Genomic DNA, 114,004 nt, shown 5'->3' with positions numbered 1-114,004 from the left:
TCGCGTTGGAGCGGACGAGCGTATCGACGATTTCGAGCGCCTGTTCCCCCGTATCGGGCTGCGACACGATCAGTTCGTCGATATCGACCCCGAGCTTCTTGGCGTAAACCGGATCGAGCGCATGCTCGGCATCGACGAAAGCCGCGGTGCCGCCCATTTTCTGGGCCTCTGCAATGACATGGAGCGCAAGCGTCGTCTTGCCCGAGCTTTCCGGTCCGTAAACTTCGACCACGCGGCCGCGCGGCAAGCCACCGATGCCCAGCGCGATGTCGAGCCCGAGCGAGCCCGTCGAGATCGCCTCGATTTCCATCGCCTCGCGCGAGCCCAGCTTCATCGCCGAGCCTTTGCCGAACGCGCGATCGATCTGCGCGAGTGCCGCTTCGAGAGCCTTTTGCCTGTCCATATTCCCCGTCTTCTTATCGGAATCGATGAGCTTCAATTGTGCCGACATGGCCGCTTCCTCTCGTAGATCGAACACCCGTTCGGTTCAACGCAGGAGCAGTTCGTACAGCATTTGTTCCACGAGAACAAGAGTGGAACGAAAAGGAGGATTCTGCCCCATTTCCTTCCTGTCATTCCCGCGGAAGCGGAAATCCACGCGATGCTTCAATCCGCCTCGTGCTTCACGAAAACCGTTTGGATTCCCGCTTCCGCGGGAATGACATCGAGAGTGGTGTCTGGAATTATGCGGCCAGACGGTCGAGCGCGGCGCGGACGCCGTCCATGGTGAAAGGCTTGGCCAGCACAGGCGCTTCGGCATGCGCACCCGGCATCGCCTCGGTCTGCCCCCCGCTCGCCAGCAGATAAGGCTTGCCGTTCTCGGCGAGCTTGTCGGCCAGCGGCCAGCACAGTTCGCCCCCGCGCAGGTTCACATCGAGGATGACCGCATCGAAGCTGCCCTGGTTGACGAGCGGCAAAGCGGTCGCGACCGAATCCGCGGTGCCCGCGCGCTGATGCCCCAGCGCTTCGATAAAATCTTCCAGCATCATCGCGATGAGTGGCTCGTCCTCGACGATCAGGATACGCATGGGCGTGGTCATGCCGGCCTCAATAGCAGCGGCAACGTTCGGGCAAAGCGAATTATTTGACCGCGAATGCGTTTTGCCTTGAGTGCGCGCTATTTGGTCCCGATCGCCGCGCGCGTCGCCTCGGCAAGCTGATGCACCGAGAAGGGCTTGGGCAGGAACGCGACGCGATCGAGGTCGATCGATTTGCGCAGTTGCTCCTCGGCATAGCCCGACATGAACAGGATCTTGAGATCGGGCCACGTCTTGCGCGCCTGACGCACCATGGTCGGCCCGTCCATCGTCGGCATGACGACGTCGGAGATCAGCAGGTCGATCTCCACGCCGTTGCCGAGCATCTCGAGCGCCTCCTCGCCATTGGTGGCGGTGAGCACGGTATAGCCGTGGCGCGTCAGCGCGCGTTCGGCGACCGCGCGAACCATATCCTCGTCCTCGACGAGCAGGATCGTGCCGCTGCCCCACAGCTCACCCTGCTTGACCTTTGGCGCGGTGCCCGTCTCCACCTTTTCCTCGGCATGGTGGACGGGCAGGTAAATGATGAAGCTCGTCCCTTCCCCCAAGCGCGAATCGGCGAAGATGAAGCCGCCCGATTGCTTGACGATACCGTAGACGGTCGACAGGCCGAGCCCGGTGCCCTTGCCGACTTCCTTGGTGGTGAAGAAGGGTTCGAAGATCTTGGGGAGCAGGTCTTGCGCAATGCCCGTGCCCGTGTCGCTGATCTTGAGCGCGGTATAGTCGACGATCGGCAGGATCTCGCTGCCCATCTGGCGGACCTCGCGCGCGGGCACCGCATAGGTCTGGATCGTCACGCTGCCGCCCTTGGGCATCGCGTCGCGCGCATTGACGACGAGGTTGACGATCACCTGTTCGAGCTGGCCCGGGTCGGCGCGCACCGCGCCGAGATTGCGGCCATGGCTCACATTGAGAATCACGGTCTCGCCCAAAAGCCGCTTGAGCAGGTTGGAAACCTCGGAGATGACATCGGGCAGCTGGAGCACTTGCGGGCGCAGCGTCTGCTGGCGCGAAAAGGCCAGCAGCTGGCGGGTCAGGCTGGCGGCGCGGTTGGAGTTGTTCCTGATCTGCTGGATATCGTCATAGTCGCTGTCGCCGGGCGCATGACGCATCAGCATCAGGTCGCAGTGCCCGATGATCGCTGTGAGGATGTTGTTGAAGTCGTGTGCTACGCCGCCCGCGAGCTGGCCCACCGCCTGCATCTTGGTCGCTTGTTCCGCCTGGCGCTTGAGCTTCGATTCCTCGCTGGTGTCCTTGAGCGAGAGCAGCACCGCGGCCTCGCCCAGCCCGCGCGCGCCCGCGATGGTCAGCGCCACGGGCTCCTCGGGATTGTTCCTCAGGCGTACCGCGATATCCCCCGACAGCGCCTGTTGCCCCGCTCCGAAACGACGGACGGTATCGGCCACCGCGGCCTTGTCCTCGCGCACCACGAGGTCGCCTGGATAGACGGGCATGGTACCGTCCTCGATCGCAGCCGCACGCGCAAAGGCATCGTTGAGGAAAAGGAAGCGACCGTCGCGATCGGTGAGCGCGAGCCCGAGCGGGAGCATCGAGAGCAAGGTCTGGAGATGACTTCCCGTGCCGCCGGGGCCGCCGATCCGGCCCGACACCGCATATTCGTCGTCGATGAGGAAGAGCAAGGTGGGGCTGTCGATCGCCCCCGCCTCGAGCGGCATCTGAAGCAGGCGCAGCGCGGTGCCCTTGGCCCCCTCTTCGGCGAAGCGGATCACGCCCTCACGATCCGAGACCAGCAAGGTCACGAAGTCGCGGCCTTCGATCGGCGCATCGGCGCGGCCCGCGGCGCGCGCGACAAAGGCGCGGTTGGTGGCGCGGATTCGCCCCTCGCCCCCGACCAGCGCTACCATGATCCCCGCCTCGCCGAGCCGGTCGCCCCCCTCGCCCTCGATCAGCCGCCGTGCCTCGGTGCGCAGGTCGACGGTACGATGGCGACGAAAGCGCCACAGCAGATGGTCCTCGGCCTGCCCCGAGCGCAGGACACGCACGGAAAAGCGCGCGCCATTGTATTCGATCAGGTCGACATCGGCCTGCCCGTCGCGCCAGGCGTCGCGCCCTGCGGCGGTCAGCTGTGCCACACCCGACGGGCTGAGCGGAAGGCCGGGCGGCGTGGCGAAACCCTGGAACCATGCCCCGAACAGGTCATTGGCGCATGCCAGCCGGCCCGCGCGATCGGTGATCGCGATCGCGGTACCGTCATTGTCCGCGGCCTCGCGCGTCAGCGACCAATCGATCGTGCCTTCGGCGGGCTGATAGGGCGGATAAAGCCGCCGGAAAACGAGCATCAGCGTCGCGGCGAGCACGATCGTCGCCGCAAACCCGGCAGCCATGGCGAGATTGTGGCTGGCCCACAGGATCAGCAACGCAGAGAGCAACGCCGCAGCGCCGACGATCAGCAGAAGCCAGCGATCCCCCGCGCGCGGCGCCAGCGGCGTAGGGCGCGGCGCGGCGTCTTCGATGAGGGCTTGGAGCGGCGTTGCGTTCATGGGCAACTGCCCTCTTCGCCGCCGCTCCGATTGCCGTCAAGCGCTACCAGATGCGGACACGCTTGTCCTGCGAGAGATAGAGCTTCGCCGCGGCGTCGGGCTTGTACGCGCCGTACCAGGGATCGAGGTTGCGGACGACCCAGGTGCGCTGCGCCGAGGGCGAGTGCGGATCGGTCAGCAGCCGCTGGCGCAGGTTTGCCTCGCGATAGTTGCGGCGCCAGACCTGCGCCCAGCCCAGATAGAAGCGCTGGTCGCCGGTGAAGCCGTCGATCACGGGCGCGGGCTTGCCGCCGAGCGAGGTCTTGTAGGCCTCGTACGCCACGGTGAGGCCGGCAAGGTCAGCGATGTTCTCGCCCAGGGTGAGCTGGCCCTTCACATGTTCGCCGGGCAGCGGCGCATAGGCATCATACTGCGCCACCAGCTCCGCGGTGAGCGCGTTGAACTTCGTGACGTCCTCCTCGGTCCACCAGTCGGTGAGCGTGCCGGTGGCATCGTACTTGCTGCCCTGATCGTCGAAATGATGGCTGATCTCGTGCCCGATCACCGCGCCGATGCCGCCATAGTTCACCGCCGGGTCGGCGTGCGGATCGAAGAAGGGCGGCTGAAGGATCGCGGCGGGGAAGACGATCTCGTTCATCGAGAAATTGGCATAGGCATTCACCTCCATCGGCGTCATGCCCCATTCCCAGCGATAGATCGGCTTGCCGAGCTTGCCGATGCTGTACGCGTGCTGGAAATTGGCCGAACGGACCGCGTTGCCGAACAGGTCGTCGCGCTTGATCTCGAGCCCCGCGAAATCGCGCCACTTGTCGGGATAGCCGATCTTGGGGGTGAAGGCGGCGAGCTTGGCGCGCGCCTTGACCTTGGTCTCGGGCGCCATCCAGACGAGACCCTGGATGCGCTTGTCCATCGCCGCGATGACGTTCTTGACCAGCGCGTCGGCCGCGGCCTTGGTCTCGGGCGGGAAATAGCGCTGGACGTAGAGCTTGCTGACCTCGTCGCCGAGATTGTCGGTGACGAAGCTCACGCCGCGCTTCCAGCGCGGCTCGATCTGCGGCGTGCCCGAAAGCGTCGTGCCGTAGAAGGCGAAGGCCTCGTCGCTGAACGCCTTGGGCAGGTAGTTCGCATAGCCGTCGAGCGAGCGGACGATCATCGCATCCTTGAGCACCGCGAGATCGGCGCTGCCGACGAGCCCGGCGATGCCCTTCACCGCGCTCGGCTGCGCGACGACAAGCGAGTCGATATTGATGCCCGTCGCCTTGAAATAGGCGGGGAAGTCGAAGCCCGGCGCATCCTTGGCGAGCGCCGCGACCGTCATCTTGTTATAGGTCTTGGTCGCGTCGCGGCTGTCGATCTTGGTCCAGTGGACCTTGGCGATCTCGGTTTCGAAGGCGAGCAGCGCCCTGGCGCGCCCCGCGGCATCGGGCTCGCCCGCCAGCGTCAGCACCTTTTCGATATGCGCCAGATAGGCCGCGCGCGTGTCGGCGAGCTTCTTGTCGGTGCTCAGATAATAGTCGCGGTCGGGCATGCCGAGGCCCGACTGGAACATGGTGAGCGCGTAATTTTCGGGGCTCTTGTCGTCCTGCCCGATAAAGCCGCCGATAGGGCCGCTGACGCCGTTGCGATCGGCCTGGCCGACGAGCGTGGCATAGCCAGCCTTGGTCTTCACCGCCTTGATCTGGTCCAGCCAGGGCTTGATCGGGGCAAGACCCTTGGCTTCGACCGCGGCTTCGTCGAGGAAGCTCGTATAGGCGTTGCCGATCTTGCTGTTCGGGTCGGCCTTGACCGCATCGAGGATCTCGCGCGTGCGCTCGCGCGACAGGTCGTCGAGGCGCGTGAACATGCCATAGTTCGATCGGTCGGCGGGGATCGGCGTCGCCTTGCCCCATGCGCCATTGGCATATTCGTAGAAATCATCGCCGGGCTTGGCGGCGCGATCCATGCCCTTCTCGTCGAAGCCGAAGCTGCCCAGCTCGGGCTTTGCCGCGGTAACAGCGGTCGTCGACGCATTGTCGGCGGTTTCGGCGAGCGCGACCGTGGCGCCCGCGAGCGTGGTCGATGCCAGCAGCAGGAAAAGCGCGGACTTCATGGATGATTCCCCTTGTTGCAACTGAAACCAGAATGTCTAGCCGCGAGGGCGCCAGAAGCAAATTGCCGCCCGTCGAAAGCTGTCACCCGTTGGTCGACAGCTCGATCGGCTTGTGGCCGCGCCGCCGCCACTTGGCGCCGATCCACAGTCGCCAGAAGAAGACCGCGAGAACATAGCCGATCGCGGCCGCGATCACCGAGATCAGGAAAAGGCCGCACAACAGTGCGGGTGCGGCATCCGAGAGGAACCAGGCGATCCATTCGCTGATCCCCGCCCCCTCGGCCCAGAGATGCTTCAGCGTGCTGACATCGGCGTGCAGTCCGAACATGCGATTGCCGACGATGATCGAGCTGCCGAGAAGCAACGGCGTCGTCGCGGGGTTGCTGAGGAAGGTCATCGCAACGCCGATGGGGATATTGGCGCGAACGGGCAGCGCGAGCAGTGCGACACCGATGATCTGGACGCCGGGAATCAGCAGGAAGATCCCGACGATCAGGCCGAGTGCGACCCCGCGCGGCACCGAGCGCCGCGTGAAGCGCCAAAGCTCTGAATGCGCGATGCGATGCGCGAAGGGGCGCAGCCAGCGGCTCTGGAGGATCTCGTCGCGATGCGGCATGTTGCGCCCGATCCAGTCGGACAGCGCGGTCTTGCTCCTAGCCATTCTGCCTCAGCAACCGTCCCTGTTCGCGCTTCCAGTCGCGCTGCTTCTCGCTCTCGCGCTTGTCGTGCATTTTCTTGCCCTTGGCGAGCGCAAGCTCGACCTTGGCGCGGCCGCGGCCGTTGAAGAAGATCGAGAGCGGGATGAGCGTCATCCCCTCGCGCTGGACGCCGACGCGCAGCTTGTTGATCTCGCGTTCGTGGAGCAGCAATTTGCGCGGGCGCTTGGGCTCGTGGTTGAAGCGGTTGCCGTGGCTGAACTCTGGGATGTTGGCGTTGACCAGCCATACCTCGTTGTCCTTCACCTCGGCATAGCTTTCCGCGATCGAGCCCTCGCCGAAGCGCAGCGACTTCACCTCGGTGCCGGTCAAGGCGATCCCCGCCTCGAAGAACTCGTGGAGAAAATATTCGTGGCGCGCGCGCCGGTTCTCGGCGACGACCTTCACTTTCTCGAAACTGGCGGGACGCGGGCGGGCCATCAGATCAGTCCAAGTTGCTCCATGGCCTTGTCCACCGCCGCGCGACTCGCCGCGGAGGGCGGCGTCATGGGCAGGCGGACATCAGCCGCGAAATCCCTATGTAGGCGGTTGATCGCGTATTTCACTGGCCCCGGTGAAGCATCGCTGAACAAAGCGGCATGGAGGGGGAAAAGCCGGTCCTGGAGTTCCATCGCGATATCCCAGTCGCGCGCGGTGCACGCTGCCTGAAATTCGGCGCAGAGCCGGGGCGCGACATTGGCGGTGACCGAGATGCATCCCGCCCCGCCCATCGCCATGAAACCGAAGGCCATGTCGTCATTACCCGACAGCTGCACGAAATCGCTGCCGCAGGCGAGCCGCTGTGCAGTCACGCGCGCGACATTGCCGCAGGCGTCCTTGACCCCGATGATGCTGGGAATTTCCGCGAGCCGCCCCATCGTCTCGACGTCGATGTCGGTGATGGTGCGCGAGGGTACGTTGTAGAGGATGATCGGAAGGTCGCAGCGCTCGGCGAGATACGCGAAATGCGCGTAAAGACCCTCGCGATTGGGGCGGTTGTAATAGGGCGCGACAACGAGCGCGGCGGTCGCACCCGCCGCCTGCGCCGATTTCATGTGCTCAAGCGCGGTCATTGTGTCGTTCGAGCCGCAGCCCGCGATCACCGGCACCCTGCCATCGGCATGTTCGATGCACACCGCAACGACGCGGTTATGCTCCGCGATCGTCATGGTCGCGGATTCGCCCGTCGTGCCGCAGGGAACGAGTCCTTTGGAACCTTCGGAAATCTGCCAGTCGATGAAGTGCCTGAACGTCGCTTCGTCAAACGTACCGTCGCGAAACGGCGTCGCCAGAGCCGGTATCGACCCGGAAAACATGCCTTTGCTCCTTCATTTCGATGGCATTCCGCGTCATAGATACGGCTATGTCACGAATGTTCCCATATTCAGCGCCTGATAAGGACCGCACCGCCAGAATGTCCAGCATGGTTGTACGATTGATCGCAGCGGGGCTGCTCTTTTCTTCCACCGCCGCAATCGCGCAGAATCTGACGGCCGAGCAGCGCAGCTGGTATCGCGCGCAGATCAACGGCAGCGCAGTCGCGTTGCAGCCGCCGTCGCGCAGCGATCCGGTCGGCGAAGCGGTGGTGCAATGGAACCGGCTGCGCCAGAGCGACAGCTATCCCTTTTCCTCCTATGCCAGCTTCCTGATGGCCAATCCGGGCTGGCCGGGCGAAAGCGCGATGCGCAAGACCGCCGAGGGCCGGATCGACCCGATGCGCGATTCTCCGCAGCAGGTCGTCGCCTATTTCGCGCGCCAGCCCGCGCTGACGACGACGGGCGATGCACGCAATGCCGTGGCGCTCGCGGCATTGGGGCGCCAGGAGGACGCCCGCGCGGCGGCGCGCCGGGCGTGGCTGGGCGGCGCGCTGCCGCCCGAGGACGAGGCGCGCATCCTCGGCATGTTCTCGTCGGCGCTGACCCAGGCCGATCATGATCAGCGCATGGAAAAGCTGCTCTGGGATGGCGCAACAAGCAGCGCGGTCCGCCAGCTGAGCTTTGTTTCCGCGGGCAAGCGCCAATTCTTCGATGCGCGGATCGCGATGCAGACGCGCGCGCCCGACGCGGCGGTCAAGGCGAGCGCGATCGATTCGCAGTATCGCAACGATCCCGGCTATATCGTCGATCGCGCGGTCTGGCTGCGCAACACCAGCCAGGTGGCCTCGGCGCGCGCGCTGCTTTCGAGTCCGCGCACCCTCACCAGGCCGCCGCTTGACGCCGAGGAGTGGTACGAGACGCTGCTGACCAACGCACGCGGCGCGGCCAATGACCGACAGTATCAGCTTGCATACGCCATCGCATCGCGCGTCGACGACGCCTATCCGCCGGGCACCGATGTCCGCGACCGCCCGATCGGCGAGCGCGACGACTATACCAGCCTCGTGTGGCTCGCGGGCACGACCGCGCTGCAGCGGGTGGGCCGCCCTGCCGACGCGATCGGCATGTTCCGTCGCTATGCGACCGCCGCGCGATCGCCGCAGACGCAATCCAAGGGCTATTACTGGGCGGGCCGCGCGGCGCTTGCGGCAGGCCGCAGCGCCGAGGCGAATGGCTATTTCGGTCAGGCTTCGGGCTTTCCCGACCAGTTCTACGGCCAGCTCGCGCTCGAGCGGCTCGGGCGGCCGATCCCCGCGCCGATCCCGGCGGCGACGATCGCCCCTTCGGCGGCGGAGCGCGACGCCTTTTTCAACCGCAGCATCGTGAAGGCCGCGAGGCTGCTCGGCGAGATCGACGACTGGCGCGACCAGACGCTGTTCCTGCGGACGATATCCACCGACGCCAAGAGCGACCTCGACCACCGTTTCGCAACCGAGCTGGCAGCACAGATCCGCCGGCCCGACCTCGCGGTGATGATCGGGCGCAGTGCGGGCCTCAACGGGCACAATGACTATGTGCGCGCCGGATTTCCGATGGTGAGCGTGCCGTCGGGGCACGAGACGCAGTTCACGATGATCCACGCGATCACGCGGCAGGAAAGCCAGTTCGACCGCGAGGCGGTGAGCCATGCCGGCGCCCGCGGACTGATGCAGCTGATGCCCGGCACCGCGCGCGAGACCGCGGGCAAGCTCGGCATGAGCTATGACGTCGGCGCTCTGACCACGGACCCGAGCTACAATATCCGGCTGGGATCGACCTATTTCGGGCGGATGCTGAGCTATTATGGCGGCAGCTACCCGCTCGCGGTGGCCGCCTATAATGCCGGGCCCGGCAATGTGAACAAATGGCTCGCCGCCAATGGCGACCCGCGCACGGGCAGCGTCGATATCCTCGACTGGATCGAGGCGATCCCGCTGTTCGAGACGCGCAACTATGTGCAGCGCGTGCTCGAAAACGCGGTGGTCTATGACGCGATGCACCCCGACAGGGCGCGCTCGCGCGGGGCACGGACGCCGCTCTCCTGGTATCTCGGCAAGCGGACGCCGGGGTGAGCCGCGCTCGAACGTCACCCTGAACCTGATTCAGGGTCCATGAACACGGGCAGCGGAGATTATTCTCGAGGGGCAGTGTTCATGGATGCTGAAACAAGTTCAGCATGACGGTATGAGGCTTTCATGAACGACCGTCCCAACTACATCACCCCGCAGGGCTTTGCGCGACTGCGCGCCGAATATGACGCGCTGTTCGCGGTCGAGCGTCCGAAGCTGGTCGAGACGATCAGCTGGGCGGCGGGCAATGGCGATCGCTCGGAGAATGGTGACTATATTTACGGCCGCAAGCGCCTGCGCGAGATCGACCGCACGCTCAACCGGCTGTCGAAGAAGATGAAGGCGGCCAAGGTCGTCGATCCTGCGCGGCAGGAAGATCGCGCGCGGATCTTCTTCGGTGCGACGGTGACGATCGTTGACGAGGACGATCGCGAACGCACGCTGACGCTGGTCGGCGATGACGAGGCCGATGCGGGCAAGGGTCTGGTCGGCTGGAACGCGCCGATCGCGCGCGCGCTGCGCGGTGCTGGTGTGGGTGATGTCCGGCGGGTCGAGCTCCCCGCGGGGCCGCGCGAGTACGAGATACTGACGATCAGTTACCCTGCATCCTGAGGGTCATCCCCGCCCTTACCTGTCATCCCCGCGAAAGCGGGAATGACAAGGAAAGAGGCTGAAATTACGCGACAGCCGAATGGATCGTGGCCACCGCGGTCATGACCGCGCCGATGCGCGCGGCGGTCTGGATCGTCTCGCTGTTGACGCCGTGCTGCTGCAGCACCTTTTCGTGGCTGTCGATGCACATCCCGCAGCCATTCTGCGCCGACACGGCGAGGCTGAAGAGCTCGAAGTCGTCCTTTTCGATGCCGGGATTCCCGATCACGTTCATGCGCAGCTTTGCGGGCAGCGTCGCATATTCCTTGTTCGAGGCGAGGTGGACGAAGCGATAATAGACATTGTTCATCGCCATGATCGCGGCGGCAGCCCGCGCGGCATTGGCGGCCTCGGGCGAAAGCTTGCCCTCGACCTCGGCTTCTGCGGCGTCGACGAGCGGCTTGTAGCCCGTGCCGTGCGCGGTGGCGAGCAACAGGCCGTATTTGCGCTGGTCGCCGAGCGCCGCGTCATTGAGCAGCGAACCGACATTGAGGCGGATATCCTTGGCGAAATCGGGAAGCGTTTCCGCGAATTCCTTGAGCGACATGAGTAATTCTCCAGATTTTCCATCTGTCATTCCCGCGAAAGCAGGAATCCAGGGACACAGTTCCGTCCGGAAAAGTCCGAGTTCATGGATTCCCGCTTTCGCGGGAATGACAGTGGGGTGGTGGATAAAACAAGGGCGCGGAATCGTGTGAACCCCGCGCCCCTTTCGATCAGGTCGGAGCCGTGATCAGGCGGCCGGCTTCAGGACCTCTTCGCCCGCCTGCCAGTTGCAGGGGCAAAGCTCGTCGGTCTGCAGCGCGTCGAGCACGCGGATCGCCTCGGCGGGGTTGCGGCCCTGGTTGAGGCCGTTCACCGTCACGTGCTGGATGACGTTGTGCGGGTCGACGATGAAGGTGGCGCGATAGGCAACGCCTTCTTCTTTCGCCACGATGCCGAGCGCTTCAGCCAGTTCCTTCTTGTTGTCCGCGATCCAGGGGAAATCGCAGTTGGCCAGGCGCTCGTCCGACTTGCGCCACGCGAAGTGGACGAAATCGGTGTCGGTCGACGCGCCGATCAGCACGGCGTCGCGGTCAGCGAGGTCCTTGACCAGCTCGCCATAGCCGATGATCTCGGTCGGGCAGATGAAGGTGAAGTCCTTGGGCCAGTAGAACACGACCTTCCACTTGCCGTCGGTCTTGCCGAGGTCGAGCGTTTCGCCCGCGGGCAGCGCCGAGGTGCCCTGCTGGACGGGAACGGTCAGGGCCGGGAACTTGTCACCAACGGTAAGCGCCATGTGGATATCTCCTTGTTCAAAAACTGGCTGCATCGCAACATGGAGCGTGATCGGGGCCACTTGGGTCCAAATCACTCTCCAGAAAACTTTTTTTCTTGTGTTATGCCGGGCAGAACCGCCCGACGCCGCAGCAGATAACGCGAACGCAGCATATCATCCAATAGATTATTCGCTGCCTTTTGATCGATTGATTCGATCAGTGAGCGCGATAGCCGATCTGCTTCGCCGCGACCTTGAGCACCTCGGGATCGAGCAGCGGCGGCTCCATGCTCACATTGGCCGCGAGCTTGTCCGCGACATGGTTGAGGATCGCGATGCGCGCGGCCTTCTTGTTGTTGGCGTCGAACACCGTCCATGGCGCCCAGCGCGTGTCGGTGCGCTCGAACATCTCGTGCATCGCGTCGAGATAATCGGCGCGGCGCGCACGGTTACGGAAATCCTCCAGCCCTGTTTTCCAGCGCTTCCACGGATGGTCGAGTCGCGCGCGGATGCGCCTGTCCTGCTCTTCCTGCGTGATGTGAAGGAAGCATTTGACGATCGTCGTGCCGCAGTCCTTCTGCTGTGCCTCGAACTCGTTGATCTCGTCATAGCCGCGCCGCCATTCGGCCTCGGTCGCGAAGCCCTCGACGCGCTCGACGAGCACGCGGCCGTACCAGCTGCGATCGAAGATGCTGATATCCGAAGCGCCAGGCAGCCTCTGCCAGAAGCGCCAGAGGAAGTGGCGTTCCTTTTCCTCGGCGGTCGGCGCGCAGATCGGCCAGACCTCGAAATAGCGCGGATCGAGTTCGGCTGTCAGGCGGCTGATCGCGCCCCCCTTCCCCGCCGCGTCCCATCCTTCAAAGACGAGGATGGCGCGCGCGGCGCGACAGATATAGGCGGCCTGGATCTGCGAGAGCCTTTCCTCCGCTGCTTTCAGCGCCTCGTCATAGTCGCCGTCGAACTTTTCGCCTTTTTCATAATCCGAAAGGTCGATGGGCATCGTCAGGCTCCTTCGTCACCCTGAACTTGTTTCAGGGTCCATGAACACGATCGCGTCAAGATGGCTGGATACGGTGTTCCTGGATGCTGAAACAAGTTCAGCATGACGAATGTGCGTTTTCGGGACAGTTCCTCAGCTCTTCTGCTGCGGCTCGACGAGGCGGATGTGGAGCTCGCGGAGCTGCTTGAGGCTGACCTCGCTCGGCGCGCCCATCATCAGGTCCTCGGCCTTCTGGTTCATCGGGAAGACGATGACCTCGCGGATATTGGGCTCGTCGGCCAGCAGCATGACGATGCGGTCAATGCCCGGCGCCGAGCCGCCGTGCGGCGGTGCGCCAAACTTGAACGCGTTGATCATGCCCGCGAAATTGGTGTCGACCTCGTCTTTCGAATAGCCCGCGATCTCGAACGCCTTGTACATGATCTCGGGCTTGTGGTTCCGGATCGCGCCCGATGACAGCTCCACGCCGTTGCAGACGATGTCGTACTGATAGGCGAGGATATCGAGCGGATCCTTGCCCTCGAGCGCCGCGAGCTCGCCCTGCGGCATCGAGAAGGGGTTGTGGCTGAAATCGATCTTCTTCTGCTCGTCGTTGAACTCGAACATCGGGAAATCGACGATCCAGCAGAAATCAAAGCGGTTGGCGTCGATGAGCTCGAGCTGTTCGCCGACGCGCGTGCGCGCGAGGCCCGCGAGCCTGGCGGCGTCGGCTTCCTTGCCCGCTGCGAAGAACACCCCGTCATCGGAGCCGAGGCCGAGCGCTTCGATCAGCTTGGCGGTGGCCTCGGGACCATGGTTCTTGGCGATCGGGCCGCCGGCCTCACCGCCCTTGATGTTGATATAGCCAAGGCCCGAGAAACCTTCAGAGCGCGACCAGTCGTTCATGTCGTCGAAGAATTTGCGGCTCTTCTCACCGGCCTTGGGCGCGGGGATCGCACGGATCACGCCGCCGCCGGCAACGATGTTGGCGAAGATGCCGAAGCCCGATCCGACGAAATGCTCGGTCACGTCCTGGATGACAATCGGGTTCCTGAGGTCGGGCTTGTCGTTGCCGTATTTCAGCATCGACTCGCGGTACGGAATCCGCGGGAACGGATAGGGCGTGACGCTGCGGCCGCCCGCAAATTCCTCGAATACGCCGTGGAGCACGGGTTCGATCGCCGCGAACACGTCGTCCTGCGTGACGAAGCTCATCTCGAAGTCGAGCTGGTAGAACTCGCCGGGGCTACGGTCGGCACGGGCGTCCTCGTCGCGGAAGCAGGGCGCGATCTGGAAATAGCGGTCGAAGCCCGCGACCATCAGCAGCTGCTTGAACATCTGCGGCGCCTGCGGCAGCGCGTAGAACTTGCCGGGATGGACGCGGCTCGGGACGAGATAGTCGCGCGCGCCCTCGGGCGACGACGCGGTCAGGATCGGCGTCTGGAACTCGGTGAAGCCCTGCCCGATCATGCGCTGGCGGATCGACGCGATGACCTTGGAACGCAGCACGATATTGTTGTGGATGCGCTCGCGCCGCAGGTCGAGGAAGCGGTATTTGAGGCGGATATCCTCGGGATATTCCTGCTCGCCGAAGACGGGGAGCGGCAGTTCCTGCGCCTGCGACTGGACCGTCACCTCACGCGCGCGCAGCTCGATCTCGCCCGTCGGCAGATTGGGGTTCACCGTCTCGGACGAACGCGCGACGACCTCGCCCGTGACCGTGATCACGGATTCGGCGCGCGCGCCGTCGATCGTCTTGAACGCTTCCGAATCGATATCGGTGACGATCTGTGTGATCCCGTAATGATCGCGCAGGTCGACGAAGAGCAGTCCGCCATGATCGCGCTTGCGGTGAATCCAGCCCGAGATACGGACGGTTTCCCCGACATGGGAAGCGCGCAATTCGGCGCAATTGTGCGTGCGATAGGCGTGCATGAAGCTCTTCTTTTCTGCTGTGGCCCCCTATTGGGCGATCGAACGCCGCGTAACACAGGGGCAAAGCCACTTTGTCAAGCCGCGAGTCGGCGCTAAGGGGCTTCGATGCACATCCATCCACTGATTACCGATTCTGAAACACTTGCCCAGCTTTGCGAACGCCTCGCCAGGTCGCCCTTTGTCGCGGTCGACACCGAGTTCATGCGCGAGAACAGCTATTGGCCAGACCTCTGCCTGATCCAGATCGCCGACGAGAGCGAGGCCGCAGCGATCGATCCCAAGGCCGACGGCATCGACCTGGGGCCGCTCCTGGAGCTGCTCGTCAACAACGAGGATGTCCTCAAGGTCTTCCACGCGGGCGGGCAGGATATCGAGATCGTCCATAACCTGACAGGCAAGACCCCCCACCCGATGTTCGACACGCAGGTCGCGGCGATGGCGCTCGGCCAGGGCGATCAGGTCGGCTATTCCAACCTCGTCGACAACTGGCTGGGCATCGCGCTCGACAAGGGCGCACGTTTCACCGACTGGAGCCGCCGCCCGCTCGACAAGCGCCAGATCGAATATGCGATCGGCGACGTGACGCACCTGGCGAAGATATTCCCCAGGATGCTCGAGAAGTTGCGCAAGACCGGGCGCGGCGAGTGGCTCGATCAGGAAATGGAGCGGATCGCCGATCCCTCCAACTATGTGAACGAGCCCGATGAGATGTGGCAGCGCGTGAAGATTCCGAGTCGCAAGTCCGAGGTGCTCGGACGGCTGAAGGCGCTGGCGGCGTGGCGCGAGCGCGAGGCGCAGAACAAGAACCTGCCGCGCGGCCGCATCGTCAAGGACGAGACGCTGGCGGATATCGCCGCGCATCCGCCCCGGGCGCAGGGCGACCTTGCGCGCGTTCGCGGACTATCGGGCAGCTGGGCGGGCAACGATATCGGCGGGCGCCTGATGGCCGCGCTCGAGGCCGCTGGCCCCCTGCCCGCGTCCGAGATGCCCGCGCGCGATGACCGCAAGCCCGGCCTTGGCCGTGAAGGCGCGCTGGTCGCCGATCTGTTGAAGCTGCTGCTCAAGATCCGCGCGCGCGACGCCAATGTCGCGCCGCGTCTTCTTGCGCGGACCGAGGACCTCGAACTGCTTGCCGCGGGCAAGCGTAGCGGCCTCTCGATCCTCGAAGGCTGGCGCTACGACCAGTTCGGCGCCGACGCGCTGGCGCTGGTTGAAGGGCGGCTTGCCTTTGCGGTGCGCCACGGCAAACTTGTGATGACCCGCGCCGAAGACGTCGAGGAGAACTGACCATGCGCCTGCCACTGATGATCCTGCCCGCCCTGCTCGCCGGTTGCGCGACGACCGCGTCCGGCGGCGACGATACCGGCGGCAGCGGCAACGCAGCCCCGGCGGCGTGCAAGGGCGACGCGCTGCAGCAGTTCGTCGGCCAGACCGCTTCCCCCGAACTCGGCGCGGCCGCGCTCAAGGCGAGCGGCGCAGCGACGCTGCGCTGGGGCCCGCCGCGCTCGGCGATGACGATGGATTTTCGTCCCGATCGCCTGACGATCGGCTATGACGACAATATGAAGGTGACGACGATCAGCTGCGGCTGATCAGTCCTTGAGCACCATCCGGTGCGGCAGGCCCATCGCATTGGCGAGCTGGCGGTGGCGGCGTTCGACCGCTTCTCCATACAGGCTGACCTCGCTGCGCTCGATCGCAAGCACCAGCGCATCGTCCTCGACCGCGATTTCGCTGGCGAGCAGCGGCGCCGCGACGCCGCCGCTGAAGCGCTGGCCGAGCCGCATCGCGAGCCCCCAGAGCACCGCCTCATACAGTTCGTCGAGCGAGGCGAGCGGCAGCAGATAGGCCAGCGGCGCAGCACCGACGCCGAAGCTGGTGGCAAGCGCCTGCCCGATCATCGCGCGCCCGGTGGCGTCGATCCCCACCCAGTTGCCGTGCAGCGCCGTTTCGAGCCCGCGCTCGGCACGGAATTCGGGATTCGCGCGCCATGCGACATCGGCGAGCAGGCACGCGGCATGGCGCAGCCGCGCGGCTTCGGGCGTCTCATCGGCAAAGAGCGGCGCGATCCACGCTTCGAGCAGGTCGCCATGCTCGGGGAAGCGCCCCTCGCGCACGCCCTCGGCGCGCGCGGCGACGATCAGCGGATCGGCACGGCGCTGCTCGGCATCGAGCATCTGGAACAACAGTCCTTCGCGCAGCCCCGAGGCCGAGACGATGAGCTCGCTGCTGTCGAGTTCGCGCACCAGTGCCGAGAGCAGCAGCCCGGCATTGCCCAGCGTCGGGATACGCGATGCGCTGAGCGTGGGTAGCGCCTGCAGCTTCTTGCGGTCGACCTTGGCAAGCGAGCGGACGAGATGCTGCGCGCGGTCGGGATCCATGCGGTAATGGTGGATGATCGGCAGCGGATAGTCCGAAAGGTGCATGTCGAGTCGCGCCAGCGCGCGCCACGACCCCCCCACCATGTAAAACGGCAGACCCTGCGCTTCCTTGAGCCAGCCCTGCCTCTTGAGCATCTTGACGAGCGTCGTCTTGAGCGCGGTCTTGCCCTGCTGGCGGATCGCCGCGATGCGCAGCACGCCGAGCGGTAACGACACAGAGCCGTGCGTCTCGCCGTCCTTCACGCGGATCAGCTCGAGGCTGCCGCCGCCAAGGTCGCCGACAATGCCGTCGGCGTCGGGAATCGCCGACAACACGCCGAGCCCCGCGGCTTCGGCTTCCTGCCGGCCCGAGAGCAACTCGGTCTCGATGCCGAGTTCGTCGATCCGCGCGAGCAGGTCGGACGCGTTCTTCGCCTCGCGCACCGCTGCCGTCGCGACGGTACGCATGCTCGATACGCCCATTTCGAGCGCCAGCTGGCGAAAGCGGCGCAGCGCGCGGACCGTGGTTTCGACGGCCTCGGCGTCGATCATGCCGTCGCGCGACAGGTTGCGCCCCAGACCCGCCATCACCTTTTCGTTGAACAGGATCGCGGGCAGCCGTTCGGGCCCGTCAAAGACGACGAGACGGATCGAGTTGGAGCCGATATCGATGATCGCGCGTCGTCCGCTCTGCTCGGCGCGGGACAGGACGCGGGTACGCGCGATTGGCGAGACGGAGGCCATGCGCCCTTCCCTAGACTTCACAGCGGGTCTTTGCCAGCCTCAGCGCCGCCGCCTGAGGCTCAATTTTGGTACGGCGTCGCTATTGCTGAGCGAAGCGCCGCGCCCTGAAAGCGACGGGTTGGTCATGAAATAGCGATGCAGGTTGAAGGGGCGATCACCCGGCTCGATACGGTGATAATCGCCCTCCGGGTCGAGCTCCCAGCTCTGCTCATTGTCGAGCAGGTTGGCGAGCATGACCTGATCGAGCACCTGATCGTGGACGGTCTTGTTCTCGATCTTGAGCATGTATTCGACGCGGCGATCGAAATTGCGCGGCATCCAGTCGGCGGAAGAGATGAACACCTGCGCGCCGTCATTGGGCAGTTCCTTGCCGTTGCCGAACGCCCAGATGCGACTGTGCTCGAGGAAGCGGCCGACCACCGACTTGACGCGGATATTGTCGGACATGCCCGGAACGCCCGGGCGCAGGCAGCAGATGCCGCGGATGATGAGGTCGATCTCGACCCCCGCATTGCTCGCCTCGTAAAGTTTCTCGATGATCTCGGGATCGACGAGCGAGTTCATCTTCGCCCAGATCGCGCCCGGCTTGCCTTCACGCGCATTCGCTATCTCGCCGTCGATCAGCTCGCACAGGCGCGGGCGCAGGTTCTTGGGGCTCATCGTCACCGCCTCGAGGCTCGGATCGACATAGCCGGTGATGTAGTTGAATATCTGCGCCGCATCGCGCCCGATGCGCGGATCGGCGGTGAAGAAGCTCAGATCGGTGTAGATGCGCGCGGTGATCGGGTGATAATTGCCCGTACCGAAGTGGCAATAGGTACGGAAGGTGCCGCTTTCGCGGCGCACGACCATCGAAATCTTGGCGTGCGTCTTCCAGTCGATGAAACCGTACACCACCTGCACGCCTGCACGTTCGAGCGCCGAGGCCCAGAGCAGGTTCTGCTCCTCGTCGAAGCGGGCCTTCAATTCGACCACCGCGGTGACCGATTTGCCCGCCTCGGCCGCATCGATCAGCGCCCGGATCACCGCCGACTGCTTGCCCGCGCGGTAGAGCGTCTGTTTGATCGCGACGACGTCGGGATCGGCGGCCGCCTGGTTGAGAAAGGCCAGCACGACATCGAACGTCTCATAGGGGTGGTGGACGACGATGTCCTTGGCGCGGATCGCCGCAAAGCAATCTCCGCCATGCTCACGGATCCGCTCGGGGAAGCGCGGGGAATAGGGCGTGAACTTGAGGTCGGGGCGATCCTCATCCACCAGCTGTTCGAGCTCGCCGATGCCGAGAAAACCCGCGGTTTCGGTGATCAGCGCATCCTCGCCGCCAAGCTCGTCCTTGACCAGCTTCTCGACGTCGCTGGTCATGCCGCTTTCGAGTTTGAGGCGGATCACCCTGCCCCGCCTGCGCCGCTTGATCGCGCTGCGGAAATAGCGGACGAGGTCTTCGGCCTCTTCCTCGATCTCGATATCGCTGTCGCGAATGATGCGGAAAGCACCCGAACCGACGACTTCGTACCCCGGAAAGAGCAGCCCCGAGAAACGCCGCAGCATCGTTTCCATCGAGACGTAACACGCGCGATCCTTGCCCGGAATCCGCACGAAGCGCGGCAGCGTCGACGGAATCATCAGCAATTCGCGGATCGGTTCGCCGTCCGACTGGCGCTTGAGGTCGAAGACGACGCTCAGTCCCTTGTTGGGGATGAAGGGAAAGGGATGCGCGGGATCGAGCGCCTGTGGTGTCAGGATCGGGAAGATCTGGCCGCGAAAATGTGTCTCGGCCCATTCGGCGGCGCTGCCTTCGATCTCGTCGACGCCGAGTACGTTGATGCCCGCGGTGCGGAGTTCCTGGCGGATGTCGAGCCAGATGCGCTGCTGGTCGCCCATCAGGCGATCGGCCTGCTCGGCGATTGCGGCGAGTTGCTGCGAGACGGTAAGCCCGTCGGCCGAGCGCTGTTCGACGTCCTGGAGCTGCTGGCCCTTGAGGCCCGCGACGCGGACCATGAAAAACTCGTCGAGATTGTTGCCCGAGATCGAGAGGAAGCGCAGCCGCTCGAGCAACGGATGCGCGCGGTTGGTCGCTTCCTCGAGCACGCGGCGGTTGAAGGCGAGCCAGCTCAGCTCGCGGTTGAAGTAGCGCGTTCCCGCGATGGTCGCGCTTTCGATGTCATCGTCATTGCCGAAAGGAATGGGTGCTGGCTTGCTGCTCATCCCGACCTTCTAGAGCAAAACTGGTGACTCGTCGATTACACCCATCTCGGCAAGCACGCGTTTCGCCAGCGGAATCGCGATTTTCGTCCCGCGTTTCTCGAGCGCGAGATGGTCGACGAGATCGACAAAGCGCATCACCGCGATATGGCTCCGCTCGATCCGCGCGGTCGCATAGGCGCGGAAGTCGGGGCGCGTGAGGATGCCGCGCTGCGCGAGCAGACGTTCGATCAGCGCGTCGATCAGCGCATCGTCGGGCTGCTCGATGCGGATCTGCGGGGTTGCGGCGAGCCGCGAGCGCAGATCGGCGAGGCGCGGCCGCCATTCGGGCGGGGCACGATCCGAAATGATCAGCAGCGGCCGCCGCGTCTCCTGCGCCATGTTCCACGCGTGGAAGATGCGGTCTTCGGCCTGTTCCTCGGCATTGTCGATCAGTGTGCCGTGCGACTTCAGCGCAAAGATGCGGCCGAGCAGGCTGCGCCCCGATTTGCGCGGCCCGGTGAGCAAGGTCGCCCAGACGGGCCAGGTGCCGACATGCTCCAGATGGCGCACCGCCGCCGCATTGCACGGGCTGACGATGAAGTCCGCGTCGGTTTCGTCGGCCGGCCAGTCGAGTGGCAGCGCGATCTGGCTCATGCGCCGCTCAGCGTTCCGTCACGTTGCCGCTGGCGGGTTGGGCAGGCTGCGGCGCCGGTTGCGCGCCACCGCGACGGATGCGGAGCACGCCGGCGCCTTCCTGTACCTGCCATCCCCGCGCGGCGAGCGAGGCGCGCAGCGTCGCGATGTCGCCGGCATAGGTCACGCGCATGACCGAGACGCCGCCTATCGCCAAGCTGGTCGTGGTTGCGCCACTGATTCCCGGTACCGAGCGGATCGCCGATTCGCCGCGCGAAACCGCGCCCGCATCGGGTGTCTCGAACTGGATCATGACCGTTGTCGTTACGGCAGCTCCACTGGTCAGCGCGCCGTCGGTCTCGAGCGGCGTTTCGATCGCCTCCTCGATCGCGTCGGGATCGACGGGTTCCTCGATGATCAGCGTCGGATCGGGGCGCAGGCGCCCGTCACCTAGCGCCGCTGCATAGGCAGCGTCGATCCGGCGCACGCCTTCGTCGAGCATCTGGCCGAGCGCGCCCGGATTGCGGACGCGCAGCGCGAACTGCGTCAGGATCTTGCTGTCGGGGCCGAAGCCCGCAGTGAAATGGCCCGTGACGGGGCCACCCGGATATTGCCGTTCGAGCCGCACCTTGGGCACCAGCACATCGGCCGCGCCGAACTGGTCGAGGATCGCGCGCCACCACACGCGATTGCGTCGTTCGGCTTGCGCCGCGTTGAGCAGCAGCGGATCCGAACCCGTGCCGCTCGGGCGGACATAGTCGATCGGGCTCGATCCCGTGCGGAAGCGCGCCCAGGCCTGCTGCCATTCGGTGCGATGCTCGAAGCTTTCGGGCCGTCCGCCCGACCACTGGACGGGAAGGACAAGATACGGCGCCGAACGCGTCGTCACACCGCCGACACCCAGAATCTGGCCGGCGCGCGCGCGGTCGAAGAGGACACCCAGGCGCGCGACATAGCGGTTGGGGCCGATCTGCTCGTCCTCGACGACGATGCCGCCGACGATCGAATCGAGCGTGCTGTCGGGCAGGCCCGGCGCGCCCGTGCCGGGGTGATGCTTTTCCCAGAGCGCCTTCCACGCCTTGCGCTGCGCGAGCCGCCATCCGCCATAGCGTGCGGCGTCCGCGGTCTTGCCATAGACGTCGACCTTGACCCCCGTGACCTCGAGGCTTCCCGAGGTATCGATCGGGATGACGCCGCGGTCGCTGCCCTCGATCTGCGCGAGGACGGCGACGCTGGCGCCGCCGAGGAGGAGGAGCGCGGACACGATCGGAAGCGGACGGAAAAGACGTTGGGCGAGGGTCACGGCGTTCTTTTGGCGAGTTGGGCGTGGAAATCCAAGCCCGATATGAGTAGGCGCGTCATATGAGCTCAAAAGACAGTCAAACCGAATCCTACAGCTACGCCAAGGCGGGCGTCTCGATCGCCGCGGGTAACGCACTCGTCAAGGCGATCGCGCCGCTCGCCAAGGCCACGCGCCGCCCCGGCGCCGAAGCCGAACTCGGCGGTTTTGGCGGTTTTTTCGACCTGAAGGCGGCTGGCTACATAGATCCGCTGCTGGTGGCGGCCAATGACGGCGTCGGGACCAAGCTGAAGCTCGCGATCGACCACAACCACCATGACGGCGTGGGAATCGACCTCGTCGCGATGTGCGCCAACGATCTGATCGTGCAGGGCGCCGAGCCGCTGTTCTTCCTCGACTACTACGCGACCGGGAAGCTCGAATCGGGTGTCGCCGAGCGCGTCATCGCCTCGATCGCCGAAGGCTGCCGTCAGGCGGGCTGCGCGCTGATCGGCGGCGAGACCGCTGAAATGCCGGGCATGTATGCCGATGGCGACTATGATCTCGCGGGCTTCTGCGTCGGCGCAGTCGAGCGCGAGCAGGCGCTCACCGGAAACCGCGTCGCCGCGGGTCAGGTGATTCTCGGCCTCGCCTCCTCGGGTGTGCATTCGAACGGCTTCTCGCTCGTCCGCCGCCTCGCCGCGGACAAGGGCTGGAAGCTCGATCGCCCTGCGCTGTTCGATCAGGATGTGAAGCTGATCGACGCGCTGATGGCGCCCACCCGCATCTATGTGAAGTCGCTGCTCCCCGAGATTCGCTCGGGGAAGGTCAAGGCGCTCGCGCACATCACCGGCGGCGGCCTGCTCGAGAATATTCCGCGCGTGCTTCCGCAAGGCCTCCACGCGCATGTCGACGCAACGCTCTGGCCCCAGCCGCGGCTGATGGCGTTCCTGCAGGCGCAGGGCAATATCGAGCCCGAGGAAATGGCGCGCACCTTCAACTGCGGCATCGGCATGGCGCTGGTGGTAGACGAAGACGATGTCGCGGGCGTCACCCAGGCACTCGAAGCCGCCGGCGAGACGGTGTTCCGCATCGGCCGTATCGAGGCGGGCGAAAAGGGCTGTACGGTGACGGGCGCCGCCGAAACCTGGAGTGCGCGCAACGCCTGGTCGGCAACGCACCATGGCTGAAAAGAGGCGTGTCGGCGTCCTGATCTCGGGGCGCGGCTCGAACATGGCCGCGCTGCTCTATGCGTCGAAACGCCCCGACTGCCCCTATGAGATCGCGCTCGTCGCCGCGAACGATCCCGATGCCGCCGGACTCAAGCTCGCCGCGGCCGAGGGCATCGCGACCTTCGCGCAGAGCCATAGAGGCATGAAGCGCGCCGAATTCGATGCGATCATCGACGCCGAGCTGCGCAAGGCGCGCGTCGAATATGTCGCGCTTGCGGGCTATATGCGCCTGCTTTCGCCCGAATTCGTCGGCAAATGGGCGAGCCGGATGGTCAACATCCACCCTTCCCTGCTTCCCAAATATAAAGGCCTCGACACGCATGAGCGCGCGATCGAGGCAGGGGACAGCGTCGCGGGTTGCTCGGTCCATATCGTCACCGCCGAGCTCGACGACGGGCCGGTGCTCGGCCAGACCGAGGTCGCGATCCTGCCCGGCGACACCCCCGACACGCTCGCCGCGCGCGTGCTGATCGCCGAACACCAGCTCTATCCGCGCATGCTCGCCGAACTGGTGAGCCGCGAGACCAGTCGCGACTGGCTGCTCGATCAGGTGCGCGAACGCGCACTGGCGCTGCCCAGGACGGCCGAGAAGAGCTCGCACGGTGCACCCGGTTTCCTGATCGAGGGCGGCAAGTTCTTCGCCTATTTCAGCCATGATCATCATGGCGACGGCATCACCTCGGTGCTGGTCAAGACCGGCGGCCCCGAGGAACAGATGATGCTGATCGAGGCCGATCCCGATATCTATTACAGGCCACCCTATCTCGGCCCCTCGGGCTGGATCGGCATCCGCCTCGACGGCGGCGATGTCGATTGGGAGCGCGTCGAGGAAAAGCTGGCCGCAAGCTGGCGGATGGTCGCGCCGAAGAAGCTGGCGCTGCTGTTCTGAAGCCGGCCCAGCGCGGCTTGCCATGGCTGTCGGCGGCGGAGTAGGCTCAGGCGGCAGCAAGGTCTGGCCGAACTTTCAATAACGATTCAGAGCGTGCGCAGCCATTTCCAAAGCCGCTATGTTCGAAAGCATGCGCCAATCAGGATCGAATGCCTTGCAAAGGAGGTGTCATGCACATCCGATCGAAGAAAATTCTCCTGCAGACGACGATCACGCCGAGCGACAACGACTGGTCGATCGCACGTTTCGGCCTCCTCGGGGAGCTTCTTCGCGCGCAGCGTGACGAAGATGGCAATGCGCTTTACGAAGTCACCATGCGCGACCGCGATCCGCCAGGGCAGCCGGATTCGGTCCTGTCGACAATCGACGCGAGTGACTTCGACCAGCTCTGGCTGTTTGCCGTTGATGTCGGCGACGGCCTGACCGAAGCGGATTGCGCCGCAATCTCGCGGTTTTACGAGAGCGGTCGGGGCCTGCTGGTCACGCGCGATCACATGGATCTGGGTTCATCGGTGTGCACATTGGGCGGAGTTGGCCAGGCGCATTACTTTCATTCGCGCAACCAGGATCCCGACAGGCGGAAACACCAGATCGACGATCCCCACACGACCTATATCAGCTGGCCGAATTTCCACTCCGGATCCAATGGCGACTTTCAGGAAATTGAAGTCGTTGGCCCCGCACACCCCGTGCTTGCCGACGAAGGGTCGCCAACCGGCGCCATCAGGCGGTTGCCGGCGCATCCCCATGAGGGCGGAGTCGGTGCACCCGCAGGAGAGAACGCCCGCGTGATCGTCAGGGGAAGGAGCAAGATCACCGACCTTGATTTCAACATCGCGGTGGCATTCGAGCCGGGAGAGCGCCGGGGTCCCGGGATTGCGCAAAGCACCTTCCATCACTTCGCCGACTATAACTGGGATCCGCTTTCCGGCTGCCCGAGTTTCGTCAGCGAACCGCCGGGCGACGGCATGAAGCGCGTCCCCGAGGCACTGGCAGACACACATCGCTACGCGCTCAACGTCGCCGCTTGGCTCTCCGGCGCATTGCCAGCGGGCAGCCGAAACGAAGAAATGCGAAGCGAACGCGCTTGAGCCGTCAATCGGCCGCCTAAAGTGCCCGCGCCATCACCCTGTCGTAGAAGTCCCGGCTGCCCACGGTGAACCAGCGTTCGCCGACCATCTCGAAGCCCATCTTGGTGTAGAAGGCGATCGCGCGCGGGTTTTCGGCATAGACGCCGAGCAGCAGCCGCTTGTGGCACATCGCTCGGGCCTCTTCGATCGCGGTTTCCATCAACCGTCGGGCAAGGCCACCACCGTGGTAGTTGGAGAAGATGTAGATGCGCTTGAGCTCGATATCGCCGGGCAGGATCTCGATCGGCAGATCGGGCGCGGTCAGCAGCTGGTAGCCTATCGGGGAGCCCGTCTCCGCGATTTCCGCGAGCCAGCAGCGGCTCTCGGGATCGGCCAGATATTTCTCATAGGCTGCGGCACCATGCGGCCCGCGGCAATGCGCGATGATATCGGGGCCTTCGATCGAATTGGCGAAGGTTTCAAGAAAGGTGGCGCCGCCGATCAGCGACAGCGCCTCCGCGTCATCCGCGGTGCACCGCCGGATCACCAGACCTTGCGGCGGTGATGCAGGGCGCGTCGCGGACAAGCTTGCCGAACGGGTCTTATCAGCGCTCACGCGCCGTCTTGCCCGAGCATGAAAGCGACGATCGCGTCGGCGTGGATCTGCATCGTGTCATAGACCGGCAGTGCCGAGTTGGCTGCGTTGACCAGCATGCCGATCTCGGTGCAGCCGAGGATGACGCTGTCTGCGCCCGACGCCCGGGCGCCCTCGATGATCGCGAGATATGCGTTGCGCGAATCGTCGCGGACAATGCCCTTGACGAGTTCGTCGTAGATGATGGCGTCGATGCGCGTGCAATCGGCGGATGCCGGGATCATCGGATCGATCCCCGCTGCAACGAGACGGTCGGTGACGAAAGCCTCGGTCATCGTGAAGCGCGTGCCGAGCAGGAGCGGCCGGGCACGCCCGTCCCTGAGAAGCGCCTTGGCCAGTGCGTCAACGATATGGACCAGCGGCACGGACACCGCATTGCTCACCATGTCGACGCATTTGTGCATGGTGTTGCTGGCGATGGCGATCGCGTCGACACCGTAGCGATCGAGCCCTTGCGCGGCATCCGCAAGCGCTTGGCCTATCTCGTCCCATCGCCCCTCGGCCTGCATGGTGGCGAAGGGCGCGAAATCCAGCGAAACGACGACGATATCGGCGGAATGGGCGCCGCCGAGCGCCTTCGAAACGGCCCGGTTGATCGCGTCATAATAGAGCCGGGTACTTTCCCAGCTCAGCCCGCCGATCAGCCCGAGCCGTTTCATCGCATGTCAGCCGACGATTTCTTCGGGCTTGAAGAAATAGGCGATCTCGATCGCCGCATTCTCGTCGCTGTCCGAACCGTGGACCGTGTTGGCCTCGATCGATTCGGCGAGTTCCTTGCGGATCGTGCCCGCATCGGCGTTCTCGGGATTGGTGGCGCCCATGATGTCGCGGTTGCGCTGGACGGCGTTCTCGCCCTCGAGAACCTGCACGACGACGGGGCCCGAGATCATGAAGCTGACGAGGTCGTTGAAGAAGGGGCGCTCCTTGTGGACCGCATAGAAGCCTTCGGCCTGCTCTTTGGTCATCTGGATGCGCTTCGACGCGACGACGCGCAGGCCGGCCTCTTCAAGCATCCTCGTGACCGCGCCCGTCAGGTTGCGGCGGGTGGCGTCGGGCTTGATGATCGAGAAAGTGCGATTGGCGGCCATTGCCGTTCACTCCATTGAACTGGTTTGCGGGAATTTTGGCGCGCCTTAGCCGTGCTTTTGCTGCATCGCAAGGTGCGCGAGGGAATGAGTCAGGCGACCTGGCTCCATCGGCCGTTCTCATCCTGCTTCCAGAAGCGCCGTTCGAGCCCTTCCCTGCTGCCAAGCGCGCGCCAGGCAGCGCGCGCCCCGTCAACGGTCTCGCCGTCGAACAGGTAGAAGACGCGATCGAAGGCCAGTGCCTCATCGCGCCAGACCCCGTCGGCCAGCGCGATATTGCGCGCGCCATTGGCGGCATCGAGCGTGCGAGACAACAGAACGGGCTGCTCGGCATCGACATCGCGCCCGGCTATGGCGTGCGGGAGGAAGGCGTCGCCGCGATACGCCCACAGCGCCGCGTCGAGCCGTTCGAGCGCCGCATCGTCCTCGGCGACGACCAGCAGGCGCGCGGCCGATTCGAGCAGCCGTTCCGCGATACGCGGCAGCACCTGCTCCACCGGGCGCGCCTCGAGCTGGTAGAAATCGACCTGCATGACCTCAATCTCGGCGTCACCCCAGCGAAAGAGCATCGGGTCGGATCGTCCCCGGATGATCCTTGAACATGCGGGGCATGTTCAACCCGATGCTGGTCTGTCAACCAGTGCGCGCCTTATCCTGCCGGAGATGCCAGCTTTCGCTGGCATGACGCGAGAAAACGGTGGGATCAGCGTTCGAAGTTATCCGCGACGAAGCGGTCGAGCACGCGGACGCCGAAGCCCGTCGCGCCCTTGTCCCAGACCGACCCGGCCTTGTCGGCCCAGACCATGCCCGCAATGTCGAGATGCGCCCATTTGACGCCGTCGTCGACGAAGCGCTGGAGGAATTGCGCCGCGGTGATCGAACCGGCGCCGCGCGGCCCGACATTCTTCATGTCGGCGATCGGCGAGTCGATCAGCTTGTTGTAGGCATCCGACAGCGGGAAGCGCCACAGCGGGTCGCCCGATTCCTTGCCCGCGGCGAGCAGCTGGTCGGCAAGGCCGTCATCGTTCGAGAACATGCCGCCATGCTCGTTGCCGAGCGAGATGATCATCGCGCCCGTCAACGTCGCGAGGTCGACCATCACCTTGGGCGCGTATTTGCGCTGCACCCAGGTCATTGCGTCGCACAGCACCAGACGCCCTTCGGCATCGGTGTTGAGCACTTCAATGGTCTGCCCCGACATCGAAGTGACGACATCGCCGGGACGCTGCGCCTTGCCGTCGGGCATGTTCTCGACGAGGCCGCAGATGCCGACGACGTGCGCCTTGGCCTTGCGCAGCGCCAGCGCCTTCATCGTGCCCGCGACCGCGCCAGCGCCGCCCATGTCCCATTTCATGTCTTCCATGCCCGCGGCGGGCTTGATCGAGATGCCGCCGGTATCGAAGGTCACGCCCTTGCCGACAAAAGCGACGGGGGTCTTCTCGGCGCCATTGGTGCCGTCCCAGCGCATCGCGAGCAGCCGCGGCGGGCGCGCCGAACCGAGCGCGACGCCGAGCAGCGAGCCCATGCCGAGCTTTTCCATCGCATCCCAGTCGAGCACCTCGATCTCGACGCCGAGTTCCTTCAGGGGCTGGCAGCGTTCAACGAAGCTTTCGGGATAGATGATATTGGCGGGTTCGGTGACGAGCGTGCGCGTGAACATCACGCCCTCGGCAAGCGCCGACCAGCGTTCCCACGCCTTGGCGGCATCGGCGCCGGCGCCGACGATCACGATTTCCTCGAGCGTCGGCTTCTGCTTTTCGGGCAGGCGCGTGCGATAGACGTCATGACGCCAGCCGCGCAGAACTGCGCCGAACGCAAGGCGCGCGGCGTTCTCTGCGCCGACACCGTTCGGGGTAAGGTCGACGACGAGGCGCTTCTCGCCGGAGACCAGCAGCCGCGCCGCGAGCGCACCGCCCGCGCGTTCCCATGCCGCGCCCTCGCCCTTGTCGCCGATGCCGAAGAGCACCACGCGGCGCGTCGCGCTGCCCTGTGCGACCACCAGCTCGGCGGTCGCCGCGGTGTCACCATCGAAGCGCGCCGCGGTGGCCGCGCCCTTGGTCAGCGCGACGCCGCCCGCATCGAGCCCGGGAAAGGCTGCCGGGAAATCGGCGCCCTTGCGCACCGGCAGGGCGAGCGCGAACTCGCCCTGGGGCTGAACATCGGCAAAGAGGATACGCATGGGGAACCTGACCTTTCAATTCGGCAAGCATATTGGATCGAGCGCTTACTAGGCCAGTGTGGCGCCGGTGGCAAAACCGGAATTTCCAGCCGTTGCAGCCGCGCGATTACGGTGCGATATGCGGGCATTGTTCAGGGCAACGCCGTTTGTGGGGCATAGTTTGACGCGTTTACACCTCTTCCTCTCGGCCGCGCTCCCTTTCGCCCTGATGTCGGCCGAAGCGATGGCACAGGAGCTGGCGCAACCGACAACGCCGCCGCCCCCTCCGCCGTCAGCCGAACAAACGCCGGCAAACGACGAGGAAATCACGTTCAGCGCGGCCAATCTCGAATATGACAGTGAGGCGGATGTCGTGACCGCCTCAGGCGATGTCCGCATGTTCCGCGAGGGCAACAGGCTGCGCGCCGACAAGGTGATCTGGAACCGCAAGACCGGAGATGTCCGCGCCGAAGGCAATGTGGCCGTGACCAATCCGGGCGGCGACACGGCCTATGGCGACTCGGTGCAACTGACCGACACGCTGCGCGACGGCGTGGTGCAGGACCTGCTCGTCGTGATGGAGGAAGGCGGGCGCATGGCTGCCGCCAAGGGCACGCGCAGCGGTGACGTCTATACGCTAGATCGTGCGGCCTATTCGCCGTGCCGCGTGGTCGATGACAATGGCTGCCCCAAAACGCCGAGCTGGAAGATTACCGCTGAGCGCGTCGTCTATGACTCCGCGAAGAAGCGCGTCCGCTACAAGGGTGCGCGGCTGGAGTTGTTCGGGCTGCCGCTGATCCCGCTACCCGGGCTGGCACATCCCACCGCGAACGAAGCCGCCTCGGGATTGCTTGTACCTGACGTGCGCTACGACAGCGAGAACGGCTTCGAGGTTGCGGTGCCCTATTATTTTCGCCTCGCGCCCGATCGCGATCTGACGCTGACCCCGCACATCTACAGCGACGTATTGCCGATGATGCAGGCGCAGTTCCGTGCGCTCACCGATCTCGGCGCGTTTCAGGCCACGGGTTACGCCACCTACAGCACGCGGCAACTGATCGGTGAGCCGACGAGCGGGAACAGGGATTTCCGAGGCTATTTCGATGCCAGCGGCAAGCTGCAGTTCGATCCTTACTGGAGCCTGACGGGGTCGTTGCGACTCACCAGCGACGACACCTTCCTGCGCCGCTACGACATTTCGCGCGACGACCGGCTGCGTTCGGTAGTCAATATCGAGCGGATCGACAGCAACAGCTATTTCTCGTTCGCGGGCTGGGCGGTACAGACGCTGCGCCCCGGCGACGTGCAGGGCCAGCAACCGATCGCGCTCCCCGTGATCGACTATCGCCAGCGCGTCCGCGAACCGGTGCTCGGCGGCACGATCGAGGTGCAGGGCAATACGCTGTTCCTCGCGCGGACCTCGGGGCAGGATACGCAGCGCGCCTTTGCCGGCGTCCGCTGGGATCTGCGCAAGCTGACGCCGCTGGGGCAGGAAGTGACCTTCACCGCCTATGCGCGCAGCGATGCCTATCACACGGACGAGACGCTGCGCACGCTGATGCCCGCCTATCGCGGCGAACCGGGATGGAGCTTCCGTTCGATCGCATCCTTCGCGGTCGACGTCCGCTGGCCCTTTGTCGGTGAAGCCTTTGGCGGCACGCAACGGCTGACGCCGCGCGTCCAGGTCGTGGCCTCGCCGGTGACGGGCAATCTCGACGTGCCCAATGAGGATGCCCGCGCGGTCGATCTCGAGGACAGCAACCTCTTCGCACTCAACCGCTTTCCGGGCTATGACCGCTATGAGGATGGAACGCGCGTCACCTACGGCCTCGAATGGGCGCTCGAGCGTCCGGGGCTCAGCATCAACAGCCTTGTCGGGCAAAGCTATCGCTTCTCCGCCAAGCCGGGGCTGTTTCCCGACGGCACCGGGCTGACCAACAAGACCTCGGACATCGTCGGCCGCACGGTCATCAAGTTCGAACGTTTCGTGAGCTTCACCCACCGTTTCCGCCTCGACAAGGATAGCCTTGCGGTCCGCCGCAACGAGATCGACGCAACGGTGGGCAGCGACAAGACCTATGCGATGGTCGGCTATCTGCGGCTCAACCGCGATGTCGATGCCACATTGGAGGATCTGCGCGACCGCGAGGAGATTCGCGTCGGTGGGCGCGTCGCGTTTGCGCGCTACTGGTCCGTTTTCGGATCGACGACGATCGACCTGACCAACAAGCAGGAAGATCCGCTGTCGCTGGCCGATGGCTATGAGCCGGTTCGGCACCGGCTCGGCGTGGCCTATGCGGACGAGTGCCTCGAGCTTGGCCTGACGTGGCGCCGCGACTATGAGACCACCGGGGACGTCCGGCGCGGAAACACATTCCTGTTCCGGGTAGCTTTCAAGCAATTGGGCCTGTAAGCCTTCGTTCAGTCGCGTTGTAGCATGTACGGCGCAAGATCAGATATTGGAGTGAGCCACAGAATGATGGCACGAATTTCCGGCAGAAAGATGCGTGCCGGTCTGTTTCTGGCGGGGGCATTGATCGCCGGCACCGCCGTTGCACAGCAGGCCGCGGGGGATGCGGCCGACGCACCCGCAACCCAACTCAAGCTTCCCCAGAACTTGCAGGTGTTCGGCAAGAGCGAGCCCAACGTTTACAAGCCGACCGCCATCGTGAATGGCGAGATCATCACCGCGACCGACGTCGACCAGCGGCTGGCGCTGGTGCTGTTCGCCAACCAGGGCCGGGTCGGCGCGGAGGAGCGCGAGCGCCTGCGCATGCAGGTGCTGCGCAACCTGATCGACGAAACGCTCCAGATCCAGGAGGCGAAGGCCGCTGAGGTCGAGGTCAAGCCGGCCGAGGTCGACCAGCGCTATGCGCTGATCGCGCAGAACTACAAGCGCACGCCACAGCAGATGAACGACTATCTGCGCGAACAGGGTTCTTCCTCGCGCTCGATCAAGCGCCAGATCGAAGGCGAACTCGCCTGGCAACGCGTCCTCGGGCGCAAGGTCACGCCCTTCATCAACGTCGGCCAGGAAGAAGTGCAGTCGATCATCGACCGCCTCAACGCCTCCAAGGGCGCCGCCGAATATCGCGTCGGCGAGATTTTCCTGTCGGGCACGCCCGAGACGATGCAGGAAACGATGCAGAACGGACAGCGCATCCTGCAGCAGTTGCAGCAGGGTGGATCTTTCCAGGCTTATGCGCGGCAGTTTTCCGAGGCATCGACCGCCGCGGTTGGCGGCGATCTCGGCTGGATCCGGTCGGGCCAGTTGCCCGAAACGCTCGCCGAGGCGGTGCAGACGATGCGCGTCGGCCAGGTCTCGGGACCGATCCAGGTTCCGGGTGGCGTCTCGATCCTGCTGCTGATCGACCAGCGCCAGGTGCTCACCGCTGATCCGCGCGACGCGGTGCTCAGCCTCAAGCAGCTCTCGATCAGCTTTCCCAAGGGGATGACGCAGGCGCAGGCGGGACCGCTTGTCGCCAAATTCGCCGAAGAGGCGAAGAAGATCACGGGTTGCGGCGCTGCCAAGCCGATCGCCGATTCGCTCGGCGCGGAGGTCGTCGACAACGATCAGGTGCGCGTGCGCGACCTGCCCCCGCAGCTTCAGCAGATCCTGCTCAACCTCCAGGTCGGGCAGACCACCCAGCCCTTCGGCTCGCTCGAGGACGGCGTGCGCGTGCTCGTCATGTGCGGTCGCGACGATCCCGAGGCGGCCGGCGGCCCGTCGTTCGACCGGATCATGGCGCAGCTCGAGGATGAGCGGATCAACCGGCGCGCGCAACGGTATCTGCGCGATCTGCGACGCGACGCGGTGGTCGACTATCAATAACAGGGAGGGGCGCCCGTGAACCCGATTGCCGTATCGCTCGGGGATCCGGCGGGTATTGGTCCCGAGATCACTGCCAAGGCCTGGGAACGGCGCGCTGACTGCGGTCTTGCGCCGTTCTTTGCGGTGGGTGACGGGCGCTCGATCACGGCGGTGTGGGACGGCCCGATCATGCGCATTTCCGACCCGGCCGAGGCCTCTGGCGCCTTCGCCGATGGACTGCCGCTGATCCAGCTCGAGGACGGCGGCGCCATCATCCCGGGAAAGCCCGATGCAGAGGGCGCGCGTTGCTCGCTCGATTCGCTCGAAATGGCGGCGGGAATTGCGCGTTCGGGCGCAGCGGGTGCGCTGGTGACAGGGCCCGTGTCGAAAGCGCAGCTCTATGATGTGGGGTTCCGCCACCCGGGCCAGACCGAGTTCGTTGCCGAGCGCTGCGGCATAGCACGCGAGAACGCGATCATGCTGCTCGCGGGGCCGACGCTGAAAGTGGTGCCGCTGACCACGCACATGCCGCTGAAAGACGTGTCCGACGTGCTTTCGGTTGAGATGATCGTGGCCAAGAGCCTCGTCACCGCCAAGGGGATCACGCGCAATTTCGGGATCGAGTCGCCGAGGCTCGCCTTTGCCGGCTTTAATCCGCATGCGGGCGAGAACGGCGCGATGGGCAGCGAGGAGATCGATTTCCTGATCCCGGCGATCGAGATTCTGCGCGATCGTGGGATCGACGCAATCGGTCCGCTGGCGGCCGACACCATGTTCCATCCCCGCGCGCGTGCGACCTACGATGTCGCAATGTGCCTCTATCACGATCAGGCGCTGATCCCGCTCAAGACGCTGCATTTCGACGAAGGCGTCAATATGACGCTGGGCCTGCCCTTTGTCCGCACCTCGCCCGACCATGGCACCGCCTTCGGCATCGCCGGCACCAACGCCGCCGATCCCGGCGCGATGATCGCCGCCATCCGCATGGCCGCCAGCGCCGCAGCGCACCGCGCCGCCAACACGCTGTGAGCGCGCTCCCGCCGCTGCGCGACGTGATCGCGCGCCACGGCCTTGCCGCGAGCAAGGCGCTTGGCCAGAACTTTCTGCTCGACGAGCAACTGCTCGACCGGATCGCGCGCATTCCCGGCGATCTCGACGGCGAGACCGCCTATGAAGTCGGTCCGGGTCCGGGTGGGCTGACGCGTGCGCTGCTCCGCGCGGGCGCAAGGGTTGTCGCGGTCGAACGCGACCGGCGCTGCATCCCCGCGCTCGCGGAACTTGACGAGTGGAAACCGGGTAAATTGAGAGTGATAGAAGACGATGCTCTCAAGATTGATGAAGTGCGCGAAGCAACCGGCGCTCATGTCGTGGCCAATCTGCCCTATAATGTCGGCACCGCGCTGCTCGTCCGTTGGCTGACGAGCGCGGAGTGGCGGCCCTGGTGGAAGTCGCTGACGCTGATGTTCCAGAAGGAAGTCGCCGAGCGTGTTGTGGCACGTCCGGATACCTCAGCCTATGGCCGGCTCGCGGTGCTCGCCCAGTGGCGCTCAAGCGCGCGGCTCGCGATGAACGTGCATCGATCCGCCTTCACGCCACCGCCCAAGGTGATGTCGGCGGTCGTGCATATCGAACCCGGCGAGGCCCCGGCGGACGTATCGGTCGGCACGATCGAGCGGCTCACCGGCGCCGCATTCGGCCAACGCCGCAAGATGTTGCGTCAGAGTCTCAAGGGCGTGCCGGGCGCGGCCGAGGCGATGGAAAGCATCGGTATCGACCCCACGCGACGCGCGGAGACACTGACCGTCGAGGACTATATCGCGCTGGCACGTGCCATCGACGCCTGAACAGGCGTCATATTCGCCAGTCCTGCGGGATTATTCCGACTTGGGTGCCGGCTGCGGCGCAACCGTCTTGGCGGTCAGCACCTGGGGCGCCGGGCCGCGCGCGATCGTGGCGGCAAGCGTGACCTGCTCGTTGCAGCGCGCGACGCAGAGCTTCTCGATCCGCGCGAGATTCTCCTTGGCCTTTTCGACCGCGCCCTTGGCGACGAGCGCCTCACCCTGCCCCGCGAGCGCGTTGACATCATTGGGCTCGATCTTGAGCGCCTCGCGATAGAAGCGGATCGCCTTGCCGTTGAGTTCCTGTTTCTGCGCGACCTTGGCGAGCGCGACATAGGCCGCCCGGTTGCGCGGATCGAGTACGAGCGCGCTCTCGATCGTGTCATTTGCGCCTTGATAATCACCCGTGGCGGCGAGCGCCTCGCCCTTCTGGACCAGTTCCACCGAGCGCGGATCGATTTCCGCATCGGGCTTCTGCCCGTTCACGCCGCTCGAGAAACAGGCCAGGGCCAGGGCAAGTGCACAAGCAACCGGGGTATAACGCATGATCGTCTCCAAGAGCGGGGATCGGTTTTCAACTGTCACGGCCGCCTGACCCTCGCAACGAAAAAGCCGTCGGTCTGATCCCTGGCCGGGGTGAGCAGTGTGCCGTCTCCCCATATCCGTCCAACATGGGGCAAAGCCCTTTCGGGCGTCAAGGATGAATGCCGACTGAGCATTGCCGCCACCTGATCCCTGCCTTCGCTGTCGAGCACCGAACAGACAGCGTAGACCAGCACCCCGCCCGGACGCAGAAGGGGCACCGCAAGGTCGATGATCCGCGCCTGAAGCGCATTGAGCGCGGTCAATCGTTGCGGCGTCAATCGCCAGCGCGCTTCGGGGTTCCGTCGCCATGTCCCCGTACCCGAGCATGGCGCATCGACCAGCACGATGTCGGCCTGGCCGGCGAGGTCGGCCAGATTTTCGGCTTCACGCCCGCCGTCGAGCAGGCGCAGTTCTATATTGGACGCTCCGGCGCGCGCAGCACGCGGCGGCAGACGATCGAGCCGTGACTTGACTGTGTCACACGCGACCAGCCGTCCCTGCCCCGCCATGTCCGCCGCGAGCGCGAGCGTCTTGCCGCCTGCGCCAGCGCAGAGGTCGACCGCCGTCATCCCCGGACGGGCGCCGCAGACCTCGGCTATCAACTGGCTGCCCTCATCCTGGATCTCGATGCTGCCGCCCTGCCAGAGCGGGTGCGCCTCGACCGCAAAGCCCTCGGGCAACCGGATCCCGTCACGCGCATGGGCGGTCGCCACGGCTTCGGGAAGCGCGGCGAGCACCGCATCACGCGAAGTCCTGAGCCGGTTGACGCGCAGGTCGAGCGGCGCGCGTTCGAGCAGCGCGTCGGCCTCGCCATCGCCCAGCGCTGCGATCTGGCCTGCCAACCATTCGGGTACGGCGCTTGCGGGCGCAGCCGGCTCGTCGTCGGCGATCGCTGACGGTCCGTGCGCGGTGCCGTCGAACAGCGCGGCGAGCGCGGCGTCATTGCGCGCGAGCCCGACCAGCGCCGCACGGCCCGAAGACGGTCTGTCGCCGGTGCGCCGGATCGCGTCATAGACAAGATCGCGGACCGCGCGCCGGTCCTTGGACCCGGCATAGCGCCGCGTCTTGAAATAGCGCGCGATCAGCGTGTCGGCGGCGGCACCGCCATCGCGCGCTGCGACGATGATCTCGTCGAGCAGCTCGATGGCGGCCTGGACGCGGGCCTGGGGCGTCATCCGCCAGCCCTAACGCGTCGGATAGTTGGGCGCCTCGCGCGTGATGGTGACGTCATGGACATGGCTTTCGCGCAGGCCTGCATTGGTGATGCGGACGAAACGAGCACGCTCCTTGAGCTCCCCAATCGTGCGTGCGCCGGTATAGCCCATCGCTGCCTTCACACCACCGACGAGCTGGTGGATCACGTCCTTTGCGGGACCCTTGTAGGGCACTTGGCCCTCGATGCCTTCAGGGACGAGCTTGAGCTGGTCCTTGATGTCCTGCTGGAAATAGCGGTCGGCCGAGCCGCGCGCCATCGCGCCCACCGAACCCATGCCACGGTACGATTTGTAGGCGCGGCCCTGATAGAGGAAGGTCTCGCCCGGCGCCTCCTCGGTACCCGCGAGCAGCGAGCCGACCATGACGCTGCCCGCACCAGCCGCAAGCGCCTTGGCGATGTCACCCGACGTCCGCAGGCCGCCATCGGCAATCACCGGAACGCCCGACCTGGCTGCTTCCTCAGCCGATTCCATCACCGCGGTCAGCTGCGGCACGCCCACGCCCGCGACGACGCGCGTCGTGCAGATCGAGCCCGGGCCGATGCCGACCTTGATGCCGTCGGCGCCCGCGCCGATCAGCGCGCGCGTTGCCTCGGCGGTCGCGACGTTGCCCGCGACGATCTGGACCGAATTGGAGAGCTTCTTGATCCGCTCGACCGCGGCCGAGACCATCTTCGAATGGCCGTGCGCGGTGTCGACGACGATCAGGTCGCACTCGGCGTCGATCAGTGCCTCGGTGCGCTCGAACCCCTTGTCGCCCACCGTGGTGGCGGCGGCGACGCGCAGGCGGCCCGAGCTGTCCTTGGTCGCGTCGGGATAGTTGACCGCCTTCTCGATGTCCTTGACCGTGATGAGCCCGACACAGTGATAAGCCTCGTCGACCACAAGCAGCTTTTCGATCCGACGCTGATGCAGAAGGCGGCGTGCTTCTTCCTGGCTGACGCCGGCCTTTACCGTGGCCAAATTCTCGTGTGTCATCAGTTCGGAAATGGGTTGGCCAGGATTTTCGGCAAAGCGGACATCGCGGTTGGTAAGGATGCCGACAAGCTTGCCGCCGGGCTCGACGACGGGGATGCCCGAGATCTTGTGGTGCGCCATCAGCGCCTGCGCCTCGGCGAGCGGCCTGTCGGGCGCGATCGTGATCGGATTGACCACCATGCCCGATTCGAAGCGCTTGACCGCGCGGACCGCGTCGGCCTGTTCCTCGATGCTCAGATTGCGGTGGAGCACGCCGATGCCGCCCAGCTGCGCCATGACGATCGCCATGTCGGCCTCGGTCACGGTGTCCATCGCGGACGACAGGATCGGGATGTTGAGCCCGATTTCGCGCGTCACGCGGGTACGCGTGTCGGCCTGGCTGGGCATGACCTCGGATTCGCCGGGGCGAAGCAGAACGTCGTCGAATGTGAGACCGAGGGCGATGTCCATGCGGTCTAGACTCCTTTGGCGGGGGTTTGGGCGGCTCTGTAAACAAGCTGCGCGGGGGAGGAAAGTGGGTTCACCGGCGGTATTCCTTCGGATCGGCGAGGATGCGCGCGAGGGCGACATGGAAGGTCGCGTCGTCGGCGGCGCCGCCAAGCTCGGTGGCGGCGGTCAGTTCGTCGGCGGGGCCGTGATAGGGTCCGGCAAGAAAGGTATCGAGGCGCGACTTGTCGCTGAACGCGCTGACCAGCATAACCGCCGGGATTCCCTTTTCACTGAAGGCGGCGCCGTCCTGGCGGCCGAGATAGGCATCGGCATCGCCGTCCGGATCGATCGCACGTCCGGTACGCGCCGCAGCGCGCGCGATCGGCGCGTCGAGCCTGCCGCCGCGGCCGATGACCGCGATCGGCGTGCCCCTGGGCGCGAGCGCGACGGTGTCGACATTGAGCACCGCCTGGATGGAATCGAGCGGAACAACGGGTCGCTCTACAAAGGCCTTCGCGCCAAGCAGCCCCTTTTCCTCCGCAGTGGTCGCGACGAAATAGATGTCGCGCACCGGCGCTGGGCCGTGCCGCAGCTTGCGCGCGACCTCGATCATCATCGCGATGCCGCTCGCATTGTCGACCGCCCCGTTGCAGATGCGGTCGGGTTCACCCTCGGGGCGGCAGATGCCGAGATGGTCCCAGTGGCCTGTGATCAGAACCGCGCCGTTGCCCGGCGCGCTCCCTGTAATCTTGCCGATCACGTTGAAGCTTTCATAACGCCGTACCGTCATGTCGACCGAGAGCGTCGCCTGCAGACCGAGCATCTGCCCCGTATAGCCCGGCTGCCCCGCCTCATCGACGAGCGCGGCAATCTCGAGTCCGGCGGCATGAACCAGTGCGGCCGCAGCCTCGAGCGTCATGACGCCGTCGATACCCGGCGTTGCGGCCGAGGCGATCCACGTTCCCTGCCGGGCATAGCCACGGCGCAGCGATTCGAACGGTGTCTCTCCGCCCGCGATACCAATCACGGCGGCCGCACCGCGCCGCAGGAGCGCGTTGCGGCGTTCGGCGAAGTCGGGAATATCCGGCCGCCCGTCGGGTGCGTCGCGGAGCAGTAGCACAACCTTGTCCGTCGGATCAGGCAGCGCGTCCGTCACGCCATAGCCCAGAAACAGCGCAGGCGCCGTGTCCACGCGGGATTGCCCTTGCCAGCTGCGCAACGCCACGTCGTCGGCGTCGATCGCGATCTTCGTGCCGTCGTGCGCAAAGCTGGCTGATGCGCCGATCACCGAACGCTCGATCAGTTCGACGCTCTGGAACCAGGGGCGATCGGTCGCGCCCGAGACAAGCCCCGCCTTGCTGAACTGATCGGCGATATAGGCGATGGTTTTTGTCTGGCCCGGGGTGCCCGGCGCGCGGCCCTCATAGCCGTCGCTTGCAAGTTCCGCGATGTGCGCGCGCAGATCGGCTTCGGCGATAATGTCCCCCGGAGGGGCGCCTGCGATCAAGAGCGGCAGCAGACCCGCGAACAGCAATGACTTCATCGCAGGCCATTGGCAGCGAATTCCCGCGGCCGCAACCCCCCGCCCCAATTCCGCTTGGCGCTGGGCCAATCTCGCGGCAGTATCCGCAGCGGTATATCCGGGGGGATTGTTGGAATGAGCCTGTTCTTCATCATCGTTGCCATACTCGCGATTGCTTTCGTCTTCGCGGGCGTCACCGTCGTACGGCAGGGCTTCATGTACACGATCGAGCGGTTCGGCCGTTTCACGCACGTCGCACAGCCCGGCTTCAACCTGATCATTCCCTTTGTCGACCGGGTCGGGCGCAAGGTGAACATGATGGAGCAGGTTCTCGATATTCCGGGCCAGGAGATCATCACCAAGGACAATGCGATGGTCGCGGTCGACGGTGTGGTGTTCTTCCAGGTGCTCGATCCGGCCAAGGCGGCCTATGAGGTCTCCGATCTCTTTGTCGCCCTTCTCCAGCTGACGACGACCAATCTGCGTACCGTGATGGGTTCGATGGACCTCGACGAGCTTCTGTCCAAGCGCGACGAAATCAACGCGCGGCTGCTTTCGGTCGTCGATCACGCGACGACACCCTGGGGCGTCAAGATCACGCGCGTGGAGGTGAAGGACATTCGCCCGCCCGCCGATATCTCGAACGCCATGGCACGTCAGATGAAGGCCGAGCGGGAGAAGCGCGCGGTGATCCTCGAGGCCGAAGGAAGCCGCGCCTCCGAGATCCTGCGCGCCGAAGGCCAGAAACAGTCGCAGATCCTCGAGGCCGAAGGCCGCCGCGAGGCGGCCTTCCGCGACGCCGAGGCGCGCGAACGCTCGGCCGAGGCTGAGGCCAAGGCGACGCAGATGGTGTCCGAGGCGATCGAGAAGGGCAGCGCGCAGGCGATCAACTATTTCGTTGCCCAGAAATATGTCGAGGCGGTGAGCCAGTTCGCGACCTCGCCCAATGCAAAGACGATCCTGTTCCCGGTCGAGGCGACACAGCTGATCGGCACGCTGGGTGGGATCGGCGAACTGGCGAAAGATGCACTGGGCAAGGACGGCGGTACGCCGCCCGCCTCCCCGGCTCGCCCGCGACGCCCCGGTCCGTTCGAACAGGCCTGACAGGAGGGTAAGATGCTGGAGGTGTTGCCGCTCGAAGCGCACTGGGTCTGGATGATCCTTGCCGCCATTCTCGGCACTGCCGAGATCATCATGCCGGGCTTCTTCCTGATCTGGATCGGGCTCGCAGCACTGCTGACGGGCGTGATCACTCTGCTTGCCGGCATTGGCGAACCCGCGCAGTTCGCGACCTTCGCGGTGCTGTCGATCGCCGCAGTCTATGCCGGACGACGCTGGTTCGCGCTCAACCCGATCGAGACGAGCGATCCGCTGCTCAACGACCGCACCGCGCGGCTCGTAGGCGAGACCGTTACGGTGGTCGAGCCGATCGAGGGCGGCACCGGCCGCGTACGCGTGGGCGACGGTGTCTGGATCGCGACCGGGGTCGATGCGCCCATCGGAACACGGTTGCGCGTAACGGGCGCGGTCAATGGACGCCTGACCGTGGAGCCGTTGCCATGATCATTCTGCGCCGGTGGACGGGCCGGATTCGCACCGCCGACCGTGATGACTATGTCCGCTATATCGAGCTCACCGGCGGAGCCGATTATAGCGCGACGCACGGCAATCTTGGCTTCCAGATGCTGATGCGCGACCTGGGCGACGGCACCAGCGAGGTGACGACGCTGAGCTGGTGGAACTCGCTCGACGCGATCAGGGGTTTTGCCGGCGAAGACATCACCAAAGCGCGCTATTATCCCGAGGACGACCGCTACCTGCTCGAGAGGCCCGAACATGTCGAGCATCACGAAGTCATGCTGGGGCGGATGATCGTCGGAGGCACGGCAGAGGACTGAGATCGGGCTCGACGAAGCCGTGCCGCGCCGCGACCGAAAACAGTCTTGCGCGGCTGTAGAAGCGAAGGGGCCAGTCGCGCCGCCCCTTGTCCGAAAGCAGCAGGGCATTGACGACCTCGACCAGCGGCGCTTCGCGCGGACACTCCGCCAGATGCAGCCGCACGCCGCGCACAAAACACTGCGTGACCGTCTCGTGATAGCCGTTGTGATCGTCGTTCACGCCTCCGACGCTCTCATTGAAGCGCGAGATGATCGTCGGCAAAGCGCCCTCTGCGTCGATGTCAGGCCGCTCGCGCACCAGCCAGGTGCAGGCGGCCAGATGCGCCTCATGCGTCCATTCGGCGCGCGTCAGCGTGCAAGACAACAGCCCCTCGCCGATATGGCGGATTGCAGCGTCGTCGGGGAACAGTCTTGGTGTGTATTCAGTCATTTCCGGGCTCTCATTTCTTGGCTGAGAGCCCGGAAATTCCCTCTCCGAACTCTCAGGCGGCCTTTGGCGCCGCTTGCTTTACGCTTTCATCGACATGGCTTTCGAATTGCTCGAAATTGTCGATGAATTGCTGGACCAGCCTTTGCGCGGTCGCGTCGTATTCGTCCTTGTCGGTCCAGGTCGCGCGCGGATCGAGGATCGCGCTGTCGACGCCCGGCACTGCGACGGGCACCTGGAAGCCGAAATTGGGATCGGTGCGGAACTCAACATCTTTCAGGCTGCCGTCAAGCGCCGCGTTGAGCAGCGCGCGCGTCGCCTTGATCGGCATGCGACTGATGCCGGGCATCGTCGCCTTGCCGCCCGTCCAGCCGGTGTTGACCAGCCAGCAATCGACACCGCCCTTCGCGATCCGCTCCTTGAGCAGATTGCCATAGACCGACGGATGGCGCGGCATGAAGGGTGCGCCGAAGCAGGTCGAGAAGGTCGCCTCGGGCTCGGTCACGCCGATTTCGGTGCCCGCAACGCGCGCCGTGTAGCCCGAAAGGAAGTGATACATCGCCTGATCGGGCGTCAGCTTCGCGATCGGGGGCAGTACGCCATAGGCGTCCGCGGTCAGCATGATCACGTTTTTAGGCACCGGCCCCATATTATGCTCGGACGCATTGGGGATGAAATCGATCGGGTAGGAACCACGGCTGTTCTCGGCGAGGCTGTTGTCGTCGAGATCGAGTTCGCGCGTCTCGGGATCGATCACCACATTCTCGAGCACAGTGCCGAAGCGCTTGGTGGTCGCATGGATTTCCGGCTCGGCTTCGGGCGAAAGGCGGATCATCTTGGCGTAGCAACCGCCTTCGAAGTTGAAGACCGCGGTGTCGGACCAGCCATGCTCGTCATCACCGATGAGCGTGCGGCTGGCATCGGCCGAAAGCGTCGTCTTGCCCGTGCCCGAAAGCCCGAAGAAAATCGCGGTGTCGCCACCAGGGCCGATATTGGCCGAGCAGTGCATCGGCATGATGCCCTTGACGGGCAGCTTGTAGTTGAGGATGCCGAACACCGACTTCTTCATCTCGCCCGCATAGGCGGTGCCGCCGATCAGGATCAGCTTGTCGGTGAAGTTAACCGCGATCACGGTTTCCGAACGCGTGCCGTGGCGCTCGGGATCGGCACGGAAGCTGGGCAGGTCGATGATCGTGAACTCAGGCACGAAATCGGCGAGTTCGGACACGTCGGGGCGGACGAGCAACGTGCGGATGAAGAGGTTGTGCCATGCCAGCTCGTTGATCACGCGCACCTTGACGCGATGCTCGGGCTGCGAGCCGCCGAACAGGTCCTGCACGAACAGCGTCTTCTTCTCGGCGACCGCCTTCAGGAAATCGGCCTTGAGCGCCGCGAAGTGCTCGGGGGTCATCCCGACGTTGGTCTTGCCCCACCATACCGTGTTCTCGGTTTCCGCATCGCGGACGATGAACTTGTCCGTGGCCGAGCGGCCGGTGTGCTTGCCCGTGGCGACGACGAGCGGGCCCTCCTTGGCGAGGATTCCCTCGCCGCGGTTGAGCGCAAACTCCACGAGCGGAGCGGTATCGAGGTTCCAGTACAATTCCGCGCTGGTGTCGATCCCCTGCTGAGCGAGTGTGAATTTGGGTGCGCTATCGGCCACCTTTTGTCTCCTGAAACCGAAATGGTGCGACGCGGCGCCGAGTGCGCGCGCGTTGAATTCCCTTCGGCGCATATCGAAGCACGACCCTTGTGCAACAAGACAACGCTATCAGGGGGATTTGCCCCGGATCATGTGTTGCATTAGAGCGGCAGGGGTCAAAGGGAGCAGTTCAGGTCATGTCAGCAACGATCGCGCTCGTCGACGATGACCGCAATATTCTGACCTCGGTCTCGATCGCGCTGCAGGCCGAAGGTTTCGTGACGCGGCTCTACACCGATGGCGAAAATGCGCTGAAGGCGCTGACCGAGAATCCTCCCGATCTTGCGGTGTTCGATATCAAGATGCCGCGCATGGATGGTCTCGAGTTGCTGCGCCGGCTGCGCGAGAAGAGCAATCTGCCGGTCATCTTCCTGACCTCGAAGGACGACGAACTGGACGAGGCGCTCGGGCTCGCCATGGGCGCCGACGACTATATTTCAAAGCCCTTTTCCCAACGGCTGCTGATTGCGCGCATCCGCGCGATCCTGCGCCGTACCGAACTGGCGGCACAGCCCCCGGGCGAGCAGGAGGAAGAGGTCGAGTTGCTGGTGCGCGGGCGGCTCGAGATGGATCCGGCACGGCACCGCGTGACCTGGGGCGGCAAGGAAGTGACGCTGACCGTCACCGAGTTCCTGATCCTGGAATCGCTTGCGCGGCGGCCAGGTGTGGTCAAGACGCGCGATCAGCTTATGGACGCGGCCTATCAGGAGGACATGTATGTCGACGACCGCACGATCGACAGCCATATCAAGCGCCTCCGCCGCAAGTTCCGGCAGGTCGACGAGCAGTTCGACGCGATCGACACCCTTTATGGACGAGGCTACCGTTTTACCGAAGAATGACGAGAGCGACCTTTCGCTCCGCTGGTCGGGGCGATTGTCGCTCACGCCGCGCATCCTCGCGGTCAATATCTTCGCGCTCGCGCTGCTTGCGGGCGGCTTCGTCTACCTCGACAGCTATCGCGCGCGCCTCGTCGACGAACGCAGCATGCAGGCCGCGCGCGAGATAGAGCTGATGGCGCAGGCGATCACGCTTGGTGGCAGTGATGCGCGTGACGCACTCATCCTGTCCTTCGCGAAGGAAGGCGAGGGCCGGCTGCGTCTTTACGGCGCTGATGGCAAGGTCGTCGCGGACAGCTGGCGGCTGGGACCGCCCAACTATGTGTTGCGCGATCCCGACAGCGAACCCTGGCAGCGCCATGTGGCGCGCTTCCTTGATCGCGTCATCGACCGTATCGTCTGGGCCGATCGTCTCGGCGGCTTCAGCGAACCGCGGGTCGACACTGCCGCCGCATGGCCCGAAGTGGCGAGCGCGCGTGCTACGGGCGGCCCTGCTACGCGCTTGCGCTATGCGCCTGATCGCACGCCGATGTTATCGGCGGCGATAAGGCTGCCGGATCACAGCGGCACGCTGCTGCTCACCGAGAATACGCGCGATATCACGCGCATCGTGCGCGCCGAGCGGCTGCGGCTCGGCATCGTCGCCCTTGTCGTCAGCATCGTCTCGATCCTGTTGTCGCTGTTCCTTGCGAGAACCATCGTGCGCCCGCTGCGCCGACTCGCGCGCGCGGCGGTCCGCGTACGCCTCGGGCGTGCACGCGACGTCGAGGTGCCGCGCCTGCCCGAGCGTCGTGACGAGATCGGTATGCTCGCGCGTGCGCTCGCTGACATGAGCCATGCGCTCAATGTGCGGATCGACGCGATCGAGGCCTTTGCTGCGGACGTGACGCACGAGCTCAAGAATCCGCTGGCATCGCTGCGATCGGCGGTCGAAAGCCTCCAGGCGGTCAAGGACCCCTTGCTCCAGGCGCAGTTGCTCGACATCGTCCGCGACGATGTGCTCCGGCTTGACCGGCTGATCACCGATGTCGCCGACGCGTCGCGGCTCGACGCGCAGCTCTCGCGCGCCGCTTTCGAGCCCGTCGATCTCGGCCCGATGATCGAGAACCTCCTCAAGTCGCGCGAGCAGCGCGGCACCGATGGCGATGTCCACATCGCCTTCGCGCGCCCGCGCAAGGGCACTGCTGTCGTCCCCGGCGATGCATCCAAACTGATTCGCGTCGTCGAGAACCTGCTCGACAATGCGGCATCCTTCTCCCCCAAGGGGGGGCTTGTCCGTATCGATGCCACGCGCGACGGAGATTCGATCCTGCTGGCGGTCGAGGATGAAGGGCCCGGCGTCCCCGCTGACATGCGCGACGCGATTTTTCGCCGTTTTCACAGCGATCGCCCCGAAAGTGACGGTTTCGGGCGACATTCGGGCCTTGGTCTGGCGATAGCAAAGACGATCATCGAAGGGCATAATGGCCGGATCACGGTTCATGACAGGCCCGATTCGCACCGGGGGGCGCGATTCGTGGTCACCCTTCCAGTCGCGGAGCTCTAGTCCATGGCATTGCTGTCGTCGGAAATGCTGCATGCCTCATCGGTCGAGATTGGCGGGCGCGCCGTATTGATCGAAGGACGCTCGGGTTCGGGAAAGTCCGATCTGGCGCTTCGCCTGATCGATCGCGGCGCGCGCCTGGTCAGCGACGATTATACGCTGGTCAAGCGCGAGCGCGGCGGCCTTCTCGCCACCGCCGCGCCCAATATCGCGGGCAAGATCGAGGTACGTGGGCTCGGCATCATCGATCTGGGCAACGTCGAGGACGTTCCCGTCGGCCTCGTCGTGACATTGAGCGATGCCGTTGAGCGCATCCCCGTCGCAGAGGCGACGCGCAAGATTGCGGGGATCGCGGTTCCCGTCGTCGCGCTCAACGGGCTCGAAGCGTCAGCCCCCGTCAAAGTCGAGCTCGCGCTGCGCCAGATCGGCATGCCGCTTTCGGCATGAGCCAGGTCGCGCGCCCCAAACGCATCCTGCTCGTCACCGGCATGTCTGGCGCGGGCAAGTCGGTCGTGATGAACTGTCTCGAGGACCTGGGCTGGGAGGCGGTGGAAAATCTCCCGCTCGGCCTGCTCGACCGCCTGCTTGCCACGCCGCAGGCACTTGGCGCCACCGACAGCGATCGTCCATTGGCTCTCGGCATCGACAGTCGTACGCGTGGCTTCGATGCCGACCGCATCATCATGCGCATCAAGCAGCTGCGCGAGTTGCACGGGCAGGTTGTCGAGACACTCTTTCTCGATTGCAGCGGCAGCGAGTTGCAGCGTCGCTATTCGGAGACGCGCCGGCGGCATCCGATGGCCCAGGATCGCCCGGTATCCGACGGCATCGCGCGAGAACGCGAACTGACGGCGCCGCTGCGCCACTGGGCCGAGCACATCATCGACACAACCGAAACCAGCTCGAACGAACTGCAGCAACGCATCCGTGCGCGCTTCGGCGGTATCACCGGCGAGGAGCCGACGCTGACCGTCATGTCCTTCGGTTTCGCACGCGGCGTGCCGCGCAGCGCTGATCTCGTCTTCGACATGCGCTTCCTGCGCAATCCGCACTGGGTCGACGACCTGCGACCGATGAGCGGTCTCGACGAAGCCGTCGGGGCATATGTCGCGCAGGACCCCGCCTATGATCAGGCGCTGCGCCAGATCGAGTCGCTGCTTCTGCTGCTGCTTCCGCGCTACCGCCATGAAGGCAAATCCTATCTGACGATTGCCTTTGGCTGTACCGGCGGGAGACACCGCTCGGTCCATGTCGCCCAGCGTGTGGGGGAACGGTTGCGCTACGAAGGATTTTCGCCCACGGTCGCCCACCGCGATCTGGCCACGACTCCATCCGATGCGATGGAAGGAGAGCCGGACAATGGGTCGTAGGACAAGGACACAGGACGTTTCATGATCGGTTTGGTGCTGGTTACCCATGGCCTTCTGGCGAAGGAATTCGTGGTTGCCATGGAGCATGTGGTCGGGCCGCAAGACGCCATCGCGCCGATCTGCATCGGTCCTGACGACGATATGGATCTGCGCCGGCAGGATATTGCCGACGCAATCGCCAATGTCGACAGCGGCAAGGGTGTGATCCTGCTGACCGACCTGTTCGGCGGCACGCCCTCCAACCTCGCGATCTCGCTGATGAAACCCGGGCATATAGAGGTGATCGCAGGGATCAACCTGCCGATGCTCATCCGGCTTGAGGGCGCGCGCCGGACGATGAACGTCAAGGACGCCGTCGCCGCCGCGCGCGAAGCCGGCCGCAAATATATCAGCGTGGCATCCGAGGTTCTGGGAGAATCTGTTTGAACGGGGTTTCGCGAACGGTGCAGATCACCAACAGGCGCGGACTGCACGCGCGCGCGAGTGCCAAGTTCGTTACGCTCGCCGCGCAGCAGAGCGCAACGGTCGAGGTCGAAAAGGACGGATCGACCGTGACCGGAACCTCGATCATGGGGTTGATGATGCTGGGTGCGGCGATGGGCGACCAGGTCACGATCAGCGCGCGCGGGGATGGCGCGGAGGCCGCGGTTGCGTTGCTTGCCGAACTCGTCGAGGCCAAGTTCGGCGAGGATTGAACGCGTGCCGCGCGAAATTACAGGCTTTTCCAACCCGTTGATCAAGCGTGTCCGCGGTCTGCGCGAGAAGAAGCATCGCAAGCGCGAAGGGCTTTTTCTCGCCGAGGGGCTGCGGATCCTCGCCGAGGCCGAGGAAGCCGGGTTCCTGCCCGAAATGCTGTTCTATGCGCGCGAATCCGCGGATCATCCGATCGTGCGGCGCCTTGTCGCCGCGACCGAAGCCGCGGGCGGCGACGTCATCGAGACGATTCCCGACATCCTCCACAAGCTTTCGGGCAAGGAAAACCCGCAGACGGTGATCGGCGTTTATCCCGACATGCTGACCCCGCTCGATCAGCTTGACCGCAATGTCGCTGACATCTGGATCGTCGCGCAGTCGCTCAGGGATCCGGGCAATCTCGGTACAATCCTGCGCACGGGTGATGCGGTCGGCGCGGGCGGGCTTATCCTCGTTGACGACTGCGTCGACCCCTTTTCCGTAGAGGCAGTGCGCGCCAGCATGGGTGCACTGTTCACGCAGAAGATCACGACGGCACGTTGGCCCGAATTCCTGGCCTGGCTGCGAAGCGGGCCGGGGCAACTGATCGGCACCAGTCTCAATACCGATCACGATTATCAGGCGCCGCGCTACGAGAGCCCGGCGTTTCTCTTGGTTGGCAATGAATCTCAGGGACTTCCGTCAAGCTACGAAAATAATTGCGATATCCTTGTAAAGATGCCGATGATGGGCAAGGCTGACAGCCTCAACGCCGCGATCGCCACCGCGGTGATGGCCTATGAGTTGCTCAATCAGAAACGCGCCCGCTAGAGCGGCACGCGTTAAGTCGGGTTCAGTGCTCCTGCGAAAGCAGGAGCCCATCTGTTCGGGCGGCTGTTGTTTGCAGCATGGGCTCCGGGTCAAGCCCGGAGCACAGGTAGGGACATGGCTCAGATTTGGCACACGCCGCCCTAGGGGAACCAACACGCGATTTCGTTGTTGAAGCGACATGAAAATCGCTCTGCCTCTTGCCACCCTACTGCTCATCGCCTGCACCGCGAACAGCCCGGGCCCGCAACAGCCTGTGGCCCCGGTAGCCGTGAACTACCGTGCAATCGGCACCGAGCCGGGCTGGACGGTGGCGATATCGCCTGCGCAGATCGACTATCAGGGCGATTATGGTGCGACGCGCATCACCCTGCCCCGCCCCCAGCTGCGCACCAGCTTCAACGGGCACCGCTATGAAGCCAAGGACGAGGTGCATTCGCTTGTGGTCGATGTCACGCATGTCCGATGCAGCGACGGGATGAGCGATCGCGTCTATCCCGACAGCGTGATGGTGATCGCCGACGGCAAGACCGTGAAGGGTTGCGGCGGGGCCGTGATCCCGCCGGCGGCGCTGGCCGGCACCAGTTGGTCGATCGCGAGCATAGCTGGCAGCGCGGTGCCCGAGGACGGCAGGCCGGCAAGTCTCGCCTTTACCGGCGACCGGCTGAGCGGCAGCAGCGGCTGCAACCGTTTTTCGGGCAGCTATACGCAGACCGGGGACAGATTGAGCCTGGCACAGGTCGCCTCGACCAAGATGGCCTGCGCGGCACCCGCGATGGAGCAGGAGCGCAAGCTGTTCACAATCCTGTCCGGAGACGTGACGGAGCACTATCGCGACGGCGACACGCTCGTCATCTCGGGCCGTGACGGCGGCGAAATAGTCCTCAAGCGCGCAATCTGAGGCCCTATTCGGCCGCGTCCTGCTTGCGCTCTTCGATCTCGGCGGGCGACGGCAGAAGCTCGGTCGGCTGACGCGCGAGCGTGTCGACGCTTTCCATCGCCTCGATCTCTTTCGCGCCCGTCTCGACATTGAGGTCGCGGAACTTGCGTCCCGTTACCAGCACGCGCCCCTCGAAGCTCGCGACGAACTTGTTGTAGTTGTCCACCGCGCTGTTGAGTCCGCCGCCGACGCGCTTGAGATGGCCCGCGACCGTGACGAGCCGCTCGTACATCTCCTTGCCCAGAGCCCCGATCTGCTGCGCCTCCTCGGCGAGCTTCTCCTGCCGCCAGACGCTGGCGACGGTCCGCGCGATCGCGACGAGGTTGGTCGGCGTTGCGAGCAACACGCGGCGCTCGAACGCCCACTCCCACAGGCCGTCGTCCTGTTCGAGCGCGGCCGACAGGAAATGTTCCCCCGGAATGTACATCACGACATAGTCGGCGGCCTTGCCGAAGCGTTCCCAATAGCTTTTCTCGCCGAGCTGGCGCGCATGGTTCCGGATCGATGCCGCGTGCGATTTCAGATGGTTGAGCCGCGTTGTTTCATCGACTTCTTCGGATGCATCGAGATAGGCGGATAGTGAGCATTTGGCGTCGATCACCAGTTCGCGACCACCGGGGAGGCGCACGATCACGTCAGGGCGCAGTCTGCCGTCATCGGTGTCGACCGAAACTTCGGTACGGAAATCGGCATGCGGCGAGAGACCCGCCTGTTCGAGCACGTTGCGCAGCGACTGTTCGCCCCAGCGCCCCCGCGCCTTGGGGCTCGAACGCAGCGCGTTGACGAGACGCGCGGCCTCGTCCTTCACCTGCCCCTGCCCCACGCGCACCTGATCCACCTGCTCGCGCAACATCGCATAGCTGTCGACGCGATCTTTTTCGACGCGCTGCAGCCCTTCCTCATAGCGCTTGAGCGTGGTTTCGACGGGGGTGAGCAGCGCCTTCAACTGCGCCTCGCTCTTTTCGCCCGCCTGATGGAAGCGCTGGTCGGCGCGATCGAGGAATTGGCGCTGCGCCTCGCTCAGCAGCTTCTGCCCGACCTCGCTGAACTGCGCCGAAAGCGCCTCCTTGGCCTCGAGCAGTGCCTTGATCTGATCCTGCAGCGCCTGTTCGCGCGCGGCACGCTCGGCGCGCAGTGCGGCGACTTCGGTCCGCGCCGCCTCGCGCTCGCTCGATGCCTCGGCCAATGCCTGCTGGAGCAGCGGCACCGCCTTGGCGCGCTCCTCGGCGCCCGCCAGATCGGTTATTGCCTTGCGGAAATTGTCGAGATGCTGGTCGCGCTCGCCCCGCGCGGCCGCGGTCGAACGCCCGCCCAGGAACCAGCCAAGCCCGAGCCCCGTCAACAGCGCGACGACGACAGCAAGCATCACAACAGGCGTTATCATCACTCAGCCCCGCAAGAACATTAAGTGAACCTTTGCCCGTTTGGAGCCCGGCTGGCAAGCGGTGGCGTCCCCCAAATCGGCTCATCGCGGTGACGGTGCGCTCGGTCGGCTAAAAGACTGGCGGATGCGCCACGGCTTGGGCAGGATCGAAGCATGAAGCCAGTCACCGTTGCGATCGCCCTTCTGGCGCTGCTTGCCGCCTGCCAGAAATCCGAACCCGAACAGAAGAATGAGTCCGACAACACCGCTTCCGCGCCAACCAACGCGGTCGCACCGGCTCCGCCTCCCGCCAATGCCCTGCCGCCGGCGGATGCCAATCTTCGTTTCGTTGGCACCTGGGCGGCGGACAAGGATCTGTGCGCGGGTGGCGCCTGGCGCTTCACCGAGCGCGGGGTCGGCACCGCAGGCGAGGTTTCGTGCGACTTCGACCGGATCAACCCGGTGCCGGGCGGCTATGACATCGCCGCGATGTGTCGCGCCGAAGGCGAGGAAATGCGCAATACGCTGCGGCTGCGCTTCGCCGAGTCGGCGGGTGCGATGATGGTGGAGGCCGACCGCATCTTTCAGCCGATCGGCCTGATCTATTGCGGGCCGGCGCCGGGCTGAGGCTTGCCTCAGGCCGCGTTCTTGCGCGCCTTGGCCAGCTTCTTGAGGATCATGTCCTTCTTCAGCTTCGACAGATGGTCGATGAAGAGGATGCCCTCGAGATGGTCCATCTCGTGCTGGATGCAGGTCGCGAGCAGCCCATCGAGGCGTTCCTCGTGCGGATTGCCATCATAGTCGAGCCAGCGCGCGCTGATTTCGGCGGGGCGGATGACATCGGCATATTGATCAGGCACCGACAGGCAACCTTCCGAATAGACCGCCATCTCCTCGGAAGGATCGAACAGTTCGGGGTTGATGAACACCAGCGGCTTGCGGACCACGGGGCCGCCCTCTTCCTCGGGTTCCTGTAGGTCGATGACGAGCACGCGCTTGGGCACGCCCACCTGAATCGCCGCGAGCCCGATTCCGGGCGCGTCGTACATCGTCTCGAACATGTCGTCGATGAGCGCACGGAGTTCATCGTCGACCTTGTCGACGGGCGTGGAAATCGTGCGCAGACGCGGGTCGGGCGTCTCGAGGATCGGAAGAATGGCCATGAGGGCTAATTAGTCGCAGCAGTCCGGCTTTTCAACCGCGCTCAGGCGACGGGACGACGCGCGCGCAACGCCTGCGCCAGCGTGCCTTCGTCGAGATAGTCGAGCTCGCCGCCGACGGGCAGGCCGTGCGCAAGCTGCGTGATCCGCACGGGATATTGCTCGATACGCTCGGCGATATAGTGCGCGGTCGTCTGTCCCTCGAGCGTGGCGTTCATCGCTAGCACGACCTCGTCGATGCCGCCCGCGGCGATGCGGCGGATCAGGCTGTCGATTGCCAGGTCTTCGGGCCGCACACCCTCGAGCGCCGAAAGCCGCCCACCGAGGACATGGAACTTGCCCGGGAACAGCCGCGACCGATCGAGCGCCCAGAGGTCGGACACTTCCTCCACCACGCACAGCGCGCGCGAATCGCGGCGCGGGTCGGTGCACACGCCGCACGGATTGACGGTATCGACATTGCCGCAGATGCCGCAGGTGTCGAGCCGTTCGTTTACCACCTCGAGCGCGCGGAGCAGCGGCGCCATCGCACTTTCGCGCTTCTTGAGCAGATAGAGCACCGCGCGGCGCGCCGATCGCGGTCCCAATCCGGGGAGACGCGCCAGCGCCTGGGTGAGCATTTCGATCTCGGGTGATGCCATGCGCTCAGATAAGGGCTTGCACTCCCTTCTGCCAAGCGGTTGAGAGACATCATGCGCATAGCCTTCATGGGAACCCCCGAATTCGCTGTCCCGACGCTCGATGCACTGGTCACCGCGGGCCATGATGTCGTGGCAGTCTACAGCCAGCCGCCGCGCCGTGCGGGGCGCGGAAAGGCGCTGTCGCCCTCTCCCGTTCATCGTCGTGCCTTAGAACTGGGCATCGTCGTCATGACGCCACTTTCGCTCAAGGGCGCGGAAGAACAGGCGAAATTCGCGGCGCTCGGTCTCGATGCCGCGGTGGTCGCTGCCTATGGCCTGATCCTGCCGCGCGCGATCCTCGACGCGCCGAAGCTGGGTTGCCTCAACGTCCACGCCTCGCTGCTGCCGCGCTGGCGGGGTGCCGCGCCAATCCACCGTGCGATCCTCGCGGGCGACGCAGTGACGGGCGTGACGATCATGGACATGGAAACGGGGCTCGATACCGGGCCAATGCGCGCGAAGGTGGAAACGCCGGTGGATCGCAAGACCGCAGGCGCGCTGACCGACGAACTTGCCGAAAAGGGCGCGGCGCTGATGGTCGAAGTCTTGTCCAACCCCGTTGCCTATCCCTGCAAACCCCAGCCCGACGACGGCGTCACCTATGCCGCCAAGATCGAGAAGGCCGAGGCGCGGCTCGATTTCACGCAGTCCGCCGAAGTGGTCGAGCGCCAGATCCGGGCATTCAACCCCGCACCGGGCGCATTTTTCGAGCTCAACGGCGAGCGCATCCGCATCCTCGAAGCACAGCCGGAGCCCGGTTCGGGCACCGCGGGCACGGTGAACGACGACGCGCTCGGCATCGCCTGCGGGTCGGGCGTATTGCGTCCGCTGCTGGTTCAGCGCGCCGGGCGCAGCGCCATGACGCCCGTCGAACTGCTGCGCGGCTTTGCGATCGCAGCGGGAACGCGGCTCGAATGACGCGCTTCGCGCTCACCGTCGAGTTCGATGGCCGCCCTTTCATGGGCTGGCAGCGTCAGGCGCACGGCCCCAGCGTGCAAGCGGCGATCGAGGATGCCGCCGACACGATATTGGGTCATGCCGTCACGCTCCATTGTGCCGGGCGCACCGATGCGGGGGTCCACGGCCTTGGCATGCGCGCGCATCTGGAAACCGGCAAATCGATCACCGCCTTCCGGCTGATGGAGGCGCTCAATGGCCGGCTGCGGCCCAACCCCGTCGCCATCCTCGCCTGCGAGATCGTCGCGGATGACTGGCACGCGCGCTTCTCGTGCATCGGACGGCGCTACGAATACCACATCGTCAATCGCCGTGCGCCGCTCACGCTCGAAAAGGGTCTCGCCTGGCGCGTGATCCAGCCGCTCGATGCCGATGCCATGCATGGGGCCGCGCAACGCCTCGTCGGGCGGCATGACTTCACCACCTTCCGTTCGGTGCACTGCCAGTCCGAAAGCCCGGTGAAGGCGCTCGACGAACTCGATGTCGTGCGCGAGGGCGACCGGATCATCGTCCATGCCGCGGCGCGCTCGTTCCTGCATCATCAGGTGCGCTCCATGGTCGGCTGCCTCGCGCTCGTCGGCCAGGGCAAATGGAGCGCCGATGACCTGCAGGCGGCACTCGAGGCGCGCGACCGCGCCGCGCTCGGCCTCAACGCGCCTCCCGACGGGCTTTATTTCATCGAGGCGACCTACCCCGACTGATGCTCAGCGGAACAGGCGGGCGAGCGAGCGGTCGAGCATCAGCAACTGCCAGAGCAGCCGGCCATGATCGCTCATGCCGCTGCGATGCGCCGAGACGATGCCCTCAAGCGCGGCCATGTTGAACCAGCCCGTCTCCGCGAGCGTCGAGCCGCGCGCGATATGTTCGGCCTCGTCGGCGAGCGCGCCGCGAAACCAGGCGCTGATCGGCGTGACGAAGCCCATTTTGGGGCGATAGAGGATCTGTTCGGGCAGGTAGCGCTCCATCGCCTTCTTCATCAGCCATTTGCCCGTGCCGCCCCGCAGCCGCATCGAAGCGGGCAGCGAGGCGGCGAATTCGACGAGGCGGTGGTCGAGCAGCGGCTCGCGCGCCTCGAGGCTCACCGCCATGCTGGTGCGGTCGACCTTGGTGAGGATGTCGCCGGGCAGCCAGATCTTGAGGTCGGCATATTGCGCGCGGTCGAGCGCGTCACGTGCGGGCGCTACCTTCATCGCCGCCTCGTAACGCGCTTCGGCACGGTGCCCCTGAAGCGCGCGCGTCGCCTCTGCACTGAAGATGCGCTGGCGCAGCGCCGGCGGCGTGACGCCAACCGCGGTGGCATAGGCATGCGCGCCGTCGGTTGCGAGCGCCTGAAAGGTCGTCCGGGCGCGCAGCGGGCGCGGCGCCCAGTCCGCCTTGGGCCAGATTCGGCCGAGCGTGCCGAACAGGTTCCGGCGCATGCCTTCGGGCACCAGACCGCGGACGCGTTCCTCGGCGGCATGGAAGCGATAGCGCCGATAGCCCGCAAAGGCCTCGTCCGCGCCATCGCCCGAAAGCGCCACGGTCACTGTCTCGCGCGCCAGTTCGCAGACACGGTAGGTGGGCAAGGCCGAGGCGTCGGCAAAGGGCTCATCAAAGGCGGCGACAAGCGTGTCGATCAACGCAAAATCATCGGCGGCGACGATTCGCTCGCGGTGCTCGGTTGCAAAGCGTTCGGCGACGAGCCGCGCGTGCTGTGTCTCGTCATGGTCGGCCTGATCGAAGCCGATCGAGCAGGTCTGCACCGCGCGATTGCTGGCCTCGGCCATCAGCGCAACGACGCTCGAGCTGTCGACCCCGCCTGAAAGAAAGGCCCCCAGCGGCACGTCGGCGATCATGCGCGAGGTGACCGCCGCGCGCATGCGCTCAACCAGTTCCTCCTCAAGCGCGCGCGCCGATCCGCGGGCGCGCCGGCTGAAATCCACGTCCCACCATTGCGTGGGCGCTGGCACGGACTTGCCGCGCTCGACCAGCAGATAATGACCCGCGGGAAGCTTCTCGACGCCCGCTATGATGCTGGCGTCATCGGGGACATAGCCAAGGCCCAGAAAATCCTCGGCGGCGCGGATGTCGGGCTGGCGACGGAACAGCGGATGCGCCATCAGCCCCTTGAGCTCCGAGGCGAAGGCAAGGCTGCCGTCGGACAGGCGTACGATGTGCAGCGGCTTAACGCCAAGCCGGTCGCGCGCAAGGAACAGCGCCTGGCGTTTCCCATCGAACAGCGCGAAGGCGAACATGCCGTGGAAGCGCGTCAGGCAGTCGATACCCCATTGGCGCCAGCCATGGACGATGACCTCGGTATCGCTGTGCGTGCGGAAGACATGCCCATGCCCTTCGAGCTCGGCGCGCAGTTCCGCGAAATTGTAGATCTCGCCATTATAGGTGACGGTGATCTGCCCGTCGGCGCTCGCCATCGGCTGTGCGCCGCCTTCCAGATCGATGATCGACAGGCGCCGGTGCCCGAGGCCTACGCCAGGAGCGGTCCAGACTCCCGATCCGTCGGGCCCGCGATGCGCGAGCGCATCGGCCATCATGCGGATCCGCGCCGGATCGACGGGCTTCGGCGTATTGAGATGGAACAGGCCCGCGACTCCGCACATGGTAGCGGGCCCTATCCGCCGTGCGCGCTGGCGGCAATATCGTCGGCGAGGCGTTCGACGGGGCCGAGGCTACGGAGGAAGCGGTCGATCGCCGGACGCGCGGGCCGCCCGTCACTTTCCTCGGCGGAGACGAGCACCGCGACCGCCGTCTGATCCCCGCCCAGCAACCGCAGCTTCAGCGTTTCGAGCTTCACATGCGCCGCGCTGCCCGTCAGCGTGCCGCCGATCCGGTAGAAGCTCAGCACCTCGCGCGTCACCGGGCCCGGCGCCACGATGCGTTCGGCTGTGCCGCCGGCTGGCGATGGCGCGGCCGCGGTCCACGCCCATGCGCTCGCCGGGTCGACCGCGCCCTGCCCGTAACCGACGATCTCCTTGCCCTCTTCCTGATACGCGAACAGCAAGATGGCGAGGTCGATCTCATCGCCTGAGGCATTGCGATAGCGGCCGAGCAACCGATGGTCCGCGCCCGCATAATGCGGGAACCAGGGATGGCGGCGCGACAGCGCGACGCGCTGCCATCCTGCGATTTCGGGAAGCGCGACCGTCGCCGGCATTGCGTTGCGCCCGGTGGCGGCGATCGCGCCCGACCACAGCAGTGGCGTAGCGATCAGCGCGACGAGCGCGGCGGGGATAGCCCAAGGCCGCGGCTCGGCCAGCGGCACTTCGGTCAGCAGCGCGGGATCGAACCACGGGGCGTCGCGTGACCGGTCAAAAAAGGGCCAGCTGACGCCCATCACGATCGCGATAACCACCGCGAAGAATACCCAGCCATAGACGACATGATCGAAGCTCGCGGCAAAATCGATGCTGGTGAGTTCGGAGACGTAGATCGTGCCCCATGCGCGGATGCCGTTGGCGACGATCGGAACCGCAACGCACAGCGTCAGGAATGCCGCGCGCTTCTGCCAGCGCGAAAAGCAGAGGTTGGCCGCGAGCGCGCCATAGGCGATCATCGCGATCAGGAAATTGACACCCGAGCACGCCCCGGCGACCTCGAAATAGCCCTTTGGCGTAGTGATGAAGACGCCCTCGATCGTGGCGGGAATGCCCACAAGGTCGAGAAGGACCATGCACATTTTCGCGGTGATCGTCTGGAGCGGCGGGATCAGTTCCTCGCCAAAGGGCACCATGAAAAGCATGTAGAAGATCGGGAACGCCAGCGCGGGCGACACCTTCGGGCCGACCAGCGCGATCACCGTTCCCTGCAGCATCAGCACCAGCCCCAGATGCCGCGCCAGCGCCACGCCTGCGACGTGGCCGAGCAACCAGCCGAAGCTCCCAACTGCGACAACGATCAGGCCCGGCGCCCAACTGCGCGGGCTCAGCAGTGCGAGATCGGGCCAGCGCTGCCACACGAGCCATGCGATGATCGGCGGGATCAGCATGCAATGACCGAAGGTCGAGCTGTTCCACCATATCCCCGCGACATCGGCGGTATCGCGCGCGAACAGCGCGAGGATCAGCAGCATCGCGATGCCGAGCAGCGCGCCTTGCAGGCGCCAAGGCTGCGACAAAGGCGAGGCGTCGTCACGACTGACGGGTGCGGCGATCGTCATTCGGCAGCGCCCCCGATTACTGTGGACGGCATGCCGACGATGGCGTCCAGGCCGGCGAGCTGCGCATCCCAGCCGTAGCGCGCGACGATCCGCGCGCGCGCCGCACGCCCCAGAGTCTGGGCACGCACGGGATCGGCGATCAGACCCAGTATCGCCTCGATTTCGGCAGCGCTGCCATCGGCCACGATCAGCTCTCGACCGGGTGCTGCGTCGATACCCTCGAACGCCGCGGACGAGGCGACGACGGGCCGCGCCATCGCCATCGCCTCGAGCACCTTGTTCTGGACGCCGCGCGCGATGCCGAGCGGCGCGACCACGACGTCGGCCGCCTGCAGCCAGCCGCGCACATCAGGCACCTCGCCCGTCACGATCACGCCGGGCTGTGTTGCAAGCGCGCGCACCGCAACATCGGGCCGACGGCCGACAATGGCAAAACGGATATCGGGCCGGGACGCGCGGATCGCCGGAAAGCTCGTTTCAGCAAAGCGCACGACCGCCTCGACATTGGGTCGATAGTCCATCTGACCGGTGAATACGATCAGCGCCCCCGTCTTTTCGGGAAGCAGATAGCCCCCGGCAGGATCGAAGGCATCGAGATCGACGCCATTCTCGACCGCAACAACCCGGTCGCTACCCAGCCCTGAGCCCGCGCGGAACAGCGCGGCCTCCGCTTCGGTCACGAACAGGCTGGCGTCGGCACGCCCGGCGACCTCGCGCTCGAATGCCGCGAGCGTTCGCGCCTCGCGCGCATGGATCCAGCGCATCGGCGCGCGCGCGGTTTGCGCATAGCTCGCAAACTTCGCCGAATCGACGTCGACGAAATCCATCACGAAGCGCGCACTGCCACGGTCTGCCGGCACGAACTGCGCCATCTGGCCCGAAAAGCCAAAGATGCAGTCGATCGTCCCGCTTGCGAGGCGTTCAGCGACGAAGCGCCGGATCCCCGCACTGTCGAACAGACTGAGCGAGAGCGGCGTGCCCGTCATCAGCCCCGCTATCCCAGCGGCCAGCCGCGAATGGCCGCGCTTTTCGACATGGATCGACGCAAGCTGACGCTCCAGCACGGCCCTGTGCGCCATGTCGGCGTCATCGTCGGCGAAACAGGCCAGATGCACCGGCGCCAGCGTCATCAGCTTGCGCAGCAGGTGCCAGGAGCGGATCTTATCACCCCGATCTGGCGGCCAGGGGATGCGGTGCGCGAGGAAAAGGATATCGCTCATCAGCCGAGCCCGCGCGCGATGAACGGGCCGAGGCGGTTGGCGATGACAAGTGGCAGTCGCTGCCACAAGGCGATCTGGAAGCGATATCTGGGATCGAGCGGATTGATCGCGCGCGGCGCGGCGCCATCGGCGGTCCTCACGGCATAGCTGAGAGGAACCGGCTCGAAACCCCAGTTCTTCTTGAAGGTGAAAGCGCCAGTACCGGTCTTCGAGCGACCGAAATCGAAACGCACACAGCCACGCGCCCGCGCGTGGTTCATCAACGCGTAGTACATCAGGTCATTGGCGCGCCAGCGCCGCGCCTCGGCGGTGCCGCCGCCCCAATAGGGCATCACGGTATCCGCGAAATAGAGGCTGAGCACCGAAGCGATCGGTCGTCCCTCGTGCCGAACGGTCAGGATGTCGGCTTCGTCGCCCAAGCCGTCGAGCACCGCTTCAAACAACGCGCGAGGGAAAACGGGCGTGCCGAGGTTGCGCACGCTTTCGGCATAGACGCGATAATGCGCGTCACGGTCGCGCGCCCCACTTCCAGTCTCAACGCTAAGGTCGAAGCCGATCGCGCGCCGCACCTCGGCGCGTTGCTTGCGCGGGATTGCGAGCAGCTCGGCAGCATTATCGGCCGCCAGCAGGCGGGTGAAGCCGGCATAGATGCCCTCGTCGACGTGCCAATCAACACCGGCCGCCGTGCCGCACCGCAGTTCGACTGAAGCACAGCGACGTCTCTCCGCCAATGCCCAGGCTGCGCTCGTGAGCGTCTTCGCCGTGCTCGCATCTCGGGCAAGCACGCCACCGCCTACCGCGAAACCTGCCGAAACGAGCGCATTGCCGAACAGGATCGAACGCATTTCCGTCAGCGGCAGCACGCCAGCGGGCGCGTCCACACCGCTCTCGGCCACCAGATAATGCGCCTTTTGCCTACACCCGCTTTCTACCGCGCGACTCCATGCCGTCAGGTGAAAGGGCGTTGCATCGCCATGCGCGCGCACAAAATCGTCGATCCGCGCGCATTCCGCCGCATCGCCCAGATTCGCGGCGCGGATCGCGATCAGGGGATGGCCGAGCGGCGCGGTCATCGCGTGCGCGCCGCCTCCAGCGCGGCGACGTCGTCCATTCGCCCCCAACTGAACTCGCCCAGCAACCTTTCAAGCTTGCCCTCCATTCGCGAGAGGAAGCTGTAGTGCCTGAGCTTAGAGCGGATCGGCGCGTTCTTCACGCGTGGCTGATCGGGATCGATATCCCAGGGGTGGAAATAGAGCACCGCCGGGCGCGCATCGCGGCGGTTGGCGCGCGCAAACGCCCAACGCGAATAGCGATAGGGCAAAAGGCGGCAGAAGCCGCCGCCGGTGGGCAGGTTGCGCGAACCGAGACGCGCCGTCGTTACCGGGATTTCGATCAATGCGCTCCCGGCTACCGGGCGAAAGGCGAAGCGCGGCGCGTCGGGCCAGCCATAGTGATCGTGCCGGATCGGTGCGACGCTCGACGAATAGGCATAGCCCTGATCCGCGAGGATGCCGTGCGCCCAGGGCGTCCGCGGGTCGATCGAGAAGCTCGGCGCGCGATAGCCGATCACGGGGCGTCCGCCGACATCCTCAAGCATCTTGCGCGTGCGCCCGATATCCGCACGGAACTGTTCGGGGGTCATCGTAAAGACGCGCGCATGGTCCCAGCCATGACTGGCGATCTCATGCCCCTGTTCGACGATGCGGCGGATCAGCTTGGGGTAACGTTCGGCGACCCAGCCGAGCGTGAAGAACGTCGCCTTCACGCCCTTGCGGTCGAACAGCGCGAGCACCGCCTCGGTATTGCGCTCGACGCGCGGGGCCAGCGTGTCCCAGTCGGCGCGGTCGATCGTCGTTTCGAACGCCCCGACCTGGAACCAGTCCTCGATATCGACCGAGAGCGCGTTGAGCATCGGCTCAGGCGGCGCCGCGGACGGCGCGGAGATCGGGCGTCGCCGCGTCGCTTTCGACCCAGTCGATGAGCAGGCCAAGCACCCGACGGATCGCGGCCTCCTGCTCCTCAAGTCGCGCCTCGGCCGCCTCGATCCGGGCAATGAGTTCGGGATCCGTCGCGGCCACGGGTGCTGCGGCAACGGGCTGCGGTGCGGGTTGAACGACAATGGGCTCGGGCGCGACCGCCTCGACCTGGGCTAGGGGCGCAGGCACTGGTTCGGCCGTTGCGGCGGCGACCGCCTTGACCGGCTCGGGCGCGACATCGCTATCCATATCGGCGATCACCGCGGCAACATCGTCACCCTCGATCAGGCTGAGCTGCTCGATCGCGCCGAACAGCATCACGCGGCTCGCCAGCGCATTGAGCCGACGCGGCACGCCTTCGCTATGCGCATACATCCGCGCGAAGGCCTCGGGCGCGAAGCGCGGATTGCCCTGCCAGCCCGCCAGCGTCAGCCGGTGGATGATATAGGGTTCGATCTCGTTGGCCTGCATCGGCTCGAGGTGGTGTGTCGCGATCACGCGTTGGCGCAGCTGTTCGAGCCGTTCGCTGCCATTGAGTCGCGTGCGGAACTCGGGCTGGCCGAGCAGAAAGATCTGGAGCAGCGCGTGCCCGCCGGCCTGGAAGTTGGAGAGCATGCGCAGCTCTTCCAGCGCCGAGATTGGCAAATTCTGCGCCTCGTCGACGATCAGCAGCGTCCGCTTGCCGCGCTCGGCCTGTGCCATCAGGAAGCGTTCGATCCGGTCGAGGATCTGCGCCTTTTCGACGCCCTCGGTGGGAACGCCCATCGCCTGCGCTGTCATCCGCAGCATGTCGTCGCCCTCGATCTGGGTCGAGACGATCTTGATCGCGGTGAGCCGCTCGCGGTCGATTGTCGCCATCAGATGCCCGACCAGCGTGGTCTTGCCGGTGCCGATGTCGCCCGTGATGACGATGAAGCCCTCGCCCTGCGCCAGGCCATAGCCCAGATAGGCCATCGCCTTCTTGTGCGTCGCGCTGTCGAAGTAGAAGCGCGGATCGGGCGTCAGCTGGAAGGGCCGTGCCGTCAGGCCGTAAAATTCGCTGTACATCGTGCGTTCTCCCCGGGGCGATCGCGCGCCCCGCTCCTAAAATTGGTACCGCATGCCCGCGAGCGCCGAGGCGGTCAGGTCGCTTGCAAAGCCGTCCTGGTCGAAGGAATAGAGGCCGAGCGTGGCGGTGCCCGTCAGCCTCCGGCTGAAATTATGGAAATAGGTCAGTGTCGCGCCCGCGCTCCGGACATCGGGCGCGAAAGGCAGGCCGCTGTCATAACGGCTCAGATAGCCGCTGGCGTTGATGGCCGATTGCTCGCTCAGCTCATAAGCCCAGTAGCCTTGGACGAACCAGCTCTCGTCCTTGAGTCCGTCGACGCTGAAGCCCGTCGCGAAGCGCGGTGCGAAATACTTGCGCTGCGCATAGCCGAGCCCGAGCCCATAGGAGGTCCGCCCCACTCTGGCGGAATAGAGGACGTTGACGCCGCGGCTGCGGAAATTGGCGGTGCTGATCGACTGGAAGACGTCGTCAAGGCAGCCCCCGGTGCCCGCATTCTCGCCGAAGACGCAACCGTTGAACCCGCCCGCAATCGGATTGCCGGGCACGGTGAAGCTGGTCGGCAGCCGGGAGATGTTGTCGCTGAGCAACCGTCCGAAGCTCTCGACACCGTCATAAACGACGATCTGTAGCCCCGAATTGCGTGAGACCTGATGACTGAGCGACCCGATCACGGTGGTGCCGCCATAGCGCCGCCCGACACGCGCCTCGAGCTGGGTGCGCCGGCTCGGCTTCCACAACACGCCCATATCGTAGATCAGCCCGTCTATGTCATAGGCGATCTTGCGATCGGAATTGGGATCAGTGACGAAACGCCCGTCGCGGTCGCGGACGGGCACGCCATTGCCGTCTCGCAGCGCATCGCGCTGGCTTATCTCGATATTCTCGTAACCCACCCCGCCAACCAGCGCGAGCGTCGGCGTGAGGGGGACCGTGACGTCCCCGCGGACGAAGGTGCCATCGAAGCGCTGATCGAGCTGGTCAGCATTCTCGCGCTCCCAGCCCGCTCCGATGCTCCAGCCGAAGGGCAGCACGCCCGGGCGCTGCGAGACCGAGGCGCTCGCCAGATGGTGGGTCGCGTCATCATAGACGTCGAGCGGCACCTGCCCCGGCGGCAGCGCGAAGTCGGTATTCGCCTCGGCCTTGGTATAGCCGAAGCGGTAGGCCGCGCTGACACCCAGATCACCCACCATCGTGTTGAGCGTCGGCCCGGCATAGAAGGAATAGAGCTGGGTGACGTTGTCGCCGCCGCTCAGCATCGGATTGGGCGCTGCGCCGCGGATATCGACGCGCGTTCGTGTGGCGAGCGCGCCGCCCTCGAGCGTCAGCACATCGGGCACGACCTGTACCGCCGCACGCGCCAGCCCCGAATGGACATCGGCATCGTCGAGCCGGTCTCCCCATCCGATGCGGTGCTCATAGCGATAGCTGATCTGGACCTGCGCGCGCCGTTCGGTGACCACCGCATCCACCCCTGCGGCAAGCGTGGTGTAGGTCAGCACGTCGCCGCCATCGTCGAGATCGGCGTCCAGCACCTGCTGGATCTCGATATAGGGTCTGATTTCCCTCGCAGCATGCGCGGGCACAACCGCGCTGAGCGCGGCAAGTGCTGCCAGCCAAGCCCGCAGGAACCGCACGCTCAGTCCCCATATCCATAATAGGTCCCGAAACTGCGGGAATCGGCCTTGTAGCTGACCGCGTTGAGCAGCAGCCGGATATTGTCGCAGCCATGGAGCAGCCCGAGTGCATCGCGCAGTTCGGCGTCGGTCGTCCGGTCGGCCTTGACCACCATCACGCACTGGCCCGCATGCAGGGCAAGCACCGAAGCCGGCGAGGCGGCAAGCGCGGGCGGCGAATCGAGAATCACTATCCGCGCCGGATTGCTCGTGAGCAGCGAGTGCAACACCGCAGCGGTGTGCGCGGAGGCGAGCTGCTCGGTGTCGCTATGGGTCTGTCGTCCCGCGGGAAGCACATAGAGCCCGGTAATGTCGGTGCGGATGATGCAATTCTCGACGTCGAGCGTCGGGTCGGCGAGCGCGTCCATCAGGCCCGCGCCATCTTCGAGCCCGAGCGTGGTCAACACCTCGGGCTTGGCGAAATCGGCATCGACGAGCAGCACCTCGATGTCCTTTTCCGCGGCCATCGACAGCGCGAGGTTGATCGCCGAGAAGGTCTTGCCCTCATTGGGCCTGGCCGAGGCGACGAGGATCATCCGGGACTTGAGCGCCGGATCGGCCTTGGCATCGATCAGCAGCTGCCGCTTCACCAGGCGAAACTCCTCGCCCAGCACTCCGGCCGGCGTATCGGGCAGGATAAATCCCGTTTCCTTCAGCGCCTCGCGCTCGACGGTGGCGTGGCGGCCGCCAAAGGCACGCGGCGTCGGGAAGTCGATGATCGCGGGGTCGGGAGCCGCCAAAATCGGCAAAGGTGCGGGCTCCGCCGCCACGGGCGCAGCCTCGGCTGCGGGCTGCACTGGCAGCGTCCGCGCATTCTCCGCAATCGCCTTGCGGAAGTCGAAGATTTCCGAGGCGCGTTCGAGGAGCGAACCGCTCCTGGCTATGGGGGTGTGTTCGTTCATCGGATCCCCCTCAGGCGACCATGCCGCGCTGGACAAATTCGACGAGCAGCAGCACGACGAACATCGCCGCCAGCCCGCCCGCACCCCCCGCGAACCAGCGCAGTTTCCTGCGCCGTTCCTCGCGCTCGGGTGCCGAGAGTACTTCGCTGATCGCGCCGATCACGTGCAGCCCGCTGGCCCTCGCGAGCCGATCGGCGGTGGCGTAGGTCGTCTGCAGCTGCCCCTTCGCGAACGCGGTGCCGATCCCGCCGCCGATCCCCGCCACAAGCACGAGCGCGAGCAGCAACGGGCGATTGGGCGACACCGGAACGCGCGGGCTGGACGGCGGATCGATCACCCTGAAGCTGATCGAGTCGGTCTGGCTCTCCGCTTCGTTGCGGAGCCGCACCTGCTCGCGATCGGCGAGAAGCTTGTCATATTGCTGCTTGAGGACATCATAATCGCGGCCGATCCGACCCTGTTCGGCGGCGACGCCGGGGTCGGCGCTCTGTTTGGCGAGCAGCGTGTTCATGTCGCGCTGCAGCTGGTGTTTGCGCGCGCCGAGCGCTGCAACGGTTGCCTGCTTTTCCGCCTGCATCGCGCGCAGCGAAACGTAGAGCGGATTGGCCGTGGCTCCGGCGGCCCCGCCGCCCGTGCGCCGCTCGCCATTGGCAGCTGCGCGCGCCGCCGCGAGCTGCCGGTTCAGCGCCACGACATCGGGATGCGCGTCGGTCCAGCCGCGTGCCCGCGCGCCCGCGATCTGGCTTTCGATCTCGGCCAGGCGCTGCGCGGCCGGCCCTGCGCCCGCCGACACTGCACCACCGGCCACAGCGGCGCCGGTACCGGCCATCTGCCCGTTGACCGCGGTAAGCGAACTCTGCGCCGCCACCAGATCCGATTCGACCTGCGAAAGTTCGCCGCGTGCGGCCTGCATGCGTTCCGCCAGCGAGCCGACACCCGGAAGTCCGACATATTGCTGCTCGAACGCCATTCTTTTCTGCTCGGCGTCCTGCAGCTGTGTTTCGCGCTCGGCGAGCTGGCTATCGAGGAATCGCAGCGTTTCCTGTGTTTCGGCGCGTCCGCCAGCCATGTTCTCCGCGACGAACATGTCGATCAGATTCTGCGTGATCGCGCGTGCTAGCCCCGCATTTTTTGCATCCGACATGCCCGCGAACGAGGCCGTGGTCGTGATCTGGAACAAATTGTCCTGCTGGGCTTCGACCTTGATCGCCTTTTGCAGCGCGGCGACCATGTCGGCGACATCGCGGTCGCTTGCAGCAGCGAGCCGCAGATCGGTGTTACCGACGATTTTCGCGAGATTGTCGGCGGACGTCAGCGTCTGCCGCACGCGATCAATTTCACGCTGCCGCTCGACCGGCGTGATGCCGATCTTGTCCGGCAGGATCGACTGCATCTGGACGAAGATGCGGGCACGCGATTCATAGCTGTTGGGGATCAGCGAAATAACGAGCCAGCCGACAAGGCAGATCGCCCACGCCACCGCAAGCGCAAGCCAGCGCCGCTGCCACAATCCGTGCAGCGTGATGCGTATCTCGTCGTAAAGGCCACTCATAACTGTCTATGAACCTTTAGAAAAACCGAGCGATCAAAAGGCGCTTTCCGGGATGATGATGACGTCGCCAGGGGCGAGGCGAACATTGGCACTCGAGTCGCCCTGCTTGAGCAGACGGCTGATCTTGAGCGCGAATTCCTGCTGCTTGCCCGTGGCGCGATCGAAGCGGACCAGCCGCGCGCGATTGCCCGCCGCGAATTCGGACAGCCCACCCACCGCGATCATCGCATCGAGCAGCGTCATGTTGGCGCGATACGGCAATGAGGCGGGCTTTTCGGTGGCGCCAACGATGCGCACCTGCTGCGAATAGGTGCCCGAGAAATCACCGACGATCACCGAGACGAGCGGATCCTCGATATATTTGCCCAGCGCGACCTTGATGTCCTCCGCCAGCATCGCCGGGGTCTTGCCCACCGCGGGCAGGTCAGCGATCAGCGGTGTGGTGATACGCCCGTCGGGGCGAACCTGGACCTTGGCGCCAAGCTCCGGGTTGCGCCAGACGAAGATGGTGAGCTCGTCGAGCGGGCCGATGACATATTCCTCACCCGGCTTTTCCTCGAGCGACACGAACGACGCCGGTGGAAGCTGCGGGCCCGCCGCGCCGCCGCCCATACAGCCGCCAAGCGCGGCTGCGAGCATCGCTGCGCCGATGACATGCCGGGAAGCAGTTGTACCAAAACGCATTTTCTTCACCCCTTACGCGCCGTGCGCCAACGGCTCCCGCAGCACGGGATACACACGACTGCGGCGCCGGATCAGCGTCCGGTATCGGCGAAAGAGGTGAAAATAGTGTTAGGAGTGGCGTCATTCGCCCAGCAGGATCTCCTCCGCGGGGCCATGCCCGAGAAAGGCGGCGGGGCTGGCGCTCGCGCCATAGGCTCCTGCCATGAACACCGCGATCAGGTCGCCGCGCCCGGCGCGCGGCAGGCCGACCTGGTCGCTGAGCCGGTCAAGCGGCGTGCAAAGGCAGCCCACGACAGTGACCGCCTCCTCGGCGGGCGCCCCGAAGCGATTGGCGACCGCGACCGGATAGTTGCGACGCACGACCGTGCCGAAATTGCCGCTTGCGGCGAGCTGATGGTGCAGGCCGCCATCGGTGACGAGAAAAGTCTCGCCGTGGCTTTGCTTGCGATCGACGATGCGTGTCAGATAGACCCCCGCCTCGCCCACCAGCCAGCGGCCGAGTTCAATCGCGAACTCGGTATCGCCAAGCACATGTGCATGCATTTCAAGCGCTTCGGCCAGCGCGATGCCGATACGCTCGACATCGAGCGGCGCTTCGTTCGGGAAATAGGGGATGCCGAAACCGCCGCCGAGATTGACCAGTGGCGGCGCCATGCCGATCTCGGTGGCGAGCCGTTCCGAGAGCGCGAGTGTGGCCGCCTGTGCTTCGACCAGCGCCTCTGGATCGAGCGCCTGTGATCCGCCGAAAATGTGAAAGCCTCGCCAGTCCGCGGCCTCGGCAATGATGCGGCGTACAAGCCCCGGCGCCTCAGTGGCATCGACCCCGAAGGCAGTCGCCCGCCCGCCCATGCGCATACCCGATCCGCGAAGCTCGAAATCGGGATTGATCCGGACCGCGAGCTTGGGTCTGACGCCGATCCGCTCGGCAATGGCGATTGCGCGGTCGATCTCGCCCGACGATTCGCAATTGAGCGTCACGCCCGCGGCAATTGCGGCCTCGATCTCGCGGTCACGCTTGCCGGGACCCGCAAAGGATATCACCGCGGGCGCGGCGCCCGCTTCGAGCGCGAGCCGCATTTCGCCCTGCGAAGCCACATCGATGCCGTCCGCGCGCGCGGCCATCGCGGCGAGCAGCGGCGGAAAGGGATTGGCCTTCATCGCATAATGGACGAGCAATCCCGCGGGCATGGCGGTGCGCAACCGATCGATCCGCGCCTCGATGACCGAAAGGTCATAGACGAACAGCGGTGTGTCGCCCGCACCGTCGACGATTTCGGAGGCTCGCTTGCCCCCGATCACCAGTTCGCCGTCTTCGCCGCGATAGTCCGCGGGAATGTTGCCCATGGGCTTCATGCAACGTGCTCCTGACGGATGGAAGTTCGATCGAGCTTGCCATTGGGGTTGCGCGGCAGTTCGTCGCGCAGCCGGATTTCACGCGGCTGCATATAGGTCGGCAGCTCGGCTTTGAGCCATGAAGTCAGCTTTTCGAGTGCGGTGTCATGCGACCCGCCGCTGGGCCGCGCGATCAGCATTATTGCCTGGCCGAGTCGCGGATCGGGTACGCCGAGCGCGACCGCTTCGGCCACTGCGCCGCTCGCGATGGCCGCTTCCTCGATCTCGGTCGGGCTGACGCGATTGCCTGCGGTCTTGATCATCTCGTCGGAACGCCCCGAAAAACGCAGGAGACCTTGCGCGTCGCGCACAACCGTGTCGCCTGAAAATACCGCGGTTCCCCCCTCGCGGGACGCGGCGGGTGCCGGTTTGAAGCGTTCGGCGGTGCGCGCCGCATCGCCCCAATAGCCTTGCGCGACCAGCGGACCTGCATGGACCAGCTCGCCGGGTTCGCCGTCGTCGGTCAGGCTACCGTCGGGTCGGACGACGAGCACCTCGGCAAATGGAATGGCGCGGCCGATCGACTCGGGATGGTCGTCGGTCAGTGCGGGATCGAGATAGGTCGAGCGGAATGCTTCGGTCAGCCCGTACATCAGATAGAGCTGCGCCTGCGGGAACATCGCGCGCAGCTTGCGGACCAGCGGCACGGGCAGCGCACCGCCGGTATTGGTCATTCGCCGGATCTGCGCCGCGACCGCAACCGGCCAGTCAGCCTCTGCGATCTGCATCCAGAGCGGCGGCACCCCGGCAAGGCCGGTGACGCCGAAGCGCTCGACCGCCTTGATGACGTCGCGCGGCGTCAGATAATCAAGCGGCACGGCGCACCCGCCCCCCGCCCAGGTCGAGAGTAGCTGGCTCTGGCCATAGTCGAAGCTGAAGGGCAGCGCGCCAAGCACGCGATCCTCGGATGTGATCTTCAGATAATGCGCAACGCTGATCGCCCCGAGCCAGAGATTAGCGTGGCTGAGCATCACCCCCTTGGGGCGTCCCGTCGAACCGGACGTGTAGAGAATTTCCACCAGATCCGCGGGATCGTGCATGGATGGCGGCATGACGTCATCGCCGATCAGCGTGTCTTCGTCGGTGACGAGCGCGCACTCTGCGGGCCGATCACCGCTGCCGAGCGTCTCGGCGCGTGAAGATTGCGTGATCAGCAGCCGTGCGCCGCTGTCGTCAAGGATATGGGCCACCTGCGCGTGCTTGAGCAGCGGGTTGATGGGCACATAAACCACGCCCGCGCGCGCCGCCGCGAGCGGCAGGATGCACGCGGCGCGCGTCTTGGGCAGCCATGCAGCCACGCGGTCGCCCGGCCGGAGACCCTGTGCCAGCAACCCGTGCGCCATGCGTTCGACGAGTTGATTCAGTTCGGCGTAGCTGATCGTCCCGAATCGGGCCGCAATTGCCGGCGCCCCGGGTGCCCCGCGCAAAACGAGGTGATCCAGCGGCTTTGGCGTACGGGACAGGGCTTGCACTTTGGTTCCTTTGGCGTTCAACCCGAAACGAGGAAAAAGGGGGATAGCGCCTTGTGGGTTAAGGGGGAATATTTCGACGCGTTCGATGCGGCCGAGGCTGCTGCGCGCGGCTCGCTCGACCGCGAGGCCCAGCCGGTGCTGTTCGACCGACTCGCCTGGTTCAAGCGGACATGGACGCACTGCGCGCCCGGCGCCCGCCCGCTGATCGCGCGCGCGCTCAGCGAAAAGGCGCAGGCGTGGCTGTTCCTTGCGCGCCGAGAGGACGGGGCCGCCACCGCGCTTGCCAGTTGGTACACGCTCGCCTTTCGCCCGATTTTTGTCGGCACCCCCAGCGATACGATCAAACTGCGCCTGCTCACCGCCATTGCGCGGCGGCTGCGCGTAGCGCTCAAACTCAGCCGCATTACGCTTGCCCCGGTTCCCGTCGAGGATGGGAGTGCCAGCCTCCTCGCCACAGCGTTTCGCCGCGCAGGCTGGCGCGTTGCGCGGCGCCCGGCCACTGTGAACTGGATCGCAGACACGACGGGCATGCGCTTCGCCGATTATTGGGCCGCCCGCCCCGGTGCGTTGCGCAGCACAGTGTCCCGCAAACGGGCAAAAACTCCGCTTGCGATTGATATTCATGATAAATTTGATGAAATTACCTGGCAAAGCTACGAACGGATCTACGAACAGAGCTGGAAGCCTGGAGAGGGCTCACCGCCCTTTCTGCAGGAGATGGCAGCGGAGGAAAGCGAAGCCGGGGCATTGCGGCTCGGCATTGCCTCCCTCTGCGGGCGCCCCGTCGCCGCACAACTTTGGACGGTCGAGAACGGAACGGCACTTATCCACAAGCTCGCTTATGTCGAAGATGCTGCCGAACATTCCCCGGGGACGCTGCTGAGCGCTGCAATGTTCGAGCATGCGATCGATCAGGATGGTGTGTCGCTGATCGATTACGGCACCGGCAATGACGGATACAAGGCGAACTGGATGGATCGTGCGCGGACGCTCGAGCAGATCGAGATGTTCAATCCGCGCACGCTGCGGGGATTGCTCGGCGCGGCGCGCATGACGCTGGCCAATCTTGTCCATAGGCGCAGGGTCGATTAGGGGAACCGCCAAGCCCGGTTGCAGCAAGGGGATTGCGTGTGAAGTCTGCCGAAGCCGTCGAGATCGAGGATGCGGTGCGCGCGGTACTGCGCGACATATTGGGCCTGAAGCCCGAGCGCGTCGCTGCCTTTGACGACAACAGCCTGCTGTTCGGCGCACTTCCCGAACTCGATTCCATGGCAGTGGCCGGCCTGCTCACCGAGATCGAGGATCGGCTGGGCATCATCATCGATGATGACGAGGTCGATGGCGAAATGCTCGAAACCTTTGGCAATCTGGTGCGCTTCACGACTGCCAAGGCGCTTGGGTGAGCCAGACGGAGCGCGCCTCGATCGCCTATCGCTGGCGTGACGCGCATGAACGGATTGTCCGGATCGGCACGCCCGGGGACCGCGCCATATTGTTGCTCGCGCCGCTGTTGGAAGAAGCCAATCGCACCCGGCATTTCCTGATCGAAGCCATGCGCGGGCTCGCGCGCCGCGGGTTTTGCTGCTTCCTTCCCGATCTGCCCGGAACGCTTGAAAGCACGACGCCGCTCGACGCGGCACATTGGTCGGACTGGCGCGCCGCCGCCGCCGCCGCGGGGACGTCGATCGGACAGCCATACCATGTCGTGAGTATCCGCGGGGGCGCGTTGCTGGATAGCGCGACCGACGCCGTCAGCCGCTGGCGCCTCACGCCGGCCCGGGGCGATGCGCTGCTCCGCGAATTGTTGCGCGTTCGGATGGCGGCCGATCGTGAGGCGGGCCGGAACGCGTCGACCGCACAGCTCGAGGCCGAAGCGCTGTCGCGCCCCTTCGAGGTCGCAGGGCATCGGTTTAGCCCCGCGCTGCTCTCCGGGATGAAGGCAGCGACGCCGGTTGACGAGGGCGCAATCCGCACGCTCCGCCTCGACGGCGATGCCCTGCCTGCCGATGCCCGTCTCGCCGGAATCCCGCTCTGGCGCCGCAGCGAACCCGATCACGATCCCGTTTTATGTCAATCTGTTACTGAAGATATCGAACATTGGATAGAAGCATGCGGCAGGCGCTGAGCTTCGTCTGTGCCGGGGCGGAACTTGCGGGCATGCTTGATGTGGCGCCGCGCGACACCGGGCTGCTGATCGTGTCGGGAGGCAACGAGATTGCGGCGGGTGCGCATGCCGGCATGGCCCGTTTGGCCGCAGGCGTCGCGGCGCAGGGTTTTCCCGTATTGCGCTTCGACCGGCGCGGCGTGGGCGACAGCGAAGGTGAGAACGGGGGCTATGCGACAAGCGCCGATGATATCGCCGCAGCGTCGACTGCGTTCCGGAATGCGATGCCCACGTTGCGGTATATCGTCGCGTTCGGCAATTGCGACGCCGCCACCGCGCTCGGGCTGTTCCACCACAGGATTAGCGCCGCCGCGCTGATACTCGCCAATCCCTGGCTGTTCGACACCGAACAGGGGCTCCCGCCAACCGCCGCGATCAAGGCGCGTTACAGCCGCAAGCTGCGCGATCCGCGCGAATGGCTGCGGCTGCTACGCGGCGACGTCGATCTGGCACGGCTTTTCAAGGGCCTGGGCGCGATGTCGATAGCTCCCAAGCCGAGCGACATGGCCACGCGGTTGCGCGATGGACTGGCCGCAAGCGCCCTGCCCGTCCGCCTCATCCTCGCAAGCAACGATGCGACCGCCCTCGCCTTTGCCGAACGCTGGCAATCTCCGGCGTTCGCGGCGCTGCGCACGAGCGCACGCTTCATTGTCGAAGAAATCGACACTGCATCGCATAGCTTTGCAGCGCCGGGCGATGCCGAGGCGCTGCTCGCCGGCGTCATCGCAGCGCTCGAGGCGGCGTCAGGCGGGTTCTAGCTCGAAATCGGCTTCGGCGAGGAAGCGTTCGGCGTCGAGCGCGGCCATGCACCCCGTGCCGGCAGCGGTCACCGCCTGGCGATAGATCTTGTCCATCACGTCGCCGCACGCGAACACGCCGGGCACGCTGGTCCGGGTCGAGCCCGTATCGACCGCGATGTAGCCGTCGCTGTCCAGTTCGAGGCTGCCCCGAAAGATCTCGGTCGCAGGCGAATGGCCGATCGCGACGAAACCGCCATCGGCCTCGATATGCGAGATCTCGCCCGTCACCGTGTCCTTGAGATCGAGCCCGACCAGCCCGACCGGGTCGCCACCGCCCACGAAACGCTCGACCGACTTGTTCCACAGCACCTTGATATTGGGATGCGCGAACAGGCGGTCCTGCAGGATCTTCTCGGCGCGCAGCGAATCGCGGCGGTGGATCAGCGTGACGTCATGGCTGTGGTTGGTGAGGTAGATCGCCTCCTCGACCGCGGTGTTGCCGCCGCCGATGACGACGACCTTCTTGCCGCGATAGAAGAAACCGTCACAGGTGGCGCAGGCCGACACGCCCTTGCCCTGGAGCAGCACCTCGCTCTCGAGCCCGAGCCATTTGGCCGACGCGCCCGTCGCGATCACCAGCGTGTCGCCGCTGTAAACCGTGCCGCCGTCGCCGATCAGGCGGAAGGGACGCTGGGTCAGGTCAATCTCGACGATCTGGTCATACATCATCTGCGCGCCGACGTGCTCGGCCTGGGCGCGCATCTCCTCCATCAGCCAGGGGCCCTGGATGACGTCGCGGAAGCCCGGATAATTCTCGACATCGGTGGTGATGGTCAGCTGGCCGCCCGGCTGCAGGCCCTGAACGACGATCGGCGCAAGGCCCGCGCGCGCGCCATAGATGGCCGCACTCAGGCCGGCGGGGCCCGAACCGAGAATGAGCATGCGGGTCGAATGGGTGGCAGTCATATATGCAATTGCCCTGTTGTCTGTAATTCCGTTGCAGCCAGATAGGGACTGCCGACCGGGTTACGCAACCGCCAACACCACGAGTTCGCGTTTGGGCCTAGAAACGTATGCTTGCACCGATGCGGAAATCGCGACCCGCGAGCGGCGCATAATCTTTCAGGAATGAGCTGTGGCGCCGCGCCGTCACGTCGAAGATGTTGTTGGCGGCCAACCGCAGCGTCAGCAGCCCGTCGGGGCCCATCGGGCGCCATTCGACGCGGGCGTTGACGAGCGTATAGGCGGGCGTTTCGGTCTCGAACTTCGCGATCTTGTCCTGTTTGGTGACATGTTCGACCTCGACACGGCCGATCAGCGGGTCGGACTGGTATTCGAGCCCGCCGAGCAGTCGCAGCGGCGGGATGAAGGGCGCCGAGCCCGCGCCGTCGATCTTGACGCGGACATAGTCGACAATGCCGTCAGCGACGATCTTGCCCTCGCCAAGCTGTGCGACCGTGGCGTTGACCTCGGCCTCGAAGCCATATTGCTTCGCGCCATTGGCGAAATAGGCGAAGACCGGCAGGTCATCCGCGATATCTCCCGTGGGCGCCTGATAGATGAAGTTGGAGAAATCATTGTAATAGGCGGAGGCTTCGACCGAGAAGCCCGGCAGGCGGCCGCGCAGCGTCAGCTCGGCGCCATTGCTCTTTTCCTTGCCGAAATCGGGATCGCCTACCTCGAAGGCCTGCGTCGCGAGATGCGGGCCGTTGGCGAAGAGCTCCTCCGCCGTCGGGGCGCGCTCGCTGTGGGTCAGGTTCACGCCGAGCTTCCACCCGTCGACCAGTTCATATTGCCCGCCGAGCGACGCCGAGAAGGTGTTGAAGCTACGCTCCGCCGCGACTGTGCCGAGCTGGTCGCTGGCGGCCGCCTGGATATTGCTGTGCTCGTAGCGTCCGCCGACCTCAGCGTGGAGGCGCCCGAAATCGAAATTCTGGACGGTGAAGATGCCGCCCTGCTCGGTGCTCGTCGGCGGCAGGAACGCCTCCTCGCCGATCGCCTCGAAATCGCGCGTCAGATATTGCGCGCCAAAGGCGCCGCTCCACGCGCCCTGCTTGCGCTGTGAGAATTCAAGCCGCCCCTCCATGCCCTTGTTGTAGAAGCGCGTGGCGATCTCGCCGGTGTCCTCGATCTCGAAGTGGCGATAGTCGCCATAGCCACCGCGAAAGCGGATCGCGTCGAGAAAACCACTGGCAGGCGTGATCTCGGCACGAACATCGGCGCGGTACTGGCGGACATCGAGCGTCGGCGCCTCGGCCTCGATCGCGGGATCGAGCGAATAACGGATCGGCACGCCATAATTGTTGTCGCTGCGCGCGAACGAGATGCCGATATTGCCGCCCTCCGCGACATAGGCGGCGCCCAGCGCAACCTCGCTCGATTCGGATGCGGTGTTGGGAATGTCGCCGCGAAGGTCCGCAAGCGCGCGGATATCGGGGTCCGCGGACAGCGCGGCCTGTTCGCGCAGCGGCTTGCTCAACAGGAAGCCCCCCGCCCGCAGATCATCTGTCTTTGCATAGCTGCCGTCCGCGTGCAGCACCAAGCCGCCGCCCACGGGCACGTCGACCGCGCCAGCGACGCGTCGCTCATCCGCGGCGGTGCCATAATCGGCATCAACCTGGAGGTGCACCGGCTCATCGGGCACCGCGCGCGGGATACGATTGTCGATAACGCTGACCACACCCCCGATCGCCGAGGAGCCGTAGAGCAACGCGGTCGGACCGCGCAGCACTTCGATACGTTCGGCGGTCAGCGGGTTGATGCTGACGGCATGGTCGACGCTCGAGCCCGAGGCGTCGAAGCTGCCGATCCCGTCGATGAGTACACGAATGCGGTCGGCCTGCAGCCCGCGGAGGATCGGTCGCGATGCCGAGGGGCCGAAGGATGTCGCGCTCACGCCTGGCAGCGATGCCAGCGTCTCGCCGATCGAGGTTCGCCGCGCGGCATCGAGATCGGTGCCGCTCAGCACCGACACGCCCGCGAGCAGGTCGCCGCGCTGACGCTGGAGGCCGGTGACGATGATGTCCGCCGAATCCTCGGTATGCATCACCGGCACCGAAGGCGTTTCGGACTGCGCGTCATCGTTTTGCGCCTGAGCGAAGGCGGGCATCGCAACGGTCGAGAAAAGCAGGGCGACGAGCACGGACGGTTTCATGGCTACTCCTTTACTGCCCGCGCTGCTTAGGGTTACTTTATATCATGTCAACCCGTTATACGACGATCGCTGCGTATTTTCGGCATACGACGCGCCGGCTCTGAGGACGCGACACGTCAGCACCATCAACGCGTAAAACGCGATACCGTGCGTGACGCGATGCTGATGATCCGGAAAATGGGCAACAGCCCGAAGCGTGGTGGGCGCGGTAGGGATTGAACCTACGACCCCACCCGTGTGAAGGGTGTGCTCTACCACTGAGCTACGCGCCCACGCCTGGACGGCCAAGGCGTTGTCGCCATCGGGCCGGAGCCGGGTCCATAACGGGAGAATCGCACCCCCGCAATATCCCGCTCAAAAGAAAAGGCGGCGCCCGTCACGCCGCCCAGCGCTTCAGTCGAGTTATACGGCCGAAGCGTTTCTCCGGTCTCGCGACCGGACGGAGCTTTCACCCCGGCGGTTCTGCCGCCGGGGGAATAGCCGATTAGTTGACGGCGTCCTTCAGGCCCTTGCCGGCCTTGAACTTCGGCTGCGTCGATGCCTTGATGGTCATCGCTTCGCCGGTGCGCGGGTTGCGGCCCGTCGAGGCCTTGCGCTTGGAAACCGAGAACGTGCCAAAACCGACCAGGCGCACTTCGTCGCCCTTCTTCAGCGCGCCGGTGATGGCGTCGAACACGCCTTCAACAGCTTTGCTGGCGTCGCTCTTGCTCAGGCCCGATGCATCGGCGACCGCGCCGATGAGCTCTTGCTTGTTCATGCCCTGGGAACCCCCTTGGTCTTGTTGTGAATGATTCAACTTTCGGCTTTGTTTGGCCGGCGCGTAGTTAAGGCGGAGCTTTGCGGGCCTGTCAAAGCAAAACCGTCACATTCCGCCAAAAAACCCCTCGGAAACCGCGTTTTTTCGGCCGAATCGGGGTCAATGGCGTAGCTGATCCCCGTCGGATAACCCAGAAGCCCCCGTTTGTGGCGGTTGCGCCGCCAGCTCGTCGGCTTCGCTCCAGTCGATCGGCTGCAGCGAATCGGTGAGCGCGAGCGCCAGAACCTCGTCAACATGCTTGACCGGAACGATCTTGAGCCCGTCCTTGATGTTCTGCGGAATCTCGACGAGATCCTTCTCGTTCTCGGCCGGGATCAACACGGTCTCGATACCGCCACGCAACGCCGCGAGCAGCTTTTCCTTGAGCCCGCCGATCGGCAGCACGCGGCCGCGCAATGTCACTTCGCCCGTCATCGCAACCTCGCGCCGCACCGGAATGCCGGTGAGCGTCGAGACGATCGTGGTCACCATGCCGATGCCCGCCGACGGACCATCCTTGGGCACCGCGCCTTCGGGCAGGTGGATGTGGATATCCTTGCGTCCGAACAGGCTCGGCTTGATGCCATAGGCCGGGGCGCGCGCACGGACGAACGAGAATGCGGCCTGCACCGACTCGGTCATCACCTCGCCGAGCTTGCCGGTCGTCCTGACCAGACCCTTGCCAGGCACTGTGACCGCCTCGATCGTCAGCAGCTCGCCGCCGACCTCGGTCCAGGCGAGCCCGGTGACCGCGCCGATCTCATTCTCCTCTTCGCTGAGCCCGTGGCGATATTTCAGCACGCCTGCATATTCGGAAAGGTTCTCGGGGGTGATAACTGCACGCTCGATCTTGCCTTCCAGGATCCGGCGCAGCGCCTTGCGCGCAAGCTTGGCGATCTCGCGCTCGAGCGTGCGGACGCCGGCTTCGCGCGTGTAGTGCTGGATCAGCGCGCGCAGCCCCTCGTCGGTCAGCTCGAATTCGCCGGGCTTGAGCCCATGCGCTTCTATCTGCTTGGTGAGCAGGTGGCGCTTGGCGATCTCGACCTTCTCGTCCTCGGTGTAACCCTCGAGCCGGATGATCTCCATGCGGTCGAGCAGCGGCTGCGGCAGGTTGAGCGAGTTCGCGGTGGTGACGAACATTATGTCCGAAAGATCGATATCGATCTCCAGATAATGATCCTGGAACTTCGAATTCTGTTCGGGATCGAGCACCTCAAGCAGCGCCGACGCCGGATCGCCGCGGAAGTCCTGGCCCAGCTTGTCGATCTCGTCGAGCAGGAACAGCGGGTTGGACGTGCCTGCCTTTTTCAGGTTGGACACGATCTTGCCCGGCAGCGAGCCGATATAGGTCCGCCGGTGGCCACGAATCTCCGCCTCGTCGCGCACGCCGCCCAGCGACTGGCGCACGAACTCGCGCCCGCACGCCTTGGCGATGCTGCGGCCGAGCGAGGTCTTGCCGACGCCCGGAGGACCGACGAGGCACAGGATCGGGCCCTTGAGCTTGTTGGTGCGCGCCTGGACCGCGAGATACTCGACGATGCGGTCCTTGACCTTCTCAAGCGCATAATGGTCCTCGTCGAGCACCGCCTGCGCCTGCGCGATATCCTTCTTGAGCTTGGACTTTTTGCCCCAGGGCAGGCCGAGCAGCACGTCGAGATAATTGCGCACGACCGTTGCCTCGGCGGACATCGGCGCCATCGTCTTCAATTTCTTGAGCTCGGCGGTCGCCTTGGCGCGCGCCTCCTTGGACAGTTTGAGCGTCGCGATCTTCTGGGTCAGCTCGGCGATTTCGTCGCCCTCGCCTTCCTCGCCCTCATTGCCCAGTTCGCGCTGGATCGCCTTCAACTGTTCGTTGAGATAATATTCGCGCTGCGTCTTCTCCATCTGCCGCTTCACGCGGCTGCGGATCTTCTTCTCGACCTGGAGCACGCCCAGTTCGCCTTCCATGAAGGCGAATGCCATCTCCAGACGCCGCGCGGGATCGAGTTCGACGAGCAATGTCTGCTTGTCGGACACCTTGATCGAGATGTTGGAGGCGACCGAGTCGGCGAGGCGCGATGCGTCCTCGATCTCGCTGAGCTGCACCGCGGTTTCGGCGGGCAGCTTCTTGTTGAGCTTGGCGTAATTCTCGAACTGCTCGACCACCGAGCGCATCAGCGCCTGTATCTCGTTGCCTTCGGCGGCGCGCTCCTCGATCGGCGCCACCACCGCGGTCACATGGTCGTCGATCATGTCGAGCGACTCGAGCGAGGCGCGCTGCTGCCCTTCGACAAGCACCCGCACCGTGCCGTCGGGCAGCTTGAGAAGCTGCAGCACCGTCGCAATCACACCGAGATCGTACAAATCCTCGCGGCCGGGGTCGTCCTCGGCCGGATCCAGCTGAGCTACAAGGAAAATTTCCTTGTTCGCCTCCATTGCACGTTCAAGCGCCACCACCGATTTGTCGCGTCCCACGAAGAGCGGAACGATCATGTGTGGAAAGACAACGATGTCGCGCAGGGGCAGGACGGGGTAGCTATTGGACATGAGGACTCCGGAAACGCATGTTGCGTATATGGGCGTGCGCGCCTTGCCGATCAATGAAGCAACGCAACACCATAACTTTTAGCGCGTCAAACCGGACTGTGTGTTGACGCTGGCAACAATCGCGCGTGGCCGCCCGAAAGCTGCCACGCGCACTATTGTTAAATGGCAAGGACGGCGTTGACGCGCGTCAATTTGGCTCAGGCGGCGTCGCCCGCCTTGGCCTTTTCCTTCTTCGAGAAGACGCGGACGGGGTCCTTGCGCCCCTCTACGACATCTTTGTCGATCATCACCTCGTCGACGCCGTCCATCGACGGCAGGTCGAACATGGTGTCGAGCAGGATGCCTTCGAGGATCGAGCGAAGCCCGCGCGCGCCGGTCTTGCGGTCGATCGCCTTGCGGGCGACCGAGGTGAGCGCGTCGTCGGTGAAGCCCAGCTTCACGTCCTCCATCTCGAACAGCTTCTGGTACTGCTTGACCAGCGCGTTCTTGGGTTCGGACAGGATCTTGACCAGCGCGTCGGTGTCGAGGTCCTCGAGCGTCGCGATGACGGGCAGACGGCCGACAAATTCGGGGATCAGGCCGAACTTGAGCAGATCCTCGGGCTCGCCCTGGCGCAGGATCTCGCCGGTGCGGCGTTCCTCGGGCGCGGCGACATAGGCGCCGAAGCCGATCGACTTGCCCTGCAGGCGGTCCGCGATGATCTTTTCCAGCCCCGCAAAGGCGCCGCCGCAGATGAACAGGATGTTGGTCGTGTCGACCTGCAGGAACTCCTGCTGCGGGTGCTTGCGGCCGCCCTGCGGCGGAACGGAGGCGGTGGTGCCTTCCATCAGCTTGAGCAGCGCCTGCTGCACGCCCTCGCCCGACACGTCGCGCGTGATCGAGGGATTTTCGGCCTTGCGGCTGATCTTGTCGATCTCGTCGATATAGACGATGCCGCGCTGCGCGCGCTCGACATTGTAGTCGGACGCCTGGAGCAGCTTCAGGATAATGTTCTCGACATCCTCGCCGACATAGCCCGCCTCGGTGAGCGTCGTCGCATCAGCCATGGTGAAGGGCACGTCGAGGATGCGCGCCAACGTCTGCGCAAGCAGCGTCTTGCCGCAGCCCGTGGGGCCGACGAGCAGGATGTTCGACTTGGCAAGCTCGACATCGGTGCCCTTGGCGCCGTGGTTCAACCGCTTGTAGTGGTTGTGGACCGCCACCGAGAGGACACGCTTGGCCTGCTTCTGGCCGATGACATAGTCGTCGAGCACGTCGCAGATTTCCATCGGCGTCGGGACGCCTCCGTCCTTCTTGCTGACGAGCGCGGTCTTGGTCTCCTCGCGGATGATGTCGTTGCACAGGTCAACGCACTCATCGCAGATGAAGACGGTCGGTCCGGCGATCAGCTTGCGCACCTCGTGCTGCGACTTTCCGCAGAACGAGCAGTACAAGGTGCTCTTCGAATCGCCGCCGCTCAACTTTGTCATCTAAACATCCTTGGGCCCCGCACAGGGGCCATTTGCAACGCGGTCATCCTAAACCGCGTTGCTTCTATCTCACAATGGCGAATTTCCGGTAACCGCATCACGCAGCCGCCGCAGGCTCCTCGGCGGGCATCGGGCGCTTGTCGAACACCTCGTCGACGATGCCGAATGCCTTGGCCTCGTCCGACGACATGAACTTGTCGCGTTCCATGGCGTTCTCGATCGTCTCGAGCGGCTGGCCGGTATATTTTGCGTAGAGCTCGTTCATCCGGTGCCGGATGCGCAGGATTTCCTTCGCCTGGATTTCGATATCGGTCGCCTGACCCTGCGCACCGCCCGAAGGCTGGTGGATCATGATCCGCGAATTGGTCAGCGCCATGCGCATCCCGGGCTCACCCGCCGCAAGCAGGAAGCTGCCCATCGATGCCGCCTGGCCGATGCACACCGTACCGACGCGCGGGCGGATATACTGCATGGTATCATGGATCGCCATGCCCGCCGTCACCACGCCGCCCGGCGAGTTGATGTACATGTAGATGTCCTTCTTCGGATTCTCCGACTCAAGGAACAGCAGCTGCGCGGTGATCAGCGAGGCCATATGGTCCTCGACCTGCCCGGTCACGAAGATGATCCGCTCGCGCAGCAGCCGCGAATAGATGTCGAAGCTGCGCTCGCCGCGGTTCGATTGCTCGATGACGATGGGGACGAGAGCGTCTTGAAGAGGATGCATGTGGAGAATCTGTCCTTTGCCCGTTTTGTTCCCCCAACATCGGCGTTTGCTCTGGCCAGTTCAAGGGGGCGAACCCGGATGCCGGCATGGTCCCGATATCCGGGAAGCTGATGCCCGCATCGTGGCGGTCAGGCGGGTATAGCCGAACTGTCCGGGCACGTCATCGGTGCTGGGAACAAAATTATTCAGCCCGAAACGGAAAATCCCGGCTTTCCGATGCAGGCGCGGGCTGCGCCAGATAGGCCAGCCGCCGGATCTCGCGACGGCCCCGCACGACGGTGTCAAGGATGAGCCCGCTGAAAAGACTAAGGAAAGCGAGGATCATCAACCCCGTGACGAGTACCGCGGTGGGCAGCCGGGGCACCAGCCCGGTCTGGAGATAATCGATCGCGAGCGGGATGGCGAGGATGATCGACAACGAGGCCAGCAGCGCCGCAAGGATTCCGAAGAACAGCGCAGGGCGTTCGTTGCGGAACAGCGTGACGATCATGTTGAGGATGCGAATCCCATCGCGATAGGTCGAGAGTTTCGAAACCGAACCCTCGGGGCGCGCGCCATATTGCGTGATCTCCTCGGCGACGGGCATCTTGAGTTCGAGCGCGTGGACGCTGATCTCGGTCTCGATCTCGAAACCGCCTGAGAGCACTGGAAAGCTCTTTACAAACCGTCGCGAGAAAACGCGATAACCCGATAGAATATCGCTGAAAGTTCGACCGAACAGCCGCGCCAGCAGCCCGGTCAGCATCGCATTGCCGAACCGATGGCCGCGGCGATAGGCCGCCTCCACCTCGGACTTGCGCGCACCGACGACCATGTCGAGCTGTTCCTGCCACAGCCGCGCGACGAGCGCGGGCGCAGCGGCCGCGTCATAGGTCGCGTCACCATCGGCCATCACATAGATGTCGGCGTCGATATCGGCGAACATCCGGCGGACGACATGGCCCTTGCCCTGCATCCGCTCGGTCCGGACGATTGCGCCCGCGGCGCGCGCGACCTCGACGGTGCGGTCGCGGCTGTTGTTGTCATAGACATAGATCGCCGCATCGGGCAGCGCGGCGCGGAAGCCAGCGATCGTCTGCGCGATCGCGGCTTCCTCATTATAGCAGGGGAGGAGAACGGCGACCCTGGTCCCGGCGGACAGGGTGCCCGCCTTTACGCTATCCGGCCGTGCCATTTCCCCCCCGTTCCTGCGCGTTACTTCTTGGCAGCCGGCTTCTTCGCGGCGGGCTTCTTGTCCGCAGCGGGTTCGGCATCGGTCTTCTTTGCCGCAGCCTTCTTCGCCGCCGGCTTCTCGGCCTTGTCGTCGGCCTTCTCGGCCTTCGCCTTGGCGGGCTTTTCAGCCTTTTCCTCGGCGTCAGCCTTCTTCGCCGCAGCCTTCTTGGCTTTGGGCTTGTCGCCATGGTCGTGGTCGTGGTCATGGCCACAGCCCGGACCGTGCACGTGGCCGTCATCCTCGGCCTCGATCTCGGCCTCGAGCTGTTCGCGGCTCACGCTGCGGTCGCTGATCTCGGCCTTGCCGAAGAGGAAGTCGACAACCTTGTCCTCGTAGAGCGGCGCGCGAAGCTGCGCTGCGGCCATCGGCTCCTGCTGGATATATTGGACGAAGCGCTCGCGGTCTTCGGGGCGGTACTGCTGCGCAGCCTGGGCGATCAGGCGGTTCATCTCCTGAACGCTGACCTCGACGCCGTTGCCCTGACCGATCTCCGACAGGAGCAGGCCGAGGCGGACGCGGCGCACCGCGATGTTGTGATAGTCGTCGCGGTCGGCTTCCATCTCCTTGAGCGCCGCCTCGGGATCTTCCTCGTGGCTCGCCTCGTGCTGGAGCTGCGCCCAGATCTGATTGAATTCGGCCTCGACCATCGAGGGCGGAACCTCGAAGTCGTGGGCAGCGGCGAGCTGGTCGAGCAGCTTGCGCTTCATGTGCGTGCGCGTCAGGCCGTTCAATTCCTGCTCGAGCTGGCCCTTGATCAGGCCGCGGAGTTGCTCGAGCCCCTCGAGGCCGAGCGACTTGGCGAACTCCTCATCCGCCTTGGCTTCCTTGGGCGTTTGGACCTGGGTGATCTTCAGGTCGAACGTCGCGGGCTTACCCTTGAGCGTCTCGACATTGTAATCCTCGGGGAAAGTGACGTTGATCGTCTTCTCGTCGCCCGCCTTCACGCCGACGAGCTGGTCCTCGAAACCGGGGATCAGACGGCCCGAGCCGATCTCGACCGACATGCCCTCACCCGTGCCACCGTCGAAGGCGACGCCGTCGACCTTGCCGACGAAGTCCATGACGACCAGATCGCCTTCCTTGGCCTTGTGCTTCTCAGGCGCGTCCTCGAACTGCTTGTTGGACTTCGCCATGTTGTCGAGCGCCTCGTCGACCTTGGCTTCCTCGATCTCGACGGTCAGCCGCTCAAGCTTGATGTTGTCGATCGAGGGGGTGGGCACTTCGGGCAGCACTTCAAGCGCAACCTTGACCTCGGCATCCTTGCCGAACTCGAAGCCCTCATCGAGCTCGACAGAGGGCTGCATCGCGGGACGCAGCTTGTTGTCGGCGAGCAGCTTCTGAACGCCTTCCTGGATCGAGTTGTTGAGCGCGTCCTGCTGGAGCGCGGGACCGTGCATCTTGCGGATGAGGTTCGCGGGCACCTTGCCGGGGCGGAAACCGGGCATGCGCACCTGCGGCGCCACCGTCTTGATTTCCTTCTCCACCCGCGCGTCGATATCCTTCGCGGTGATGGTGAGCGTGTAGGCCCGCTTGAGGCCCTCGTTCAACGTCTCGACAGTCTGCATCTCTTCTCAAACGCCTTCATTATCAGGAATCTGGCTGGCTCTTGTCCCAAAGCTCATCCGGTGACGAAACTGGTGCGGGCGAAGGGACTCGAACCCCCACATCTTGCGATACTGGAACCTAAATCCAGCGCGTCTACCAGTTCCGCCACGCCCGCTTGAGGAACGCCGGTCGGCGGCGTCTATAGCAGGAGCGCCGCCAAGGGCAAGGGCGACAGCGCCAAGATCGCTGCGGCAGGCCCCCCCGACCCGATATTCCGCATTCATTGCCCGCCTTGCGACAGGCTATCCGCTCCGCGCAGCAGCGCCCTTGTTTCCGTATCGGCCGCAAACTGCCGCGCACAGCTGCGTAGTACGTGCTCGAAAAGTGCGGCAAAATTCTCCTGCTTGGCCACTGGTTTCGCGCTGCACTCGACGGTCACTGAGCGGATCGTCCTGCCGGCCTGACTGGAAAATACATGCCAACGCATTTCGAGCTTGCCCGAACCTTTCACTGCGCGGCTGCCGAAGGCCCATTGCTTGCGGCAGATGTCGAACTGCGCACCGATAACCTCGGCGCCGACGTGATAGGCCAGCTGCGGGCCGTTCCTGGCCTAATCAAATACGGCCTCCGACCGATCTGCGATGCGAACGGGAAAGTCACTCAGTGCCAGCTCATCGGCGGCGACCAGTGCGAGACGCCTTTCATCGCCAATCACCGCGATATCCTCGCCCCAGCGCAGCCCGCCATTGGGAATGCAGGCCAGCCCCGCCGACTTCCGCCCGATCGTCGTCCCCCGCTCGATGGCGGAAACGACGCGTTCCACCGAAAACCGGGGCTGCCGGGCCGACGGCTCCGACCGCGCTGGCGCCGGAAGCGCCGAGGCGACGAACGCAAACACGAGCGCGAGGCGGAGTGCCGTCGCAGATCGTTTCGCCGCGTGCCCCACCGCCTGCGCCGCCTAGAGCTTCGCGCTGTCCATGATCGCCCGCGCCTCACCGATGCCGGCGTCATAATAATGGATGGCTGGCGCGACGAAATTGATCAGGTACAGCTTGCCGTTGACTACGGCTGCGCGCGCCTCGCCTTTGCGCCGTACTTCGTCACTCTGGACAGCATAATGGTAAGTGAAATGAACGCCGTCATATCCGCCGAGCTTTGCCGGTTCGACGCTGTCGATCTCGAACAGCGAGGTTTGCAGGATGATGCGGTTTGAGGCCTCGAACATCTGCACGATGTCTGGCGCGATCATCTTTGTATCGAACTTGGGCAGCGGCTGGTTCTTCTTGTCACGCTCCTTGTAGAGGCTTTCGCCGCTCACCACGCCCGCGAAGAAGCTCAGCTCATTGAGCGACGCGCCGTCGAGCGTCCAGAGCTCGCCCTTTTTCGATGGGCGCCGCGACCAGCGATTCCAATCGCTCTTCGGGGTCACGGTGAGACCACTCTTCGCAACGGGTACCGGCTGGTTGCTGGCCATCACCTTCCAGCCCGCCACGGCAGCGGCGGGGACAGTCATCAGCGAAACGCCCAAAAGCACCAAGGCTAGCTTACGCATTCTCATTCTCCTCCGGCCAGCATGGCCATCATCGATCGATCGACGGCATCGGGTTTCAGTTTGAGATATTCCTTCAGGAGACCGCGCCCCTCGTCCGCCGCGCCTGTACGCAGCAGTGCAAGCCCGAGCCCGCGCCGGGCCTCGGCGAGCGTCGATCCATGGCCGATCGCCTGCCGATAGAAGTCGGCGGCCTTGTCGAAATCACCTTGCGCGCCGCGCGCGCGATAGAGCTCACCGCGGGCGTAGAGCAGTTCGCTTGTCCAGCCCGCAGTGGCAAGGTTGCCGAGCAGGAATTCGGTGGCACCGAAATCGTTGAGCTTGATCTGATCGTCGATCAGCGGCGCCCACCATTGCGACATGGCCGCGCGATACTCGGTCTCGCCCGTCCGGTTGCCCGGATTGGGGACCGCATCGGCAAGCTGGGAAAGATATTGCATGCGCTCCCCCGAATTGGGGTGGGACGCGAAGAAGCCGCCATTGCGATTCTTGCGGCTCTTTTGCTTCCGCTCGGCGGCGGTCGCATCCATCTCGGCCCGGAAATGCGTCCAGATCGTCGGCGCGGCGCGCGGCGCATAGCCCCCATGTACGAGCAACTGGATCGACGCCGCATCCGCGTCGCGCTCCATCTCGCGGTTGAACTGGAAGATAGAGCCAAGCACGCCGAACTGGGCAAGCATGCCGACGCCATAGGGAAGGAACGACAGCCACGCCATTGCGTCGGTCTTTGCGCGGATATCACGGAAGACACGCAGGGAATGACGACGCTCGAAATGCGCAAATTCATGCGCAAGCACCGCGGCGAGCTGCGATTCATCGCGCATGCGCAGCAGCAGGCCCGTCCAGACCTGCATCATCCCGTTGGGCGCCATGTTCGCGTTGAAGTAAGGCGTCCGAACGAGATAGATGCGGGCGGCCCCACACTTGTCTTCGCCCACGGTGCGGCAAAGAACCCCCTTTACATAGGCGTTGAGCGCTGGATCGCGGATCACGAAGTTCGATGCGCGCAGCTCGCGCTCGGCCTCGTCCATTTCCATCCACAGACCGCGTTCATCCGCATCCTGCGGCTGATAGCCGCTCGCCCACGGTGGTAATTTGGTGTCGGCCGCGCCTGCGCCGCCGGCGCCCATAGGCAGTGCGCCGGCAACCGCTGCCAGCAGCGCGATCGCAAGCCAGCGACGGCTGCGAGCCATCACTTGGCCGCCGCTGGCGTCGCTGCAATGCCTCCGCGCTGCGGGAAATCCTCCAGCAGCTGGGTGATCCGCTTCTGCGCACCCTCGGCTTCACGGACGTCACCGCCCATCTTCATGTCGGCGTTCATCCAGACCAGCTCGCCGGTCTTGAGATCGACCAGCCCGGCATAGCCGATGTGGACACCCGAACTGATCCCGACGCCGAACATCGCGCCGACGATCTGCGCCGCCTTGCGGCCGGCCGAGCCATAGCTGTCATAGGTATAGATGAAGAGGCCGTAATTGCCCCCGCCCATCTCGCCGAGCTTGGAGGCACCAGAACCGAGCGTCCAGTTAAAGGTCTCCCTCTTGGTGGGCAGCCGGTTGCCAGGAAACAGCTTGTGCGTCAGCACCGCACCCGCCACAGCCTTGAAGAGCGAACGATAGTCTGAAAGCAGCGCCGCCTGGTCGCCCTCCAGTTCTGGCACCACAACCAGTTCATTGGAACGTTGCGACTGCGCCTGCTCTAGCGCGGCGGCCAGCTGCTTGCGTGCTTCGGCCGTCCAGTCCGCATTGGGCTCGTTGAGGCCGCCGGTCGATTGCTCGCCGACCTGCACGTCGGGCCGGAAAACGAGTATCTTTACCGGCTGATCAGCGGGAAACGCGAAACCGGCCTTGGATGCCGAGCTTTCCATCTGTGCATGTGCGGGAACGCTGAAGAACATGGCACCGGCAAGCGCCGGCGCAATCAAGAAGCGCAGCATGAAATCCTCCCCCTTTGTCGACCGCGAGACCGAGTCGCGCGAAGTCAACAACAGGGATTTCTAATTTGATTTCACGCGCGTACAAGATGTACGCGTAACGGCCGCTTGTTGGGCAGCCGTAACGCTACAAATTCAGCCCAGCGCCTTCTTGAGCAGATCGTTGACCACCTTGGGATTGGCCTTGCCGCCCATCGCCTTCATCGTCTGGCCTACGAAGAAGCCGAACAGCGCTTCCTTCCCGCCCTTGTACTGCTCGACCTTGTCGGCATTGGCGGCCAGCACGCCCGCGATCACTTCCTCGATCGCGCCGGTGTCGCTGGTCTGCTTCAGGCCCTTTTCCTCAACGATCACGCCGGGGTCCTGACGCGTCTCGAGCATGATCTCGAAGACCTGCTTGGCAAGCGTGCCCGAAAGCGTGCCGTCGGCGACGAGCTTGAGCAGTTCGGCGCCCTGTTTCGGAGAAACCGGGCTGTGCTCGATATCGAGGCCGAGCCGGTTGAGCGCGCCGAACAGGTCGGAAATCAGCCAGTTGGACGCGGCCTTGGCCATGCCCTGATCGCCGCATTCGGCGAGCAGCGCCTCATACCAGCGCGCGGTTTCGGCTTCGGCGGTCAGCACCGCGGCGGCGTAGGCGGTCAGTCCCAGCTCGCCCTCGTAGCGCTTGCGCTTGGCGTCGGGCAGCTCGGGCAGCGACGCGCGGCATTCCTCGAGGAACGCGTCGTCGAGCTCGAGCGGCAACAGGTCGGGATCGGGGAAATAGCGATAGTCGTGCGCATCCTCCTTGGAGCGCATCGACCGCGTCTCGTTGCGGTCGGGATCGTACAGCCGCGTCTCCTGGACGATCTTGCCGCCCGATTCGAGCACGTCCACCTGACGGCTGGCCTCATGCTCGATCACCGCCATGACGAAGCGCACCGAATTGACGTTCTTGGTTTCGGTCCGGGTGCCGAAGGGTTCGCCCGGCTTGCGCACGCTGACATTGACGTCGGCGCGCATCGAGCCCTCTTCCATATTGCCGTCGCACGAGCCGACATAGCGGAGAATCGATCTTAACTTCTTGACATAAGCCCCTGCTTCGGCAGGCGAACGCATGTCAGGGCGCGAGACGATTTCCATCAGCGCGACGCCCGACCGGTTGAGATCGACATAGGAGCGCGTCGGATGCTGGTCGTGCATCAGCTTGCCCGCATCCTGCTCGACATGGATTCGCTCGATGCCGATGCGCTTCACCGCGCTGTCGGGATCCTTCTCGTCGAGCGTGACCTCGATCGCGCCCTCGCCTACCAGCGGATGGTAGAGCTGCGAGATCTGGTAGCCCTGCGGCAGATCGGCGTAGAAATAGTTCTTGCGATCGAAGCGTGACCATTTGTTGATCTGTGCGTCGATCGCCATGCCGGTGCGCACCGCCTGGCGGATGCATTCCCTGTTGGGCACGGGCAGCATGCCTGGCATCGCGGCGTCGACCAGCGAGACCTGACTGTTGGGCTCCGCGCCGAACGCGGTCGCCGCGCCCGAGAAGAGCTTGGCGTTGGAGGTGACCTGCGCATGGACCTCGAGGCCGATCACGACCTCCCAATCGCCCGTTGCGCCCTGAATTCTGTAAGTGCTCTCAGTCATTTCAACCTCGTCACCCCAGCGAAAGCTGGAGTCCAAGCGATATTTTCAACCCAACCGCGCATCACTGGCATCGTCTGGATCCCAGCTTTCGCTGGGGTGACGCCGGAGAGGCGGATGCTCACCACCACTGCTCCGGCCGCGCCGTGAAGCCTGCGCGCTCCTCGATCGCGAGGCCGGCATTGAGCACGCCCTGCTCGTCCAATGCCTTGCCGATGATCTGGAGGCCCAGCGGCAGCCCCTGGGCGTCGAGCCCGCCGGGCACCGACATGGCGGGCAGGCCCGCAAGCGAGCTCGGCACGGTGAAGACGTCGTTGAGGTACATCGCGAGCGGATCCGCCGACTTCTCGCCGAGCGCGAACGCCGCGGAGGGCGCGGTCGGCGCGAGCAGCAGATCGCAGTTCTTCCATGCCTCGTCGAAGTCGCGCGCGATCAGCGTGCGGACCTTCTGCGCCTGGTTGTAATAGGCGTCGTAGAAGCCCGCCGAGAGCACATAGGTGCCGATCATGATGCGGCGCTTGACCTCGGGCCCGAAGCCCGCGGCGCGCGTCGCAGCGTACATGTCCTGAAGGCCCGCGCCGTCGGGCAGGTCGCGCAGCCCGTAGCGCACGCCGTCATAGCGCGCGAGGTTGGACGACGCTTCCGCGGGCGCGATGATGTAATAGGCGGGCAGCGCGTATTTGGTATGCGGCAGCGAGACGGTGACGATCTCGGCGCCTGCGTCCTTCAGCCAGGCGATGCCCTGCTCCCACAGCGTGTCGATCTCGTGCGGCATGCCGTCGACGCGATATTCCTTGGGAATACCGATCTTCTTGCCCTTGAGATCGCTCGACAATCCTGCTTCCCATGTGGGCACGGGCAATTCGAGCGAGGTCGAATCCTTCGGGTCGAAACCCGCCATCGCCTCGAGCATGATCGCGCAGTCGCGCACGTCGCGCGCCATCGGGCCCGCCTGATCAAGGGAGCTGGCGAAGGCGATCGTGCCCCAGCGCGAGCACCGGCCATAGGTCGGCTTGATGCCCGATATACCGGTGAACGACGCGGGCTGGCGGATCGAGCCGCCCGTGTCGGTGCCGGTCGCCGCAGGGCAGAGCCGCGCCGAGATCGCCGACGAGCTGCCGCCCGAGGAGCCGCCCGGCGCGAGCGGCGCATTACCGCCGTCCTTGCGCCGCCAGGGCGAGATCACATTGCCGAACGCGCTGGTCTCGTTGGACGAGCCCATCGCGAACTGGTCGAGGTTGAGCTTGCCAAGCATCCCCGCGCCCGCTTTCCACAGATTGGCGGAGACCGTCGATTCATAGGTCGGCTTGAAGCCCTCGAGGATGCCACTGGCGGCGGTCGTCGGCACGCCATCGGTGCAGAACAGGTCCTTCATCCCTATCGGCACGCCCGACAGCGGCTTGAGATCGCCCGAGGCGCGCGCTGCGTCGGCCGCATCGGCGGCCTTCAGCGCATGGTCGGGGGTTTCCACGAGAAATGCGTTGAGCGCCTTCGCCTTCGCGACGCGATCGTTGAACGCGGTCGCGACTTCGCGCGCGGAAAAGCTGCCGTCGCGCACACCGTCGCGGATGGCGGCAACGCCAAGGTCAGTCAAACTGGACACTATTTTACCTCGTCATGCTGAACTTGGTTCAGCATCCATGAACACGGAATTTTCAAATCCTGACACGCAGGCGCGAATGGATCCCGGATCAAGTCCGGGATGATCGAATGCTGGCGCCCCGCCATCATTCGATCACCTTCGGAACCGCGAAAAAGCCGTGTTCGGCCTGGGGCGCATTGGCGAGGACCTTGTCGCGGCAATTGCCGTCGGTCACGATATCCTCGCGCAGGCGCAGATGATTGGGGATGACCGCGGTCATCGGCTCGACTGCACTGGTGTCGACCTCGCCCAGCTGCTCGATCCAGCCAAGGATGTTGTTGAGCTCGGGCACCATCGCCTCGGCCTCGTCATCGCGCATGGCGATGCGCGCGAGGCTCGCGATCTTTTTCACGGTTGCGGTATCGACGGACATGAAAGCCTTCAATCGGGTCTGGCAGATGCCAGCGCGGCTAGCACCCGCCGCGCCGCGCTTCAAGCGCCGAGGCTACTCGAAGACGTCGCCCACCGGCTTGCCGTCGAGAAAGGCCTGCCGGCGTGTCACCTCGCGGATCTCGATCGGCCCGGATCTGATAGCTCTCGCCACCGATGCCGCGAGTACCTTTTTGAAGGCGGATGGCAATGCTGGTGCGTCGTCGGTCCAACGGCCGTTCACGATTCTCAACCGCTTGACCGCAGGTTCGCAATCGTCAGCCTCGACGGCAAACATGACGTCCACTTGCGCGCCTTTTTTTGGCCGCGTTGAATCAACCGCTGAGGGATCGCAGGTCTGCCGGAGCGCGATCGCCTCTGCTTTGCTCTGATCATAGAGCACCGCGCAAAATGCCTCACGGCCGCAGACCGAATACTCGACGAGCGCCATTCGTAGCTCCTCAGGCAAAGCTGCACCCGCCGGGATCACGCGCAAACGGGCGTCCATTTCCCGCGCCGCTCGTTCATCGTTCTGCTGCTGCTCAATGTCCCAGCGACGCTCCGCCCGCAACGCCTTTGCGGCGGCCGTGCGTATCGAAGCCGACTTGCTGGCCTTCAGGCGGTCGATCGCGGCGCGCCCGGCATCCCCGAAATCATAGCGCAACGCGGCCCAATCGAAGTTCTCCGGCGTCACCTTCCCGCTTTCCAGCCGCGCGACCTGATCGCGCGTCGAGATCGCGTTGAAACTCAGGATCGGCAGCGCGAGGAACAGCGCGATCGCGCACAGTCCGAAGGCGAGGTTGAGGTTGGCGGGGCGCAGATGATCGGCCCAATTCATCCGTCCGCGCGCCAGCGACACGAGATAGGCGAGGCCATAGGCACACGCGATGATCACGAACACCAGCGCCCAGAGCCGATCGGGGGTAAAGCCGTACTGACCGATGCGAAGACCCGTCGAGATCGCCGCGATCACCGCGAGCGGCAGCATCGCGAGCCCCAGCGCCATCGCGCCATAGCGCAGCGGCGGAGATCGTCGCTCCTCCTCGTCGCTGTTGCCGATCACCGCATTGGCGAGGATCAGCGCGCCGATCACGCAGGACAGCAGGATCGGCGTCGTCGCCTTTGTCGCATCCCACAGCGCCGAAAGTCCCGTGAAGGGCAAGCTCAGCAGGAACAGCAGCAGCCCCCCGCCGAGCACGGGGGCGAGCACACTCAGGACCGTCACGATGATGCGCTGGAGCACGCGCACTATCCGGTCCTGCTCGCGCAATATGCCGACCGCGGCGCCGAAGGATGCGCCCATCAGCACGCGGATGAACCAGTTCTCGTCGAGCAGGTCCTTGAGCAGCGTGATCTTGATCAGCGCGAACAGCTCGGACAGCAGCGCGGTCAGCAGGAAGGCGATGCCGACAAACGCCCAGCCAGCGCACCAGATCACGACATTGGTCAGCGCATGGCCGTGGACCTCGGCATAGGGGAAGCGCCGCGCGCCCTGATCGCGCGCGGTCTGGAACAGCGGCGCGGCGATCGCGACCGCAAGGAAGATGCAGACCACGCGCCAGCCATCACCCCCGCTCCACTGATCGGGCGCGCCGTTCCAGTAGAGGATCAGCCCGATCGCGAGCGCGGAAATGAAGGAGAAAGCCAGCGACCACTGCCAGCGTTCGCGCTCGAGCGTGAAGCCGATCAGCACCGCGAACGAGCCGACAAAGGCGACGCTGGCGGTCTTCAAGGCCGACGGGGGCGTGGAATAGAACGGCGCATCGCCGAGGATCAGATGAATGATTATGCCCGCAATGGCTCCAGCTGCGGCAAGCAACCAGGGGCGCAGGTTCCAGTCGGGGCGTTCGTTATCCGCTTCTGTTGTCACGCTTTCATCCTCCCTCGCTGGCGGCACTGTCGTTCGGACGGCAATACGAATCCAGTGGAGATTTCATGCAGCCCTCGACATTGCCTGCATCGCTTGCCGATTGCGCCGCGGGCATGTGTCCGGCAGAGGAACGAAATTGTCGGCCCGCCCGTTTTATGCTGCACTGCACAATAGGAAGGATGCCCGTTGGCGCGCAAATTCCTCTATCTGATTGCGATTTTGATCATGCTGGCTATTGCCGCCGCCTTTGCCTACCGCCTGTTCGGCGTTCAGATCATGCGCACCGCGATGGTGCCGACAACCGCGTTCGTACCCCAGCCGGGCGTGCAGATGAGCGCCTATGCCGAGCCCGATATGTGGCTCGCGCGCCCCGACCACACTGCCGACAACCCCGCGCTTTGGACGCCCGAAGGCTTTGCGCCCGGCGCCAGGCCCGAGGCGGCGGTTTTCTTCATCCACCCCACCTCTTATCTTGAGCGTGCGCGCTGGAACGCGCCGTTGGAGAATCAGGAAGCCAACGATCGCGCCGCGCTGTTCCTCCGCGGCCAGGCCAGCGCGTTCAACGAAGTCGGAGAGATCTGGGCGCCGCGTTATCGCCAGGCGACCTTCGGCGCCTTCCTCACCGAAAAGCCCGAGGCCGAAAAGGCGCTCGATCTCGCCTATGGCGACATTGCCTCTGCGTTCGACCGATTCCTGTTCGAGATCCCCAGGAATCGTCCGATCATCCTGGCGGGGCACAGCCAGGGTGCGCTCCACCTGACGCGGCTGCTGCGTGAAAAGGTCGCGGGCAAGCCCGTCGCGAAGCGGATTGTTGCGGCCTATGTCGTCGGCTGGCCGGTCTCGCGCGATACCGACATCAAGGCGCTCGGGCTGCCCGAATGCATGGGCCCCGACCAGGCGGGATGCGTGCTCAGCTGGCAGAGCTTTGCCGAACCCGCCGATCCTTCATTGATCATGGAAACCTATGACGCGACGACCGGCCTCAACGGAGATTCGCGCAAGGGGACGTCGATGGTCTGCACCAACCCCGTCACGGGGGCGCCAGACACCGCGGCGCTGGCAACCGCCAATCTGGGCACGCTCGTCCCCTCCGACGACCTGAAGACCGCCACGCTCAGCAGGGGTGCGGTCCCGGCGCGCTGCGCGCCCAACGGCTTCCTGATGATCGGCGATCCGCCCGAAGTCGGCCCCTATGTGCTGCCCGGCAACAACTACCATGTCTATGATTACAGCCTGTTCTGGGCCAATGTCCGCGCCGATGCGGCGCGGCGGGTCGCTGCCTATAAGAAGCAATGATCACGAGCGATTCGCGTGCCTTTGGCGACGCACTGCCCGATGGCGGCCGGCTGATCGGGCTCGACCTCGGCACCAAGACGATCGGCACCGCGCTGTGCGACGCGGGCTGGAGCTTCGCGAGCCCCGCGGGGACGATCAAGCGGTCCAAATTCTCGAAGGACAAGGCGGCGCTGGCCGCAATGATCGCCGGCCAGCAGGTCGCCGGCATCGTGCTCGGCCTGCCGCTCAACCTCGACGGCACCGAATCGCCGCGCAGCCAGTCCACGCGCGCCTTTGCGCGCAATATCGAGGATCTGGCGCTGCCGATCCTGCTCTGGGACGAGCGCTGGTCGACGGTGGCGGTCGAGCGCGTGATGATCGAGGCCGATCTCAGTCGCGCAAAACGCGCGGAACGCGTCGATACGCTCGCCGCGGCGCACATTCTTCAGGGCGCAATCGACGGCCTCGCGATGGCGGGTGGTTGAACTCGGCAGCGCTTCAGCGTAAGCGGCGGCTTTAATGCAAGACACATCCTCCCCATCCGCGCACGGGATCACCGAGGCGCAGCTTTTCCCGCATCGCCACCTCACCGGAATCTCGGGACTTCAGCCGCATGAGATCGCCTTCCTGCTCGACCAGGCCGAGCAATGGGTCGACCTCAACCGCAAGGCGAGCAAGCACGACGGCCGACTTTCGGGGCTGACCCAGATCAACGCCTTTTTCGAGAATTCGACGCGCACGCTGCTGTCGTTCGAGATCGCGGGCAAGCGTCTGGGCGCCGACGTCGTCAACATGCACGCCGCGCAATCGAGCGTGAAGAAAGGCGAGACGCTAATCGACACCGCGGTCACGCTCAATGCGATGCGCGCCGATGTGATCGTGATCCGCCACCAGAGCTCGGGCGCGGTGCAGCTGATCGCGGACAAGGTCGACTGCCCCGTGCTCAACGCGGGCGACGGGCGTCATGAGCATCCGACGCAAGCGCTGCTCGACGCGCTCACCATCCGCCGCCGCAAGGGCCGGATCGCCGGCCTGCGCGTCGCGATCTGCGGTGACGTTCTCCACAGCCGCGTCGCGCGCTCCAATATCCTTGCGCTTACCGCGCTTGCGGTCGAAGTGCGCGTGATCGCGCCACCGACGCTGATGCCACCCGCGGTCGAGCGGATGGGCGTCACCGCCTTCACCGATTTCGACGCCGGGATCGAGGGCGCCGATGTCGTGATGATGCTCCGGCTCCAGAACGAGCGCATGGCGGGTGGTTTCGTCCCCTCGCCGCGCGAATATCATGCGCTTTGGGGGCTGACGCCCGAACGGCTTGAGCGCGCGGCGCCCGACGCGCTCGTGATGCACCCCGGCCCGATGAACCGCGGCATCGAGATCGACTCGAGCGTCGCCGACGATCCCGAACGCTCGGCGATCACCGAGCAGGTCGAGATGGGCGTGGCGGTGCGCATGGCCTGCCTCGACGTGCTGACGCGACGCAAGCGTGGCGTGGAGGGCTGGTCTTGAACAGCCCGACCAACAAAGAGATTGGGCTGGTCTTGAGCAGCCCGACCAACAAAGAGATGGGCTGGGCATGAGCACGGCGCGTGCAATCGTGAATGGGCGTGTCGTGCTGCCTTCGGGCGCACCTGTAGCGGCCAATGTGCTGATCCGCGGCGAGAGCATCGCCGAGATCGGCGGATCCGACCTTCCCCCGGATGCGGAGATCATCGACGCCAACGGCGCGCTCGTCGCACCCGGAATCATCGACCTCGGCGTCTTTGCGGTCGATCCCGCGGCGTGCCGCCAGGGCGGGATCACGCGCGTCGCGCTGATGCCCGACCAGTCGCCCTCACTCGACGAGCCCGGCCTGATCCAGCGCGCTGCGGCATCGGGCAAGCCCGATCACCTCTGGGTCCACCCCATCGCCGCCGCCACGCACGGATTGAACGGCGAGGAGGTCGCCGAATACGCGCTGATGCGTTCCGCGGGCGCACGCGCGGTGGCGACGGGCCGCGCATGGATCGCCGATTCGGGGCTGATGCGTCGTGCGCTTGCCTATGCCGCGCCGCTGGGGCTGACCGTGATCGCCCATGCCGAGGATGCCGGACTGACCGCGGGTGCGGTCGCCACATCGGGTGAGACCGCGACGCGGCTTGGACTCCCCTGCGCGCCCGCGATGGCCGAGGCGATGGCGATCGCGCGAGACATCGCGATTGCAGAGATCGCGGGTGCGGCGATCCATTTCCGCCAGGTAACGACCGCGGCAGGCTTCGACCTGATCCGCGCGGCCAAGGCCAGGGGAACGGTCAAGGTCACGTGCGGCATCACGCCGGCACATCTGTTCCTGTCGGACATCGCTGTGTCGGACTTCCGGACCTTTGCGCGACTGTCGCCTCCGCTGCGCGACGAAGCCGACCGCCAGGCCGCGCTCGCGGCGATCGCCGACGGCACGATCGACATGATCGGTTCGGGCCACGACCCGCGCGGTCCCGAGGACAAGCGCCTGCCCTTCGCCGATGCCGCGCCGGGCATGGCTGGCGCCGAGACGCTGCTTGCGCTGACGCTCGGCCTCGTGCGCGACGGCCTGATCGATCATGCGCGCCTGTTCACGCTGCTGGCTGCCAATCCGGCCGCGCTGCTCGGGCTCGACGCCGGCACGATCGCGATCGGCGCGCCCGCCGACCTGATCGTGGTCGATCCGGATGCGCCGTGGAAGATCGATTCGGACCGCATGGTCGCGCGCGCGGGCAACACGCCCTTTGACGGGCTGCCCGTACAGGGACGCGTCCGCCATATGCTGAAGGGCGGACAGCCCGTCGGCTGACCGCCCTCCTTCCGTGACCCCGAACGGGATTTAGCGCGAGGCTACACGTCCCGCTGCACGCTGTACCCATTGTGACGGCGCGCCGTTGCCCCAACCGCGGACGAAACAGCTGCCGCCCCTGGCCTTGACCTGGGCGCAGGCACGCTCGGCGTCGCGGCGCGTCTCGAAGCCGCCCAACGCGACGCGGTGCACCGCAGCGCCGTTGAGCTGGAAGGTATCGCCCACCGGACGATATTGCGCGAGCTCGGCAAAGCGCGCGACCGAATGGCCCCACGCGGCTTCGGCGCGTGCGGCGCTCGAATAGGCGCCGATCTGAACGACATAGCGCGTGCTCTCGACGCTCGCGGGCGCGACCTGCGCCACGACGCGCTTGACCGACGCGCGCGGGGCACGAACAACCGACGCGGGAAGCGGCTGCACCACTTCCTGCCGCGGCGCAAAGCTGATCTGACGCAGCGTGCCCTCGACATCGCTGACCGCGACCTTGATCGGTTCGGCCTCGGGCGCGGATGCTACAACCTCGGGCGCCGTAATCTCGGGCGCCACCATGGCATAGGCCTCATCCTTCACCGCGACGGGCGCGAGCGCGAGTCGCACGGGCTGGCCCGCATCCTCGACCGGCGCGACGCCCAGCAGCGACGCGACCTGATCCCAGCTGTTTTCGGGCTGCGCAAAGCGCACCCAGCCCGCCATCCGCTGATTGAGCTCCGCGGGCGAGACATCCTGTGCGGCAATCACGCGCGCGCGGCCCCAATTGCCCGCAAGCGCATGCGTGAGCGCCAGGTTCTGGCGGAGCTTGGACGTGGCGCCCTGCATGCGCGCGGCGGGCTCAAGTATCTCGAACGCCGCATTCGTGTCACCCGCCAGCGCGAGCGCGAGGCCGCGATCGGCATCGGCGACGGGCGCTTCGCCGCGCCGCAGTGTTTCGATCGCGAGGTCGCGCTTGCCGAGCGCGATCTGGACAAGCGCAAGGCTCAGCGTCGCACGGCCATTGGCGGGATCGAGCGCCAGCGTGTCGCCGAACGCGGTTTCCGCCGAGATCAGCCGGCCGCCCTGCAGATAGGCATGGCCAAGCAGCGCACGATACGCGGCTTCGCGCGGGCTCATCGACACTGCCCGTTCGGCCTCGGCGATCGCGGTGTCGAAATCACGCTGCTTGAGCGCGTGCGCCGATGCCGCCGCCGCTTCTGCCGCGGCAGCAGCAGCATCGGTGTCGTCGGAGGCATAGGCGAAGTCGAACTGCCGGACAGAGGGGTTCGCCCCGATCAGCGTCGTGCCCGCGACCAACGCGGTCGCCGTGATCTTGAGGACTGCCGTGCGCGTCATGTCATTCCTCCGCATTTTTTATAGGCTTAGTTGGCACTGCCCGTCGGAACCTTGCGCGCCAGATCGTCGAGTTCGGGACGATCGGCGAGGAAGAGGTCGAGCGCCTCGGTGACGATGGCCTGCGCCGAAGCGCGTTCGATCGCACAGGCCAGCTTGAGCTTGAGGTGGCGTTCGGGGTCGAGGCGGAGCGTGAACGCCGCCTTGCCCTTGCGCCCGCGCACCGCCTTTTTGGCGCGCGCGACCGCGACCCGGGGCACCTTGAGCGCGTCGGACTTCTTGCGCGTCGTCAGGACGGGCGCGTCGAAGGCAACATCCTCGACTTCATCCTCGTCGAACTGTTCTTCGACCGCGTCGAGTTCCTCTGCGAGTTCCTCGCGCTGGAGCACGACGGGCGGCACGGATTGCTCGGGAATCTCGCCGAGCTCGGCGCCGGTCGGAAACGCAACCGTCTTGGGCACGTCGTGCCCCATGTCGTTCCAGCCCAGATCGTCCTGGCCGCTGAAGCCGCCGCCGAAACCGCCGAATCCCTGCGGACGCATCGCGGGCTTCGCATGGCCCTTGCGCGCCAGCAGCCCGGAAGAGAGCGAAGCGACGGGTTTGGGTTCACCCATGATCATTACCTCCCGCCTTACTGGCCAATGACGCGGCGGCCGAAGCCGCCCATCGGACGCGGTGCGACCGCGGCGACACCCACCTGCGGCGCGCTGAACACGGTGCGGCGGAAATTCTTTTCGAGGCGGTCGGAGATGTACGACCAGAGCTCGGTGACCTCCTGCGCCGACCGGCCCTTCGGGTCGACCTCCATCACGGTACGGCCGTCGATCATCGAAGCGGCGAAATCGGTGCGGTGGTGCAGCGTCACCGGGGCAACGGTGCCGTGCTGCGAGAGTGCGACCGCGGCTTCATAGGTGATCTTGGCCTTGGGAGTGGCCGCGTTGACCACGAAGATCAGCGGCTTGCCCGCACGCTCGCACAGATCGACCGTCGCACCGACGGCGCGCAGATCGTGCGGGCTCGGGCGCGTCGGGATGACGATCAGTTCGGCGACGGTGATGACGCTCTGGATCGCCATCGTGATCGCGGGCGGCGTGTCGATCACCGCCAGACGGAAACCCTGCTGGCGCAGCACCTCGAGGTCCGAGGCCAGCCGCGCGACCGTGGTCTGCGCGAAGGCGGGATATTCGCTCTCGCGCTCGTTCCACCAGTCCGCCAGCGACCCCTGTGGATCGATGTCGATCAGCACGACCGGTCCGGCGCCCGAAAGCTGTGCCTGCACAGCCAGGTGGCCCGACAAGGTCGTCTTGCCGGAACCGCCCTTTTGCGATGCCATTGCCAAAACGCGCATAGTTTCCCCTCGGCTCCCCGAGCCTTTCCCTGCAAGGCGGACATCGCCTGGCAGGATAAGAAAGGCTCGATTCAATTCACGGAGCACGTCCCGACCGAAAAACCGCGTCACACTTTTTCGGGACGTGCTCTGTCCTTCACGTCGAGGGGTGCCATGATGACGTCTAAAATCTGGTTAACAGGCGGAAAGAATATTTGGCCAAGTGCCGATTTTAACTTGGATAATTTTTTGCTAAGAACCGATTAAGAAAGTCTGTTTAGGCTGCTGCGCGAACAGGCGCACAGGGGGCATCCGATGAAGGCGTTCGCATGGCACTTAAGGGCGGGCTTCGCGGCCGCGAGCCTGGCGATAGTCGTGCCTGGCCTGGCCCAGCCCGGACAGAGCCCCGGCCCGGGCGATGTCGAGCAGGGCATCGAGGCGTGGCTCAAAGGCGACTTCGCCGAGGCGGTGCGACTGTGGCGGCCCCGCGCAATCGAGGGTGATGCGGACGCGCAATACAATATCGCCACCGCCTACAAGCTCGGCCGCGGCGTGGAGGCGGACCTCGTTCAGGCCGAACACTGGTACCAGCTCGCCGCGGCGCAGGGGCATGAGGAAGCCGCGGACAATTACGGGCTGGTGCTGTTCCAGAACGGGCGGCGCGCCGAGGCCATGCCTTGGCTCGAAAAGTCGGTGGCGCGGGGCGACCCCCGAGCGCAGTACATATTGGGCACCGCGCTGTTCAACGGCGACATCGTCGCAAAGGACTGGATCCGCGGCTACGCGCTGGTGACGCGCGCGTCGTCGGCAGGGCTTTCACAGGCGTCGCGCGCGCTGGTCCAGATGGACGAGTTCATGCCGCTCGATCAGCGTCAACAGGCGATGGTGCTCGCGCGCGAAATCGAGGCCGCGCAAAGGAAGCCTTCGGTCCCCGACGTGGCAGCCCCGCCGCCGGTGCAACCAGCGGCTGCCGCAAAGCCCGTCGGCGCGCCCTATCCCGTTCCCGGCGGCGCACCCGCCCCGGCATCGGTTGCCAAGACAGTGACGACACCAACCCCCGTCCCTGCTTCCGTGCAGCTCAGGCCCGCCGCAGTGCAGACGTCCCGCCCTGCGGCTCCCAAGGCGGCTGTACCTGCTGGCGACTGGCGCATCCAGCTCGGCGCGTTCAGTGACGCCGCGCGCGCGCGTTCGCTTTGGAGCGCGCTAAAGCCCAGGGTGAAAGGGCTTGGTGCGATCGAGCCCTTTTATGTGAAGGCGGGTGCGGTAACGCGGCTTCAGGCAGGCCCGTTCGGAACGAAGGTGGATGCCGATCGCCAGTGCGCCGCGGTCAAGGTCGCGGGGCAGGCCTGCATGGCGGTGAAACCCTAGTCCATCACCCATTCAGCGCGGGGAATGCCCTGCGCGTAAAGCAGTGCGGTCAGGTCGCCATGGATGATGCGCGCATCGGCCGCAGCAGCAGCCTTTTCCTTGGCATGGTAGGCGACACCGAGCCCAGCGGCCTCGATCATCGGGATATCGTTGGCGCCATCGCCCACGGCGAGCGTCTGCGCTAGGTCGAGACCGTTGCGCGCTGCCTCTTCGACCAGCGTTTCGCGCTTGGCGGCTGCGCCGATGACGGGGCGCGCAACGGTGCCATCGAGCGCGTCGCCACTGATGCCGAGCGTGTTCGACACCGCGCGCTCAAAGCCGATTTCCATTGCAACGCGATCCGCGAAATGGGTGAAGCCGCCCGAAACGAGCACGGTCATCGCACCGCGCGCGCGCATCGTCCTCACCAGCGTCGTCGCGCCGGGCATGAGCTTCACGCGCTCGCGATAGCAGGTGTCGAGCGTCGAGACCGGCAACCCCTTGAGCAGCGCGACGCGCGCGTCGAGCGCAGCCTCGAAATCGAGTTCGCCACGCATCGCGCGTTCGGTCACTTCGGAGATTTCGGCCTTGATCCCCGCATAATCGGCGAGTTCGTCGATGCACTCGATCGTGATCATCGTCGAATCCATGTCGGAAATCAGCAGCTTCTTCTCGCGTTGCTCGCGCGGCTGAATGATGACATCCATGTCCGAGGGCGCGGACAGCGCGGCGCGCGCGGCTTCGAGGTTCATCACGAAGGGAATGTCGGCTGCTCGGCCCTCGTCGATCCAATCCCAGCTACCCGGCTGGCAGCCTGCCACATCCAGTCTGTCCAACGCTTCGTCAACGTCACCATATCCGAGGTGCTCTGCTATCAGTGTCGCGATGAACAAGACTCACACTCCCCGGCGTCAGAAGGTGGTGCTTATTGCGGGGCCGACCGCGAGCGGCAAGTCGGCTCTGGCGGTAAATCTCGGCCAGCGCCTGCCCTCGGTCGTCATCAACGCCGATTCGGCTCAGGTCTATGCCGATCTGCGCGTGCTTTCCGCGCGCCCCGATGCGGCCGAGATGGGGGGCGTACTCCATCGGCTGTTCGGCTATATCGACGGCGCTGAAGCGTGTTCGGCGGCGCGCTGGGCGGAGGATGCGAAGCGCGAAATCGAGATCGCCGCGTATGATGCGGCTCTGCCGATCCTTGTCGGCGGCACGGGGCTTTACCTGCGCACGCTGCTAGACGGCATCGCGCCGGTGCCCGATATTGACCCAGACATCCGCGCCGCGGTCCGCGCGTTGCCGGTCGCCGACGCGCATGCCGCGCTCTCGAGCGAGGATCCTGCGGCAGCCGCGCGGCTCGCGGCCGCCGACACGGCGCGCGTGGCACGCGCGCTTGAGGTGGTCCGTTCGACCGGGCGCACACTTGCGTCGTGGCAGGACGCGCGCATCGGCGGCATCGCCGACGATATCGATCTCGTACCGCTGATCCTTCTGCCGCCGCGCGACTGGCTGTTCGAACGGATCGAACGGCGCTTCGCCGCGATGTTGGGGCAAGGCGCGATCGACGAGGTCGAGGCGTTGCGTGCGCGCCATCTCGACCCCGCGCTGCCCGTGATGCGCGCGATTGGCGTCCCCGAGATTTCGGCCTGGCTCGACGGCGAGGTCAGCCGCGAAGTGATGCTCGAACGTGGCACAATCGCGACGCGGCAATATGGGAAGCGGCAATATACCTGGTTCTCGCGCCAGCCGCCCGCGGAATGGACTGTCGCAAAAGAGCAACTTGATGACTCCATCGTTGATCAGATAGCAATTAAATTACAATCACAGGTGTTGACAGTTTAATTTATTGTCCGTAGCTCAGCCGGCCTTGCCCTTGCTGCACTGCGGCAGCGTGGGCGCGTAAACATGGTCGGAGGATTTGATGACTGCGGAAAAGTCCGGTGCGGACATACTGGTCGAGGCCCTGAGCGATCTCGGGGTCGAGGTCGTATTCGGCTATCCGGGTGGCGCGGTGCTTCCGATCTATGACGCGCTGTTCAAGCAGAGCCGCATCAAGCACATCCTCGTCCGCCACGAACAGGCTGCGACGCACGCGGCCGAAGGCTATGCGCGCTCGACCGGCAAGCCCGGCGTCGTCCTCGTCACCTCGGGGCCAGGCGCGACCAATGCCGTCACGGGCATCACCGACGCGCTGATGGATTCGATCCCTATGGTCGTCATCACCGGCCAGGTTCCCACGGCGCTGATCGGATCGGATGCGTTCCAGGAGGCCGACACGGTCGGCATCACGCGCCACTGTTCCAAGCACAATTATCTGATCAAGGATCCCGCGCGACTGGGTGACACGGTCCACGAGGCGTTCCACATCGCCACATCGGGGCGGCCTGGCCCCGTCGTCGTCGACATTCCCAAGGACGTCCAGGTCGCGACCGCGAAGTACCGCAAGCCCGGCGCGATCCAGCACAAGACCTATCGCCCGCAGGTCAAGGCCGACCAGGCGCAGATCGAGGCGGCGGTCGAAATGCTCGCCGCGGCCGAGCGCCCTATCTTCTACACGGGCGGCGGTGTCATCAATGCGGGCCCGGCGGCGAGCCAGATCCTGCGCGAGCTCGCCCGGATCACGGGCGCCCCCGTCACCTCGACGCTGATGGGGCTCGGTGCCTTCCCTGCCTCGTCGGACCAGTGGCTGGGCATGCTCGGCATGCACGGCACCTATGAAGCCAATATGGCGATGAACCGCGCCGACCTGATCGTCGCGCTGGGCAGCCGCTTCGACGATCGCGTCACCGGCCGGCTCGATGCCTTTGCGCCCCATTCGAAGAAGATCCATGTCGACATCGACCGGTCCTCGATGAACAAGACCGTGCATGTCGAGCTGCCGATCCTCGCCGATGTCGGCCGCGCGATGGAGGACATGGTCCGCATCTGGAAGGGCCGCGGCCACCAGAAGAACGACCTGTCGAAATGGTGGGCGCAGATCGCCGAATGGCGTGCAAAGGATTGCCTCGCCTACCCCGCCTCGACCAAGGAGATCATGCCGCAGGAGGCGATCCGCCGGCTGTGGGAGGCGACGCACGCGCGCAATCCCGTCATCACCACCGAGGTCGGCCAGCATCAGATGTGGGCGGCGCAGTATTTCCGCTTCGAACAGCCCAACAAATGGCTGACCTCGGGCGGACTCGGCACGATGGGTTACGGCCTGCCCGCCGCGATCGGCGCGCAACTCGGCAATCCCAACGCGCTCGTCATCGATATCGCGGGCGAAGCGTCGATCCAGATGAACATCCAGGAGCTGGCGACCGCCACGCAATACCGCCTGCCCGTCAAGATCTTCATCCTCAACAACGAATATATGGGGATGGTGCGCCAGTGGCAGCAGCTGACCTATCAGAGCCGCTATTCGGAAAGCTATTCCGACGCGCTGCCCGATTTCGTCAAGCTGGGCGAGGCCTATGGCTGGACGGGCATCCGCATCGAGGGGATGCAGGAGCTTGAGGCGGGCATCAAACAGATGATCGACACGCCGGGCCCGGTGATCGTCGATTGCCGCGTGGCAAAGCTCGCCAACTGCTTCCCGATGATCCCGTCGGGCGCGGCGCATACCGAAATGCTCCTGCAGTCCGATCAGGTTTCGGGCGAAATGGACGATGAAGCCAAAGCGCTGGTCTGAGCGCGGGGGATACAATGCACATCAAGGAAGAACTGAAAGAGCGGCACACGCTCGCGATCATCGTCGACAACGAGGCGGGTGTTCTGGCGCGCATCGCGGGGCTGTTCACCGCGCGTGGCTACAATATCGAGAGCCTGACCGTTACCGACATCAGCGACGATCACCAGATCAGCCGCATTACCATCGTGACCAGCGCCTCGGCGCCGATGATCGAGCAGATCATCGCGCAGCTCGAGCGGCTCGTGCCCGTGCACAAGGTGCTCGACCTGACCGCGCTCGGCCCGCATGTCGAGCGCGAGCTCGCGCTGGTGAAGGTCGCGGGCATCGGCGACCACCGCATCGAGGCGCTGCGTCTTGCCGATGTGTACCGGGCGCGCGTGGTCGATGCGACGACGTCGAGCTTCGTCTTCGAGGTGACGGGCGGCACCGACAAGATCGACACCTTCGTCTCGCTGATGCGCGAGGTCGGCCTCGTAGAGGTCGCCCGCACGGGCATCGTCGCCATTTCCCGCGGCAAGGACGCCGTCTGAGTTTCGAGTACCCCGGCGAAAGCCGGGGTCTGGACCCCGGCTTTCGCCGGGGTACGCAAATACAAAGGGAACTTGAATATGCGCGTTTACTACGATCGCGACGCCGATCTGAACCTGATCAAGGGCAAGAAGATCGCCATCGTCGGCTATGGCAGCCAGGGCCATGCCCACGCCCAGAACCTGCGCGATTCGGGCGTGGCCGAGGTCGCGATCGCGCTCCGTCCCGGTTCGGCGACCGCAAAGAAGGCCGAAGGTGCAGGCTTCAAGGTGTTGTCGAATGCCGAAGCCGCGAAATGGGCTGATATCGTCATGATCCTCGCGCCCGACGAGCATCAGGCCGCGCTCTACAATGACGATCTCCACGCCAATCTGAAGCAGGGCGCCACGCTGGCATTTGCACACGGCCTCAACGTCCATTTCGGCCTGATCGAGCCGCGCGCCGATCTCGACGTCATCATGGTCGCGCCCAAGGGGCCGGGCCACACCGTGCGTTCCGAATATGTGAAGGGCGGCGGCGTCCCCTGCCTGATGGCCGTCCATCAGGATTCGAGCGGCAACGCGCACGACCTCGCACTCGCCTATGCCTCGGCGGTCGGCGGCGGCCGTTCGGGCATCATCGAGACCAATTTCCGCGAGGAATGCGAAACCGACCTGTTCGGCGAGCAGGCCGTGCTCTGTGGCGGCGTCACCCACCTGATCCAGGCAGGCTTCGAGACACTGGTCGAGGCGGGTTATGCCCCCGAAATGGCGTATTTCGAGTGCCTTCACGAAACCAAGCTGATCGTCGACCTGCTCTATGAAGGCGGCATCGCCAACATGCGTTACTCGATCTCGAACACCGCCGAATATGGCGACATCACCACCGGCCCACGCATCATCACCGATGAAACCAAGGCGGAGATGAAGCGCGTGCTCGCCGACATCCAGTCGGGCCGCTTCGTCAAGAACTTCGTGCTCGACAATCGCGCGGGCCAGCCCGAGCTGAAGGCGGCGCGCAAGCAGGCCGCGGCGCATCCGATCGAGAAGGTCGGTGCCGAGCTGCGCGCGATGATGCCGTGGATCGGCGCCAACAAGCTGGTCGACAAGGACAAGAACTGACGGCGCAACGGGCCGTCACCCTGAACTTGGTTCAGGGTCCATGAACACGGCGCGTGCAGAATCTGCGCCGCCTGTGTTCAAGGATGCTGAATCAAGTTCAGCATAACGCTAAGGGGCGGGCGATGACCTCCGAGACTCGCCCGTTCGAAACCCATGCGCGTCAGCTCGATGCGCTCGCCGCCGACGACCGGCTTCGCACGCTCAGGCCGCGCCAAGGGCTCGATTTCGTATCGAACGACTATCTGGCGCTCGCCAATTCGCCCGAGTTGCGCGCCGCTTTGTTCGATGGCATCGAGCGCGGCCTGCCCGCCGGATCGGGCGGTTCCCGACTGCTGCGCGGCAATCACGAGGAGCATGAGGCGCTCGAAAGCGAGGCTGCGCGCCATTATGGCAGCGAGGCCGCGCTGTTCTTCGCGACGGGCTTCACCGCCAACGCCGCGCTCTTTGCGACGCTGCCCCAGCGCGGCGACCTTGTCGTCCATGACGAACTCATCCACGCCAGCGCACATGACGGGATGAAGCTCGGCCGCGCCGAGCGCGTTGCCGTCGCGCACAACAATGCCGACGCCTTCGAAACCGCGATCCGCAACTGGCGCGCGCGCGGCGGTCTGGGGCGCCCGTGGATCGCGGTCGAAAGCCTCTATTCGATGGACGGCGATCGCGCCCCGCTTGCGGCCCTGGCCGAAGTAGCCGAGCGAAACGATGCGGTGCTCATCATCGATGAGGCGCACGCAACGGGCGTTTTCGGTCCCGACGGACGTGGCCTTTCGGCATCGCTCGCGGGGCATGAGAACGTCATCGCGCTGCACACCTGCGGCAAGGCGCTGGGTTGCGAGGGCGCGCTGCTCTGCGCACCGCGCGTGCTCGTCGACTTCCTCGTCAACCGCGCCCGCCCGTTCATCTTCTCAACCGCATCCTCGCCCTTTGTAGCACACATGGTCCGCCGCGCGATCGAGATCGTCGCCACCCAGCCCCAGCGCCGCGCCGCGCTCGACGCGCTCGTCGAGCATGCCAGCGCCCGATTGCACGACCGGCTCGGCGTCGCTCCCACCGGTTCGCAGATCATCCCCGTGATCATCGGCGACAATGGCCGCACCATGGCGATCGCGTCGGAGCTCCAGTCGGCGGGGTTCGATGTGCGCGGCATTCGCCCGCCGACCGTGCCCGAAGGCACCGCGCGGCTGCGCGTATCGATCACGCTCAACGTCACCGCTGCCGACATCGACGCGCTCGTCGACGCGATGGAAGGGGCGATCGCGCGCATCCCGGCATGAGCCAGCGCTTCGTCATCACCGCAACCGACACCGATGTCGGCAAGACCATCTTTTCCGCGGCGCTCGTCCAGGCGCTTGGTGCGAGCTACTGGAAGCCTGTCCAGGCGGGGTTTGAGGACGGCACCGACAGCGAGACCGTGGCGCGATTGATCCGCCCTTCCCTTCTTTGTCATCCCCGCGAAAGCGGGGATCCAGGCGAAGCCGGCGTATCGCGCACGCGCCCCCTGGATTCCCGCTTTCGCGGGAATGACACGGAAGGGGCGGCGCACATCTTCCCCGAAACCTATCGCCTCACCACCCCCGCCTCGCCGCATCTCGCCGCCGAGATCGACGGGGTCGTCATCGACGTGGATGCACTGACGTCGCCCCGATGCGACAGTCCGCTAGTTATCGAGGGCGCTGGCGGCGCGCTCGTTCCCATCACGCGCTCGGTGTTGTTCGCCGACATCTTCGCGCGCTGGCAACTGCCCGTGATCATCTGCGCGCGCACCGGGCTGGGTACGATCAACCACAGCCTGATGACGATCGAGGCGCTGCGCAGCCGCAACGTGCAGATTCACGGCATCGCATTCATCGGCGACGCGATGCCCGATAGCGAGGCGATCATTCCCGAGATTTCGCGCGTCAGGCGGCTCGGCCGCCTCCCCCGGCTAGACCCGCTGACTTCCGAAACGCTCGCCGCCGCCTTTGCCGCGCACTTCGACACCGCCGATTTCGCATGACCACCTCCCCCGTCTGGCACCCTTTCACCCAGCACGGCCTCGGCGAGCCGATCCCCCGGATCGCACGCGCAGAGGGTGCAGCGATCTACGCCGAGGACGGTACGCGCTGGATCGACGCGATCTCGTCCTGGTGGGTGGTGACGCACGGCCATTGTCATCCGTGCATCATGACCGCGATCCGCGAGCAGACCGAAAGGCTCGACCAGCTCATCTTCGCGGGCTGGACGCACGAACCCGCCGAGACGCTCGCGCGCGAACTCGTCGCACTGACCCCCGAATCGCTGACACGCGTCTTCTTTTCAGACAGCGGCTCGACCAGCGTCGAGGTCGCGCTCAAGATGGCGCTCGGCTATTGGTCCAACATAGGGAGCCCGCGCCACCGCATCCTCGTGATGGAGCACAGCTATCATGGCGACACAATCGGCGCGATGTCGGTGGGCGCGCGCGGTGTGTTCAACCGTCCGTACGAGCCGCTGCTGTTCGATGTCGGCACCATCCCCTTCCCCGCCGCGGGACGCGAGCAGGCGACGCTCGATGCGCTCGAGGCCGCCTGCCGCGCAAAGCCCGCCGCCTTCATCGTCGAGCCACTGATCCTCGGCGCGGGCGGCATGCTGATCTATTCGCCCCAAACGCTCGCCGAGATGCGCCGGATCTGCGCCACGCACGGCGTGCTGTTCATCGCCGACGAGGTGATGACCGGCTGGGGCCGCACGGGCACGCGCTTCGCCTGCGACCAGGCAGGGATCGCGCCCGACATCATGTGCCTGTCCAAGGGGCTGACGGGCGGCGCGATCCCGCTCGCGGTCACGCTCGCCACCGACGCGATCTTCGACGCGCATTATTCGCGCGACCGCAGCAGGACCTTCTACCATTCGAGCAGCTACACCGCGAACCCGATCGCCTGCGCCGCCGCCAACGCCAATCTCGCCATCTGGCGTGATGAGCCCGTCGCTGAACGGATCACGACGCTAAGCGCGATGCAGCAGCGCCAGCTAGACCGGCTCGCGGATCATTCGCGACTTGCGGGGCATCGCCGGATCGGCACGATCGCGGCGGTTGACGTGGTCGCCGATGATGCGGGCTATCTCTCCGATCTCGCACCGCGCCTCATCGGTTTCTTCCGTGAACGCGGCCTTCTGCTGCGCCCGCTCGGCAACACGCTTTACGTGATGCCGCCCTATTGCACGAGTGAAGCCGACATTACGTTGATCTATGATGGCATTCTGGCCGCGCTTGAGGTTTGACAGTCGGGCTGCGGCGTCTCAATTTGCGCGTCCCCATCAGGAGACAGTTCCATGCGTCCTTTCCTCATCGCTTTCGGCCTTGCGGCGGCTTCGGCAGTCGCGCTTCCGCTCGTCGCGCAGCAGTCAGCGCAGCTCCCGGGATCGAAGAATCCTGCCGCTGTGACCGGCGGCGCCTATACCGTCGATCCCGCGCACACGCTGGTGCGCTGGGAAGTCGACCATCTCGGCTTCTCGCCCTATTTCGGCATCTTCGGCGACGTGACCGGCACGCTCACGCTCGATCCCAAGAATCCGTCCGCCGCGAAGGTCGATGTCACCATTCCCGTCGCCAAGGTGACGACCGCCAGCGCGGGCCTCACCAAGCACCTGCTCAAGCCCGCCGAGGGTGGCAAGCCGGCCGACTTCTTCGGCGCCAGTCCCGCCGACGCGAAGTTCGTTTCGACCGCTGTGACGGTCAACGGCAACGACGCGAAGATCACGGGCAACCTGACGCTCAACGGCGTCACCAAGCCAGTCACGCTCGACGCCGAATTCTATGGCGCCGGCAAGGCGCCCGCGCAGATGGGCGGCAAGGAAAATGTCGGCTTCGAGGCCGAAACCACGATAAAGCGCAGCGACTTCGGCATCGGCTACGGCATCCCGATGGTGTCGGACGAGGTGAAACTGGAAATCGCCGCCGCGTTCCAGAAATAATGATGCGCTGAAAGCCCCTGTTGCGAAAGCGACAGGGGTTTTTGCTGGACAGGCACGCCATTTCCCGTCATGGGCATGGGCATGAACGCGCCCCGCGCCCTTCTTCTTCTTCGACTTACGCGCCCTTAGGCGCGACGCTTTCGCGTGCCCCAGCCGGGCACCGCGGCACCGCCTAAGGGCTATAATAAACCGGAAGCGAAAACGAGCCGCGGGTGCTGATTCATGCCCGCGCTAAGCTGAAGAGAAGACCCATGCTGCGTGACCCGTCCGTAAAATACCGCCCCTTCCCGCAGGTCGCCATTTCCGACCGCCAATGGCCGAGCCGCACGATCACCCAGGCGCCGCGCTGGCTCTCTACCGACATGCGCGACGGCAACCAGGCGCTGATCGACCCGATGGACAGCGAGAAGAAGACGCGTTTCTTCGACCTGCTCTGCAAGGTCGGGGTCAAGGAGATCGAGGTCGGCTTCCCCTCGGCGGGCGCGACCGAGTTCGACTTCATCTCGGGTCTGGTCCAGCAGGGCCGCGTTCCCGACGACGTGATCATTCAGGTGCTGACCCAGTCACGGCAGGATCTGATCGAAAAGAGCTTCGAGAGCCTGAAGGGCGCGAAACAGGCGATCGTCCATCTCTACAACGCCGTATCGCCCGCGTGGCGCCGCATCGTGTTCAACATGGAACGCCCAGAAATCAAGGCGATCGCGGTCGCGGGTGCCAAGGTGCTGCGCGACGAGGCCGCGAAGCAGCCGAACACCCAATGGCATTTCGAATACAGCCCCGAGACCTTTTCGACCGCCGAGCTCGATTTCTCGGTCGAGGTCTGCGAGGCGGTGATGGATATCCTGCAGCCGACGCCCGAACGCCCGCTGATCCTCAACCTGCCCGCGACGGTCGAGGCAGCGACCCCCAATATCTATGCCGACCAGATCGAATGGTTCTGCCGCAATATCCGCAACCGCGATTCGGTAGTGATCTCGCTCCACCCGCACAATGACCGCGGCACCGGCGTAGCCGCAGCCGAGCTGGGGCTGATGGCGGGCGCCGACCGCGTCGAGGGCTGCCTGTTCGGCAATGGCGAGCGCACGGGCAATTGCGACCTCGTCACCGTCGCGCTCAACCTGTACACGCAGGGTGTCGATCCGGGGCTCGACTTCTCCGATATCGATCAGGTCATCCGCACGGTCGAATATTGCAACAACATCCCCGTCCACCCGCGCCACCCTTATGCTGGCGACCTCGTGTTCACCGCCTTTTCGGGATCGCATCAGGACGCGATCAAGAAGGGGTTCGCGGCGCAGGAGGCGCGCAACGACGAATATTGGGAAGTCCCCTATCTGCCGATCGATCCCGCCGATCTCGGTCGCAGCTACGAGGCGGTGATCCGGGTCAACTCACAGTCGGGCAAGGGCGGCGTCGCCTGGGTGCTCGAGCAGGACAAGGGGCTGAAGCTGCCCAAGCGGATGCAGGCCGATTTCAGCCGTCATGTGCAGGCAATGGCCGACGAAACGAGCCGTGAGCTGAATGCGGAAGATATCTGGACGACCTTCCGCCGGGCCTATGCGCTCGACGGCGAACACCCCTTCGGGCTGGTCGATTATCAGGAAACCCATGCGCCGGGCGGGATGGGCGGCGCCAACCGCATGTTCGTCGGGAAGATCAAACTCGACGGCGAGGAACGCTCGATCAGCGGGCGCGGCAACGGCCTGATCTCGTCGGTGCTGGCGGCGCTGCGCGACGAATGCGCGATCGAGCTCGAGGTCGCGGATTATAGCGAGCATGCGATCGGGCATGGATCGGACGCGCAGGCGGCCGCCTATGTCGAATGCCGCACGCCCGAGGGCCGGACGGTGTTCGGCGTGGGCGTCGATGCCGATGTGGCGACCGCCAGCGTGCGCGCGGTGCTTAGTGCGGCCAATGTTCTCGGGAGCGCGGCGGCTGCGAGCGGCGCAAGCGCTGTGTCGGCTGCCTGATACCAACGGGCAATGCAGTAGCGCCCCACTAGGCGGTTGGCAGGAACTCGAAGCCGGACCCTGCGGGCGCGTCGGCGTCCTCCACCGCCACGCCGCTGACGCGCGCCAGCGCTGGCCCGTCATGGCAGGCGGTGATGAACGAGGCCACCGCAGCGGGCGTACCCGATATCAGCGCCTCTACGCTGCGGTCGCTGCGGTTGCGAACCCAGCCGGCGAGTCCCAGCGCTCGCGCCCTGCCCATTGCCCAGTCGCGATAGCCGACGCCCTGGACGCGGCCGGTGATCCTCAGGTGACGTGCTATGCTGTCCTGTTCGTGCATGGCGCGGGCATCCCTTGTATCGGCACGTCAGGCTGCGCCCGACCATGCACCGCGCGCAACAAAATTCGGCACGTTCATAACAAGTTACGGTAACGTATCGAGAATTTCGACGAGTGACATAATCGCATAGACCAACGTCGTTGTGAGCCAAACTATTGCCCGATATGTGCGCGCCATGCGTTGCAGTGCCACCATCGTCGAGCATGTTGCCCGCGCGATATGCGAGCAGGCTTTCCATGAGCGGCACAAACATTCCGCCACGCAGCGCATCATCGATCGCGACTGGCCCCATTTCGTGCAGCAGGCGCAAGCCGCATTGGAAGCCGCGCATGGCGACGAATCCGCGATCGCGGCGCGCCGCGCGGCGCGCGAAAGCTGGGACGGGCTGCTTTTCGCTCCCTGAACGCGCGGGGCTTTATCCCGCAAGAAGCGCGTCTGCGGAACAATGGCTTGCGCGCGGGGTTACCCCTGCATGGCTCTGATCTGGCTCGGCATGGTGTTGGTCGTCGGCGGCATGGTGCTTGCTGCGACGCGAACCCTGAGACGCGGTCGCCTCAGCGAAGCGCGATCACGGACGAGGTCAGCACGTCCTGATACGCTTGAGCCGAGGGGGCGTGGAGCCCGGTTGAGCATCAAGGCCGATCTGCCGGGCCTTGGGCTCATGGCGGTCGGCGCGCTCCTGCTCCTTATCGGCGCATTCGTGTAACCGCGCTCACTTCCGCCCGAACAGCTTCTCCACGTCTCCGAGCGCTAATTTCACCCAGGTGGGACGGCCGTGGTTGCACTGGCCCGAATGCGGGGTGACCTCCATTTCGCGCAGCAGCGCGTTCATCTCGGCGACCGAGAGGATGCGCCCCGCGCGGACCGAGCCGTGGCACGCCATCGTGGCCGCGACATGGTCGAGCCGCTCCTTCAATGAGAGTGCCTCGTCATAGGCCGCAAGCTCGTCCGCCAAGTCGGTGACGAGCGCCTTCACATCGCCATTGCCCAGCATTGCGGGCGTCGCGCGAACGAGCATCGCCGAGGGCCCGAAGCGTTCGAGTTCGAGCCCGAATTCGACCAGTTCGGCGGTGCGCGCCTCCAGCCGGTCGCACGCGCTCTCGTCGAGCTCGACGACTTCGGGAAGCAGCAACGCCTGTCGCGCGACACCGCCGCCGTCCATCGCACGGCGCATGCGTTCGAGCACAAGGCGTTCGTGCGCGGCATGCTGATCGACGATCACCAGGCCATCTTCGGCTTCAGCGACGATATAGGTCTTCGCCACCTGGCCGCGCGCAACGCCGAGGGGGTAACTCACCGTCTCGGGCGGCGGCACGAAAGCGGGCTCTGCGCGCGCCATTGGCGGCGGCATGGTGAAGCCAGGGCGGCGATCCCACAATCTGAGCCCCTCCCTTTTAAGGGAGGGGTTGGGG

108 protein-coding genes and 2 tRNA genes (1 of these 110 cut by a window edge) are annotated in these 114,004 nt (G+C 65.2%); 44 read left to right on the top strand and 66 right to left on the bottom strand.

Going from position 1 to position 114,004, the window contains the following annotated elements; all coding sequences use genetic code 11:
• The 7 genes from recA to dapA all read right to left on the bottom strand — a co-directional run.
• On the bottom strand, positions 1–451 hold the 5' portion of the coding sequence (recA, locus tag AC3WJD_RS00550; protein WP_492743525.1) for a recombinase RecA. Its footprint begins 629 nt before the window's first position; 451 of the gene's 1,080 nt are visible here — the first part of the coding sequence; its start codon is at positions 449–451; the stop codon falls past the left edge of the window.
• 232 nt (positions 452–683) lie between these two features.
• Positions 684–1,040 carry a response regulator gene (locus tag AC3WJD_RS00545; RefSeq protein WP_492743523.1) on the bottom strand — a complete coding sequence of 119 codons (357 nt, stop codon included), beginning with the start codon at positions 1,038–1,040 and terminating at the stop codon, positions 684–686.
• A 77-nt stretch (positions 1,041–1,117) separates the two neighbouring features.
• A complete protein-coding gene (locus AC3WJD_RS00540) occupies positions 1,118–3,538 on the bottom strand; it encodes a hybrid sensor histidine kinase/response regulator (protein ID WP_492743521.1) in 2,421 nt (806 codons plus the stop codon).
• Positions 3,539–3,581: 43 nt separating this feature from the next.
• A complete protein-coding gene (locus tag AC3WJD_RS00535) occupies positions 3,582–5,627 on the bottom strand; it encodes a M13 family metallopeptidase (protein WP_492743519.1) in 2,046 nt (681 codons plus the stop codon).
• Between the two features lie 82 nt (positions 5,628–5,709).
• Complete coding sequence (locus tag AC3WJD_RS00530; protein ID WP_492743517.1) at positions 5,710–6,288, bottom strand: DUF2062 domain-containing protein; 579 nt, start codon at positions 6,286–6,288, stop codon at positions 5,710–5,712.
• Positions 6,281–6,763: an SsrA-binding protein SmpB gene (smpB, locus tag AC3WJD_RS00525; protein WP_492743515.1), complete on the bottom strand. Its 483-nt coding sequence runs from the start codon at positions 6,761–6,763 to the stop codon at positions 6,281–6,283. Before smpB ends, AC3WJD_RS00530 begins: the two co-directional genes overlap by 8 nt.
• Positions 6,763–7,638: a 4-hydroxy-tetrahydrodipicolinate synthase gene (dapA, locus tag AC3WJD_RS00520; protein ID WP_492743513.1), complete on the bottom strand. Its 876-nt coding sequence runs from the start codon at positions 7,636–7,638 to the stop codon at positions 6,763–6,765. The genes smpB and dapA overlap by 1 nt, the downstream gene beginning before the upstream one ends.
• Before the next feature lie 98 nt (positions 7,639–7,736).
• Between dapA and AC3WJD_RS00515 the strand changes: the two genes are divergently transcribed.
• A complete protein-coding gene (locus AC3WJD_RS00515) occupies positions 7,737–9,749 on the top strand; it encodes a lytic transglycosylase domain-containing protein (RefSeq protein ID WP_492743511.1) in 2,013 nt (670 codons plus the stop codon).
• A gap of 123 nt (positions 9,750–9,872) precedes the next feature.
• The gene (gene greB, locus AC3WJD_RS00510; RefSeq protein WP_492743509.1) at positions 9,873–10,358 is read left to right on the top strand and encodes a transcription elongation factor GreB; all 486 of its coding nucleotides are present in this window, start codon (positions 9,873–9,875) and stop codon (positions 10,356–10,358) included.
• A gap of 64 nt (positions 10,359–10,422) precedes the next feature.
• On the opposite strand, the gene ahpD is transcribed toward greB, so the two are convergent.
• The 4 genes from ahpD to aspS all read right to left on the bottom strand — a co-directional run bounded on the left by ahpD (position 10,423) and on the right by aspS (position 14,569).
• Positions 10,423–10,944, bottom strand: a complete 522-nt coding sequence (gene ahpD, locus AC3WJD_RS00505; protein WP_492743507.1) for an alkylhydroperoxidase, AhpD family — start codon at positions 10,942–10,944, stop codon at positions 10,423–10,425.
• Positions 10,945–11,130: 186 nt separating this feature from the next.
• Positions 11,131–11,676, bottom strand: coding sequence for a peroxiredoxin (locus AC3WJD_RS00500; RefSeq protein ID WP_492743505.1), 546 nt, complete (start codon positions 11,674–11,676; stop codon positions 11,131–11,133).
• A gap of 196 nt (positions 11,677–11,872) precedes the next feature.
• Positions 11,873–12,655, bottom strand: a complete 783-nt coding sequence (locus AC3WJD_RS00495; RefSeq protein WP_492743503.1) for a polyphosphate kinase 2 family protein — start codon at positions 12,653–12,655, stop codon at positions 11,873–11,875.
• A 132-nt stretch (positions 12,656–12,787) separates the two neighbouring features.
• Positions 12,788–14,569: an aspartate--tRNA ligase gene (gene aspS, locus AC3WJD_RS00490; RefSeq protein ID WP_492743502.1), complete on the bottom strand. Its 1,782-nt coding sequence runs from the start codon at positions 14,567–14,569 to the stop codon at positions 12,788–12,790.
• A gap of 105 nt (positions 14,570–14,674) precedes the next feature.
• Here aspS and rnd point away from each other — a divergent pair, with 105 nt between their 5' ends.
• Both rnd and AC3WJD_RS00480 read left to right on the top strand, forming a co-directional pair.
• Positions 14,675–15,856, top strand: a complete 1,182-nt coding sequence (rnd, locus tag AC3WJD_RS00485; RefSeq protein WP_492743500.1) for a ribonuclease D — start codon at positions 14,675–14,677, stop codon at positions 15,854–15,856.
• Between the two features lie 2 nt (positions 15,857–15,858).
• Positions 15,859–16,161, top strand: a complete 303-nt coding sequence (locus AC3WJD_RS00480; protein WP_492743498.1) for an I78 family peptidase inhibitor — start codon at positions 15,859–15,861, stop codon at positions 16,159–16,161.
• On the opposite strand, the gene AC3WJD_RS00475 is transcribed toward AC3WJD_RS00480, so the two are convergent.
• Genes AC3WJD_RS00475 through AC3WJD_RS00460 form a run of 4 tightly spaced genes read right to left on the bottom strand, consistent with a single transcriptional unit; the run spans position 16,162 to position 21,793 of the window.
• Positions 16,162–17,673 carry a Ppx/GppA phosphatase family protein gene (locus AC3WJD_RS00475; protein WP_492743496.1) on the bottom strand — a complete coding sequence of 504 codons (1,512 nt, stop codon included), beginning with the start codon at positions 17,671–17,673 and terminating at the stop codon, positions 16,162–16,164.
• Positions 17,674–17,712: 39 nt separating this feature from the next.
• On the bottom strand, positions 17,713–19,878 hold the full coding sequence (locus tag AC3WJD_RS00470; RefSeq protein WP_492743494.1) for an RNA degradosome polyphosphate kinase: 2,166 nt from the start codon (positions 19,876–19,878) through the stop codon (positions 17,713–17,715).
• Positions 19,879–19,887: 9 nt separating this feature from the next.
• Positions 19,888–20,511 (bottom strand): P-loop NTPase family protein, encoded by a 624-nt coding sequence (locus AC3WJD_RS00465; protein WP_492743492.1) that lies wholly within the window; start codon positions 20,509–20,511, stop codon positions 19,888–19,890.
• A 7-nt stretch (positions 20,512–20,518) separates the two neighbouring features.
• The gene (locus tag AC3WJD_RS00460; RefSeq protein ID WP_492743491.1) at positions 20,519–21,793 is read right to left on the bottom strand and encodes a heavy-metal-associated domain-containing protein; all 1,275 of its coding nucleotides are present in this window, start codon (positions 21,791–21,793) and stop codon (positions 20,519–20,521) included.
• Positions 21,794–21,852: 59 nt separating this feature from the next.
• Here AC3WJD_RS00460 and purM point away from each other — a divergent pair, with 59 nt between their 5' ends.
• From purM to AC3WJD_RS00445, 3 genes are all read left to right on the top strand, one after another.
• Complete coding sequence (gene purM / locus AC3WJD_RS00455; RefSeq protein ID WP_492743489.1) at positions 21,853–22,959, top strand: phosphoribosylformylglycinamidine cyclo-ligase; 1,107 nt, start codon at positions 21,853–21,855, stop codon at positions 22,957–22,959.
• Positions 22,952–23,890, top strand: coding sequence for a phosphoribosylglycinamide formyltransferase (gene purN, locus AC3WJD_RS00450; protein WP_492743488.1), 939 nt, complete (start codon positions 22,952–22,954; stop codon positions 23,888–23,890). Before purM ends, purN begins: the two co-directional genes overlap by 8 nt.
• A gap of 170 nt (positions 23,891–24,060) precedes the next feature.
• Positions 24,061–24,981: a hypothetical protein gene (locus AC3WJD_RS00445; protein WP_492743487.1), complete on the top strand. Its 921-nt coding sequence runs from the start codon at positions 24,061–24,063 to the stop codon at positions 24,979–24,981.
• Between the two features lie 16 nt (positions 24,982–24,997).
• On the opposite strand, the gene AC3WJD_RS00440 is transcribed toward AC3WJD_RS00445, so the two are convergent.
• The 5 genes from AC3WJD_RS00440 to AC3WJD_RS00420 form a co-directional block, all read right to left on the bottom strand.
• On the bottom strand, positions 24,998–25,576 hold the full coding sequence (locus AC3WJD_RS00440; protein WP_492743485.1) for a GNAT family N-acetyltransferase: 579 nt from the start codon (positions 25,574–25,576) through the stop codon (positions 24,998–25,000).
• Positions 25,573–26,274: an aspartate/glutamate racemase family protein gene (locus AC3WJD_RS00435; protein ID WP_492743484.1), complete on the bottom strand. Its 702-nt coding sequence runs from the start codon at positions 26,272–26,274 to the stop codon at positions 25,573–25,575. Before AC3WJD_RS00435 ends, AC3WJD_RS00440 begins: the two co-directional genes overlap by 4 nt.
• 6 nt (positions 26,275–26,280) lie before the next feature.
• Positions 26,281–26,703, bottom strand: a complete 423-nt coding sequence (ndk, locus tag AC3WJD_RS00430) for a nucleoside-diphosphate kinase (RefSeq protein WP_492743482.1) — start codon at positions 26,701–26,703, stop codon at positions 26,281–26,283.
• A gap of 89 nt (positions 26,704–26,792) precedes the next feature.
• The gene (locus AC3WJD_RS00425) at positions 26,793–27,233 is read right to left on the bottom strand and encodes a DNA polymerase III subunit chi (RefSeq protein WP_492744069.1); all 441 of its coding nucleotides are present in this window, start codon (positions 27,231–27,233) and stop codon (positions 26,793–26,795) included.
• Positions 27,234–27,403: 170 nt separating this feature from the next.
• Positions 27,404–28,879, bottom strand: a complete 1,476-nt coding sequence (locus tag AC3WJD_RS00420) for a leucyl aminopeptidase (protein WP_492743481.1) — start codon at positions 28,877–28,879, stop codon at positions 27,404–27,406.
• Positions 28,880–29,087: 208 nt separating this feature from the next.
• Here AC3WJD_RS00420 and AC3WJD_RS00415 point away from each other — a divergent pair, with 208 nt between their 5' ends.
• The 4 genes from AC3WJD_RS00415 (at position 29,088) to rsmA (ending at position 34,513) form a co-directional block, all read left to right on the top strand.
• Positions 29,088–31,271 carry an LPS-assembly protein LptD gene (locus AC3WJD_RS00415; protein ID WP_492744067.1) on the top strand — a complete coding sequence of 728 codons (2,184 nt, stop codon included), beginning with the start codon at positions 29,088–29,090 and terminating at the stop codon, positions 31,269–31,271.
• A gap of 66 nt (positions 31,272–31,337) precedes the next feature.
• Entirely contained in the window at positions 31,338–32,690 is a 1,353-nt protein-coding gene (locus AC3WJD_RS00410; protein ID WP_492744065.1) for a peptidylprolyl isomerase, read from the top strand.
• Positions 32,691–32,705: 15 nt separating this feature from the next.
• A complete protein-coding gene (gene pdxA, locus AC3WJD_RS00405) occupies positions 32,706–33,698 on the top strand; it encodes a 4-hydroxythreonine-4-phosphate dehydrogenase PdxA (RefSeq protein ID WP_492743479.1) in 993 nt (330 codons plus the stop codon).
• Positions 33,695–34,513: a 16S rRNA (adenine(1518)-N(6)/adenine(1519)-N(6))-dimethyltransferase RsmA gene (gene rsmA / locus AC3WJD_RS00400; protein WP_492743477.1), complete on the top strand. Its 819-nt coding sequence runs from the start codon at positions 33,695–33,697 to the stop codon at positions 34,511–34,513. The genes pdxA and rsmA overlap by 4 nt, the downstream gene beginning before the upstream one ends.
• Before the next feature lie 30 nt (positions 34,514–34,543).
• Here the strand turns inward: rsmA and AC3WJD_RS00395 are convergent, their stop codons facing one another.
• From AC3WJD_RS00395 to AC3WJD_RS00380, 4 genes are all read right to left on the bottom strand, one after another.
• Complete coding sequence (locus AC3WJD_RS00395) at positions 34,544–35,053, bottom strand: hypothetical protein (protein WP_492743476.1); 510 nt, start codon at positions 35,051–35,053, stop codon at positions 34,544–34,546.
• Positions 35,054–35,088: 35 nt separating this feature from the next.
• Positions 35,089–36,267 carry an RsmB/NOP family class I SAM-dependent RNA methyltransferase gene (locus tag AC3WJD_RS00390; RefSeq protein WP_492743474.1) on the bottom strand — a complete coding sequence of 393 codons (1,179 nt, stop codon included), beginning with the start codon at positions 36,265–36,267 and terminating at the stop codon, positions 35,089–35,091.
• Between the two features lie 9 nt (positions 36,268–36,276).
• Positions 36,277–37,734, bottom strand: coding sequence for an IMP dehydrogenase (guaB, locus tag AC3WJD_RS00385; protein WP_492743472.1), 1,458 nt, complete (start codon positions 37,732–37,734; stop codon positions 36,277–36,279).
• 70 nt (positions 37,735–37,804) lie between these two features.
• Complete coding sequence (locus AC3WJD_RS00380; RefSeq protein WP_492743470.1) at positions 37,805–39,256, bottom strand: M20/M25/M40 family metallo-hydrolase; 1,452 nt, start codon at positions 39,254–39,256, stop codon at positions 37,805–37,807.
• A 114-nt stretch (positions 39,257–39,370) separates the two neighbouring features.
• Between AC3WJD_RS00380 and AC3WJD_RS00375 the strand changes: the two genes are divergently transcribed.
• Genes AC3WJD_RS00375 through AC3WJD_RS00365 form a run of 3 tightly spaced genes read left to right on the top strand, consistent with a single transcriptional unit; the run spans position 39,371 to position 41,133 of the window.
• A complete protein-coding gene (locus tag AC3WJD_RS00375; protein ID WP_492743468.1) occupies positions 39,371–40,339 on the top strand; it encodes an SPFH domain-containing protein in 969 nt (322 codons plus the stop codon).
• A 12-nt stretch (positions 40,340–40,351) separates the two neighbouring features.
• Positions 40,352–40,798: an NfeD family protein gene (locus tag AC3WJD_RS00370; RefSeq protein WP_492743466.1), complete on the top strand. Its 447-nt coding sequence runs from the start codon at positions 40,352–40,354 to the stop codon at positions 40,796–40,798.
• Positions 40,795–41,133 carry a hypothetical protein gene (locus AC3WJD_RS00365; RefSeq protein WP_492743464.1) on the top strand — a complete coding sequence of 113 codons (339 nt, stop codon included), beginning with the start codon at positions 40,795–40,797 and terminating at the stop codon, positions 41,131–41,133. The genes AC3WJD_RS00370 and AC3WJD_RS00365 overlap by 4 nt, the downstream gene beginning before the upstream one ends.
• On the opposite strand, the gene AC3WJD_RS00360 is transcribed toward AC3WJD_RS00365, so the two are convergent.
• Together AC3WJD_RS00360 and AC3WJD_RS00355 are read right to left on the bottom strand one after the other, a co-directional pair.
• Entirely contained in the window at positions 41,090–41,563 is a 474-nt protein-coding gene (locus tag AC3WJD_RS00360) for a hypothetical protein (RefSeq protein WP_492743462.1), read from the bottom strand. The two genes, AC3WJD_RS00365 and AC3WJD_RS00360, sit on opposite strands and share 44 nt — an antisense overlap.
• 52 nt (positions 41,564–41,615) lie before the next feature.
• Entirely contained in the window at positions 41,616–43,220 is a 1,605-nt protein-coding gene (locus tag AC3WJD_RS00355; protein ID WP_492743460.1) for a phosphoenolpyruvate carboxykinase, read from the bottom strand.
• Positions 43,221–43,396: 176 nt separating this feature from the next.
• Here AC3WJD_RS00355 and AC3WJD_RS00350 point away from each other — a divergent pair, with 176 nt between their 5' ends.
• The 8 genes from AC3WJD_RS00350 to AC3WJD_RS00315 all read left to right on the top strand — a co-directional run bounded on the left by AC3WJD_RS00350 (position 43,397) and on the right by AC3WJD_RS00315 (position 49,412).
• Positions 43,397–44,101, top strand: coding sequence for a response regulator transcription factor (locus AC3WJD_RS00350; RefSeq protein WP_492743458.1), 705 nt, complete (start codon positions 43,397–43,399; stop codon positions 44,099–44,101).
• Positions 44,070–45,644 carry a sensor histidine kinase gene (locus AC3WJD_RS00345; RefSeq protein ID WP_492743457.1) on the top strand — a complete coding sequence of 525 codons (1,575 nt, stop codon included), beginning with the start codon at positions 44,070–44,072 and terminating at the stop codon, positions 45,642–45,644. The genes AC3WJD_RS00350 and AC3WJD_RS00345 overlap by 32 nt, the downstream gene beginning before the upstream one ends.
• 3 nt (positions 45,645–45,647) lie before the next feature.
• The gene (locus AC3WJD_RS00340) at positions 45,648–46,088 is read left to right on the top strand and encodes an HPr kinase/phosphorylase (RefSeq protein ID WP_492743456.1); all 441 of its coding nucleotides are present in this window, start codon (positions 45,648–45,650) and stop codon (positions 46,086–46,088) included.
• A complete protein-coding gene (gene rapZ / locus AC3WJD_RS00335) occupies positions 46,085–47,011 on the top strand; it encodes an RNase adapter RapZ (protein WP_492743454.1) in 927 nt (308 codons plus the stop codon). Before AC3WJD_RS00340 ends, rapZ begins: the two co-directional genes overlap by 4 nt.
• 21 nt (positions 47,012–47,032) lie before the next feature.
• Entirely contained in the window at positions 47,033–47,437 is a 405-nt protein-coding gene (locus AC3WJD_RS00330) for a PTS sugar transporter subunit IIA (protein WP_119763512.1), read from the top strand.
• Positions 47,434–47,706, top strand: coding sequence for an HPr family phosphocarrier protein (locus AC3WJD_RS00325; RefSeq protein ID WP_492743451.1), 273 nt, complete (start codon positions 47,434–47,436; stop codon positions 47,704–47,706). Before AC3WJD_RS00330 ends, AC3WJD_RS00325 begins: the two co-directional genes overlap by 4 nt.
• Before the next feature lie 4 nt (positions 47,707–47,710).
• A complete protein-coding gene (locus AC3WJD_RS00320; protein ID WP_492743449.1) occupies positions 47,711–48,514 on the top strand; it encodes a TrmH family RNA methyltransferase in 804 nt (267 codons plus the stop codon).
• Between the two features lie 268 nt (positions 48,515–48,782).
• Entirely contained in the window at positions 48,783–49,412 is a 630-nt protein-coding gene (locus AC3WJD_RS00315) for an META domain-containing protein (RefSeq protein ID WP_492743447.1), read from the top strand.
• 4 nt (positions 49,413–49,416) lie between these two features.
• Here the strand turns inward: AC3WJD_RS00315 and AC3WJD_RS00310 are convergent, their stop codons facing one another.
• The gene (locus AC3WJD_RS00310; RefSeq protein WP_492744063.1) at positions 49,417–50,832 is read right to left on the bottom strand and encodes a DNA recombination protein RmuC; all 1,416 of its coding nucleotides are present in this window, start codon (positions 50,830–50,832) and stop codon (positions 49,417–49,419) included.
• Positions 50,833–50,988: 156 nt separating this feature from the next.
• Here AC3WJD_RS00310 and AC3WJD_RS00305 point away from each other — a divergent pair, with 156 nt between their 5' ends.
• Positions 50,989–51,441 carry a hypothetical protein gene (locus AC3WJD_RS00305; RefSeq protein WP_492743445.1) on the top strand — a complete coding sequence of 151 codons (453 nt, stop codon included), beginning with the start codon at positions 50,989–50,991 and terminating at the stop codon, positions 51,439–51,441.
• A gap of 8 nt (positions 51,442–51,449) precedes the next feature.
• Here the strand turns inward: AC3WJD_RS00305 and def are convergent, their stop codons facing one another.
• Together def and recR are read right to left on the bottom strand one after the other, a co-directional pair.
• Positions 51,450–51,977 carry a peptide deformylase gene (def, locus tag AC3WJD_RS00300; RefSeq protein WP_492743443.1) on the bottom strand — a complete coding sequence of 176 codons (528 nt, stop codon included), beginning with the start codon at positions 51,975–51,977 and terminating at the stop codon, positions 51,450–51,452.
• 41 nt (positions 51,978–52,018) lie between these two features.
• Positions 52,019–52,615 carry a recombination mediator RecR gene (recR, locus tag AC3WJD_RS00295; protein ID WP_492743441.1) on the bottom strand — a complete coding sequence of 199 codons (597 nt, stop codon included), beginning with the start codon at positions 52,613–52,615 and terminating at the stop codon, positions 52,019–52,021.
• Positions 52,616–52,666: 51 nt separating this feature from the next.
• On the opposite strand from recR, the gene fmt reads away from it, so the two are divergent.
• Together fmt and truA are read left to right on the top strand one after the other, a co-directional pair.
• Positions 52,667–53,572 (top strand): methionyl-tRNA formyltransferase, encoded by a 906-nt coding sequence (gene fmt, locus AC3WJD_RS00290; RefSeq protein WP_492743439.1) that lies wholly within the window; start codon positions 52,667–52,669, stop codon positions 53,570–53,572.
• Positions 53,569–54,312, top strand: a complete 744-nt coding sequence (truA, locus tag AC3WJD_RS00285; protein ID WP_492743438.1) for a tRNA pseudouridine(38-40) synthase TruA — start codon at positions 53,569–53,571, stop codon at positions 54,310–54,312. Before fmt ends, truA begins: the two co-directional genes overlap by 4 nt.
• Before the next feature lie 3 nt (positions 54,313–54,315).
• Here the strand turns inward: truA and AC3WJD_RS00280 are convergent, their stop codons facing one another.
• From AC3WJD_RS00280 to AC3WJD_RS00225, 12 genes are all read right to left on the bottom strand, one after another.
• Positions 54,316–56,208 carry an XrtA/PEP-CTERM system amidotransferase gene (locus tag AC3WJD_RS00280; protein ID WP_492743437.1) on the bottom strand — a complete coding sequence of 631 codons (1,893 nt, stop codon included), beginning with the start codon at positions 56,206–56,208 and terminating at the stop codon, positions 54,316–54,318.
• An 11-nt stretch (positions 56,209–56,219) separates the two neighbouring features.
• On the bottom strand, positions 56,220–57,764 hold the full coding sequence (gene xrtA / locus AC3WJD_RS00275; protein ID WP_492743436.1) for an exosortase A: 1,545 nt from the start codon (positions 57,762–57,764) through the stop codon (positions 56,220–56,222).
• Entirely contained in the window at positions 57,761–58,987 is a 1,227-nt protein-coding gene (locus AC3WJD_RS00270) for a TIGR03087 family PEP-CTERM/XrtA system glycosyltransferase (protein WP_492744061.1), read from the bottom strand. The genes xrtA and AC3WJD_RS00270 overlap by 4 nt, the downstream gene beginning before the upstream one ends.
• Entirely contained in the window at positions 58,984–60,057 is a 1,074-nt protein-coding gene (locus tag AC3WJD_RS00265; protein ID WP_492743434.1) for a FemAB family XrtA/PEP-CTERM system-associated protein, read from the bottom strand. The genes AC3WJD_RS00270 and AC3WJD_RS00265 overlap by 4 nt, the downstream gene beginning before the upstream one ends.
• Positions 60,054–60,896 carry an XrtA system polysaccharide deacetylase gene (locus AC3WJD_RS00260; protein ID WP_492743433.1) on the bottom strand — a complete coding sequence of 281 codons (843 nt, stop codon included), beginning with the start codon at positions 60,894–60,896 and terminating at the stop codon, positions 60,054–60,056. The genes AC3WJD_RS00265 and AC3WJD_RS00260 overlap by 4 nt, the downstream gene beginning before the upstream one ends.
• Before the next feature lie 4 nt (positions 60,897–60,900).
• Entirely contained in the window at positions 60,901–62,007 is a 1,107-nt protein-coding gene (locus tag AC3WJD_RS00255; protein WP_492743432.1) for an XrtA/PEP-CTERM system-associated ATPase, read from the bottom strand.
• Positions 62,008–62,043: 36 nt separating this feature from the next.
• Positions 62,044–63,642 carry a porin family protein gene (locus AC3WJD_RS00250; protein ID WP_492743430.1) on the bottom strand — a complete coding sequence of 533 codons (1,599 nt, stop codon included), beginning with the start codon at positions 63,640–63,642 and terminating at the stop codon, positions 62,044–62,046.
• Positions 63,643–63,644: 2 nt separating this feature from the next.
• The gene (locus AC3WJD_RS00245; RefSeq protein ID WP_492743428.1) at positions 63,645–64,583 is read right to left on the bottom strand and encodes an AAA family ATPase; all 939 of its coding nucleotides are present in this window, start codon (positions 64,581–64,583) and stop codon (positions 63,645–63,647) included.
• A gap of 10 nt (positions 64,584–64,593) precedes the next feature.
• Complete coding sequence (locus tag AC3WJD_RS00240) at positions 64,594–66,135, bottom strand: XrtA system polysaccharide chain length determinant (RefSeq protein ID WP_492743426.1); 1,542 nt, start codon at positions 66,133–66,135, stop codon at positions 64,594–64,596.
• A gap of 33 nt (positions 66,136–66,168) precedes the next feature.
• The gene (locus AC3WJD_RS00235) at positions 66,169–66,819 is read right to left on the bottom strand and encodes an XrtA/PEP-CTERM system exopolysaccharide export protein (RefSeq protein ID WP_492743424.1); all 651 of its coding nucleotides are present in this window, start codon (positions 66,817–66,819) and stop codon (positions 66,169–66,171) included.
• A 120-nt stretch (positions 66,820–66,939) separates the two neighbouring features.
• Positions 66,940–68,172 carry a pyridoxal-dependent decarboxylase, exosortase A system-associated gene (locus AC3WJD_RS00230; protein WP_492743422.1) on the bottom strand — a complete coding sequence of 411 codons (1,233 nt, stop codon included), beginning with the start codon at positions 68,170–68,172 and terminating at the stop codon, positions 66,940–66,942.
• Positions 68,169–69,683, bottom strand: a complete 1,515-nt coding sequence (locus AC3WJD_RS00225) for an acyl-CoA ligase (AMP-forming), exosortase A system-associated (RefSeq protein WP_492743420.1) — start codon at positions 69,681–69,683, stop codon at positions 68,169–68,171. Before AC3WJD_RS00225 ends, AC3WJD_RS00230 begins: the two co-directional genes overlap by 4 nt.
• 51 nt (positions 69,684–69,734) lie before the next feature.
• Here AC3WJD_RS00225 and AC3WJD_RS00220 point away from each other — a divergent pair, with 51 nt between their 5' ends.
• From AC3WJD_RS00220 to AC3WJD_RS00205, 4 genes are read left to right on the top strand one after another with little or no spacing between them, the layout of a single operon-like run.
• Positions 69,735–70,775 (top strand): GNAT family N-acetyltransferase, encoded by a 1,041-nt coding sequence (locus tag AC3WJD_RS00220; RefSeq protein WP_492743418.1) that lies wholly within the window; start codon positions 69,735–69,737, stop codon positions 70,773–70,775.
• Positions 70,776–70,807: 32 nt separating this feature from the next.
• Positions 70,808–71,086 carry an acyl carrier protein gene (locus AC3WJD_RS00215; RefSeq protein WP_492743416.1) on the top strand — a complete coding sequence of 93 codons (279 nt, stop codon included), beginning with the start codon at positions 70,808–70,810 and terminating at the stop codon, positions 71,084–71,086.
• Positions 71,083–71,808 (top strand): alpha/beta hydrolase family protein, encoded by a 726-nt coding sequence (locus AC3WJD_RS00210; RefSeq protein WP_492743414.1) that lies wholly within the window; start codon positions 71,083–71,085, stop codon positions 71,806–71,808. Before AC3WJD_RS00215 ends, AC3WJD_RS00210 begins: the two co-directional genes overlap by 4 nt.
• A complete protein-coding gene (locus AC3WJD_RS00205; protein ID WP_492743413.1) occupies positions 71,793–72,605 on the top strand; it encodes a hydrolase 1, exosortase A system-associated in 813 nt (270 codons plus the stop codon). Before AC3WJD_RS00210 ends, AC3WJD_RS00205 begins: the two co-directional genes overlap by 16 nt.
• Here the strand turns inward: AC3WJD_RS00205 and trxB are convergent.
• The 19 genes from trxB to AC3WJD_RS00110 form a co-directional block, all read right to left on the bottom strand.
• A complete protein-coding gene (trxB, locus tag AC3WJD_RS00200; protein WP_492743411.1) occupies positions 72,591–73,553 on the bottom strand; it encodes a thioredoxin-disulfide reductase in 963 nt (320 codons plus the stop codon). The genes AC3WJD_RS00205 and trxB overlap by 15 nt on opposite strands.
• A gap of 97 nt (positions 73,554–73,650) precedes the next feature.
• Positions 73,651–75,741 (bottom strand): TonB-dependent receptor, encoded by a 2,091-nt coding sequence (locus AC3WJD_RS00195; protein ID WP_492743410.1) that lies wholly within the window; start codon positions 75,739–75,741, stop codon positions 73,651–73,653.
• A gap of 197 nt (positions 75,742–75,938) precedes the next feature.
• Positions 75,939–76,013 (bottom strand) — tRNA-Val (locus tag AC3WJD_RS00190).
• A gap of 212 nt (positions 76,014–76,225) precedes the next feature.
• Entirely contained in the window at positions 76,226–76,498 is a 273-nt protein-coding gene (locus AC3WJD_RS00185) for an HU family DNA-binding protein (RefSeq protein WP_119763562.1), read from the bottom strand.
• Between the two features lie 159 nt (positions 76,499–76,657).
• A complete protein-coding gene (lon, locus tag AC3WJD_RS00180; RefSeq protein WP_492743406.1) occupies positions 76,658–79,063 on the bottom strand; it encodes an endopeptidase La in 2,406 nt (801 codons plus the stop codon).
• Between the two features lie 197 nt (positions 79,064–79,260).
• Positions 79,261–80,532, bottom strand: a complete 1,272-nt coding sequence (gene clpX, locus AC3WJD_RS00175) for an ATP-dependent Clp protease ATP-binding subunit ClpX (protein WP_492743404.1) — start codon at positions 80,530–80,532, stop codon at positions 79,261–79,263.
• 97 nt (positions 80,533–80,629) lie between these two features.
• A complete protein-coding gene (clpP, locus tag AC3WJD_RS00170; protein ID WP_241630518.1) occupies positions 80,630–81,259 on the bottom strand; it encodes an ATP-dependent Clp endopeptidase proteolytic subunit ClpP in 630 nt (209 codons plus the stop codon).
• A 181-nt stretch (positions 81,260–81,440) separates the two neighbouring features.
• Positions 81,441–82,433 carry a glycosyltransferase family 2 protein gene (locus AC3WJD_RS00165; RefSeq protein ID WP_492743399.1) on the bottom strand — a complete coding sequence of 331 codons (993 nt, stop codon included), beginning with the start codon at positions 82,431–82,433 and terminating at the stop codon, positions 81,441–81,443.
• A 20-nt stretch (positions 82,434–82,453) separates the two neighbouring features.
• Positions 82,454–84,037: a trigger factor gene (gene tig / locus AC3WJD_RS00160; protein ID WP_492743397.1), complete on the bottom strand. Its 1,584-nt coding sequence runs from the start codon at positions 84,035–84,037 to the stop codon at positions 82,454–82,456.
• Between the two features lie 70 nt (positions 84,038–84,107).
• A tRNA-Leu gene (locus tag AC3WJD_RS00155) sits at positions 84,108–84,192 on the bottom strand.
• A 105-nt stretch (positions 84,193–84,297) separates the two neighbouring features.
• A complete protein-coding gene (locus AC3WJD_RS00150; RefSeq protein ID WP_492743395.1) occupies positions 84,298–84,528 on the bottom strand; it encodes a hypothetical protein in 231 nt (76 codons plus the stop codon).
• Positions 84,529–84,627: 99 nt separating this feature from the next.
• On the bottom strand, positions 84,628–84,963 hold the full coding sequence (locus AC3WJD_RS00145) for a hypothetical protein (RefSeq protein WP_492743393.1): 336 nt from the start codon (positions 84,961–84,963) through the stop codon (positions 84,628–84,630).
• 12 nt (positions 84,964–84,975) lie between these two features.
• Complete coding sequence (locus tag AC3WJD_RS00140) at positions 84,976–85,569, bottom strand: hypothetical protein (RefSeq protein WP_492743391.1); 594 nt, start codon at positions 85,567–85,569, stop codon at positions 84,976–84,978.
• 2 nt (positions 85,570–85,571) lie between these two features.
• Complete coding sequence (locus tag AC3WJD_RS00135; RefSeq protein WP_492743389.1) at positions 85,572–86,759, bottom strand: M48 family metallopeptidase; 1,188 nt, start codon at positions 86,757–86,759, stop codon at positions 85,572–85,574.
• A complete protein-coding gene (locus tag AC3WJD_RS00130; RefSeq protein WP_492743388.1) occupies positions 86,759–87,502 on the bottom strand; it encodes a hypothetical protein in 744 nt (247 codons plus the stop codon). Before AC3WJD_RS00130 ends, AC3WJD_RS00135 begins: the two co-directional genes overlap by 1 nt.
• Positions 87,503–87,634: 132 nt before the next feature.
• On the bottom strand, positions 87,635–89,119 hold the full coding sequence (gene gatB, locus AC3WJD_RS00125) for an Asp-tRNA(Asn)/Glu-tRNA(Gln) amidotransferase subunit GatB (protein WP_492743386.1): 1,485 nt from the start codon (positions 89,117–89,119) through the stop codon (positions 87,635–87,637).
• A 118-nt stretch (positions 89,120–89,237) separates the two neighbouring features.
• Positions 89,238–90,719: an Asp-tRNA(Asn)/Glu-tRNA(Gln) amidotransferase subunit GatA gene (gene gatA, locus AC3WJD_RS00120; protein ID WP_492743384.1), complete on the bottom strand. Its 1,482-nt coding sequence runs from the start codon at positions 90,717–90,719 to the stop codon at positions 89,238–89,240.
• Positions 90,720–90,843: 124 nt separating this feature from the next.
• A complete protein-coding gene (gene gatC / locus AC3WJD_RS00115; protein WP_492743382.1) occupies positions 90,844–91,131 on the bottom strand; it encodes an Asp-tRNA(Asn)/Glu-tRNA(Gln) amidotransferase subunit GatC in 288 nt (95 codons plus the stop codon).
• A 72-nt stretch (positions 91,132–91,203) separates the two neighbouring features.
• Complete coding sequence (locus AC3WJD_RS00110; RefSeq protein WP_492743380.1) at positions 91,204–92,997, bottom strand: DUF4153 domain-containing protein; 1,794 nt, start codon at positions 92,995–92,997, stop codon at positions 91,204–91,206.
• Between the two features lie 186 nt (positions 92,998–93,183).
• On the opposite strand from AC3WJD_RS00110, the gene AC3WJD_RS00105 reads away from it, so the two are divergent.
• The 4 genes from AC3WJD_RS00105 to AC3WJD_RS00090 all read left to right on the top strand — a co-directional run bounded on the left by AC3WJD_RS00105 (position 93,184) and on the right by AC3WJD_RS00090 (position 97,081).
• Positions 93,184–94,293, top strand: coding sequence for a DUF3089 domain-containing protein (locus tag AC3WJD_RS00105; protein ID WP_492743378.1), 1,110 nt, complete (start codon positions 93,184–93,186; stop codon positions 94,291–94,293).
• Positions 94,290–94,757 (top strand): Holliday junction resolvase RuvX, encoded by a 468-nt coding sequence (gene ruvX, locus AC3WJD_RS00100; RefSeq protein WP_492743376.1) that lies wholly within the window; start codon positions 94,290–94,292, stop codon positions 94,755–94,757. Before AC3WJD_RS00105 ends, ruvX begins: the two co-directional genes overlap by 4 nt.
• Positions 94,758–94,791: 34 nt before the next feature.
• Positions 94,792–95,781 carry an aspartate carbamoyltransferase catalytic subunit gene (locus AC3WJD_RS00095; RefSeq protein ID WP_492743374.1) on the top strand — a complete coding sequence of 330 codons (990 nt, stop codon included), beginning with the start codon at positions 94,792–94,794 and terminating at the stop codon, positions 95,779–95,781.
• Positions 95,782–95,848: 67 nt separating this feature from the next.
• Complete coding sequence (locus tag AC3WJD_RS00090; RefSeq protein ID WP_492743372.1) at positions 95,849–97,081, top strand: dihydroorotase; 1,233 nt, start codon at positions 95,849–95,851, stop codon at positions 97,079–97,081.
• Between the two features lie 30 nt (positions 97,082–97,111).
• Here the strand turns inward: AC3WJD_RS00090 and AC3WJD_RS00085 are convergent, their stop codons facing one another.
• From AC3WJD_RS00085 to AC3WJD_RS00075, 3 genes are read right to left on the bottom strand one after another with little or no spacing between them, the layout of a single operon-like run.
• Positions 97,112–98,407 (bottom strand): SPOR domain-containing protein, encoded by a 1,296-nt coding sequence (locus tag AC3WJD_RS00085; RefSeq protein WP_492743370.1) that lies wholly within the window; start codon positions 98,405–98,407, stop codon positions 97,112–97,114.
• 26 nt (positions 98,408–98,433) lie between these two features.
• Entirely contained in the window at positions 98,434–99,018 is a 585-nt protein-coding gene (locus AC3WJD_RS00080; RefSeq protein WP_492743368.1) for a hypothetical protein, read from the bottom strand.
• Positions 99,019–99,035: 17 nt separating this feature from the next.
• Positions 99,036–99,752 carry an AAA family ATPase gene (locus AC3WJD_RS00075; protein ID WP_492743367.1) on the bottom strand — a complete coding sequence of 239 codons (717 nt, stop codon included), beginning with the start codon at positions 99,750–99,752 and terminating at the stop codon, positions 99,036–99,038.
• 294 nt (positions 99,753–100,046) lie between these two features.
• Between AC3WJD_RS00075 and AC3WJD_RS00070 the strand changes: the two genes are divergently transcribed.
• Positions 100,047–101,099, top strand: coding sequence for an SPOR domain-containing protein (locus AC3WJD_RS00070; RefSeq protein WP_492743365.1), 1,053 nt, complete (start codon positions 100,047–100,049; stop codon positions 101,097–101,099).
• Here AC3WJD_RS00070 and serB read toward each other — a convergent pair.
• Positions 101,096–101,971, bottom strand: a complete 876-nt coding sequence (gene serB, locus AC3WJD_RS00065) for a phosphoserine phosphatase SerB (RefSeq protein ID WP_492743364.1) — start codon at positions 101,969–101,971, stop codon at positions 101,096–101,098. The two genes, AC3WJD_RS00070 and serB, sit on opposite strands and share 4 nt — an antisense overlap.
• On the opposite strand from serB, the gene miaA reads away from it, so the two are divergent.
• The 9 genes from miaA (at position 101,964) to leuA (ending at position 112,273) form a co-directional block, all read left to right on the top strand.
• The gene (gene miaA / locus AC3WJD_RS00060; protein ID WP_492743362.1) at positions 101,964–102,914 is read left to right on the top strand and encodes a tRNA (adenosine(37)-N6)-dimethylallyltransferase MiaA; all 951 of its coding nucleotides are present in this window, start codon (positions 101,964–101,966) and stop codon (positions 102,912–102,914) included. The genes serB and miaA overlap by 8 nt on opposite strands.
• Before the next feature lie 79 nt (positions 102,915–102,993).
• The gene (locus AC3WJD_RS00055) at positions 102,994–104,742 is read left to right on the top strand and encodes an acetolactate synthase 3 large subunit (protein WP_492743361.1); all 1,749 of its coding nucleotides are present in this window, start codon (positions 102,994–102,996) and stop codon (positions 104,740–104,742) included.
• A 14-nt stretch (positions 104,743–104,756) separates the two neighbouring features.
• Positions 104,757–105,272: an acetolactate synthase small subunit gene (ilvN, locus tag AC3WJD_RS00050; protein ID WP_492743359.1), complete on the top strand. Its 516-nt coding sequence runs from the start codon at positions 104,757–104,759 to the stop codon at positions 105,270–105,272.
• A gap of 78 nt (positions 105,273–105,350) precedes the next feature.
• Entirely contained in the window at positions 105,351–106,370 is a 1,020-nt protein-coding gene (gene ilvC / locus AC3WJD_RS00045) for a ketol-acid reductoisomerase (protein ID WP_492743357.1), read from the top strand.
• Positions 106,371–106,492: 122 nt separating this feature from the next.
• Entirely contained in the window at positions 106,493–107,644 is a 1,152-nt protein-coding gene (locus tag AC3WJD_RS00040; RefSeq protein ID WP_492743355.1) for an 8-amino-7-oxononanoate synthase, read from the top strand.
• Positions 107,641–108,366 (top strand): ATP-dependent dethiobiotin synthetase BioD, encoded by a 726-nt coding sequence (gene bioD, locus AC3WJD_RS00035; protein ID WP_492743353.1) that lies wholly within the window; start codon positions 107,641–107,643, stop codon positions 108,364–108,366. The genes AC3WJD_RS00040 and bioD overlap by 4 nt, the downstream gene beginning before the upstream one ends.
• On the top strand, positions 108,363–109,610 hold the full coding sequence (locus tag AC3WJD_RS00030) for an adenosylmethionine--8-amino-7-oxononanoate transaminase (RefSeq protein WP_492743350.1): 1,248 nt from the start codon (positions 108,363–108,365) through the stop codon (positions 109,608–109,610). Before bioD ends, AC3WJD_RS00030 begins: the two co-directional genes overlap by 4 nt.
• 51 nt (positions 109,611–109,661) lie before the next feature.
• Positions 109,662–110,303, top strand: a complete 642-nt coding sequence (locus tag AC3WJD_RS00025) for a YceI family protein (protein ID WP_492743348.1) — start codon at positions 109,662–109,664, stop codon at positions 110,301–110,303.
• Positions 110,304–110,554: 251 nt separating this feature from the next.
• Positions 110,555–112,273: a 2-isopropylmalate synthase gene (gene leuA, locus AC3WJD_RS00020; RefSeq protein WP_492743347.1), complete on the top strand. Its 1,719-nt coding sequence runs from the start codon at positions 110,555–110,557 to the stop codon at positions 112,271–112,273.
• Positions 112,274–112,301: 28 nt separating this feature from the next.
• On the opposite strand, the gene AC3WJD_RS00015 is transcribed toward leuA, so the two are convergent.
• The gene (locus AC3WJD_RS00015; protein WP_492743345.1) at positions 112,302–112,592 is read right to left on the bottom strand and encodes an acylphosphatase; all 291 of its coding nucleotides are present in this window, start codon (positions 112,590–112,592) and stop codon (positions 112,302–112,304) included.
• Between the two features lie 175 nt (positions 112,593–112,767).
• Here AC3WJD_RS00015 and AC3WJD_RS00010 point away from each other — a divergent pair, with 175 nt between their 5' ends.
• Entirely contained in the window at positions 112,768–112,995 is a 228-nt protein-coding gene (locus tag AC3WJD_RS00010; RefSeq protein ID WP_492743343.1) for a hypothetical protein, read from the top strand.
• Between the two features lie 309 nt (positions 112,996–113,304).
• Here AC3WJD_RS00010 and AC3WJD_RS00005 read toward each other — a convergent pair.
• Positions 113,305–114,004 (bottom strand): DNA mismatch repair MutL family protein (locus AC3WJD_RS00005; RefSeq protein WP_492743341.1); only part of this gene is annotated, 700 nt, incomplete at its 5' end.

Source organism: Sphingobium sp. FW306-1B-F04DB, from assembly GCF_058781925.1.
This window is presented reverse-complemented; position numbering and strand designations above follow the sequence as displayed.

Bases quoted from the DNA above. Each gene is read 5' to 3' on its own strand.
- AC3WJD_RS00545 (WP_492743523.1), bottom strand. From the start codon at position 1,040: ATGACCACGCCCATGCGTATCCTGATCGTCGAGGACGAGCCACTCATC.
- AC3WJD_RS00540 (WP_492743521.1), bottom strand. From the start codon at position 3,538: ATGAACGCAACGCCGCTCCAAGCCCTCATCGAAGACGCCGCGCCGCGC.
- AC3WJD_RS00535 (WP_492743519.1), bottom strand. From the start codon at position 5,627: ATGAAGTCCGCGCTTTTCCTGCTGCTGGCATCGACCACGCTCGCGGGC.
- AC3WJD_RS00530 (WP_492743517.1), bottom strand. From the start codon at position 6,288: ATGGCTAGGAGCAAGACCGCGCTGTCCGACTGGATCGGGCGCAACATG.
- smpB (WP_492743515.1), bottom strand. From the start codon at position 6,763: ATGGCCCGCCCGCGTCCCGCCAGTTTCGAGAAAGTGAAGGTCGTCGCC.
- dapA (WP_492743513.1), bottom strand. From the start codon at position 7,638: ATGTTTTCCGGGTCGATACCGGCTCTGGCGACGCCGTTTCGCGACGGT.
- AC3WJD_RS00515 (WP_492743511.1), top strand. From the start codon at position 7,737: ATGTCCAGCATGGTTGTACGATTGATCGCAGCGGGGCTGCTCTTTTCT.
- greB (WP_492743509.1), top strand. From the start codon at position 9,873: ATGAACGACCGTCCCAACTACATCACCCCGCAGGGCTTTGCGCGACTG.
- ahpD (WP_492743507.1), bottom strand. From the start codon at position 10,944: ATGTCGCTCAAGGAATTCGCGGAAACGCTTCCCGATTTCGCCAAGGAT.
- AC3WJD_RS00500 (WP_492743505.1), bottom strand. From the start codon at position 11,676: ATGGCGCTTACCGTTGGTGACAAGTTCCCGGCCCTGACCGTTCCCGTC.
- AC3WJD_RS00495 (WP_492743503.1), bottom strand. From the start codon at position 12,655: ATGCCCATCGACCTTTCGGATTATGAAAAAGGCGAAAAGTTCGACGGC.
- aspS (WP_492743502.1), bottom strand. From the start codon at position 14,569: ATGCACGCCTATCGCACGCACAATTGCGCCGAATTGCGCGCTTCCCAT.
- rnd (WP_492743500.1), top strand. From the start codon at position 14,675: ATGCACATCCATCCACTGATTACCGATTCTGAAACACTTGCCCAGCTT.
- AC3WJD_RS00480 (WP_492743498.1), top strand. From the start codon at position 15,859: ATGCGCCTGCCACTGATGATCCTGCCCGCCCTGCTCGCCGGTTGCGCG.
- AC3WJD_RS00475 (WP_492743496.1), bottom strand. From the start codon at position 17,673: ATGGCCTCCGTCTCGCCAATCGCGCGTACCCGCGTCCTGTCCCGCGCC.
- AC3WJD_RS00470 (WP_492743494.1), bottom strand. From the start codon at position 19,878: ATGAGCAGCAAGCCAGCACCCATTCCTTTCGGCAATGACGATGACATC.
- AC3WJD_RS00465 (WP_492743492.1), bottom strand. From the start codon at position 20,511: ATGAGCCAGATCGCGCTGCCACTCGACTGGCCGGCCGACGAAACCGAC.
- purM (WP_492743489.1), top strand. From the start codon at position 21,853: ATGAGCTCAAAAGACAGTCAAACCGAATCCTACAGCTACGCCAAGGCG.
- purN (WP_492743488.1), top strand. From the start codon at position 22,952: ATGGCTGAAAAGAGGCGTGTCGGCGTCCTGATCTCGGGGCGCGGCTCG.
- AC3WJD_RS00445 (WP_492743487.1), top strand. From the start codon at position 24,061: ATGCACATCCGATCGAAGAAAATTCTCCTGCAGACGACGATCACGCCG.
- AC3WJD_RS00435 (WP_492743484.1), bottom strand. From the start codon at position 26,274: ATGAAACGGCTCGGGCTGATCGGCGGGCTGAGCTGGGAAAGTACCCGG.
- ndk (WP_492743482.1), bottom strand. From the start codon at position 26,703: ATGGCCGCCAATCGCACTTTCTCGATCATCAAGCCCGACGCCACCCGC.
- AC3WJD_RS00425 (WP_492744069.1), bottom strand. From the start codon at position 27,233: ATGCAGGTCGATTTCTACCAGCTCGAGGCGCGCCCGGTGGAGCAGGTG.
- AC3WJD_RS00420 (WP_492743481.1), bottom strand. From the start codon at position 28,879: ATGCGTATCCTCTTTGCCGATGTTCAGCCCCAGGGCGAGTTCGCGCTC.
- AC3WJD_RS00415 (WP_492744067.1), top strand. From the start codon at position 29,088: ATGTCGGCCGAAGCGATGGCACAGGAGCTGGCGCAACCGACAACGCCG.
- AC3WJD_RS00410 (WP_492744065.1), top strand. From the start codon at position 31,338: ATGGCACGAATTTCCGGCAGAAAGATGCGTGCCGGTCTGTTTCTGGCG.
- AC3WJD_RS00395 (WP_492743476.1), bottom strand. From the start codon at position 35,053: ATGCGTTATACCCCGGTTGCTTGTGCACTTGCCCTGGCCCTGGCCTGT.
- AC3WJD_RS00390 (WP_492743474.1), bottom strand. From the start codon at position 36,267: ATGACGCCCCAGGCCCGCGTCCAGGCCGCCATCGAGCTGCTCGACGAG.
- guaB (WP_492743472.1), bottom strand. From the start codon at position 37,734: ATGGACATCGCCCTCGGTCTCACATTCGACGACGTTCTGCTTCGCCCC.
- AC3WJD_RS00380 (WP_492743470.1), bottom strand. From the start codon at position 39,256: ATGAAGTCATTGCTGTTCGCGGGTCTGCTGCCGCTCTTGATCGCAGGC.
- AC3WJD_RS00375 (WP_492743468.1), top strand. From the start codon at position 39,371: ATGAGCCTGTTCTTCATCATCGTTGCCATACTCGCGATTGCTTTCGTC.
- AC3WJD_RS00370 (WP_492743466.1), top strand. From the start codon at position 40,352: ATGCTGGAGGTGTTGCCGCTCGAAGCGCACTGGGTCTGGATGATCCTT.
- AC3WJD_RS00365 (WP_492743464.1), top strand. From the start codon at position 40,795: ATGATCATTCTGCGCCGGTGGACGGGCCGGATTCGCACCGCCGACCGT.
- AC3WJD_RS00360 (WP_492743462.1), bottom strand. From the start codon at position 41,563: ATGACTGAATACACACCAAGACTGTTCCCCGACGACGCTGCAATCCGC.
- AC3WJD_RS00350 (WP_492743458.1), top strand. From the start codon at position 43,397: ATGTCAGCAACGATCGCGCTCGTCGACGATGACCGCAATATTCTGACC.
- AC3WJD_RS00345 (WP_492743457.1), top strand. From the start codon at position 44,070: ATGGACGAGGCTACCGTTTTACCGAAGAATGACGAGAGCGACCTTTCG.
- AC3WJD_RS00340 (WP_492743456.1), top strand. From the start codon at position 45,648: ATGGCATTGCTGTCGTCGGAAATGCTGCATGCCTCATCGGTCGAGATT.
- rapZ (WP_492743454.1), top strand. From the start codon at position 46,085: ATGAGCCAGGTCGCGCGCCCCAAACGCATCCTGCTCGTCACCGGCATG.
- AC3WJD_RS00330 (WP_119763512.1), top strand. From the start codon at position 47,033: ATGATCGGTTTGGTGCTGGTTACCCATGGCCTTCTGGCGAAGGAATTC.
- AC3WJD_RS00305 (WP_492743445.1), top strand. From the start codon at position 50,989: ATGAAGCCAGTCACCGTTGCGATCGCCCTTCTGGCGCTGCTTGCCGCC.
- def (WP_492743443.1), bottom strand. From the start codon at position 51,977: ATGGCCATTCTTCCGATCCTCGAGACGCCCGACCCGCGTCTGCGCACG.
- recR (WP_492743441.1), bottom strand. From the start codon at position 52,615: ATGGCATCACCCGAGATCGAAATGCTCACCCAGGCGCTGGCGCGTCTC.
- fmt (WP_492743439.1), top strand. From the start codon at position 52,667: ATGCGCATAGCCTTCATGGGAACCCCCGAATTCGCTGTCCCGACGCTC.
- truA (WP_492743438.1), top strand. From the start codon at position 53,569: ATGACGCGCTTCGCGCTCACCGTCGAGTTCGATGGCCGCCCTTTCATG.
- AC3WJD_RS00280 (WP_492743437.1), bottom strand. From the start codon at position 56,208: ATGTGCGGAGTCGCGGGCCTGTTCCATCTCAATACGCCGAAGCCCGTC.
- xrtA (WP_492743436.1), bottom strand. From the start codon at position 57,764: ATGACGATCGCCGCACCCGTCAGTCGTGACGACGCCTCGCCTTTGTCG.
- AC3WJD_RS00265 (WP_492743434.1), bottom strand. From the start codon at position 60,057: ATGACCGCGCCGCTCGGCCATCCCCTGATCGCGATCCGCGCCGCGAAT.
- AC3WJD_RS00260 (WP_492743433.1), bottom strand. From the start codon at position 60,896: ATGCTCAACGCGCTCTCGGTCGATATCGAGGACTGGTTCCAGGTCGGG.
- AC3WJD_RS00255 (WP_492743432.1), bottom strand. From the start codon at position 62,007: ATGTACAGCGAATTTTACGGCCTGACGGCACGGCCCTTCCAGCTGACG.
- AC3WJD_RS00245 (WP_492743428.1), bottom strand. From the start codon at position 64,583: ATGAACGAACACACCCCCATAGCCAGGAGCGGTTCGCTCCTCGAACGC.
- AC3WJD_RS00240 (WP_492743426.1), bottom strand. From the start codon at position 66,135: ATGAGTGGCCTTTACGACGAGATACGCATCACGCTGCACGGATTGTGG.
- AC3WJD_RS00235 (WP_492743424.1), bottom strand. From the start codon at position 66,819: ATGCGTTTTGGTACAACTGCTTCCCGGCATGTCATCGGCGCAGCGATG.
- AC3WJD_RS00230 (WP_492743422.1), bottom strand. From the start codon at position 68,172: ATGAAGCCCATGGGCAACATTCCCGCGGACTATCGCGGCGAAGACGGC.
- AC3WJD_RS00205 (WP_492743413.1), top strand. From the start codon at position 71,793: ATGCGGCAGGCGCTGAGCTTCGTCTGTGCCGGGGCGGAACTTGCGGGC.
- trxB (WP_492743411.1), bottom strand. From the start codon at position 73,553: ATGACTGCCACCCATTCGACCCGCATGCTCATTCTCGGTTCGGGCCCC.
- AC3WJD_RS00195 (WP_492743410.1), bottom strand. From the start codon at position 75,741: ATGAAACCGTCCGTGCTCGTCGCCCTGCTTTTCTCGACCGTTGCGATG.
- AC3WJD_RS00185 (WP_119763562.1), bottom strand. From the start codon at position 76,498: ATGAACAAGCAAGAGCTCATCGGCGCGGTCGCCGATGCATCGGGCCTG.
- lon (WP_492743406.1), bottom strand. From the start codon at position 79,063: ATGTCCAATAGCTACCCCGTCCTGCCCCTGCGCGACATCGTTGTCTTT.
- clpX (WP_492743404.1), bottom strand. From the start codon at position 80,532: ATGACAAAGTTGAGCGGCGGCGATTCGAAGAGCACCTTGTACTGCTCG.
- clpP (WP_241630518.1), bottom strand. From the start codon at position 81,259: ATGCATCCTCTTCAAGACGCTCTCGTCCCCATCGTCATCGAGCAATCG.
- AC3WJD_RS00165 (WP_492743399.1), bottom strand. From the start codon at position 82,433: ATGGCACGGCCGGATAGCGTAAAGGCGGGCACCCTGTCCGCCGGGACC.
- tig (WP_492743397.1), bottom strand. From the start codon at position 84,037: ATGCAGACTGTCGAGACGTTGAACGAGGGCCTCAAGCGGGCCTACACG.
- AC3WJD_RS00140 (WP_492743391.1), bottom strand. From the start codon at position 85,569: ATGCGTAAGCTAGCCTTGGTGCTTTTGGGCGTTTCGCTGATGACTGTC.
- AC3WJD_RS00135 (WP_492743389.1), bottom strand. From the start codon at position 86,759: ATGGCTCGCAGCCGTCGCTGGCTTGCGATCGCGCTGCTGGCAGCGGTT.
- AC3WJD_RS00130 (WP_492743388.1), bottom strand. From the start codon at position 87,502: ATGCTGCGCTTCTTGATTGCGCCGGCGCTTGCCGGTGCCATGTTCTTC.
- gatB (WP_492743386.1), bottom strand. From the start codon at position 89,119: ATGACTGAGAGCACTTACAGAATTCAGGGCGCAACGGGCGATTGGGAG.
- gatC (WP_492743382.1), bottom strand. From the start codon at position 91,131: ATGTCCGTCGATACCGCAACCGTGAAAAAGATCGCGAGCCTCGCGCGC.
- ruvX (WP_492743376.1), top strand. From the start codon at position 94,290: ATGATCACGAGCGATTCGCGTGCCTTTGGCGACGCACTGCCCGATGGC.
- AC3WJD_RS00095 (WP_492743374.1), top strand. From the start codon at position 94,792: ATGCAAGACACATCCTCCCCATCCGCGCACGGGATCACCGAGGCGCAG.
- AC3WJD_RS00090 (WP_492743372.1), top strand. From the start codon at position 95,849: ATGAGCACGGCGCGTGCAATCGTGAATGGGCGTGTCGTGCTGCCTTCG.
- AC3WJD_RS00085 (WP_492743370.1), bottom strand. From the start codon at position 98,407: ATGACGCGCACGGCAGTCCTCAAGATCACGGCGACCGCGTTGGTCGCG.
- AC3WJD_RS00080 (WP_492743368.1), bottom strand. From the start codon at position 99,018: ATGGGTGAACCCAAACCCGTCGCTTCGCTCTCTTCCGGGCTGCTGGCG.
- AC3WJD_RS00075 (WP_492743367.1), bottom strand. From the start codon at position 99,752: ATGCGCGTTTTGGCAATGGCATCGCAAAAGGGCGGTTCCGGCAAGACG.
- AC3WJD_RS00070 (WP_492743365.1), top strand. From the start codon at position 100,047: ATGAAGGCGTTCGCATGGCACTTAAGGGCGGGCTTCGCGGCCGCGAGC.
- miaA (WP_492743362.1), top strand. From the start codon at position 101,964: ATGAACAAGACTCACACTCCCCGGCGTCAGAAGGTGGTGCTTATTGCG.
- AC3WJD_RS00055 (WP_492743361.1), top strand. From the start codon at position 102,994: ATGACTGCGGAAAAGTCCGGTGCGGACATACTGGTCGAGGCCCTGAGC.
- ilvN (WP_492743359.1), top strand. From the start codon at position 104,757: ATGCACATCAAGGAAGAACTGAAAGAGCGGCACACGCTCGCGATCATC.
- ilvC (WP_492743357.1), top strand. From the start codon at position 105,351: ATGCGCGTTTACTACGATCGCGACGCCGATCTGAACCTGATCAAGGGC.
- AC3WJD_RS00040 (WP_492743355.1), top strand. From the start codon at position 106,493: ATGACCTCCGAGACTCGCCCGTTCGAAACCCATGCGCGTCAGCTCGAT.
- bioD (WP_492743353.1), top strand. From the start codon at position 107,641: ATGAGCCAGCGCTTCGTCATCACCGCAACCGACACCGATGTCGGCAAG.
- AC3WJD_RS00030 (WP_492743350.1), top strand. From the start codon at position 108,363: ATGACCACCTCCCCCGTCTGGCACCCTTTCACCCAGCACGGCCTCGGC.
- AC3WJD_RS00025 (WP_492743348.1), top strand. From the start codon at position 109,662: ATGCGTCCTTTCCTCATCGCTTTCGGCCTTGCGGCGGCTTCGGCAGTC.
- leuA (WP_492743347.1), top strand. From the start codon at position 110,555: ATGCTGCGTGACCCGTCCGTAAAATACCGCCCCTTCCCGCAGGTCGCC.
- AC3WJD_RS00015 (WP_492743345.1), bottom strand. From the start codon at position 112,592: ATGCACGAACAGGACAGCATAGCACGTCACCTGAGGATCACCGGCCGC.
- AC3WJD_RS00010 (WP_492743343.1), top strand. From the start codon at position 112,768: ATGCGTTGCAGTGCCACCATCGTCGAGCATGTTGCCCGCGCGATATGC.